At 63.3% G+C, this 97,093-nt stretch carries 78 protein-coding genes; 43 read left to right on the top strand and 35 right to left on the bottom strand.

Annotated features, from left to right (window positions below; all coding sequences use genetic code 11):
* Positions 1–207, bottom strand: a 207-nt coding sequence (locus ACFE72_RS10035) for a hypothetical protein (protein WP_375412938.1), incomplete at its 3' end; no start/stop codon positions are given.
* A gap of 350 nt (positions 208–557) precedes the next feature.
* Between ACFE72_RS10035 and ACFE72_RS10030 the strand changes: the two genes are divergently transcribed.
* Both ACFE72_RS10030 and ACFE72_RS10025 read left to right on the top strand, forming a co-directional pair.
* Positions 558–1,505, top strand: a complete 948-nt coding sequence (locus tag ACFE72_RS10030; RefSeq protein WP_375412937.1) for a diiron oxygenase — start codon at positions 558–560, stop codon at positions 1,503–1,505.
* Between the two features lie 36 nt (positions 1,506–1,541).
* On the top strand, positions 1,542–1,982 hold the full coding sequence (locus ACFE72_RS10025) for a thioesterase family protein (protein ID WP_375412936.1): 441 nt from the start codon (positions 1,542–1,544) through the stop codon (positions 1,980–1,982).
* Positions 1,983–2,079: 97 nt separating this feature from the next.
* Here the strand turns inward: ACFE72_RS10025 and ACFE72_RS10020 are convergent, their stop codons facing one another.
* Positions 2,080–2,988, bottom strand: coding sequence for a DMT family transporter (locus ACFE72_RS10020; RefSeq protein WP_375412935.1), 909 nt, complete (start codon positions 2,986–2,988; stop codon positions 2,080–2,082).
* A 312-nt stretch (positions 2,989–3,300) separates the two neighbouring features.
* Here ACFE72_RS10020 and ACFE72_RS10015 point away from each other — a divergent pair, with 312 nt between their 5' ends.
* From ACFE72_RS10015 to ACFE72_RS09970, 10 genes are all read left to right on the top strand, one after another.
* A complete protein-coding gene (locus tag ACFE72_RS10015; RefSeq protein WP_375412934.1) occupies positions 3,301–6,033 on the top strand; it encodes a condensation domain-containing protein in 2,733 nt (910 codons plus the stop codon).
* Positions 6,030–7,283 carry an MFS transporter gene (locus ACFE72_RS10010; protein ID WP_375412933.1) on the top strand — a complete coding sequence of 418 codons (1,254 nt, stop codon included), beginning with the start codon at positions 6,030–6,032 and terminating at the stop codon, positions 7,281–7,283. Before ACFE72_RS10015 ends, ACFE72_RS10010 begins: the two co-directional genes overlap by 4 nt.
* Positions 7,280–8,629 carry a cation:proton antiporter gene (locus ACFE72_RS10005; RefSeq protein ID WP_375412932.1) on the top strand — a complete coding sequence of 450 codons (1,350 nt, stop codon included), beginning with the start codon at positions 7,280–7,282 and terminating at the stop codon, positions 8,627–8,629. The genes ACFE72_RS10010 and ACFE72_RS10005 overlap by 4 nt, the downstream gene beginning before the upstream one ends.
* A 1-nt stretch (position 8,630) precedes the next feature.
* Positions 8,631–10,526, top strand: a complete 1,896-nt coding sequence (locus tag ACFE72_RS10000) for an amino acid adenylation domain-containing protein (RefSeq protein ID WP_375412931.1) — start codon at positions 8,631–8,633, stop codon at positions 10,524–10,526.
* A gap of 41 nt (positions 10,527–10,567) precedes the next feature.
* Positions 10,568–11,524 carry a chlorinating enzyme gene (locus tag ACFE72_RS09995; protein WP_375412930.1) on the top strand — a complete coding sequence of 319 codons (957 nt, stop codon included), beginning with the start codon at positions 10,568–10,570 and terminating at the stop codon, positions 11,522–11,524.
* A 186-nt stretch (positions 11,525–11,710) separates the two neighbouring features.
* Entirely contained in the window at positions 11,711–12,442 is a 732-nt protein-coding gene (locus tag ACFE72_RS09990; RefSeq protein WP_375412929.1) for an SDR family oxidoreductase, read from the top strand.
* A 34-nt stretch (positions 12,443–12,476) separates the two neighbouring features.
* Complete coding sequence (locus ACFE72_RS09985) at positions 12,477–13,775, top strand: alpha/beta fold hydrolase (RefSeq protein ID WP_375412928.1); 1,299 nt, start codon at positions 12,477–12,479, stop codon at positions 13,773–13,775.
* Positions 13,776–13,917: 142 nt separating this feature from the next.
* Positions 13,918–14,370: a phytanoyl-CoA dioxygenase family protein gene (locus tag ACFE72_RS09980; RefSeq protein ID WP_375412927.1), complete on the top strand. Its 453-nt coding sequence runs from the start codon at positions 13,918–13,920 to the stop codon at positions 14,368–14,370.
* Between the two features lie 104 nt (positions 14,371–14,474).
* Positions 14,475–14,618 (top strand): hypothetical protein, encoded by a 144-nt coding sequence (locus ACFE72_RS09975; protein ID WP_375412926.1) that lies wholly within the window; start codon positions 14,475–14,477, stop codon positions 14,616–14,618.
* Between the two features lie 237 nt (positions 14,619–14,855).
* Entirely contained in the window at positions 14,856–15,158 is a 303-nt protein-coding gene (locus ACFE72_RS09970; protein WP_375412925.1) for a DUF6916 family protein, read from the top strand.
* Positions 15,159–15,241: 83 nt separating this feature from the next.
* Here the strand turns inward: ACFE72_RS09970 and ACFE72_RS09965 are convergent, their stop codons facing one another.
* Positions 15,242–15,754: a GNAT family N-acetyltransferase gene (locus tag ACFE72_RS09965; RefSeq protein WP_375412924.1), complete on the bottom strand. Its 513-nt coding sequence runs from the start codon at positions 15,752–15,754 to the stop codon at positions 15,242–15,244.
* Positions 15,755–15,827: 73 nt separating this feature from the next.
* On the opposite strand from ACFE72_RS09965, the gene ACFE72_RS09960 reads away from it, so the two are divergent.
* Complete coding sequence (locus ACFE72_RS09960) at positions 15,828–16,370, top strand: prolyl hydroxylase family protein (RefSeq protein ID WP_375412923.1); 543 nt, start codon at positions 15,828–15,830, stop codon at positions 16,368–16,370.
* A 150-nt stretch (positions 16,371–16,520) separates the two neighbouring features.
* Here ACFE72_RS09960 and ACFE72_RS09955 read toward each other — a convergent pair whose 3' ends face one another.
* The 8 genes from ACFE72_RS09955 to ACFE72_RS09920 form a co-directional block, all read right to left on the bottom strand.
* The gene (locus ACFE72_RS09955; RefSeq protein ID WP_375412922.1) at positions 16,521–17,036 is read right to left on the bottom strand and encodes a phage tail protein; all 516 of its coding nucleotides are present in this window, start codon (positions 17,034–17,036) and stop codon (positions 16,521–16,523) included.
* Between the two features lie 9 nt (positions 17,037–17,045).
* On the bottom strand, positions 17,046–17,525 hold the full coding sequence (locus tag ACFE72_RS09950) for a phage tail protein (protein WP_375412921.1): 480 nt from the start codon (positions 17,523–17,525) through the stop codon (positions 17,046–17,048).
* Positions 17,526–17,567: 42 nt separating this feature from the next.
* Positions 17,568–18,077, bottom strand: a complete 510-nt coding sequence (locus ACFE72_RS09945; RefSeq protein ID WP_375412920.1) for a phage tail protein — start codon at positions 18,075–18,077, stop codon at positions 17,568–17,570.
* Positions 18,078–18,130: 53 nt separating this feature from the next.
* A complete protein-coding gene (locus tag ACFE72_RS09940) occupies positions 18,131–26,998 on the bottom strand; it encodes a VCBS domain-containing protein (RefSeq protein WP_375412919.1) in 8,868 nt (2,955 codons plus the stop codon).
* 530 nt (positions 26,999–27,528) lie between these two features.
* Entirely contained in the window at positions 27,529–27,786 is a 258-nt protein-coding gene (locus ACFE72_RS09935; protein ID WP_375412918.1) for a hypothetical protein, read from the bottom strand.
* A gap of 183 nt (positions 27,787–27,969) precedes the next feature.
* Positions 27,970–30,072, bottom strand: a complete 2,103-nt coding sequence (locus ACFE72_RS09930) for a phospholipase D-like domain-containing protein (RefSeq protein WP_375412917.1) — start codon at positions 30,070–30,072, stop codon at positions 27,970–27,972.
* An 88-nt stretch (positions 30,073–30,160) separates the two neighbouring features.
* The gene (locus ACFE72_RS09925; protein WP_375412916.1) at positions 30,161–31,687 is read right to left on the bottom strand and encodes a permease; all 1,527 of its coding nucleotides are present in this window, start codon (positions 31,685–31,687) and stop codon (positions 30,161–30,163) included.
* Complete coding sequence (locus ACFE72_RS09920; RefSeq protein ID WP_375412915.1) at positions 31,684–32,442, bottom strand: ABC transporter ATP-binding protein; 759 nt, start codon at positions 32,440–32,442, stop codon at positions 31,684–31,686. Before ACFE72_RS09920 ends, ACFE72_RS09925 begins: the two co-directional genes overlap by 4 nt.
* 774 nt (positions 32,443–33,216) lie before the next feature.
* Here ACFE72_RS09920 and ACFE72_RS09915 point away from each other — a divergent pair.
* On the top strand, positions 33,217–35,445 hold the full coding sequence (locus tag ACFE72_RS09915; protein WP_375412914.1) for a CHASE2 domain-containing protein: 2,229 nt from the start codon (positions 33,217–33,219) through the stop codon (positions 35,443–35,445).
* A 214-nt stretch (positions 35,446–35,659) separates the two neighbouring features.
* Here ACFE72_RS09915 and ACFE72_RS09910 read toward each other — a convergent pair whose 3' ends face one another.
* On the bottom strand, positions 35,660–37,546 hold the full coding sequence (locus tag ACFE72_RS09910) for an autotransporter domain-containing protein (protein ID WP_375412913.1): 1,887 nt from the start codon (positions 37,544–37,546) through the stop codon (positions 35,660–35,662).
* A gap of 253 nt (positions 37,547–37,799) precedes the next feature.
* Entirely contained in the window at positions 37,800–39,398 is a 1,599-nt protein-coding gene (locus ACFE72_RS09905) for an ABC transporter substrate-binding protein (protein WP_375412912.1), read from the bottom strand.
* Between the two features lie 246 nt (positions 39,399–39,644).
* On the opposite strand from ACFE72_RS09905, the gene ACFE72_RS09900 reads away from it, so the two are divergent.
* The 7 genes from ACFE72_RS09900 to ACFE72_RS09870 all read left to right on the top strand — a co-directional run bounded on the left by ACFE72_RS09900 (position 39,645) and on the right by ACFE72_RS09870 (position 47,081).
* Positions 39,645–41,267 carry an ABC transporter substrate-binding protein gene (locus tag ACFE72_RS09900; RefSeq protein WP_375412941.1) on the top strand — a complete coding sequence of 541 codons (1,623 nt, stop codon included), beginning with the start codon at positions 39,645–39,647 and terminating at the stop codon, positions 41,265–41,267.
* A 317-nt stretch (positions 41,268–41,584) separates the two neighbouring features.
* Positions 41,585–42,538, top strand: coding sequence for an ABC transporter permease (locus tag ACFE72_RS09895; RefSeq protein ID WP_375412911.1), 954 nt, complete (start codon positions 41,585–41,587; stop codon positions 42,536–42,538).
* Positions 42,539–42,550: 12 nt separating this feature from the next.
* The gene (locus ACFE72_RS09890) at positions 42,551–43,429 is read left to right on the top strand and encodes an ABC transporter permease (RefSeq protein ID WP_375412940.1); all 879 of its coding nucleotides are present in this window, start codon (positions 42,551–42,553) and stop codon (positions 43,427–43,429) included.
* Between the two features lie 4 nt (positions 43,430–43,433).
* On the top strand, positions 43,434–44,501 hold the full coding sequence (locus ACFE72_RS09885) for an ABC transporter ATP-binding protein (RefSeq protein ID WP_375412910.1): 1,068 nt from the start codon (positions 43,434–43,436) through the stop codon (positions 44,499–44,501).
* Entirely contained in the window at positions 44,498–44,695 is a 198-nt protein-coding gene (locus ACFE72_RS09880) for a hypothetical protein (RefSeq protein ID WP_375412909.1), read from the top strand. The genes ACFE72_RS09885 and ACFE72_RS09880 overlap by 4 nt, the downstream gene beginning before the upstream one ends.
* The gene (locus ACFE72_RS09875; protein ID WP_375412908.1) at positions 44,692–46,104 is read left to right on the top strand and encodes an amidase; all 1,413 of its coding nucleotides are present in this window, start codon (positions 44,692–44,694) and stop codon (positions 46,102–46,104) included. Before ACFE72_RS09880 ends, ACFE72_RS09875 begins: the two co-directional genes overlap by 4 nt.
* Positions 46,101–47,081, top strand: a complete 981-nt coding sequence (locus ACFE72_RS09870) for an ABC transporter ATP-binding protein (protein WP_375412907.1) — start codon at positions 46,101–46,103, stop codon at positions 47,079–47,081. The genes ACFE72_RS09875 and ACFE72_RS09870 overlap by 4 nt, the downstream gene beginning before the upstream one ends.
* 106 nt (positions 47,082–47,187) lie before the next feature.
* Here the strand turns inward: ACFE72_RS09870 and ACFE72_RS09865 are convergent, their stop codons facing one another.
* Positions 47,188–47,478 (bottom strand): hypothetical protein, encoded by a 291-nt coding sequence (locus tag ACFE72_RS09865; protein ID WP_375412906.1) that lies wholly within the window; start codon positions 47,476–47,478, stop codon positions 47,188–47,190.
* 49 nt (positions 47,479–47,527) lie between these two features.
* Positions 47,528–47,944, bottom strand: a complete 417-nt coding sequence (locus ACFE72_RS09860; protein ID WP_375412905.1) for a DUF1236 domain-containing protein — start codon at positions 47,942–47,944, stop codon at positions 47,528–47,530.
* 303 nt (positions 47,945–48,247) lie between these two features.
* Here ACFE72_RS09860 and ACFE72_RS09855 point away from each other — a divergent pair, with 303 nt between their 5' ends.
* Both ACFE72_RS09855 and ACFE72_RS09850 read left to right on the top strand, forming a co-directional pair.
* Positions 48,248–49,993, top strand: coding sequence for a type I secretion system permease/ATPase (locus ACFE72_RS09855; protein ID WP_375412904.1), 1,746 nt, complete (start codon positions 48,248–48,250; stop codon positions 49,991–49,993).
* Positions 49,990–51,303, top strand: a complete 1,314-nt coding sequence (locus ACFE72_RS09850) for an HlyD family type I secretion periplasmic adaptor subunit (protein WP_375412903.1) — start codon at positions 49,990–49,992, stop codon at positions 51,301–51,303. Before ACFE72_RS09855 ends, ACFE72_RS09850 begins: the two co-directional genes overlap by 4 nt.
* 27 nt (positions 51,304–51,330) lie before the next feature.
* On the opposite strand, the gene ACFE72_RS09845 is transcribed toward ACFE72_RS09850, so the two are convergent.
* The gene (locus ACFE72_RS09845; protein ID WP_375412902.1) at positions 51,331–51,816 is read right to left on the bottom strand and encodes a CinA family protein; all 486 of its coding nucleotides are present in this window, start codon (positions 51,814–51,816) and stop codon (positions 51,331–51,333) included.
* Between the two features lie 187 nt (positions 51,817–52,003).
* On the opposite strand from ACFE72_RS09845, the gene ACFE72_RS09840 reads away from it, so the two are divergent.
* The 3 genes from ACFE72_RS09840 to ACFE72_RS09830 are packed head-to-tail and all read left to right on the top strand — an operon-like array spanning position 52,004 to position 54,608.
* The gene (locus ACFE72_RS09840; RefSeq protein ID WP_375412901.1) at positions 52,004–53,089 is read left to right on the top strand and encodes an amidohydrolase family protein; all 1,086 of its coding nucleotides are present in this window, start codon (positions 52,004–52,006) and stop codon (positions 53,087–53,089) included.
* Positions 53,086–54,195: an amidohydrolase family protein gene (locus ACFE72_RS09835; RefSeq protein WP_375412900.1), complete on the top strand. Its 1,110-nt coding sequence runs from the start codon at positions 53,086–53,088 to the stop codon at positions 54,193–54,195. The genes ACFE72_RS09840 and ACFE72_RS09835 overlap by 4 nt, the downstream gene beginning before the upstream one ends.
* The gene (locus ACFE72_RS09830) at positions 54,195–54,608 is read left to right on the top strand and encodes a Rieske (2Fe-2S) protein (RefSeq protein ID WP_375412899.1); all 414 of its coding nucleotides are present in this window, start codon (positions 54,195–54,197) and stop codon (positions 54,606–54,608) included. The genes ACFE72_RS09835 and ACFE72_RS09830 overlap by 1 nt, the downstream gene beginning before the upstream one ends.
* A gap of 168 nt (positions 54,609–54,776) precedes the next feature.
* Here ACFE72_RS09830 and tcuB read toward each other — a convergent pair whose 3' ends face one another.
* From tcuB to ACFE72_RS09805, 5 genes are all read right to left on the bottom strand, one after another.
* Positions 54,777–55,874, bottom strand: coding sequence for a tricarballylate utilization 4Fe-4S protein TcuB (gene tcuB / locus ACFE72_RS09825; protein ID WP_375412898.1), 1,098 nt, complete (start codon positions 55,872–55,874; stop codon positions 54,777–54,779).
* 13 nt (positions 55,875–55,887) lie between these two features.
* A complete protein-coding gene (locus ACFE72_RS09820) occupies positions 55,888–56,919 on the bottom strand; it encodes an esterase (RefSeq protein WP_375412897.1) in 1,032 nt (343 codons plus the stop codon).
* 10 nt (positions 56,920–56,929) lie between these two features.
* Positions 56,930–58,327 (bottom strand): FAD-dependent tricarballylate dehydrogenase TcuA, encoded by a 1,398-nt coding sequence (gene tcuA, locus ACFE72_RS09815; RefSeq protein WP_375412896.1) that lies wholly within the window; start codon positions 58,325–58,327, stop codon positions 56,930–56,932.
* A 43-nt stretch (positions 58,328–58,370) separates the two neighbouring features.
* Entirely contained in the window at positions 58,371–59,681 is a 1,311-nt protein-coding gene (locus tag ACFE72_RS09810) for an MFS transporter (protein ID WP_375412895.1), read from the bottom strand.
* A 118-nt stretch (positions 59,682–59,799) separates the two neighbouring features.
* Positions 59,800–60,696 (bottom strand): transcriptional regulator GcvA, encoded by an 897-nt coding sequence (locus ACFE72_RS09805; protein ID WP_375412894.1) that lies wholly within the window; start codon positions 60,694–60,696, stop codon positions 59,800–59,802.
* Between the two features lie 110 nt (positions 60,697–60,806).
* On the opposite strand from ACFE72_RS09805, the gene ACFE72_RS09800 reads away from it, so the two are divergent.
* Both ACFE72_RS09800 and ACFE72_RS09795 read left to right on the top strand, forming a co-directional pair.
* A complete protein-coding gene (locus ACFE72_RS09800; RefSeq protein WP_375412893.1) occupies positions 60,807–61,010 on the top strand; it encodes a DUF1127 domain-containing protein in 204 nt (67 codons plus the stop codon).
* Positions 61,011–61,079: 69 nt separating this feature from the next.
* Entirely contained in the window at positions 61,080–61,694 is a 615-nt protein-coding gene (locus tag ACFE72_RS09795; protein WP_375412892.1) for a GNAT family N-acetyltransferase, read from the top strand.
* 289 nt (positions 61,695–61,983) lie between these two features.
* Here ACFE72_RS09795 and ACFE72_RS09790 read toward each other — a convergent pair whose 3' ends face one another.
* The 3 genes from ACFE72_RS09790 to ACFE72_RS09780 all read right to left on the bottom strand — a co-directional run bounded on the left by ACFE72_RS09790 (position 61,984) and on the right by ACFE72_RS09780 (position 64,653).
* Positions 61,984–62,814 carry an enoyl-CoA hydratase gene (locus tag ACFE72_RS09790; RefSeq protein WP_375412891.1) on the bottom strand — a complete coding sequence of 277 codons (831 nt, stop codon included), beginning with the start codon at positions 62,812–62,814 and terminating at the stop codon, positions 61,984–61,986.
* Positions 62,815–62,924: 110 nt separating this feature from the next.
* Positions 62,925–63,626 (bottom strand): SDR family NAD(P)-dependent oxidoreductase, encoded by a 702-nt coding sequence (locus tag ACFE72_RS09785; RefSeq protein WP_375412890.1) that lies wholly within the window; start codon positions 63,624–63,626, stop codon positions 62,925–62,927.
* Between the two features lie 28 nt (positions 63,627–63,654).
* On the bottom strand, positions 63,655–64,653 hold the full coding sequence (locus ACFE72_RS09780) for a glutathione S-transferase family protein (RefSeq protein WP_375412889.1): 999 nt from the start codon (positions 64,651–64,653) through the stop codon (positions 63,655–63,657).
* Positions 64,654–64,776: 123 nt separating this feature from the next.
* Between ACFE72_RS09780 and ACFE72_RS09775 the strand changes: the two genes are divergently transcribed.
* Entirely contained in the window at positions 64,777–66,561 is a 1,785-nt protein-coding gene (locus ACFE72_RS09775) for an acyl-CoA dehydrogenase family protein (protein ID WP_375412888.1), read from the top strand.
* 95 nt (positions 66,562–66,656) lie between these two features.
* On the opposite strand, the gene ACFE72_RS09770 is transcribed toward ACFE72_RS09775, so the two are convergent.
* A complete protein-coding gene (locus tag ACFE72_RS09770; protein ID WP_375412887.1) occupies positions 66,657–67,010 on the bottom strand; it encodes a nuclear transport factor 2 family protein in 354 nt (117 codons plus the stop codon).
* A 17-nt stretch (positions 67,011–67,027) separates the two neighbouring features.
* Positions 67,028–68,500 (bottom strand): amidase, encoded by a 1,473-nt coding sequence (locus tag ACFE72_RS09765; RefSeq protein ID WP_375412886.1) that lies wholly within the window; start codon positions 68,498–68,500, stop codon positions 67,028–67,030.
* 158 nt (positions 68,501–68,658) lie between these two features.
* On the opposite strand from ACFE72_RS09765, the gene ACFE72_RS09760 reads away from it, so the two are divergent.
* Complete coding sequence (locus tag ACFE72_RS09760; protein ID WP_375412885.1) at positions 68,659–69,660, top strand: ABC transporter substrate-binding protein; 1,002 nt, start codon at positions 68,659–68,661, stop codon at positions 69,658–69,660.
* A gap of 53 nt (positions 69,661–69,713) precedes the next feature.
* Here ACFE72_RS09760 and ACFE72_RS09755 read toward each other — a convergent pair whose 3' ends face one another.
* The 3 genes from ACFE72_RS09755 to ACFE72_RS09745 form a co-directional block, all read right to left on the bottom strand.
* The gene (locus ACFE72_RS09755) at positions 69,714–70,865 is read right to left on the bottom strand and encodes an alpha/beta fold hydrolase (RefSeq protein ID WP_375412884.1); all 1,152 of its coding nucleotides are present in this window, start codon (positions 70,863–70,865) and stop codon (positions 69,714–69,716) included.
* 90 nt (positions 70,866–70,955) lie between these two features.
* Positions 70,956–72,494: an acyl-CoA synthetase gene (locus tag ACFE72_RS09750; RefSeq protein ID WP_375412883.1), complete on the bottom strand. Its 1,539-nt coding sequence runs from the start codon at positions 72,492–72,494 to the stop codon at positions 70,956–70,958.
* A 62-nt stretch (positions 72,495–72,556) separates the two neighbouring features.
* Positions 72,557–73,732 carry an acetyl-CoA C-acetyltransferase gene (locus ACFE72_RS09745; protein WP_375412882.1) on the bottom strand — a complete coding sequence of 392 codons (1,176 nt, stop codon included), beginning with the start codon at positions 73,730–73,732 and terminating at the stop codon, positions 72,557–72,559.
* 183 nt (positions 73,733–73,915) lie between these two features.
* On the opposite strand from ACFE72_RS09745, the gene ACFE72_RS09740 reads away from it, so the two are divergent.
* The 5 genes from ACFE72_RS09740 (at position 73,916) to ACFE72_RS09720 (ending at position 79,551) form a co-directional block, all read left to right on the top strand.
* Positions 73,916–74,674 carry an SDR family NAD(P)-dependent oxidoreductase gene (locus ACFE72_RS09740; protein ID WP_375412881.1) on the top strand — a complete coding sequence of 253 codons (759 nt, stop codon included), beginning with the start codon at positions 73,916–73,918 and terminating at the stop codon, positions 74,672–74,674.
* 162 nt (positions 74,675–74,836) lie between these two features.
* Complete coding sequence (locus ACFE72_RS09735) at positions 74,837–75,964, top strand: acyl-CoA dehydrogenase family protein (protein WP_375412880.1); 1,128 nt, start codon at positions 74,837–74,839, stop codon at positions 75,962–75,964.
* 54 nt (positions 75,965–76,018) lie between these two features.
* Positions 76,019–77,266 carry an acyl-CoA dehydrogenase gene (locus ACFE72_RS09730; protein WP_375412879.1) on the top strand — a complete coding sequence of 416 codons (1,248 nt, stop codon included), beginning with the start codon at positions 76,019–76,021 and terminating at the stop codon, positions 77,264–77,266.
* Positions 77,267–77,535: 269 nt separating this feature from the next.
* On the top strand, positions 77,536–78,780 hold the full coding sequence (locus tag ACFE72_RS09725) for an acyl-CoA dehydrogenase (RefSeq protein WP_375412878.1): 1,245 nt from the start codon (positions 77,536–77,538) through the stop codon (positions 78,778–78,780).
* A gap of 84 nt (positions 78,781–78,864) precedes the next feature.
* Entirely contained in the window at positions 78,865–79,551 is a 687-nt protein-coding gene (locus ACFE72_RS09720; protein WP_375412877.1) for a nitroreductase, read from the top strand.
* A gap of 213 nt (positions 79,552–79,764) precedes the next feature.
* Here ACFE72_RS09720 and ACFE72_RS09715 read toward each other — a convergent pair whose 3' ends face one another.
* From ACFE72_RS09715 to ACFE72_RS09690, 6 genes are read right to left on the bottom strand one after another with little or no spacing between them, the layout of a single operon-like run.
* Positions 79,765–80,994: an ABC transporter substrate-binding protein gene (locus ACFE72_RS09715; RefSeq protein WP_375412876.1), complete on the bottom strand. Its 1,230-nt coding sequence runs from the start codon at positions 80,992–80,994 to the stop codon at positions 79,765–79,767.
* A gap of 18 nt (positions 80,995–81,012) precedes the next feature.
* Positions 81,013–82,029 carry a branched-chain amino acid ABC transporter permease gene (locus tag ACFE72_RS09710; RefSeq protein ID WP_375412875.1) on the bottom strand — a complete coding sequence of 339 codons (1,017 nt, stop codon included), beginning with the start codon at positions 82,027–82,029 and terminating at the stop codon, positions 81,013–81,015.
* A 2-nt stretch (positions 82,030–82,031) separates the two neighbouring features.
* On the bottom strand, positions 82,032–82,910 hold the full coding sequence (locus ACFE72_RS09705; protein ID WP_375412874.1) for a branched-chain amino acid ABC transporter permease: 879 nt from the start codon (positions 82,908–82,910) through the stop codon (positions 82,032–82,034).
* 9 nt (positions 82,911–82,919) lie between these two features.
* Complete coding sequence (locus ACFE72_RS09700; protein ID WP_375412873.1) at positions 82,920–83,633, bottom strand: ABC transporter ATP-binding protein; 714 nt, start codon at positions 83,631–83,633, stop codon at positions 82,920–82,922.
* Positions 83,630–84,439 (bottom strand): ABC transporter ATP-binding protein, encoded by an 810-nt coding sequence (locus tag ACFE72_RS09695; RefSeq protein WP_375412872.1) that lies wholly within the window; start codon positions 84,437–84,439, stop codon positions 83,630–83,632. The genes ACFE72_RS09700 and ACFE72_RS09695 overlap by 4 nt, the downstream gene beginning before the upstream one ends.
* A 33-nt stretch (positions 84,440–84,472) precedes the next feature.
* The gene (locus ACFE72_RS09690; protein ID WP_375412939.1) at positions 84,473–85,339 is read right to left on the bottom strand and encodes an IclR family transcriptional regulator; all 867 of its coding nucleotides are present in this window, start codon (positions 85,337–85,339) and stop codon (positions 84,473–84,475) included.
* A gap of 124 nt (positions 85,340–85,463) precedes the next feature.
* Between ACFE72_RS09690 and ACFE72_RS09685 the strand changes: the two genes are divergently transcribed.
* From ACFE72_RS09685 to ACFE72_RS09650, 8 genes are all read left to right on the top strand, one after another.
* A complete protein-coding gene (locus ACFE72_RS09685) occupies positions 85,464–87,563 on the top strand; it encodes a 3-hydroxyacyl-CoA dehydrogenase NAD-binding domain-containing protein (protein WP_375412871.1) in 2,100 nt (699 codons plus the stop codon).
* A gap of 402 nt (positions 87,564–87,965) precedes the next feature.
* On the top strand, positions 87,966–89,657 hold the full coding sequence (gene pimA / locus ACFE72_RS09680; protein ID WP_375412870.1) for a dicarboxylate--CoA ligase PimA: 1,692 nt from the start codon (positions 87,966–87,968) through the stop codon (positions 89,655–89,657).
* The gene (locus tag ACFE72_RS09675; RefSeq protein ID WP_375412869.1) at positions 89,654–90,841 is read left to right on the top strand and encodes an acetyl-CoA C-acyltransferase; all 1,188 of its coding nucleotides are present in this window, start codon (positions 89,654–89,656) and stop codon (positions 90,839–90,841) included. The genes pimA and ACFE72_RS09675 overlap by 4 nt, the downstream gene beginning before the upstream one ends.
* Positions 90,842–90,991: 150 nt before the next feature.
* On the top strand, positions 90,992–92,182 hold the full coding sequence (pimC, locus tag ACFE72_RS09670; RefSeq protein ID WP_375412868.1) for a pimeloyl-CoA dehydrogenase large subunit: 1,191 nt from the start codon (positions 90,992–90,994) through the stop codon (positions 92,180–92,182).
* 233 nt (positions 92,183–92,415) lie between these two features.
* Positions 92,416–93,558 carry a pimeloyl-CoA dehydrogenase small subunit gene (gene pimD, locus ACFE72_RS09665; protein ID WP_375412867.1) on the top strand — a complete coding sequence of 381 codons (1,143 nt, stop codon included), beginning with the start codon at positions 92,416–92,418 and terminating at the stop codon, positions 93,556–93,558.
* A gap of 120 nt (positions 93,559–93,678) precedes the next feature.
* The gene (locus ACFE72_RS09660; protein ID WP_375412866.1) at positions 93,679–94,452 is read left to right on the top strand and encodes an SDR family NAD(P)-dependent oxidoreductase; all 774 of its coding nucleotides are present in this window, start codon (positions 93,679–93,681) and stop codon (positions 94,450–94,452) included.
* A gap of 198 nt (positions 94,453–94,650) precedes the next feature.
* On the top strand, positions 94,651–96,159 hold the full coding sequence (glpK, locus tag ACFE72_RS09655; protein ID WP_375412865.1) for a glycerol kinase GlpK: 1,509 nt from the start codon (positions 94,651–94,653) through the stop codon (positions 96,157–96,159).
* A 3-nt stretch (positions 96,160–96,162) separates the two neighbouring features.
* Positions 96,163–96,756: a GNAT family N-acetyltransferase gene (locus tag ACFE72_RS09650; RefSeq protein ID WP_375412864.1), complete on the top strand. Its 594-nt coding sequence runs from the start codon at positions 96,163–96,165 to the stop codon at positions 96,754–96,756.
* The last annotated feature ends 337 nt before the right edge of the window (positions 96,757–97,093 follow it).

The following is a 97,093-nucleotide window of genomic DNA, read 5'->3' as shown; positions in this document are numbered from 1 at the left end:
CAGCAACGAGCCATACGAGGCTCCAAGGATCAGAATGTTGCGCGCCATGCTCTTTTCTACAGATGTTGTCAGATTTTCTTCTGACGCCCTGACCCGGGCCCGGTGAAATTCCGTCGGCGCTCCGCGTGCTTCAAACACCGAAGCGACCCACGCCTTACGTCCGATGGAAACCACCTTCAGACCAGGCACCTCCGTGTCTACCGTCAATTGATAGCCGTTACAATTATATAGCGGCCTCGCTATCGTTCTGTGCGGGCCCGCAGCTTTTCTCCAAACCCGGGATGCCCGCTTGGACAATTATGACGGGCTCCGTAGCCGCAGTGGGTGTCGAGCAACGCAAAACCTGCCCGGTCAGCCGCGCTCCATGCGAGCCGTACAGCATTGCGTCGGGACGGCAATGCCTGGCGCGGGGCCTCGCCACCGCCAATATCGGTGGTTGCGGCTTGGCTACTACCAAATATCGTAGTTGTATTGATAGCAACCGATGTGGCACGATCATCCGCTTGGTCCAACAGGGACCGCCACCCGAGTTTCGGCCGGATTTTGTCAGATTACCAATGCACCCCGACCAGACTGAGGAGATCGTCGCCCTGGACCGCAAGGTGATGGCGAAGATGGCAGCCACCTGGAGCGATCGCGTCGCGGTGCGCAAGGAGAGGCTGGACCTCAGTCAGTATTACGATCCCAGCATTCCGGACTTTCCACTGGAGATCATTCCGTTCGGCGCTGACCCGGAATTTCGCGCGATCCTCGACGAACAAGGCGACCAATCGCGCCTGCGATTTCTGGCCGCCACCTGGATCGCGTATAATGAACGCGTGATCTTCATCGAGGACGACGTCGTGCAGCCGTTCTGTGCGCTGCTGCGCAAGAACCTGCTGCCGGGCGTCAATGACGACCTGGTCCAGCAGGTCATCGTGCAGTCCCAGGTCGATGAGCAATTCCACACGCTGATGTGTCTCGAAGTGTGCAGCAGCGCGCGCGCGCGGCACCGGCTCAACGATTACGTGCTGCCGCCGCCGCTGCTCGGCAAACGGATACGCGAACAGCTGGCTACGACGGATGACGTGTTCGAACACGCGCTGATCCTGATGTCCTATGCCACGATCTCGGAAACTACGATTCACGATTACCTGCGCAAGCTGTCGACTATTACGTCGATCCAGCCGCTGAACCGCATCCATACCGAAATGCACCGCCGCGATGAAGCGGCGCATGGCACGATCTTTCTCGAGATCGCGCGTTCGGTGTATCGAAATCTCGACGCGGCCCGCGAACGCGCCTTACTGTCGTTTTTCACCAAGGCACTCCATGACTCGGTTGAAATCGATATGTCGTTCTGGTCATCGACGCTGCCCTATCTCGATACGCGCGACTGGCGTCCGTTCATCGAGCGCGTCGGCCGCGATTTAAGCCGCAGGCGCGTCGGACGCGACTACGGCGCGCTGCTTCAACTGCTTGATGATCTCGGTGTGCGCGATAAAGTCGATTTCTCATTCTCCTAACGGTTGCGCGGGCGCAACAAGAGAGCACGAACCGCCATGACCGACACGCCGGCCCAGCAGCCGCGAGTCAGCAGACTACATTACTCCGTCAGCTATCCCGATACGGACTCCGCCGGCGTCGTCAACCATTGCCGCTATATGGAAATGTCGGAGCGCGCCCGGCATCATCTGCTGAAATCGGTCGGCCTGTCTTATGCAATCCTGTGCGCCGATCACGCCACGCTGCTGCTCATTCACAAAATCAGCGCGGTGTTTCGAAAGTCCGCGCTGCTCGAAGACGAACTGCTGCTGGTAACGGCGCTCACCGAAGCCAGCCGGTCCCGAACCTCCTGGCTGACGCGGATCATGCGCAACGGCACCGAGCTTGCGCAGGTCAGCGCCGAGGTCGTCGCTCTGGCGCCGGAATCCCGCACGGTGCAACTGATGCCGAAGATCCTGCTGGAGCGGCTGGCGCCGTTCATCGGCGCGCTCGACTGAGCGGCATCAGCCGCCGGCGGGCTTCCAGCATCAGGCCGGTCGGCGACAGCCGGTTGCCGAACATGCCGACATAGAACCGAACGCTGAATGTCAGGTCCTAGCGCCGCATGGCGATGACCATGCCGGTGGTGACAATGATGACTCCGGCCAAGGCGGCGACACTTGGCGTTTCCGACAGCAGCGGGATTGCCGCGAGTGTCGTGACGCAGGGCACGGCTGCCGTGAAAAGCGCGGTTTCTGCCGCGCCGAGTGCAGATACCGCCTTGGTGTAGATGAAAATCGACAGCGCTCCAATCAACAGGCCCTGAAACACTGCCTGCAGCGCGAGCTCCCGCCAACTCACCAGCAGGAGCGCCTTACCCGGCACGAAAGCGTAGACCGGCAGGAAGCAGGCCATCGACAGCACCGCGACGATTGCCGCGGAGCGCGCCGGCGGAAGGCCGTAGCGCCGCGCCAGGATGGCATAGCTCGACCAGCACAGCGAAGCGAGCAGCAGCGAGAGATCGCCCAGCAATTGCCGCGGCGTGGCGACGAGCCAGCTGTCCGCGGCCATCAGCACAACCCCGACCAGGATCAGCAGAATGCCAGGGGTCTTGGCGCGTGCGGATCGGTCGCCAATGACGAAGGTGGTAAGCAAGAAGGTCCAGAGCGGCAGCGTACCGTGCAGGAGCACCGCGCCGTGCGCTGCCGGTGCCAGCAGAAAGCCGGTATAGGCGAATAGCGCGAAGCCGAGCCCGCCCAGAAACGCCAGAACAGCGGCCTGCCGCCATGCGAGGCCGGACAGCCCGTGCCGAATGACGAACGGCAGCAGCGCCATGCCGCCGATGCTGAAGCGCAGCGCGGCGATGTCCGGTAACGTCAGCGCGGAGGAGAAGCCGAGCCGCGAGATCAGCGTGAAGCTGCTGAACAGCACGATGACGCCGATACCACAGAATACGCCGATGGTTCGCTCGGCGAAGAAGCCTACCGGTCCGCTGCGCGTCCGGTCCGTTTCGCCAGCGCTCATGAATGGGACGCTTTTTCGGTAAAGCAGTTTCTGGGCGACAGCTCGACAATCGAACAGGCGACGCCCGCCTTTCCGGCGCGTTGAAATTAACAAACTACTCTTGCAGCCGGAATCACAATTGGTTGATACCGGCTGTTTCGAACCTTCGACGGTCGACGCGCTGGCGTCCGCGCACGATCCTATAAATTAGATTTCAAATCCGCGGCACGCCACTATCAATTTTGGACACCGCCGATTCCAAGCGTGCCCAACTTTCGACACAACCTAAGATGGTTGTAAGGGCAACGGCAATTGCCGCACTAAAAACAACCGATGCCGGGGGGAACGTCTGATGACCATCACACGCGCGCGTTTCTTTTCCGCGACTTCCCTGTCATTCCGCATGCCCGGCGACTGTCGGAGTCTGCCATCGCGCGCGTGGCCTTCCCGAGCTGCGGATTGAATCTGTCAGAACTGATAGTCGTCGCCATCGCGAGCAGCGTGCATATCCATCCACCACGATTTGTCGGCCACCGTTGCAGTTACGAGGAGCTAGTGTCCATGCACGCGAAAAAGGCACCTCTCCCAGAACCGGCGCAAACGACAGATCCCGTTGATTCCACGGCCGCTCGCCGCTTCTTGCTGACTGCGCCGCAGATGGCGCTCTGGCTCGATCAGGCGCTGCATCCCGGAAAGCCGATCTACAACACCGGGCAGATCGTGACGATCGAAGCTGCGGTGGATGTCGGTCTATTTAAAAAATCGTTGACTGCAGTGGTGGCCGAGCAGGATGCCTTGCGTCTCCGATTCGTACAGCGCGGCGCCGAAATTTTTCAGGAGGCGGTTGACGTTCTTGTTCCGCAGCTCCATGTGCGGGACTTCTCTGCCGAGGCCGATCCAGCAGCAGAAGCCAAGGCCTGGCTCGAACGGCTGTTCTGGGAGCCGATCGCCCCAACCGACTTTCCGCTTTTTCGCTTCGCGCTCGCGAAAGTCGGCGCCGACCGCTTTCTCTGGCTGCAGGCCTATCATCACCTGATCATCGACGCGACGGGACGTCAGTTGGTAGCGGCCCGGACGGCTGCTGTCTACGACAAGCTCGCTGCGGGCGGGCCGGTGCCGCCGGCGCCCGGGGGAAGCTACCGCGAAACGAAAACCAGAGAGAACGCCTATCTCGCCTCGGCGCACTATGCCGCCGACGAAGACTATTGGCGCAAGCGTTTTTCCGATCTTCCGGCGCCGATCGTTCATCGCGGCGCCGGTCTCAGCGAGAAGTCGCGTTCAGGTCGTTGGGTGCGCCTCGACGCCGGTCTGACATGGGAAGAAAGTGCGGCACTGCGCAGCTTCGCGAATGTCCGGAAATCTTCCCTGTTCAAGTTGATCCTGATCGTCGCCTGGTGCTGTTTCAGCCGCCTCTATCGGCAGGACGACCTGATTTTCGGGGTGCCGCTGGCCAATCGGGCGGCACCGTCGGCCAAGACAATCGCCGGGCTATTTTCGACGGTGATGCCGTTTCGGCTGCGGCTCGATGCGATGGCTTCCCTGGACGCGGCGCTGGCCCAGCTTAATGACGAATTATCCAGGGATCTGAAGCACCAAACCTTTCCTACCGATCACATCAATCGAGTCCTCGAACTGCGAAAGCTCAATCGAGGAGGACTGTATGACGTTGTCGTGAACTACGTACGCAACGACTATGCCTTCGATCTCGGCGGGGCGCGGATCGCGTGTACGAACCTCTCGGCGGGTTTCGCGGTGCCATGGAGCATCATGGCCCTGGAATACGGGTCAGCCGACGCCATCCAGATCGTTATCGATTACGATCAGGGCCGCATTGATCCTGCTGAAGCCGCGCAGTTTCTTCGGGCCTTTCGAAGCTCGCTGTCGCATATCATCGACATCGACGATGTTGCCATCGAACAGTTGCTCTCCGGCGCGGATGCGGTTCCGTTTCAGTTCGCCGAGCCGGCCGGCCACCCTGCGCGCACCGGCCGGTCTGTCTCGGCTACCTCCGTAGCGGCCACCGCCGCTCCGCGCCCGCCGCGCGACGATGTCGATGCAGCACTGCTTGGTATCTGGCAGAAATATTTCACAGACCGAAACCTCGGTATCGAGGCTGACTATTTTGATCTCGGCGGCGATTCGTTACGGGCGGCATTGTTGATCGGCGAGTGCAATCTGCAGATCGGCGTCGATCTGCCGCTTTCGGTGCTGTTCGAGCGCCGAACGCTCGAGCGGGTCGCCGACGCTTTTCGCGAATGCACCGGGAAGCAGGTTTCGTCGTGCTTCGTCAGGCTGCAGGAGGGAAATGGAGGCGTGCCGCTGCTCCTGGTCCATCCTGTTGGAGGCAGTCTGTTCTGCTATCATGACCTGATTACGAGCTTGGGAAAGGATGTTCCGGTCTATGGTCTGCATGCATCCGGACTAGGCGAAGGCGAGCATCTGCCGGATTCCATTGAGGCGATGGCAGACCAATATGTGCGTGCCGCAGCGCCGATCGTTCAAACGGGTCTGCATCTCGCCGGATGGTCGTTCGGCGGCCTCGTCGCTTTTGCCATCGCCTCCCGGCTCGCCGGGTCCGGTACCCCGGCCGGCAGCCTTACGATGATAGATACGTCGTCGCGCCCGGATTTCCGGAGCGAAGACGACGACGGCGCGGTACGTCGCCTGGTTGCAAGTTCCCTGGGCGTTAATCTCGAATCGCCGCCGGGAGCGGATTTGCCGACCGCTGTTGCGCGGATCGTTGCCGCGACGGCGTCGCAAGCGGGCAGCGCCGGCCTGACCGAGGATCAGGTAACGTGCATGTTTGATCGGGTTCGTCATGCGCGACGGCTCCGGCGCAACTATCGTCCGTCCCGATTAAGCGGTGGTCTAACTCTGTTTCGCGCCGTGTTGGAGCCGGACACGCGCGAACAGGATTTTGACTGGAGCGAACTGATCGACGGACCGATCGACGTCGTCTCACTGCCGGCGACGCATGAATCGATCGTCCGCAAGCCGCACGTGGATCAGGTGGCGGCTGTCCTTGCAAAGGTAATTTCCGGGAAGCGGGTAGGGGCTTTGTCTTGACCCTCACTGCGGAAACGTCCACCCGTCGTTGGGGGCCTGCCGCGGCAGTTGCCATCACGCTCGTCGTCACAGTCATCATCTCCCTGATCAATGCCTGCGTGCCGGTTCTGGCGCCCAAAATCGCCGCAGACCGCGGCTGGAACGTCGCCCTCATAACCTTTTATGCACCGACGGTCTGCGTTGCCTCGTTGTGCATCAACTTTCTCGCTCCCTTTCTGCTGCGTCGACTTGGCGGCATGGGGCTGGGCCTTGTCTGCGTCGCGTTCAGTGCCGCTGGCCTGCTTTTCCTTCTGTCCGACGGTTTCTGGCTTTTGACCGGGGCGCCGCTCGCCATCGGCCTGGCGACCGGTGCGCTCAACCCTGCCAGCGCCCAGATTCTCGGGCCACGGACGACACCTCAGAATTCGGGTCTGATCATGTCGATCAAGCAGACCGGTGTCCCTCTGGGCGGCGTGCTGGCAGGTGCCTTGGTGCCGCTTCTGGTGCTGTATTGGGGGTGGCAGGCGGCGGTTGTCGATCTTGCTCTCGCGAGCGCGGCCGCAGGCGTGTTGCTGTTGCCAGCGGTCGGCTGGCTCAATGCAGACGCCCGTTCGCTGCCCATTACCAAGTACCGCCCGCTCGAACCGATCCGTCGTCTCCTTGCGTTGCCGGGAATGTTGAGGCTGCTCGTCGCGGCGCTGGCATTCGTGTCGATGCAGCTTAGCCTGCGATCGTTCTTTACCGTCTATCTCGTCGATCAGTTGGGCTTCGATTTGACGACTGCCGGCCTTGCCTTTGGCGCCTCGCAGGCGGCGGGAATCGTTGGCCAGATCGGCTGGGCCGTGATGTCGGATCGCCTGCTGCCGGCGAGAGCCGTCATGGCGATCGTCGGCGTGCTTATGTCGGCTGGCGCAGCGCTCACTGCGGTCTTTACCTCGAACTGGCCCGTGGCCGGCATCGTTGTCGTAGCCGTGGTGTACGGCGTCAGCGCCGCCGGCTTTATTCCAGTCGTACTCGGCGAAGTCATGCGACGCTCGCCGCCAGGGCAGGCCGGCGCCCTGATGAGCGGCGCCAACCTTTTCATTCTCAGCGGCGTTCTTGTCGGGCCGCTCATCTTCGGCGCGGTGCTGGCGGTGGCCAGCTACGCGGCCGCATTCGTGGCCCTGGCGGCGGGCACGCTGGCCGCGTCGATCCTCGTGGCGCTGCCTCCCGGTCCGTCCCGACCTGACGTTTCGCAAGGCGACCATTCAGCATCACGGAGTGGCCAGTGACCGAAGCGTTTCTGTTCGTCGTCCAAGCGCTGGTGATCGTCGTGCTCCCCTATGCGGTGTGGCATTTCACCCGGCTGGGTCGGGTGGTGCCGCTGGTCGTCGTGCAAATTATGACCGGCGTGGCGCTCGGTCCGTCGCTGCTCGGCAAGTTCGCGCCGGATGCCTATCAGTTGCTTTTCAGCCCGGACCGCCTGCGTGGTTTTTCCGGGATATCCTCGATCGCGGTGCTCACCTTTGGTTTCATCACCGGTCTTCATCTTGATTCGTCGCACTATCGTCATCGCGGTTTCGGCTTCGGCTTGACGGCCATTGGCAGTATGGCCGTTCCATTAGGCCTGGGCGCCATGACCGGCGTTTGGATCCTCGAGCGGTTTCCGAACGAGCTTCCCGCGGCCGGCAGCCGCTATCAGTTCATCGTCGCCATTGCGATCTGCATCGGCATCACCGCGCTGCCTGTTCTCGCAGCCATCCTGCGCGAGATGAAGCTGTTGCGGGATTCATTGGGGCAAACGGCGCTGGGCCTTGCCGCCGTGAACGATGGGGCGCTTTGGATACTGCTTGCGGCGCTGCTGACAAGCACCGGAGCGGCCGGGGTTCTGCCGGTGACACAGATCGTGCCGATATTCCTCGCATATCTGTTCGTCATGTTCTTTGTCGTCCGACCCATGACGCGACGGTTCATCAAACTCGATCCAACCGACGGTGGGCTGAGCGATGGCAATCTGGTCGGCGTGATCGCGGTGGCATTTGTCTCGGGCGCCGCGACCGAGACGATCGGCCTTCATTATATCCTAGGTGCATTTATCGCCGGGGCGGCGATGCCCAACGGCCTCCGGCGAGCCATCCTGGACAAGCTTGAAATTCCCGTTGTCGTTCTCTTGATGCCCTTTTTCTTCATGCTGGCGGGCTTGCGCGCGATGATCGACGTCGGATCGCCGGCGTTCCAGCAGATAGCGGCGGGGGCGTTCGCCGCGGCAATCATCGGCAAAGTTATCGGGACGGCGCTGCCCGCCCGGCTCATGCATTCATGGCCCGAAAGCCTCGCGCTTGGGACGCTGATGACGACCAAGGGGCTGATGGAACTCATTGTACTCACCATTCTGCTCGATGCCGGAATCATCAGCGGAAACGTGTTCTCCGCTCTCCTATCGATGGCGCTGGTCGTCACCGCAGTGGTCACTCCGCTGACGCACGCGATCCTGCGACATCGCGATAAGAAGCTCAATGCTCCGGAACTGGCCAGACCGTCTCGTGTCACCAGCCGCGAGCCGTCGCAGCGCACCGACAACCGGAAGCAGGGCGAACTGGTGCAACTGCGAACCGTAAATCGAAAGGGAGGGAAGTGACATGACAACATTAGAGGACCGAGGAACCGCTGCGCTTCGCCAGCCGCCGGCTCCTGTAGCGGGACGCCTGCCCGGAAACCTGCTGCACAGGATCTTCGAGGAGCGCGCGCGACAGGCGCCGCATCGGATTGCCGTCGCGCTGATGGATGAAACCGTGTCGTATGGCGAGCTCGATCGACGCGCCAACCAACTTGCTCACAAACTGCAGCAGCTCGATGTGGGGCCAGAGACGCTTGTCGGCCTGTGCGTGGACCGAAGTATCGAGATGATCGTGGGGTTGCTGGCGATCCTGAAGGCTGGCGGCGCCTATGTGCCGATCGATCCGAGCTATCCTGCCAAGCGCATCCGCTTCCTGCTCGATGACAGTGCGGTGTCCGTCGTGGTCACGGTTGCCCGCGTTGCATCGTGCCTGGCCGATGGCACAGCGACGATTCTCTGCATAGACGACGAAGCGTCGGAGCTTTCTCGGCAGCCCGATCATGCGCCAGCCCTGAAGCAGGAAAACGAACGGAGTCTTGCCTATGTCATCTATACCTCGGGTTCGACCGGCCTGCCAAAAGGCGTTCTGGTCGAACATCACAGCGTGGTCCGGCTATTCGAGCAGACACATCGCTGGTTTGGATTCGACGAGCGCGATGTCTGGACCATGTTCCATTCGATCGGCTTTGATTTCTCAGTCTGGGAAATCTGGGGCGCGTTGCTGTACGGAGGGCGTTTGGTCATCGTTCCCTACGATGTGAGCCGGTCGGCGAAGCAGTTTCATGCCCTGATCCAAAAGATGGGCGTCACCGTCCTCAACCAGACGCCCTCGGCGTTCCGGCAACTGGTCGCCGAAGATGGTGCGGCCGAACAGGTTTACGACCTCGCTCTGCGGCTGGTCATCTTCGGCGGCGAAGCCCTCGATCTGAAGACGTTAGAGCCCTGGATCGGCCGGCGCGGTGACCAGCGCCCCGCGCTCGTCAATATGTACGGGATCACGGAAACCACCGTTCACGTCACCTACAGGCGGCTCAGGGCTGACGACCTTAAGCAGCCGAATCTCAGCCCGATCGGCATTCCGATCCCCGATCTGAAAATTCACCTGTTGGATGCGTCGCGCCAGCCGGTCGCCGACGGTACGCCCGGCGACATCTACGTCTCGGGGCCCGGTGTGGCGCGGGGCTATCTCAACCGTTCCGACCTGACGGCCGAGCGCTTTCTCGCCGTCGGCGGCGGTCAAGGTAAGCTCTACAATTCCGGAGACCGTGCCGTTCGTCTGTCGAACGGCGAGTTGAACTATCTCGGCCGTGCCGACGATCAGATCAAGGTGCGCGGTTTTCGCATCGAGCCGAAGGAAATCGAATTCTGTCTCGGCGGCCATCCCGCGGTTGCGTCGAGCGTCGTGGTCCCGCGTGACTACGGCGAGGGCGACGTCCGCCTGATTGCGTATGTCGTGCCGAAACAGAAAGCGCAGACGCTTGGTCCTGCAATGGAGCGGCTGAGCCGCGAGATGACTGAACTCGCTGCGACCGAACTGCCGCTCCACATGCGGCCATCCGCGTATGTCTTCCTTTCCTCGCTGCCAATGACGGCTCATGGCAAGATCGACCGCGCCGCGCTGCCGTCACCTGCAGCGAGGCACGCCGTATCCGGCGAGGCCGAAACGCCGCCGCCAAATTCCATTGCTCAGGCGCTGACGGCATTATGGGAAGATATCCTCGAGGTCAAAGGCATCAAGGTCACGGACGACTTCTTCGACGTCGGCGGCACGTCCTTGGCATTGGCCCGGATGTTTGGCCGCATGAGCCAGCTCTTCGGAGTTTCGCTTGACTTCAGCGTTTTGATCGAAGGTGCGACCATCGAGCGGCTGGCAGCCTGCGTCGGCAAGGAATTGCGCTCGGGCAGCGTCACCGCCTGACCATCGTAAGACTTTCGAGCCACCTACCAGCGGAGGATAACATGATGCATTCGATGTCGGGCCGGAAAAAGCGGTTTTCCCTGTCTCCTAGTGAACTGGAGCAATTCCACGCAAACGGCTGCGCCGGCCCCTTCACCTTGTACGAGCCGGAAGAGATGAAGGAAATCTGGCGACGCGAGCGCGTCCGGATGCTGGATCGTAGCCATGCCGTCTATCAAGACCTGGAGGCGGTTTCCGGCGTCACCAATATCTCGAATTACGACCGGCACCTCGACAATCCATTCCTGGCCGAACACATCTGCCAGCCGGGAATCGTCGACCGCGTCAGCAGCGTGCTGGGGCCGAACGTGCTGTGCTGGCGTACCGAGTTCTTTCCCAAGTATCCCGGTGACGAGGGCACCGATTGGCATCAGGCGGACACCTTCGCCAACGCCTCCGGCACGCCGCAGATCGTGTGGCCGGAAGCCGAGGAATTCGGCGGCACGATCACCGTCTGGACGGCCTTTACCGAGGCCGGACTCGATACCGCCGCCCTGCAGTTTATTCCCGGCACTCACCGCTCCATGCATTACGATGAAACCAAACGAATGCACTATGATCCGGACAAGATCAATGCGGCGGACAAAGGCGGGGTCCGGCGCGGATTCTTCGGCTACGACTATCGCGAGCTGCAGATCGATCCGCATTGGAAGCCGGATGAATCGAAGGCCATATCGATGGTCATGCGACCGGGACAGTTTGTCATGTTCTGGTCGACGCTGATGCACGCCTCTCATCCGCACGAAGGAAAATCGAAGGATATGCGTCTGGGCTTTGCCTCGCGCTATGTCCCGACGTCGGTGCGTGTCTATCCCGATTCCGATTACGTTGAAGAATACGGCGGGCGGATTTCGCTGAAAGACTACGGTGCGGTGGTGGTTTGCGGACAGGACGACTATAAATATAACCGTATCTCAACCCAGACCACGACGGGCAAACCCTTCAACACCGCAGCTTGACCGACCGTTGGCGATGCGCGCGTCTCGATAAGACGCCGGTGAAAGCACGGCGCGATGGCGCACCTGGCGTCGACGGGGACAGGGTGATCCTGCTGGGCGCGTGCTTTACCTCGCGGGGCCTGTCGTTGTCTGAGCCTCCGCGCGGCGCGGGCGACAAATCTTCGCTTTTTGGCGGGTGGTGAGACCATGGCGGATCGAGTTGCGATCGTTACCAATGTGACCAAATACGCCGGCGGCCCCGCGTCGGAAGCGCTCGCGGCCGACGGCTTCAAGGTGCTTTGCCATGATCCATCGTTCCGCTCGGCGGAAGAACGCGCGGCCTATGACGGCGCGCATTCTGGCTGCGCGGCCGCGGTGGCCCAGGAGCCGAAAGATCTGATCGCCGAAACGCTGGCTCGTTTCGGGCGGCTCGACGTACTGGTGAGCAACGACGTATTTGCCGCGACAGCCGTTCCCGTCGAAATGGCGAGCATCGACATTTACCGTGCGACCATCGAGGCGCTGATGGTTGCGCCGTTCCGGTTGGCGGCGGCAGCGGCCGACGTCATGATCAGGAATCGGACCGGCCGCATCATCCTGGTCACCTCGGCAGCGCCGTTACGGCCCTACCCGGGATATTCGATGTATGCTTCGGCGCGATCCGGCGCCAACGCGCTTGCGCAGGCTCTGGCGAAGGAGCTTGGCCCCTCCGGTATCCAGGTCAACGCCGTCGCCCCCAATTTTCTTGAGAGCGAAACCTATTTTCCGGTGTCCGTGTGGCGCGACAATCCGAAATACGCCCAGCGCCTGAAAGAAATGGTGCCCCTTCAGCGTCTGGGCCGTCCGCCCGAAGTCGGCGCGCTGATCGCATTCCTGGCGTCCGGCAAGTCGGATTTCGTGACCGGCCAGGTAATCGCATTTACCGGGGGATGGCCGTAGTTCGTGCCGGACGGATGGTGGGAAAGGTGTATAGATGAGCGCTATATTCGATGGTCTGCTCGACGGCACTTTGAATGAGGTGCGGCGGCGGGAAGCCAGCTATTTCGAGCGATTTCCGATTGCCTTTCCGCCGCGCGACGCCGCGGTCGAGAGCTATCTTTGCCGATCGGTGTCGGCACCCTATCCGGCGGCATGGATCGCCAACGCTCTCATCAGAGGCGATGAATACCTCACCAGCAAATGCTTGCCGGTGACGCGGAAGGCTGGCGAACCTGATCCGGTTGCGCGGTTCATGTTCGACAGCATGATCGACGCGTTCGCTGCAGAACAAGGCGGCTTGTCGCTGCGGCCGGTCCCCGACCCCGGCGCGCGAATTCCTGAGCATCTCGCCCAACAATACGACCGCCGCAGAACGGCCGGAGGCGTCGGCTATCTCATCAGACGGCACGGCAGTCGGCCGCTGCTTTTGCTGAATGCCATCGGCATCCCGTTGGCGCTTTGGACGAAATTTCTCACCGATCCGCTGCACGACTTCCGCGTCATCCTGGTGGAGAGCCGAAGCGCCGATTTGCTCTGCGGAGGGGTTCAAGGAAGCACCGATCTGTCAACCGACACGGCAGATATCGCTGCGGTGCTGGAAGGCGAGTCGATCGACGAGGTCGATGTGCTGGGATGGAGTAACGGCGGCAGGCTCGCGGTCAGCCTTGCCTCCAAATATCCCGACCAGGTGCGCTCGTTGTTGCTGCTCGCCCCGACCCTCAGCGGCATCAAAGGCATGCCGCCGGTCGGCAAGGCGTTCGAAAACAGTCTGCAGGACGTTTTCTTGGCTTTGCGCGACAATTCAAAGCTCGCGAGTGTGTTCGTCAAACTGCTTGGCGAACGCGCCCGTTCGCCGGACTGGAACGGGATGGCCGACAATCCGGAAAAGCGGGCTGAAACAATGTTCGCCATGCCGGCCGAAGAATACGCCTCGATGCTGCTGGTGCCGATGGCGCGAGAGGATGACCTGCTCAATTATGGCCGGCGGATCACCGCCGACATCAGCTATCCGATGGACCAGGCGCTGGCCAGTCTCGGGATGCCGGTCCTGCTGATTACCGGGCAGTATGACAATGTCATCAGCAATGCCTTTGCCAGCGCGGCGCTTGCGACCTACGTTCCCAGCTTCACCCATATCAACGTCAAGGGTGCGGGGCACTACATCCACGATCTGCAATATCCGTATTTTCTCTGGCTGCTTGAATCGTTTACGGCGGCGCTCAAACCACCCGCACCGACGGCACGAATCGACGTGCAGACGGCTGCCTGCCGGAAACCCGATGCGGTCATTTGAATCTGTTGGTCCATACCGTGCCGACGGCGCGCACTGCTTCGCACAGCGGGCGCGGCTGGTTATTTAAATTGGTAGTCGATGATTTTGATCGCGAATGTTAATTCGTCCGTAAAGCAAATTCCAAAATAAATACGATCCCGGATTGGGCGCGATCGGGGCGGTTTGCCGCCGTCTTTCGATCGCGACGGGAAGGGCTTGCCGCCATGTTCATCGCTACCGCCGCGGAAGCCGGGGCGCCAGCAAGAACAGCGGGTTCTATGGATACGACTATCGCGAGCTTCAGATCGATGCCGGCTGGCAGCCCGACGAAACCAAGGCGGTTTCGAAGGAATTGCGTGCAGGGCAATTCATTATTTTCTGGTCGACGCTCATGCATGCGTCCTTCCCGAACTCCACGGCGAAGCAGACCCGGATGGCATTTGCCTCCCGCTACGTGCCCGCCAGCGTCAGGGTCTACCCCGACACGGATCACGTCGACGAATACGGCTGTAATATCGCGCTGGATTGTTACGGGACGGTGCTGGTGTCCGGACAGGACCGGTATGGATACAACCGGGTTCTCGACACGAACCTCCGCGGACATTCCTTACGGTAACGCGCGGCCGCAAGCGTCAGCGCAATCGAGTGAGGCGAACTTGGCAGATGCACCGAACCTTTGAGACGACCACGATTTCCTTTAACGGCGGCAAATGCGCAGCGATGACCATCGCCGATTGCTTTCGCCTTATTCATGACGGTGAAGCGGTGGCCATTGTTCTTGATCTTCTCGCGCCGGAAGAGCGCGAAGCGTGGTGGTACGACTCCGGATTTCCCGAGACCGCCGTCCCGCCGCGCTGGCGGTGAAGCAAAGCTTGGAATCCGCTGTGATGGTTCGGCCGTCATCGGCAGGCCTTTCCTGACAAAGCCGCTTTCCGCCACCCGCTACAGGGTCGAGAAATCCGAACTTGCCGGAGTCCTGGCGAACATGGAGACCTCCTGCCCGAGGGCTTCAGAGGGATAGCGCGGCGCTGTCGCGGCGGTATTTCGCCGGACCGTCTGCCATGATACGGGAAGGACTGGGTTGAACGGGAGAAAATTGAAATGGCTGGTACGGCAGATCTTGCGGCGCTCAGCATCGATGATTTCGCGCCGCATCTCGATGCGGCCTTCGAGATGCAGGCCGCGGGCGGCGCGGTGCCGCTGAAGCTGGTGAAGGTCGATCCCGCCGGCAACAGCGGTCGCGCGGGTGGCGCCTTCTCGCTGATCTTCGTTGCGCCCACGGGGCCGTGGCTGCCGCAAGCGATCTATCCGGTCCAGCATCCGGCGCTCGGCACCATGGAGATATTTCTGGTGCCGGTCGGGCCGGCCTTCGGCGGTAACAGCTATCAGGCCATCTTCGCATAGGTTCGCGCCCCGGACGCAGCGCAGCGCCAAAGGCGCGTCTTCGACGCGCTAAGGCTGTTGCGAAGCGGTACGCTGCACGGCGATCAGGATTTCCAGCGCATCAGGTCGTAGACGCCCTTGTCCTCTTCCGTCACGAAGCCGAGCCTGCGGTACAGCCGCATCGCCGGATTGTATTTCTCGACGTGGATCGACACGTCCTTGCCGGCGGCCGCGGCCTCGTCCATCAGATCGCGCAGCAGCGCCTCGCCGGCTCCCTTGCCGCGATGCTCGGGGAGGAAGGCGATGTCGATGATGCGGTGCTGGCTCGGCCAGCGCTCGATATAGAGCCGGCCAATGTCCTTGCCGCCGCGCATCATCACCAGCCAGTCGGCGTCCGGATAATATTTCTGGTAATGCGCGTGCTGCAGGTGAAATTGCGAATCAAGGAACGCCGCCTTCTGGGCGCCGGTCATCGAGGTGACGACCGCCATCTCCTCGGCGCGGGTCGCGGCATAGACCCGCGCCAGGAAGGGCAGGTCGGAATCGGCGATGCGCCGGAACGTCAGCCCCGCTTGCGCGGCGCGCGACCAACAGAAGGGCGGACTGTCGTCATTCATGGTACAGGTGAACCGGAAATCTGCTCGTTTCTACGATGCCGGAATGATCGACGCCTTTGAAGTGAAATCTTTCTTGAGCCCCGCCGAATGCGCGGCGCTGCGCGCCGAACTGCGGCAGGCCGCCGGTGCGCAGGCGACCGTGCTGAGCAGGAATCCCGGCGGAAAAGTCGAGCCGCTGGTGCGGCGCTCGACCCGCATGAGCGTGCCGGCTTGCATGGCGGAGCAAATCACGGCGCTGCTGATGCAGCAAACGGACGCGCTCGAACGACGCTTCGGGCACCCGCTCTCCGCATGCGAGCCGCCGCAGTTCCTGCGTTACCTGCCCGGCGATTTCTTCGTCGCGCATCAGGACGGCAACACGCCGCTGATCCACGACGATTCGCGCTTCCGCAAGGTGTCGGCGGTGATCTTCCTCAGCGCATTCTCGCAGGCGCCCGCACCGGAAAGCTATGGCGGCGGCGCGCTGGTGCTGCACGGGCCCTATTCCGGCCCGGACCTGCGCGTGCCGCTTACGCCCGCACCCGGGACGCTAATCTGCTTTCGCGCCGAAACGACGCACGAGGTGCTCCCTGTCGCGCATGGCGAACGGTTCACCATCGTGTCCTGGTACCTGTAAGCGCCGGAGAGGCCCAACGCGGCCGTGATGCGGCCCCTGCACGGTGCAGGGGACGGTTCACGTTAATTTGCGAGCCGACGTATCGGCGCAGGATTCCGGCCAGAAACCCAGCCGGTCACACCATGGACAGTAGCGGTGAGCCATCGTCGCTCAAGGCCGTGGCGGGAATACGCCCTGCAGCGCGATGTTGAAGTAGAAGGTGAGGTAAGGCTGCATGTTGTTGTGCGGCTGGTCGCCGCCAGCGGGCGCTATCACACTGGGATTCATTTGGACCAAAGGTCCGGGCGCGGCATACTGACCAACTCCAACGCCGCCGGCGAGCAACTGACCCGCAGGGGTTTGCACACCGGAATCGTTGTTGGAATATTGAAATGAATGGGTATGCGCCGGAATCTCACTCTCCAGCAGGGACACGGTTTCCGAGCCGCCGGTTTCGCCGAGATCGTGCAACGATAGCCCCGGTCCTTGGCCGGGATGCATCGGGGCCCTACCCTGCAGGTCGGGCAGCGCGAAGTTGGACTTGCCGTTGCCGCCATAGGTAGTGCCGAGCAGCGAGAACAGCGCGGTATTCTGCGACAGCGGCAGAAGCTGGCCGTCGCAGAAGGCCCAGCCCTTGGGAGCGAAGTTGAACGGAAAAATGCGGATTTCGGCAACGAACGGATCCATGGCGTCCTCTTAGGTCGGCGTCGGGTAGATCCCGAACAATGAAATGATGAAGTCGACGCAGAGATAGGGCTGGAAATTGGTGTGCGGCTGGCTGCCGCCGACCGGGCCCACTCCGCTGGAATTGAATGGCTGAACCGGAGGGTCAGTCAGGTACGCGGTTATGTTCGCGCCTGGAAGAGTCGCAAGCAGGGCGTTTTGCGGAGGATTCACCAAGGCAGTATTCGACGTCGCAAGGTAGGGGTGCGAGTGTGACGGGATTTGCGACATCGTCAACGTGATCTCCTCCGCGCCGCCGGTCTCGGCCATAACGAAACTATTACCCATATGGATCGGAAGCCGGCCGCGCAGATCGGGCAGTGCAAAGGTGCTCTGGCCGTCACCGCCATAGGTGGTGCCGATCAAATTGAACAGCGTCTCGTTCTCGGAGATGGGCAGCAACTGCCCTTCGCAGAACATCCAGCCGGCCGGCGGGAAGTTACCGCCGAACATGCGAATTTCGCCAACATAAGGTTGTGCCATGGCTGCGTTTCCTCAGTTCGGCGAGGGGAAGATGCCCTGCAGGGCAATGCTGAAGTTGATAACTAAGAACGGCTGCATATTAAGATGCGCCTGACTGCCTCCCACGTTAGAAAGGGCATTGGAGGCCATCGCGACCAGATTACTCGCAGCAGTGCTGTAAAGAGGCGACGATGTCGACTGCGCGAGCAAGACACTATTGGTCGGATTATTCTGAGTGGCAACTGCCGAGGTCGCGTTGGCGACATGGACGTGTGTCGGTATCTCCGAAATCGACAGTGTGTGCGCCTGCTCGCCGCCGCGTTCGCCGAGGGTATGCCCGCTACCTACATGAATCGGCGCGCGACCACGAAGGTCAGGCAGACCGAAGTTGACTCGACCGTCACCACCGTAGGTTGTGCCGAGCAGAGCGAACAGCGGCTGATTCTGGTTGATCGGCAGAAGCTGGCCGTTGCACATCGCCCAGCCCTTTGGCGCGAAGTTGAACGACATCAGTCTGATTTCCGAGAGAAACGGCTCGGCCATGTGCCCCCCTTAATATCACCGGCTTAAATACTCGCCGGTGATATTAAACGGAACTACACCAATAAGTCGACATGAATCTGCGCGAGGTGCACGGAATGATTGTTGTCGATCAGAATATTCACCGCGTCTCCGGGATGTGCGCCATCAAGCTGTGCGATATTGACCCAATTCGGAGCGGAAGGAAGCCCCGCGGGATCAATGTTGTCCACTTGCAGCGTCGCGAACTTGCCGCTCGCATCCTCCACCGCGCGCACGACCAGCGAGTCACTCACGTTTGAGTTGTGGAACGCCGAGGTCAACGCGGAGAAGTCGAACGAATCACCCTGCGCCGCGCTGTAATCGGCGACGTGAGTAATTTGCGCGGGCGTCGGCGCGTTGAGCTGGATGCTCGGCCCGAACACGAACGTGTCCGCGCCGGCGCCGCCGAACAGGATGTTGCCGCCGTGTCCGGCATCGATGCTGTCGTTGCCGGTGCTGCCGACCACAACTGGCGTGCCGGCTGCCGCCTGCGCGGATGCCGGCAGCGCCGCTTCGGCTTGCAGGGCGCCGGAGCCGTTGGCTTGCGCCACATCGGCGGCGTCGGGCATCCGGCGCTCGCCATCGACCAGGCTGATGTACATCAGGTCGTTGACATCGCTTGCCGCGGTGCTGTCGTCCAACCCAAGTACGTGGCCCATTTCGTGCGACACGGCGGTGAGCAGGTCGAGATGGCCGGCGGCGGCGTTGGAGGGATCGGTATACAGGTCGGTGCCGGCGGCGTTTGCCGCATGGGCGAACTCCGAATTATCATTCGGCGTCGGATCGACAAACCAGCCGTGACCGGCAGCATCGACGTCGATCGTAATTTGCCCCGTCGACTGCTCGCCGACGATCGTGCCGGACAAATCCCCAACCACGTAGTTGGTGGCATGTAGCGCTGCAAGTTGACTTGCCGATGCGCCGGCCAGCGCCCACTGCCCGATCGCCGCCGCGACGATGGAATCAAGTTGAGCCTGGTTGAGGTGAGTATTGCCGGGCGACGAACCGGCGATACCGCCGGCTGCAGCCAGCAGCGGTGAAACGTGGGTGGTGTCGCGGATGAAGCCGGGCCCTTGCAGCACGTCGACACCGACAGCTCCGGGGTTCAACGCTTGGACGAATGCCTGTACCTGAGCGTTGCTCGGATTGTTCGCAAGGACGTGCCCGGGCAGCGCGTCGTCGGTCGTCGTGTCGAAGATGCCGAAATCATTGACGGTGCTGACGCTACCCTGCTTGCGCAAGCCAATGGCGCCCGCGCCGTTGAGGCCCGCACCCACGGTATTGCCGGAGATGGAGAGGTGGATCGCATCATCGGCACTCACCGCGTTGCCTGCTTCGATCTCGACGGTCCGCCGGGCCAGAGTCGTGCTCGACGTCGGTGTGGCCACTGTGTTGTTGAGGACTTCGAGGTCCATCGTGCCGGATGTTTGACGTCCGACCGCAAGAATACCGTTTCCATCGGTGTCGCTGATGGTGTTGCCGTTGATGCTCCAGATCAGATGCGGCGTCCAAGCGCTGCCGGCACCCGCGACACCGTTTCCACCACCGATGCCTTGCGAGGCGTTGATGTTGTGCGGAGCCAGCACGTTGTTGTCCGTGTGGATGCGCATGTCGGAAAAGCCGTTGTTGCCGACCTGGATCGCCTGCCCCAGCATGTTTTTGATGGGGTTGGCCACGGTACCGTTGTTGTGGATGTTGAAGTTACCCTCGGCGCGCGAGGCCGAATTGCCGCCGGTAAGAATTGCAGCGATGCCGAACGAGGCCATCTCGTTGGCTTGGCTGAACCCTTGAACCAGGTTGTTGGCGACCTCGATCACCTTGGTATTGTCGTTGAACAGGCCGAGATGTCCGGCCACGCCGGAGGCACTGGCGTTGCCTCCGCTGAGGAGAATGCCAGAGCCGCTCGGGAAGCCGGTGATATTGTTGCCATTGATCGTGGCCGCATCGATGCTCATGGCTCCCGAGGCGTCCCCGGTCGCGTTGACCACGATGCCGGAGCCTTTCGATGTCGTCTGGCTGGTCGTGCTGGTGATGGTGTTGTTGGAAATGTTGGCATTGGTAATTGTGCCGGCGCTTCCTTCCAGGTCGACGCCGCTGAAATACGCGTTGGTCAGCGTATTGCCGGTGATGGTCACGGTGCCGGAGACATTGTTGCCGAGCGAAGTGCCCGACGCCGAATGGTTGAAGCCGATGTTCGACTCCAATATCGCGTCTGCGCCGCCGAGCCCGTTGCCAGAATTGTTGATCGTGCTGTTGGTAAAGGTGAAATTCGTGACGCCGGTTCCATCGATGCCGCTGCCACCGGTGTCGTGGATGTTCATCTGATCGAACGACACGTCTTTAGTACTGGTCAGCAAGATGCCGGCGCCGGTCGTGTTCTGGATTACGCCGCCGGAGCTGTTGTTGGTGCTTCCGGCATCGCCCGTGACGGTCAGGTGGCCGGTCGTACCGGTGTTGTTCAGCACAATGCCGTTAACGCCGCCGTTGGCGTTGATATCGTGGAACGTGACGTTGCTCGCGCCGATCGTCGTGTTGGCGATATTGAGCGCGGTGCCGGTGGTTGTGGTGAGGTGGTTGTTGGCGCCATTGGTCACGTTCACCGTGCCGCCGCCGGTCGCATTGAACGCGGTATTGGCGCCGGTCGAGAGCGTCATGCCGCCGCTGAAGTTCATCGTTGTGCCGGTGTTGCTCGTCAGGCTGATGCCGTTGTCCACCGCACCGGTGCCACTGATCGCGCCGGAGAATCCGACCGTGCCGCCGGTATGGCCGGAGACATCCACCACGTGGCCGGCGCTAGTCTTGGTGATCGAGGCCCCGATCGAAACGTCGCCGGTGCCGCTGCCGACCCTGACGCCGACGCCGACCGGATCATCGGTGCTGCCGATCGATCCGCCGTTGACCGTGACGCTGTTGGTGTTGCCGCTGACGTCGATGCCGTCTCCCGCCATGCCGTTGAGCGCGACGGAATTGAACGAAACGGCACCGTTCGCGCCGCTCAGATTGATACCGTCATTGGAGGTATTGCTGACCGTCGTCGTGCCGTTGAAATTGAAGATCGAAGACGACCCGCCGCTGATATGGATGCCGTCGCTGCCCGCGCCGCTGGTGCCGGCGATCGTCGTCCCGCCGCTGGTGAACGTGTTGCCATCCACGTCGTTGAGCAGGATCGCATTTGTGCCGACCGTGCCCGTCGATTGCAGCGTGGCGAAGGTCACCCCGCCGGTGCCGAGTGAAACACCGCTCATGTTGACGATCTGGCCCGTCGACGTCGTGATCGAGTTGCCGGCGCCGGTAACGCTGACCGTGCCGCCGCCGCTGGCCGTGAAAGCGGCCGCAGTGCCGGTCGACAGGTTGACGCCGCCGTCGAAGCTGATCGTGGCGCCGGTGTTATTCGTGGTGAGCGCGATGGCGCCGCCGGTGATGGCGCCGTTGAAATCCTTGATGCCGCCGCTCTGGCCGGAGATCGCCACCGTGGTGCCGGTGGTGTCGTTGATCGCGCCGTTGTAGGTAAAGTTGAGATCGTCGCCGCTGTGATCGCCGGTGATGGCGACGTCGGCGGCGGTCGACGCGCCGTTATTCAGCGTGCCGCCGGAGGCGGTGAACGTGCCGGTGGTGTTGGCGAGCGCGATGGCGCTGGTGGAGGTGCCGCTGGCCGAGATGCTGCTGAAGTTCATGGCGAGCGTGCCGCCATTGGCGATGCTCACGGCGCCGCCACTGGCGTTGTTGATCGAACTGTGGGCGACGGTGGCGGTGCCGACGGTCGCGCCGGAATCCTGCAGCGAGAAGCCGGACACGTTGCCGAAGGCGATGCCGTCGATGGTGTTGCCGCTCGCCAGCGTCACGGTGCCGTCGATGGTCGAGCTGCCTGCGGCCGCCGCCTCAAGCGGGGTGCCGTTCACTGTCAGGCCCTGGCTCTGGCCGATCAGCTTCTCGTTGTTCTCCAGCGTCAGCGCGCCGGTATAGTGGTTGGTCGCGTTGTAGAGGAAGATGGTGTCGCCGGCACCGTCGACATTATTGCCGGCCCCGGTATTCTGGAAATGCGCGAGCGTGTTGAACGGATTGGCCGACGTGCCGTCGCCGTCGGTCGCAGCATCCGCGTTGACGTACCAGACCTTCGGAGTCGCGACGTTAATCGTGACGCTGCCCGTGTCGGTGCCCGGCGTTCCGCTGTTGCCGTCGGTGACCGTATAGGCGAACGTATCGGTGCCGATATAGCCGGCGTTCGGCGTATAGGAAAATTCGCCGCTGGTGCTGATGGTGACGTGGCCGTGCGCGGTGGCCTGGTTGGTGACCGCCACGGTGGTGAGCGCGTTCGGGCCGTCGACGTCGCTCGCGCCGGTGAGCAGGCTGCCGCTGATCGTCTTCTGCGGGCCGGCCGGATCGGGCGCGGCGGGTCCGGTCCCGTCGTCGAGCACCAGCGAAGTGTTGCCGATGGCGTCTTTGGAGGCGTCGAGGTTGAAGTTGAAGTCCTGGGCGCCGGTCGGCGCGTCGTTGATGCCGGTGACCGTGACATGCAGGTGGGCGGTGGACGTATCGGCGGGCTGGTCGCCGTGCAGCGTATAGTCCACGTCGAAGGTGGCGGTCTCGCCCTGCTTCAGATGCTGGAAGTTGGCGCCGAGGTTCACCACGAGCTGGTTCGAAACGTTGGTCGTGACGGTGATATCGCTGGCGCTGATGCCCTCGCCGGAAGGGGTGACCAGGTTCGTGATCGTTCCGGTGGTGGTGACGTTGTTGGGCGCGCCGTGGTCCGGATCGAGCGTGTCCGCCCCGGGTCCGGTCAGGACCGTGAACGCAAGGCCGGACTGGTCCTCGGTCATGGAGCCGGAGTCGTCCACGGCAGTTGGCGTATCGTTGGCGCCATTGACGGTGACGGTGAGCGTCGCGTTGGAAGTCTCGCCGGCATTGCCGGTCAGCGTATAAGGCACGTTGACAGTCGCGGTTTCGCCGGCGTGCAACTGCTGGAACGCGGCGCCGAGCGCGACCTGAATCTGATGGTTGGAATCGACCGCCGTGGCTGTGACGTCGCCGCTGACGAAGGTGGTGCCGCCGGGCGTGCCGGTGATCGTCACCGAACCGGGGGCGACCGTGTTGGTCGCGCCGGTATCCGGATCCAGGAAATCGTTGGCGCGAACATCGAAGGTCGTGGCCGCATCGTCCTCGCCCATGGTCGGCGTCGGATCGTTGACGGCGCCCGGCAGGTCGTTGGCGCCATTGATCGACACGGTGATGACCGCAGTGCTGGTTTTCCCGCCGGGATCCTGGATCGTGTAGTGGAAGGTGTCGGTAAGCGCGGCGCTTGCCGGCACCAGCGCCTGCACGGCGGCGTCACTCTGGTTGACGAGATAGTGGAACGTGCCGTCCGTAGCCAGCGTCAGCGTGCCATGATCGCCGGTGAGCTGCGTCGTGCCGTCGACGGTACCGTTGTTCGGGCCGGCCAGGCCGCCGGTGCCGAAGCTGACCACGGTAAGCGCACCCGGGGTTTCCGCGTCGGTATCGGCGGTCGCGCCGCCGGTCCCGGTGATGACGTTGCCGGACGGATTGCTGCCGCCGGCGGCATTGTTGACGCCGCCCTTTTCGGTGGCGGAGAGCGAATCGTTGGTCGCCGTGGGCGCGGTATTCGGAACGACGGTGATGGTGAAGGTCTGCTCGTTGGCTGCCGTGCCATCGCTTGCCCGCGCTGTGACCATGAAGGTCGGATCGCCGGCATTGTAGATGATCTTGCTGGAATCGATCACCGTGATCTTGCCGGTCGAATCGATGCCGAAACCGCCGTTGGAGGTATCGTTGGACAGCGACCAGATCACGGCCGGGCCGTTGACGTCGGTGGAGGATGCGGTCACGCCGGTATAGGTGCCGACCACCGCGTTCTCGGCGACGCTGTCGGCGGTCGCAGTGTCGCTGTCAACCGGGACAGACGGCGCCACGTCGCCGATGTCGATGGTGAAGGTGTGCGACGAGGTGCCGCCGGCGCCGTCGCTGGCCGTCGCGGTCACGTCATAGCTGTGGGTCGCGGTCTCATAGTTGATCAAGCCCGAATTGGCGACGGTGATTCTGCCGTCGGCGCCGATGGCAAAACCGCCGCCGGAGGTGTCGCCGGTCAGCGTCCAGGTCACGACCGGATTGCCGCCCGGATCGGTCGCAGCCGCGGTCACGCCGGTATAGGTGCCGACCGCCGCGCCTTCGTTGACGGTGTCGGAGGTCGCGGTGTCGCTGTCCACGGGATTCGACGGATTGGCGTTGGTGATGGTGATATTGAAACTCTGCGACGCGGTTCCACCGTTACCGTCGCTGGCCAGCGCGGTAACGCTGTAGGTATGGCCGGGGCCGGTGGATTCGAAATCGAGCAAGGTCGGGTCGGCGACGACGACCTTGCCGTCGGCGCCGATGCCGAAGCCGCCGTTTGAACTGTCGGCGCTCAGCGTCCACGTCACCGTCGGTCCGTTGACGTCGGCGGAGGACGCGGTCAGCCCGGTATAGGTGCCGGCGGCGGCGCCTTCGACCACGCTGTTGGCGGTCGCGCTGTCGCTGTCGACCGGCGTGGACGGGTTCGTATTGGTGACCGCTATCGTAAAAGTATGGGTCGAGATGCCGCCGGCGCCGTCGCTGGCCTGCGCGGTCACGTCGTAGCTGTGGGTCGCGGTCTCGTAGTTGATCAAACTCGCATCGGCGATGGTGATCCTGCCGTCGGCGCCGATGGTAAAACCGCCGCTGGAGGTGTCGCCGGTCAGCGTCCAGGTCACGATCGGCCCGTTGACGTCGGTGGCGGACGCGGTGACGCCGGTATAGGTGCCGGCGGCGGCGCCTTCGACCACGCTGTCGGCGGTTGCGCCGTCGCTGTCGGCCGGCGTCGACGGCGAAACGTTCGTCACGGTGATGGTGATACTCTCGACGAAATTCGGCGTGGCCGTGCCGTTCGATGAGGTGACCGTGAGGTCGTAGACGTTGTTGGTGCCCTGATCCTGGGGCGTTTCGAAGTTCGGCGAGGCGTTGAAGGAGATGTGGCCGCTGGCGTCGATACTGAACAGCGCGGCATCGGCCCCGCCGAGTACATAGGTCGTGGCTCCGGCCTGCTGCGCGTTGAATACGGTGGCGCCGGCCGCCGTGCCCTCGGCCGCATTCGCCGAACCATTGCCCGTCGTTGCCGTCAGCGACGTGATCGCGCTGTCGATGAACAGCAATGAGCCGCTGCTGTGCTGGTACTCATAAAAGGTGCGGCCCGGTGCCACGGCGTTATTGGTGACGCCGGACGCGATCTGGGTATAGCCGTTGCCCGCATTGACCGTGTCGTCGGCGTCGCCGATGACGTACAGGCTGTTGCCGCTCGCATTGATCTGCGCGATATCGGTTCCGGCCAGCGTCAGGGTGGAATTGAGCGCACTGTTGAGGTCGATGACTTCGAGGTCGGATATCTTCGAGGCGTTGGCCGTCAGGTTAAGGGACTGCGATGCCGCCGTCAGCGTGATGCGGTCGATGCCGGCATTGCCGTCGATCGAGGCGAACGCGCTGTCCGCAATGAAAAATGTGTCGTCCTGGCTGCCGCCCTTGAAAACGTCGGCTCCGCCATTGCCGGTGAACGTCACCTTGTAACCTGTCACCGCCGTGGCATCGAAGGTATCCACCGCGCCGGATCCGACGGCGGCGAACGTCGCAGCACCCGTGATGCCGTTGGCGAGATCGAAGGTGCCGCCGGCCTGCAGGAATACGCCTTCGATGCCGGTGACATTAGCGAGCGCCGCGGTGGTCGTGGTGCCGGCCGTGGTCATCCAGAGCGTGTCGTTGCCGCCGCCGCCGACAACCATGTCGAGCGCGCTCAACTGGCCCGGCGTGAACAGGAACGAATCGTTGCCGTTGCCGCCGGTGAAGGTATCGTCGCCGCCGGTGGTGCCGTAAAATGCGATCGCGGTGCCGTTGGTGACGGCGCTGGCGTCCACCGTATCGTTGCCGCTGCCGCCTGCTACGGCGAAATATCCGATACTGGTGCCGGCCACGAGGCCGTTGGTCAGCGCCACATTATTGGTGCCGTTGGCCAGCACCAGGGCTTCGACGTTGGTCACATGCGTAAAGGCTGAAGCGGCCAGCGTCCCGGCAGTGGATATGAACAGATTGTCGATGCCTGCGCCGCCCTGCACCGTGTCGGCGCTGGTGAGATCGGAAGCTGAAAATACATAGCCGTTGGCGCCGTTGCCGCCGCGGAACGTGTCGCTGCCGGTGCTTGCGAAGAATGCGATGGTAGCGCCGTTGGTCACGCCGCTGGCGTCGACGGTATCGTCGCCGGCGCCGTCCGAGACGCCGAAGCTGCCGCTGTTGGAGCCGGCGACAAGCGCGTTCGTCAACGTCACGTCGTTGCCACCGCTGTTCAGGCCGATGCCTTCAATGCCAGTGACGTGAGTGAAAGCGGACGCGGCCACGACGCCGACGGTGCTGAGGTAGAGGTTGTCGATTCCGGCGCCGCCGTCGATCGTATCGGCCGAGGTCAGATCGGCCGTGGCGAAAACCAAGGAATCGTTGCCGCCGCCTCCGGTGAACGAATCCGCGCCGGCGGCGGCGTAAAACACGATGGACTTCGAACTCACCGCGCTCGCATTGACGGTGTCGTCGCCGCCGCCGTCGAGGATGGTGAAAAAGCCGGTGCTGGTGCCTGCGACCAGACCGTTGCTAAGGGAGACGTCATTGCCGCCACTCGAGAGGTTGATCTGCTCGATATTGGTGACGCCCGAGAATTGCGAGGCGGTGATGGTGCCCGCCGCGGTCACGAGGATAACGTCGAAGAAAGAACCGGTGGCGCCGCCGGTCACCGTATCGGTCGACTGCAGCGTCGCCGCATCAAGCTGAAAGGCGTTGTAGTCGTCGGAAACACCGGTGAACGTGTCCGTTCCTGGCGTCAGATTGAAAAAATGCGTCATGGCGCTACTCCATTGATACACGCGTCCGTTCGCGTCGACCGCGCCAGAGCGTCAGAACCGTCGAAGCCGGCTTTCGTGCGGGAGCCGGAAAAGCCAAATCGGACCGATACAATCCAGTGAATGGAGTCGCAGAAAACCATCACGATCGCCCTGAAGATCACCATTCTCGATCACGTCGCGTCTTTGCGCGATCAATAATCGGAGTAATATTAATTCGGAACCCGGTCGCGGCTCGCGCGGAATTTTCTCCGCAAGTTCTGATATTTGGCATCCCTATCTGAGTCAATATTACTTTAATGTCGCACGACCGGTTGTGATCGGAGTTGCATGGTAACCTTGACAGGTGCTGGCGCGTCGGCGCCGGGTATGGCTTGCGGTGCATAAGCATTGCTCACTTGTCGTGCAAATGTCGCGTGAACATGAACGGGTATAGTTAACAGCCGAGCGGCATGAACGCTCTACGCCGACCGGTACCACGCGCGGCCTCTTGCATGTGTGACGCAGCTCACATCCGATCCGATCAGGTCGCGCTATTTCTCGCCGCCGGCGAGAGGCTGGAATTTAGCCGGCGTTTCCTGCGACAGCCGCCTCGCGACCGCCAAGGCCTCGGCAAAATCCTCCGCGTCGAACCAGTCGAGCTGCAGCATGGGTCCGGACAGGCCTTCTTCCCAGATGCGGGAGGCTTCGACGTCGAACCGCATGTTCAGCTTCTTGTCGACAGCCTGGATGCCGTGGCCGGTGACGGCCCATTGGCGTCCGAGCCAGTAGATGTCGCGATGCAACGTCATTTTGTTTTCATGCCAATCGCCCATCTTCGATGCGGCTTTACGAGCGGTCGTTTACCCAAGTGCCCGAATCGGTTCCGCAGCATGGAACCGCCGATGGAATCATCCCGTGCCCGGCGCTGATCTTTACCTTGTCGCCAGGCCGCGGGCGTACCGAACGCCCGCTGACCGGCGCAAATTCCCAATTCAACGCTTCCTGCGCTTCGGCCTGCGTATGGTTTTAGACTTTTTGGCTTTCGACGACGAAGCGAGCGCCTTTTTTGTAGCCGCTTTCTTTTTCCCCTTTTTCATGGCCACCTTTCGGGACGGTGCCCGCTTTCCGGTCTTCTTTTTCTTCGACGACGCTGTTTTTTTCGATTTTTTCCGCTTCGGGAGGGCTTCTGCCGGTTTCCTGGAAGCAGCTTTCTTGGTTGAAACTGTTTTCGATTTGCCCGCCGTACCTGCGACGCGTCGCTGCTTGGCCTTCGCGTTCTTGTCGGAGCGAACCTTTGCCGCACGCTCGCCCTCGTCGGCAAACGGATCGGGATCAGCCGCGGCCCGGGCGCTCCAGGGGCTGGCAGCCGCTTGCGGGAAGAACAGCAGCCGCCGGTTGTTCTTGTACGTGCCGTCCTGGAAATTCGGTCTGATCCAGTCGTCGGTGGTGTCGAGCAGCAGCCAATCCTGCTTTTCGCCGGCGGACGCCGAGTTGTTGATGATGTCGCGCGCGCGGAAATGCCGGAAAATGCGATCGAGATCCGTCATGTAAATATCCGCTGCGCGGGTATCACCCCGGATCAGCAGCATGTTTTCATCGTTGCTTGTCAGCGAATTGCTCGAGAAATTCGCCGAGCCGGAACAGATCAAAGGATCGTCCGACAAGGGATCGATCACCAGCACCTTGGCGTGGACGAAAAAAACGTGTCCCTTGTTGGTCGGGCGATTTATCTCTTCATCGACGAACCATTTGTCGAGATCTGAATTCGGAATCGGCGCAACCTTCGCGCCGCCGGGGCCGCTTTGATATTTTATGAACGATTTTCCGAGGATCGCGCCGTTGGAAAAGGCCAGCTTTCCGCGGTTACGCTTTTCGGCGTCGTTGACGTCGGGAGAGGGCGGGTCTTCGAGAATGACAAGCCGCATCGCGTCCGCGGTCTTGCCGAGGGCACCCAGAAGGGTCCTGGCCACGTTGAACGGAATCGTCATCATCGCAAGCGATGCGGTGTCGGTGATACGCTGGCCATACCAGTCGAGCATATTGTCGGCGGTGCGCGGCGAAAAGAAAGCCGCCGCCGATGAAGCGGCAACCGCGTTCGGAGGGTTCGGAGTGAGCTTGATCGCGTTCTGCAATGCTTGACTGTGTACCGGATCGGCGGACAATTCGGTCCAATAGTCGAGATAGGTCTTCGCAATGACGTCGTCGGTGACGATGAATCCCACATTGGTCTGTCCGTAGAATCCGGTGTTGGTGAAATTGGTCGATCCGGTCCAGACCTGCCGCGGCCTGCCGTCGACCAGTTTCACGATGAACTTGTTGTGAGGAATAGCCGTCCGCGTGCGGGCATGCAGGATCGAGGCAGGAAGCCCGGCCGCGGCGATGGCGGCACGGTTCTCGTCGTTGTCCTTCTTGGTGTCATGGTAGACGATTTGAACGTCGACGTTGCGGCCAAGCGCGCGCTTGAGCGCAAGCAATATCGGAAGATAGGTGAACTCGTAGGCGCAGACGCGCAGCGCTTCGCCCGCTTTGGCGTCGTTGATGTATTTCAGACAGGCTTCCGCAAGTCCGCGGGAGAGCCATCGCGTTTCGGGATCAAGCAGCGTGCCGTCGTCATCGACGTTGTTGGCCATTTCGTCGGTCAACGCCTTGTTGTGCCACTCGGCCTCGAAGGCGTGACTTGCGATGGCGCCGCGGTTGAACCAGACGCCTTGACCCTTGGCGTCGTATTCCGGCTCCGTCGCGATCGAGAATGTCAGCGTATATCGCTCTTCCATGGCATGAAGGTCGCCATACAGCGCGATGATGGTGAAGTCGTACTGCCTGCCCGGACTTGCTTCGTAATCGGACCAGAGGAACGTCTGAAACGGCTGCTCCCGCGATGAATATTTGGTGTTCGGATCCGGCGCTGCGACCAGATCCTTGAAATACTTGACCCCCTGAAGCCACTGCGGCGGCTGGCCGCCTTCACCACGTTTGATGGCGAAGCCCCGCAAGCCTTTGCGCGCATCCTCGTCCATGTCCAGCGCCATCAGCACCACGTGGGTACCGGCAATTGCCCTTACGCGAAGATGGTCGTTGCTCTGTGAAACGCGCATGGTTGCTCCCGAGCTTTGCTGTAGCGACTATCAGTGAATGCCTGGGGTTGTCGAGAGACAAGCTGTTTTACGCTCATCGAGGATGCCGTCATTCATGCGCGGGACTGATCGTCCATGTCGCCGCCAGCACGCCCGCGGTCAGCAGTCCGGTCACGATCGCGAACAGCGGCAGGGCGAGGGCCAGCGCCGCGGTCGCCGCCCATCCGATCGACGAAAACGCCTCCGCAAAGGTGGCCAGCCGCGACGCGGTCTGGCGGCGGCGGAACTGACTGCGCCGTGCCCGCACCCGGAACCAGAGCTGGATCGCGGTCGCCGAGGCGGCGGCAATGGCGGTCGCTACCGCCGTTACCGCCGCTTGCAGCGGGGATGCGAAGACCAGTGCTATGATCAGCGGCGCGAAAATCGTGCCGATGCCGATCAGCACGACCTCGATCTTGGCGCGGGTGACTAGCAAGGCCGGCAGCGGCGCGGTCGCGACCAGGTCGGCGGCGTCCTCGCCGCAGATCGCCAGCCATGCGAGGCCGCCGGCGAGCTGCCCGGCCGCCATCACGATGACCGGCGTAATCACCAGGATGCCCGTGGAGTTGTCCGAGAAGCTTTGCCACAGCATCAGCGCCGGCGGCACCAGATAAAGCAACTGCATCAGCGTCTGCGACACCAACCAGGGATCGCGCCGCAGCAGCACGAATTCCTTGCGTCGCAAGGCCTGTTGCCGCGAGCCGGCGCGGAACGGCTTTGCGCCGCGGCCGCGATGGGCCGGGGCCGCGATGGCCGAGGCGCGGATTACATAGTCGGCAAATCGCGGCGAGTAGATCGCCATCGCCGCGCCGAATAGGATGAGCCCCGCGGCCAATAGGGCCAGCAGCGCTTCGCCGTCGCCTAGCATCGCCCGCGCCGGCCACCAGGTCGGGCTATCGAGATCAGGCGCGAACGCCGCGGCGGCGTCGGAGGTCAAGACCGCGAACCGTGACAGCGTTCCGGTGGACAGGATCGCCGCGATCTGCAGCGCGATGACAAAACCGGCGCCGGTCACGGCCGCCACGATCTGTGCCGCCAGCCTGGTCCGGCCCGGTCCGATGCTGCGGAACAGCGCGACGGTTACCGCAATCGCAAGCGCCGTCGCGGTGAAGCCGATCGCAACGACAACGCCATAGGCCGCAAACCATCGTACGCCGCCGCAGAGCACGAGAATGTTGACAAATGGCATCGAAAGCACGAGCGCCATTGCGATCACGGTAAGCGCGATGGCGGCGATGCGCACCGAAAACACGTTCGATAACGCCGTCGGCGACGACATGATCAGATCAAGATCGGCGCGCGCGTAAAACGCCCGCGTGACGGATTCGATCGCCTGCGACAGCATCAGCAGCCAGGCCAGAAAAACGCAGGCGGTGATGACGATCAGCGTCGGCTTGTCCAGCGGCTCCTGCAGATCGGCGAAGCGGCCGATCACCGCATAGACCGGCAGATGCATGATTGCGACACACACCATCAGCCCGATCGCGGTGCTGCGCTTCCTGAAACGCCGGCCCGCCGTCATCATGGCCATCCATTCGCGCCATGCCAGCCGGATTTCATGCCGGGCAAACCATGCGAGGGCGGTGGACGACGTCATGCGGCCTCGGTCTCCGCTTCGACAAGCGCAATGAACATGTCTTCAAGGCTGGTGTCGCTGCTGCCGTTCTGCTGCCGCAGTTCGGCCAGCGTCCCTTCGGCCACGAGCCGCCCTGATGCGATGACGCCGATGCGGTCCGCCATCCGCTCGGCCACTTCGAGAATATGGGTGGTCATGATCACGGTGCAGCCGGAGCGCACCCGCTCCTGCAGCAATCCCTTGACGTGACGTGCGGCGACCGCGTCGAGGCCGGTGAGCGGCTCGTCGAGGATGATCAGGCGCGGATCGTGCACCAGCGCGCCGGCCAGCGCCACCTTCTGCCGCATGCCCTTGGAAAATCCTTCACAACGCTGGTGCAGATGCGGCTCAAGCCCGAGCGACACCAGAAGTTCGCGCGCCGACGGCTCGGCAATGGCAGGATCGACGCCCCAGAGGCCGGCGACAAATTCGAGATATTCCAGCGGCGTCAACTTGTCGTAGATCATCGGCTCGTCGGAGACCCATGCCATGATCTGCTTGGCGGCGACCGGGTCGCTTAGCGCATCGATGCCCAGCACCGATACCGACCCCGCGTCGGGGCGCAGCAGGCCGGCGACCATGCGCAATGTCGTGGTCTTGCCGGCACCATTCGGTCCGAGCAGCGCATAGAATTCGCCGGGGCGGATAACGAGATCGAGTGCATCGACCGCGGGACGGTCAAAACGCTTTGTTAACCCTCGCAGTTCGAGGGCCGGGGGCTGCTGTCTATGTTTCATGGGGCCGGACGGTCCACGCTTCGCTTTGGCAGCGAACCCTGAACCGAAGATGTTTCGGCGCGGTGAATCGGCCGGGAGAATTCACAGGGTGCAAGCGGCTACCGAGAAGGCCTTCTTTGCGCGTCGACAAGGCGGCGTAATTGCAAAGCCCACCCGCGCTGTTCGTCATGCCCGGCCGTGTAGGGAGCCACGTCTTACTTTCGCCCGACAGACAGACGTGGATGGCCGGGACGAGCCCTACAGGATTCACACATCTCGCCGTCATGCGCGATGCCGCGGGCAAAATATCGGGCGCGGTACTCAATCCGGGCCGCTGGGAGCAAAAGGGCGTGAGGATCGATTAGCCGGTCCGCCTGCGCGGCATATCCATCGGAGTTTCTGGCCGCGAAGAGCGATCCTGTATGCCGCATTGCTGCCGTTCAGATCCGGCGAACACCCGGGCCCGCTCAGCGCGCAGGGGAAGATCGATGGGGCTCCGGCCGCCACCGCGCGGCGGGATGGTTCGAGAGGGCTGCCTGCCGCCGGATTTAAGAGCCACTCGTAGGAATTGATCGAATGCTCATTTAAAACGGATATGAAAACCAGCGGTCTTTTGTCGTTCAAAGGCACCATATACCCGGCTTCCACCGTGCAACAGCCGTAAATTTAAATAAGCCGCCTTACCATCCTAAGGTGAATTCACCAGCCCTGTCCCGCATCGGCATTGGGGCGGCGATGCCCGGCCCGGCGACGATCAACTATCAACAATCCGTAGGAGCGTGATACCTAGGCGGCATGGCGCGACTGCAGACAGTGCGACGGTGGTTCAGGCGACGGTTCGGCTATGCGAGGCTGTTGTGCGTCGGACTGCTGGTCGGCTTGGCCGCGCTTCGCGTCGCCGATCCTGCGCCGATCGAAGAGTTTCGTGTCAGGACCTTCGATACCTTCCAGGTCATCGATCCCCGCGTGAAGACCGCAAAGCCGGTACGTATCGTCAACATCGACGAAAAAAGCCTTGCAAAATTCGGCCAGTGGCCCTGGCCGCGGACGCGCGTCGCAGACCTGATCGCCAGGCTGAGCCGGCTCGGCGCGGTTGCGATCGCTTTCGACATCATGTTTGCCGAACCTGATCGGCTCAATCCCGGAGCCGTCGCCGATACCCTGCGCAATCTTGACGAAGAGACGCGGACCACACTGCGCGCGCTGCCCAGCAATGACGAGCAACTGGCGGAGGCGATACGGCAATCCCGCGTGGTGCTCGGCGAAGCCGGGCTGCCTTATGTCGTAGCTGAGCTCGATAAAGAATTGCCGCTGACCGGGCTTGTCATGATCGGCGAGGATCCGCAGCGGTTCATGCTCAGGTTTCCAGGCCTGCTGCGCAGCACCCCGGTGCTGGAAACAGCAGCCGGAGGGCGCGGCCTGCTCACGATCTGGACCGAGCGCGACGGCATCGTCCGGCGCGTGCCGATGATCATGCAGGCGCAAGGCGTGACCATGCCGTCGCTGAGTTTTGAGATGCTCCGGCTGGCGACCGGCTCCGATACGATCCTCGTCAAATCCAGCGAGGCCGGCATCGCCAGCGTTGCGGTCAAGGGCCTGGTAGTGCCGACCGACCGTAACGGCCAGCTCTGGGTGCATTTTGCACCCTACGATCCGTCGATTTACGTCTCGGCGGCTGACGTGCTCGACGGAAATGTCGACCCGGACAGCATCGAAGGCAGGCTGGTATTGATCGGGACCTCGGCCGCCGGCCTGCTCGACGTCAAGACGACGCCGATATCGCCGGTCATGCCGGGGGTCGAAATCCACGCCCAGGTGCTGGAAGCCGCGCTGACCGGTCAGTTGCTGTCGCAGCCGCCCTGGGCGCCGCTGGCTGAATTCCTCTCGGCCATGATACTCGGGGTCGCGATCATCTGGTTTGCCCCGATGTTCGGGCCAAAATCGCTGGTCGCTGTCGGCGCATTTTTTGCGACCCTGCTGCTGGGAACCTCCTGGTACTACTATTTCAGGTACAGGCTCCTGATCGATGCCACCTATCCGCTGCTGTCGACGACCGCGATCTATCTGACCCTGATCTTTTTCAGTTTCGTGCGCGAGCAGACGCAACGCCGGCAGATACGCTCGGCATTCGGCCGGTATCTGTCGCCGGCGCTGGTCGAACAGCTCGCCCAGGCACCGGAGAGGCTGGTGCTCGGCGGCGAGGAGCGTGAGATGACCATCATGTTCAGCGACATGAGAGGCTTCACCTCGATCTCCGAAACCTACCGTCACGACCCGCAAGGCCTCACCGGGCTGATGAACCGCTTCCTGACGCCGCTGACCAACGCCATCCTCAATCGAAAAGGCACCATCGACAAATACATGGGCGATGCGATCATGGCGTTCTGGAACGCGCCGCTCGACGACAAGGCACATCAGATCAACGCCTGCGAGGCGGCGCTCGATATGCTCGAGCAGGTCGATGCCTTGAACAAGGAGCGTGAGCTGGAGGCCCGGGAAGAAGGCCGCCCGTTCATTCCCCTCAATGTCGGCGTCGGATTGAATACCGGCACCTGTGTGGTCGGCAACATGGGCTCCGATCTGCGTTTCGATTATTCCGTATTCGGCGACAGCGTGAATCTGGCGTCGCGGCTGGAAGGACAGTCCAAGGAGTACGGTTTTCCGATCATCGCTGGCTCCAACACCGCGCTTGCCGCCAAGGACAGGTTTGCAATCCTCGAGCTCGACTTCATCATGGTCAAGGGCAAGACGGAGCCGGAAGTGATCTATGCCATTGCCGGCCGCGAAGACACCGCGCGGTCCGGTCAATTCCAGCGACTCCGCAACCTGACCATCGAGATGCTGGCATGCTACCGCAGCCGCGACTGGGACGGTGCGCTGACGGCGATCGCACGCGGCCGCAGGACCGACGACGCCCATGCGCTTGAACGGCTTTATAATCTCTATGAGACACGGATTCGCGGCTATCAGGACAACCCGCCGCCGCAAGACTGGAACGGCGCCTACGCGCTGCTGACGAAGTAAGAATGATCGTGCCCGAACGCGGCGCAGCGCGCCATTTCACGGCGTGCCGCGCTGTAAAGCCGGGACCGTTACCAGCGCAATACCCTGTCATGCGCGGGCTCGACCCGCGCATCCATCACCTTTTGGAAGACCCTTCAAAGGATGGATTCGGTACGGTCCCGGCTCCGCGGCGCGGCATGAAGAAGGCCGCACCGCGTCCGCCACACCGGCGAGGTCAGAACGAGATCTTCAGGCCGCCGTTGCCGTAGAAGTCGTTGCCGCCGGTGCGTGCAAAGGTTTGCGACACATTCGCCGTCAGCGCGACGTTGTTCCAGACCGGCGCCACCACGCCGGCGGCGACACGGCCATAGACGTTGCGCGAATTGGTGTTCGGGATTGCCCAGTTGTTGATGATCAGCGGAGCCGACGTGGCGCCGAACTGGACAATGCGGCCGTTTCCAATGAAGTCGTCATCCGCCGTCAGGTTCACATAAGGGCTGATGATCTTTCCGGCGACCCAGAACGGAAACCGGAATTGCGCGCCGACGCTTCCGATCAAGGTATCGGCCACCTGCTGTCCGACGTTAAGTGTCAGCACGGGATCGCCGGATTCGGTGTAGCCGTCGACCTTGGCACGGGCATAGAGCAGGCTGCCGATCGGGCCGACCTGAACCTTGTCGGGGGTGCCGAACAGGTAGCCCACCTTGCCGGCGGCGACAAAGCTTGTTCCGTCGGGGTTAGAGGTGATGGTGTCGACGATACCGGGACGGACGTTGCGGTAGTTCTGCCAGCCGAACGTGGCCAGCCCCTGCGCGAAGAAGTTGGCGTTGGTCCACGCGCCGTAAGCACCGAGCTGGTAGGAATTCGCTTCGGTGGTGCCCTGATTGTTGAACAGTCGCGCCTTCGGATTGGAGTAGTCGAATGCGCCGCCGACAAAGGCATTGGCGTTGATGCGATACTCGGTGCCGATCGTGCCGCCGACGCTGTCGAGATTGAAGCCCCTCGACGCCACATTGGCCTGGCGATCGCTGACCGCGCCATTGGCCAGCATGTAGAACGACCACGGATTGTAGGCAACCGGGCGCGGCGGCGGCGCCTTGGTATAGGGCACCTTCAGATCGGCCGCATAGGAATTCATGGTCGCCGCGAACCCGCTGGTTTCGCGGAAGGTGTCAAGCCTGCCGAACAGGGTAGATGCAAAGCCCGTGGCGGAGGATAGACCGACATCGGCCTGCGGCGCGATGGTGAGCGGCGCATTGAGCCGGTTGACAATGTATTCGCCGACGATCGTAAAGCCCAGCGAGGTCAGGTGCACGCCGTCGAAATAGAACAGAAACTGGTTCTGCAGCGCGGTATTGCCGATGCACGCCAGCGGACAGGCGCCGACATTGGCGACGCCGTAAGCCGACGGATTGGCCTTGATCTGGGATCCGATCAGCGAAATGTCGACCAGTTCGACGCGCACCCCGGAGCGCGCGATGGCGGCGAGCGCGGTCTGCATCTGGGCGTTATAATTTTGGCTGAATGCGGTGCCGATCGGGGCTGCCGGATTGCCGGTGGCTTCCGGCAACTGGCCGACATCGCCGGTTGTGAAAACGAGATTGCGCGCACCTGCGGCGACCAGCGCATTGATGCCGGCCAGCGCCTGATTGGCGCTCACGGTAGCGGCCGCGTTCACGCCCGCCAGCGTGCCGCCGGTCTGGTAATAGGCGCGGGCGTCGTTGCCGCCGATGCTGATCTCGACCAGGTCGGACGGCGCGATCGTCTTGCCCGCCGCGACAAATCCCTGCCACTCCTGCCTGAAACCGGGAATGCCGGGACCGACGACATTGGTCGCTCCGGTCTGTGCGCCGCCAATGGCGAAATTGTTCTGGGGAATTCCAAGCAGCGACGAGGTGGTGTCGACGAAATTAGTGCCGCCGCTGAACCGGCCGGTGGGATATTGCACCGGATTCGGAACTCCCAGGATCTTGAACAGGTTTCCTGTGTCGGCGTAACTGTCGCCGAACGCCTGGATGACACCGAAGGTCGTCTGAGCCTTGGCTTCGGTGATCGGCAAAAGCGCCGCGCCGGCTGCCAAGATCGATGCGCAAACAAGTCCGGTATTTCGTGTTGAAGTCATCGCCCCATCCCCCGATGCGTTGAATATCGTTGGAAAGGCTTTCACGGCTCTGTCTGCGACACAAGCGCACACAGCGCGTGGTTGCGCGCGCTTGGTGGTTTTTTGGGCGATGTGCCCTTAAAGCATCAGTTTGCGGCGCACCAAACGCGCAAGCTGCTTGAAACCTGTCCATCGAGGGAGGCGTGTCCGGCCCCGCTGCCGGATTTGTAGCCAATAGACCGGCTGGCTGCGACGACGGTGCTATCGCTGGTTGTTATTGCAGTCCGATCGTCGTCAAATCCTGAAACCAATGCTGCGCCTGCTCGAATTTCTTCACCTTGGGCGAAAGCGCATGCGGATTGGTGTCATGCACCACCCATACCAGCGCGGCATCGTCGACGATCAGCGCATGCGCCTGCGCCAGCAGTTCATCCTGCCGGGCCGGATCGAAATTCTGCTTGGCCTCGTCGATCAGCGCATCGACCTTCGGATTTTTGTAGCCGCCCCAGTTCACGCCGACCGGGGCGATCTGGCCCGAATGGAAAAAGCGGACGATGGCGTAAAGCGGATCGGACGTCACATAGGCGATGTTGTTTGAGGTGATGCCGGCATTCATCTCGTCGGCGGCGCCCTTCCGCCAGTGCGTGTAGAGCGTTTCCAGCTCCACTACCTTGAAGTCGATGTCGATGCCGATTTCCTTGAAACTCTGCTGCAGGAATTCGTTCATCGGCAGCGACAGCATCTGCCCGGTGCCGCCTTGGGCGATGATGAATGTCGTCTTCAGCGGCTTCTCGGGCGAGTAGCCGGCTTCCTGAACCAGTTTCTTGGCCGCGGCGAGATCGTATTTGATATCGAAGGCGGGGGCGCCGAACCAGGGGCTGGAAGGGTCTACCTGACCTTTTGCCGGCTTCGCCAAGCCATTCATCAGGCCGACGACGGCGTCGCGGTCGATCGCGAGATTGAGCGCCTTGCGCAGGCGCAGGTCGGTCCACGGCGAACCCGGCAGCACGCTCAAATGATAATTCCAGACGTGCGGCGTGATGTTGTCGACGATCCGCATGCCCGCGGATTTCAGTTGCGGCACGGCATCCGGCGCCGGCGTTTCGATCAGATCGACTTGCCCCGCGAGCAACGCGTTGGTCCGCGTCAAGGCTTCCGGCATCGGGATCAGGATCAGCTTGTCGGTTTTCGGAATTCGTTTCTTATTCCAGTAGTCGTCGTTCTTCGTCAGCTCCGCGAGTTCGCGCGGCACCAGTTTTGTCAGCCTGAATGGACCGGTGCCCGCGGGCTGGCTGGCGAATTTGTCCCAGTCCCGGCCGAGCTTTTCGTACTGCGCCGGGCTTGAGACGAGAAACCACAGCATCTGATACGGAAAGAACGAGTCGACGGCCTTGGTGGTGATTTCGACGGTGGAATCGTCGATTCTGGCGTAGCCCGCAACCGAGGGCAGGCGAGTCTTCACCTGCGCGCTCTGGCGCTTGTCGAATTGCGGCGCCTTGTCATTCAATACTTTGTCGAGATTCCAGATCACCGCATCGGCGTTGAAGTCGCTGCCGTCATGGAATTTAACACCCTGCCGCAACGTAAACCGCCACTTCTTCTTGTCGGTGTCGTCGACCTTCCATTCGGTCGCCAGCCCCGGCACCAGTTTGCCCGGCCGGTCGGACACGTCCATCTCCCAGGCCACCAGCGGATCGTAGATCGTATAGGCGGTGAATTGGTAAGCGCCCGCGCCGCGATCCGGCTGCCCGGTGGTCAGCGGAATGTCCGCCATCGAAATACCGTACCGCACAACCGACTCGGCTTGTACGGGACCCATGGCCGCAATGGTGACCGTTAGGGCCGCAAGAAGGATCGAGTTTCGGATGTGCATGAACTAAGCTCCGTTGAATGAACTTTTCGGAGTTAGCAAAGCAAGCTTGATGCCAGCTTAGGCATTGTAGCTGCACGTCGCGCCGGCCCGCGACCAATTGCGCCCGCAGCTATAATCGCGCGAACGCTTATCGTCATTGGCACAGCCGTTGCATAAGATTGCATAAGAAATAATCACCAAGGTCGAGAAGGAATGATCACGATGCGTACCGAGAAACCCGCAAAAAGCCGGACAGCGACAGCTTTGATGCTGCTGAGCGTCGCATCGGCTTTTGCATTGCCCCAAGTCGCAGGCGCCGAAACCGTTTTGCGCATCGGCATGACCGCGGCCGACATTCCGCGAACGCTGGGCCAGCCGGATCAGGGGTTCGAAGGCAACCGGTTCACCGGTCTCACCATGTACGACGCGTTGACGATGTGGGATCTTTCTTCCGCGACCAATGCGAGCGTCATGATTCCCGGCCTTGCGACCGAATGGGCGGTGGACGCATCCGACAAAAAGAAATGGACCTTCAAGCTTCGTCCCGCAGTGACGTTTCACGATGGTTCGCCATTCAACGCCGACGCTGTAGTCTGGAATGTCGACAAAGTGCTGAAGCAGGATGCGCCGCAATTCGATCCCAGCCAGGTCGGCGTTACCGCCTCGCGCATGCCGACGCTGGCTTCGGCGCGCAAGATCGACGACATGACGGTCGAATTGATGACCAAGGAGCCGGACAGCTTCCTGCCGATCAACCTGACCAATCTGTTCATGGCAAGCCCGGCTAAATGGCAGAAGCTTTATGAAGCGTCCGAGGGCGCCGACGCCAAAGGGAAGTCGCAGGCGGCCTGGGCGGCATTCGCCAAGGATGCGTCCGGCACCGGTCCATGGAAAATGTCGAAGTTCACGCCGCGCGAACGGCTCGAATTGGTGAAGAACGAAAATTACTGGGACAAGGCGCGCGTTCCCAAGGTCGACAGGATGCTGCTGCTGCCGATGCCGGAGGCGAACGCGCGGACCGCTGCATTGTTGTCCGGCCAGGTCGATTGGATCGAGGCGCCGGCGCCGGATGCGGTGGCGGAAATCAAGCAGCGTGGTTTCGTCATTCAGAGCAATGAGGAGCCGCATGTGTGGCCGTGGCAGTTTTCGCGCATCGAAGGCTCGCCATGGAACGATATTCGCGTTCGCAAGGCAGCCAACCTTTGCGTCGACCGCGAAGGGCTGAAGGAAGGATTGCTCGCAGGGCTGATGGTTCCGGCAACCGGCACCTTCGAACCCGGTCATCCCTGGCGCGGCAAGCCAACCTTCGAGATCAAATATGACAAGCCCGCCGCGCAAAAGCTGATGCAGGACGCGGGCTTCGGGCCCGGCAAGAAGCTCGCCGTCAAGATCCAGACCTCCGCGTCGGGATCGGGTCAGATGCTGCCGCTGCCGATGAACGAATATCTGCAGCAGGCTTTGGCCGAATGCTATTTCGACGTTCAGCTCGACGTCATTGAATGGAATACGCTGTTCACGAACTGGCGGCGCGGCGTCAAGGATCCCTCCGCCAACGGCGCCAACGCCACCAACGTGACCTATGCGGCGATGGACCCGTTCTTCGCCATGGTGCGCTTCCTGCAGTCGTCGATGGCGCCGCCGGTATCGAACAATTGGGGCTTTATCAATAATCCCAAATTCGATGAACTGGTGACCAGGGCGCGGCAGACCTTCGATCCGGCGGAACGGGACAATGCGCTGGCCGAACTGCACGCGGCCTCGGTCGATGACGCGGCTTTTCTCTACGTCGCCCATGACGTGGCGCCGCGAGCGATGAGTCCGAAGATCAAGGGTTTCGTGCAGCCGAAAAGCTGGTTCGTGGACTTCTCGCCGGTCGGCATGACGCCCTGATCCGCTTATGCAATCGCGCTCGATATCTCAATCGTCATGGCCGGGCTTGACCCAACTGGCTTCCCACATCTCGTCATACGCGGGCTCGACCCCGCGTATTCCTCACTTCGGAAGAGTCGTTTCGAAGCGGATGGATTGCCGGGTCAAGCCCGGCATGACGGCCGAGATGTGCATATGGCGGGGTCAAGCCCGGCCATGACGATGAGATGGGTGCATCCAGTAGGGCTTGGCCCGGCCATCACGCCTTGACGACCGGCAAGAAAGACATGGATGCCCGGGACAAGCCCGGGCATGACGAAGATAACTGAAAGCCACACGTGCTCGTCTATATCGCCCGGCGTATCGTCTATGTGATCCCGATCATCATCAGCGTGGCGCTGGTGTGTTTTCTGCTGGTCCACATTACGCCCGGCGATCCGCTGGTCGCGGTGCTGCCGGCGGATGCGTCGCAGGAACTGGCGCAACAGCTCCGTGTCGCCTACGGCTTCGATCGCCCGCTGCCGGTGCAATTCGGGCTCTGGCTCTGGCGGGCGGTCAGCGGCGATCTCGGCAACTCCATCGCCACCGGACGGCCGGTATTATCCGAAGTGATGCGTGCGGTGGGCAATACCGTCACGCTGGCCATCGCAGCGGCGATGATCGGCTTTACGCTCGGATTGTTCTTCGGATTGATCGCGGGATATTTCCGCGACACCTGGATCGACAAGGTCGCCACCTCGATTGCGATCGCCGGCGTCTCCGTGCCGCATTACTGGCTCGGCATGGTGCTGGTGATCATCTTTTCGGTTCAGCTCAACTGGCTGCCCGCGGTCGGCGCCGGACCGGGCGGTTCGGGTCAATGGGCCTGGGACTGGGAACACATCCGCTATCTGATTTTGCCGGCGATCACCACGTCGGTGATTCCGATGGGCATCGTCACCCGCACCGTGCGCGCGCTGACCGGCGACATCCTTTCGCAGGACTTCGTCGAAGCGTTGCGCGCAAAAGGCCTTCGCGAAACCGGCGTGTTCCGCCATGTCATCAAGAACGCCGCACCGACCGCGCTGGCGGTGATGGGCCTGCAACTCGGCTACATGCTCGGCGGCTCGATCCTGATCGAAACCGTGTTCTCGTGGCCGGGTTCGGGGCTGCTGCTCAATTCCGCGATCTTTCAGCGCGATCTGCCGCTGCTGCAGGGCACGATCCTGGTGCTGGCCCTGTTCTTCGTGTTTCTCAATCTCGTGGTCGACATCGCGCAGGCCTCGATCGATCCGCGCATCAAGCGGAGCTGACCCATGAGCGCAATGGCCGATAGTGCTCTTCAGGCGCCGCCCGCAGCAAAAGCGCGCGGCTACTGGGCGACCGTCGGCCGGCGCATTGTGCGCGACAAGGTCAGCATGATCTGCGCCTTTATTCTGATAGCGATCTTTCTCTCCGCGCTGTGCGCGCCGTGGCTGCATCTCGCCGATCCCTATCAGGGTTCGATGATCCGCCGCCTTCGCCATATCGGCACGCCGAACTATCCGCTCGGCACCGATGAACTCGGCCGCGACATGCTGGCGCGGCTGATCTACGGCGGACGGCTCTCGCTGGTGATCGGCATTCTCCCGGTGATTCTCGCTTTTCTGATCGGAACGTCGCTTGGCCTGATCGCGGGCTATGTCGGCGGCAAGATCAACACCGCGATCATGCGGACCATCGATATCTTCTACGCATTCCCTTCGGTGTTGCTCGCGATTGCGATTTCCGGCGCGCTGGGTGCCGGCATTGTCAATTCGATCGTGTCGCTGACCGTCGTATTCGTGCCGCAGATCACCCGCGTTGCCGAAAGCGTCACGACCGGCGTGCGCAACATGGATTTCGTCGAGGCGGCGCGGGCGTCCGGCGCCGGTGGCTTCACCATCATGAGAGTGCACATGCTCGGCAACGTGCTGGGACCGATCTTCGTCTACGCAACCGGACTGATCTCGGTGTCGATGATCCTGGCTGCGGGCCTGTCGTTTCTCGGCCTCGGCACCAAGCCGCCGGAGCCGGAATGGGGCCTGATGCTCAATACGCTGCGCACCGCGATCTATGTCAATCCATGGGTGGCGGCTCTGCCCGGCGCGATGATCTTCGCGGTCTCGATCTGCTTCAACCTGCTCAGCGACGGCATGCGCAGCGCCATGGACATCCGGAACTGATGCGATGAACGAGACCAATGCGGCGATCGACATGCTCGAACCGATGGAGGATCGCGGCGGCGCGGCGCAGCCGCTGCTGCGGGTCGACGGCCTGACCAAGCATTTTCCGGTGCGCGGCGGTCTGTTCGGCAAAAGCAAGACCGTGCGCGCCGTCGACGACGTGTCGTTCTCCATCGCCAAGGGCGAAACCGTGGGCATTGTCGGCGAGTCCGGCTGCGGCAAGTCGACCACCGCGCGGCTGCTGATGCATCTGATGAAACGGGACGACGGAGACATCGTCTATGACGGCATGCAGGTCGGCCGCGCATTGTCGCTGCGTCAATTGCGCCGCGGCATGCAGATGGTGTTTCAGGACAGCTATGCCTCGCTCAACCCGCGTTTGACCATCGAGGAATCGATCGCGTTCGGCCCGAGGGTGCATGGAATGGACGATGCGGCGGCCCGCGTTCTGGCGCGCGAACTGCTGGGCAAGGTGGGACTGCGGCCGCAGACATTCGCCAACCGCTATCCGCATGAGATTTCCGGCGGCCAGCGCCAGCGTGTCAACATCGCCCGCGCGCTGGCGCTGTCGCCGCGCCTGGTGATTCTCGACGAAGCCGTGTCGGCGCTGGACAAGTCGGTCGAGGCGCAGGTGCTCAATCTGCTGGTCGATCTCAAGCGCGAGTTCGGCCTGACCTATCTGTTCATCAGCCACGATCTCAACGTGGTGCGCTATATTTCAGACCGCGTGCTGGTGATGTATCTCGGCGAAGTGGTCGAACTCGGTCCGGTGGACCTGGTCTGGGACGCGCCGGCGCATCCCTATACGCGGGCGCTGCTGGCGGCGATGCCGTCTTCCGATCCCGATAACCGGACGAAGACGCCGCCGATTACGGGTGATCCGCCCAATCCGATCGATCCGCCGCCGGGATGCCGGTTTCACACCCGCTGCCCGTTCGCGGAGCCGCTATGCGCCGGCGCAACCCCGAAGCTGACCGATCTCGATACAATGGGGCATCAGGCGGCGTGCTATATGGCGATTCCCGGTTCGGGCCACAGCCTCGCGCCATCCAGCGGAGCGGACCTCACATGACAAAACCCAGCCCCAAGGAAATCAAGGCCATGACCAGGGTCGCAGGCCTGCCGGTGACCGACGAGGTTGCGGCACGGATCGCAAATTCCATCGGTCCGGCGTTCGAAGGGTTTGCCCCGGTTGCCGGAACGCTGGCGTTCGATCTTGAGCCGGCGACATTCATGATCGTGCAGGCCGGGCGGGCCGGCAAGTGAGCGCAGGGCTGGCCTTGCTGTCATTGACGTCGGTGGTGCAGGCGATCGCCGAAAAGCGGGCGTCGTCGCGCGAGGTGACGCAGTCCTGCCTCGACCGCATCGCGCAATGGCAACCGCGCCTGAATGCGTTCATGGCGGTCGAAGCGGACGACGCGCTCGCCGCCGCGGACGACGCCGACGCCGCGCTCGCCCAAGGCCGCAGCCGCGGCGCGCTGCATGGCGTGCCGCTGGCGCACAAGGATATGTATTACGATGCCGGCAAGATCGTCACCTGCGGCTCTAAAATCCGCCGCGACTGGGTCGCGACCACCACCGCGACATCGTTGCAGCGGCTGAAGGATGCCGGCACCGTTCGCCTCGGCTCCTTGCAGATGGCGGAGTTCGCCTACGGGCCGACCGGCCACAACGCCCATTACGGCCCGGTGCACAACCCATGGTCTGTCGACCATGTCACCGGCGGCTCGTCGTCCGGATCGGGCGCGGCGGTCGCCGCGCGCCTGACCTTTGCGGCGCTGGGATCAGACACCGGCGGTTCGATCCGGATGCCGGCGCATTTCTGCGGCGTTACCGGGCTCAAGACCACGGTTGGCCGGATCAGCCGCGCCGGCGCGATGCCGCTGTCGCAGTCGCTCGACACCGTCGGGCCGCTGGCGCGAACGGCGGAGGATTGCGCCTTGCTGCTCGGCCTGATGGCCGGCGCGGACCCCGGCGATCCCACCGCCATCGGCGGCGCGGTGCCGGATTATGCGGCGGCCACGCGCGAATCCCCTCAGGGCCTTTCGGTCGGCGTGCCGGCGGCGTTCTATGTCGACGATCTCGATCCGGATACCGCGCGGATACTCGATGAAACCGCGACGACCTTGAAGCGCGAGGGCGCCCAGGTCGTGCAGGTCGAATTACCGGACCAGCGCCAGCTTACCGCCGCGTGCCAGCTTGTGCTCGCCGTCGAAGCGGCAGCCTTTCACAAGCGATGGATGATCGAGCGTTCGCAGGATTACGGGCCCCAAGTGCTGATGCGGTTGCAGAATGGACTGGCGATTCCCGCTGTGTCCTATCTCGAAGCGGTGCGTTGGCGTGCCCCGGCGTTGGCGGCCCATCTTGCGGCCACCGCCGGCGTCGATCTTGTGCTCGCCCCGGTGGCGCCGGTTGCCGCGCCAACCATCACCGAGAGCGATGTCGGCAACAGTCCCGATGCGGAAGCCGTCATTCAGCGGCTCACACGCTTCACCCGGCCGGTCAATTATCTCGGCTTGCCGTCGCTGGCGATACCGGCGGGGTTCAGCGCTGCGGGTCTGCCGGTTGGGATGCAGCTCATCGGCAAACCGTTCGACGAATTGACACTGCTCCGGGCCGGCGCCGCATTTCAGCGCGCGACCGATTTCCATGCGCGATGTCCGGAACCGACATGACCAGCCTGGTCCAGATCCACGATCTCAACATCCGCTTCACCGGCGAGCGCACCGTCCATGCGGTCAACGATCTCAGTCTCACGCTCGGCGAGGGCGAAGTGCTCGGCTTGCTCGGGGAGTCTGGCTCGGGCAAAAGCGTCACGCTGCGCGCGCTGATGCGGCTGCTGCCGAAAAAGCGGACGCAGATTTCGGGAAGCATCCAGGTGCTGGGGCGCGACGTGCTGGCGCTTGACGACGAGGAGTTGTCGGCGTTTCGCGGCCAAAGCGTGTCGATGATCTTCCAGGAGCCGGCGCTGGCGCTGGATCCGGTTTACACCATCGGCCGGCAGATCGCCGAATCGGTGATGCGCCATGAAGGCAGAAGCCAGGCCGACGCGATGGCGCGCGCGCTGGAGATGCTGGAGGTGGTGCGGATCCCGTCGGCCAAGCGCCGGCTCGACGCCTATCCGCATGAGATGTCCGGCGGCATGCGACAGCGCGCCATGATCGCGCTGGCACTGGCCTGCAAGCCGAAAATACTGCTCGCCGACGAGCCGACCACCGCGCTCGATGCCACCGTACAGATCCAGATCCTGCTGCTCTTGCGGGAATTGCAGCGCGAGTTCGGCATGTCGGTGATTTTCGTCACCCACGATATCGGCGTCGCCATTGAAATCTGTGACCGGATTGCGGTGATGTATGCCGGCCAGATCGTGGAAACCGGCACGCTCGGCCAGATCGTGCGTTCACCGATCCATCCTTATGCGCGGGGATTGCTGGCATCCACGGTGCAGGGCGCCAAACGCGGCCAGCGGCTGGAAACCATCCCGGGAACACCGCCCTCGCTCGACCACGCGCCGGTCAGCTGCTCGTTCGCGCCGCGGTGTGGTTTCGCGCAACCGCGCTGCGTCGAACAGCTTCCGCCCAATGTGCGGGTGGGATCGGACCGTATCGCCAGGTGCATTCTGGCGGAAGGGGGAGCCGCCGTTTCGACCTGACCGGTACATCAGGCGGCGGCAACGCAGCGACGAAGCAATCCAGTCTGCGCCTGCGGCTCTAAATTGAGTCGCTGCGCTCGCGATGAGGAATCGGGGAACGGATGCGTCAGCCGCCGACGCCGGGGTCGGCCCAGCGCTCGATCTGGGCGGCGCCGACGATCTGCTTGGGCTGATGCGGGTTAAGGGTGCCGGCGGTCGCCGACCATCCCTTGGCCAAAATCTGCATCGCGAACAATTTGGCGTCGATTTCCGATTTGAAAGTCCTGGTGGATCGTACCAGGCCGGTGGCGCTGGCATCCGTCTTTACGGCTTTATCCGGACCGAAGGCCACATACCAGGTGTCAGGCTGCGTCATCCGGCCATAACGCGCAGGATCGCCGAAAGTTTCGCCGCCCATAAGAAGGCCGTCCGCGATGGACGGCCTTCGTTGATCGATGCAATCGCGATCACTCGACGATTTCGACAATCCGGTGGCTGCGCGGTTCGACCACCACGGTGCGGCCATTGACCACCGTGTAGCGGTAATCCCGGGCGCCGTATTCGGGCGGCACCTCGTAATAGGTCACGCCCTCTTCGGGTAGCACGGCGCCGACCCGGACATCCTCGCGGTACTGATAGGAGGGACGCCGCTGCTCGACGACGTAGCTGTGGAAGCGCGGGCGCTGCTCGACGCCCAATACACCGGCGACACCGCCGACGACGCCGCCGATGGTGCCTCCGACGATGGCGCCCACCGGGCCGGCAGCGCGCTCGCCCTCGCGGGCGCCGCGTTCGACGCCTCCGGGCACGCCCTGCGCCTGGGCCAAGGCGGGAATGGCGACGGCCGCAACAATCGTTGCAACTCCGATAAATCGGCGGATCATGATGGCTCCTGAGATGATGGATGAGGTGTGAACCCAAGCCGCGACGGCGAAAAAGGTTCCGCTTTGCAGTCCGAGCTGAGCGGCGCCCTGCCCGAATGCCGCGGGTATGCGCTCAGTGGTCTGGTTCCGTCTCCGAAAACCGGCGGTGACGCACACCGTTCCTGGCAACAGACCCGGCAATGACTGGCGCTCCGCCAGCGCACCGTCGCCTATCGCGTTTAAGTTAACGCAACTTACATGGACGATGGCATAAAACCTCGGTAAAAGACCAGCTTTCCACGTCCACTGAAGAGATCGCGCTTAATGGCAGCCATTCCCGGCGTCCGGCGTTCCGAACTCGGTGAAGCGCTGCGCGCCTGCCGCAACGCTTTCATCGGCGTCGGTATCATGAGTTGCATGATCAATCTCCTGTACCTGACCGGCTCCATCTTCATGCTGGAGATCTACGACCGGGTGCTTCCAAGCCGAAGCGTGCCCACCCTGGTCGGCCTGGTCATCCTCGCCGGAGGATTGTACGTCGCCCAAGGCGTTCTCGACCTGATCCGGGGACGCATACTGGTCCGTATCGGTACGTCGCTCGATGAGGCGCTCAGCGGCCGGGTGTTTGAAACCGTGGTGCGGCTGCCGCTGATCGCGGGCGGCCGCAGCGAAGGGCTGCAGCCCTTGCGCGACCTCGACAACATCAGGTCGTTTCTCTCCAGCATGGGCCCTGGCGCGTTCTTCGACCTGCCATGGCTGCCGTTCTATCTCGCGATCTGCTTTGCCTTTCATGTTCTGATCGGTCTGACCGCGCTCGTCGGCGCCATCATCCTGGTCATCCTGACCATCCTGACCGAGTTCCTGACCCGCGGGCCCGCGCGCGAGGCGATGGGGCTGGCGGCGCGGCGCAACGACCTCGCCGCCGCCAGCCGGCGAAACGCGGAAGTGCTGGTGGCGATGGGGATGTCGGGCCGCCTGACCCGGCGCTGGAGCGCTGCCAATCAGAATTACCTTTCAGGCAGTCAGCGCACCAGCGATGTCGCGGGCGGGCTCGGCGCCACCGCCAAGGTCATGCGCATGACCCTGCAGTCGGCGGTGCTCGGCGTCGGCGCGTATCTGGTGATTCACCAGGAAGCGACCGCGGGCGTCATCATCGCGGGCTCGATCCTGAGTGCGCGGGCGCTGGCCCCGGTCGACCTCGCGATCGCGCACTGGAAGGGTTTTGTCGCGGCGCGGCAGAGCTGGCATCGCCTGAACCGACTGCTCGGATCGATGCCGGCGCAGACCGCGCCGACACGGTTGCAGAATCCCTCCAAGCGTCTGTCCGTGGAGAATATCAGCATCGTCCCGCCCGGCGACCAGAAGATCATCGTCCAGGACGTGACCTTCGCGCTCGAAGCGGGCAACGGGCTGGGCGTCATCGGGCCAAGCGGATCCGGCAAGTCTTCACTGGTGCGGGCGCTGGTGGGGGTGTGGCTGCCGGTGCGCGGGAAAGTCCGGCTCGATGCCGCAGCCCTCGATCAGTGGTCGTCCGACCTGCTCGGGCAACATGTCGGATATCTGCCGCAGGACGTCGAATTGTTCGCAGGCACGGTTGCGCAAAATATCTGCCGCTTCGATCCCGACGCCAAATCGGAAGACATCATCGCCGCCGCCAGGGAGGCCGGCGTTCATGAGATGATCGTCAAAATGCGCGAGGGCTACGATACGCAAGTCGGCGAGCAGGGGGTTGCGCTGTCGGCCGGCCAGGCGCAGCGCGTTGCGTTGGCGCGGGCGCTGTATGGAAACCCGTTTCTGATTGTCCTCGACGAGCCGAATTCCAATCTCGACACAGAGGGCGACGAGGCTTTGACGCGGGCGGTCCGCGCCGCGCGCGAACGCGGTGCGATTGTGGTGGTCGTTGCGCACCGTCCGATCGGCATCGAGGCCGTCGATATGCTTCTTGTCCTGAAGGACGGGCGCATGCAGGCCTTCGGTCCCAAGGACCAGGTGCTCGGACAGGTATTGCAGCGGGTCGCTCCGCCGACCCCGATCAAGATCGTGTCTGAGGGAGGCGTTGCAAAATCATGAGCGACGACGGTGAGGTAAAAGGCGCGCGCCGTTCGATCAGGCTGCATCTGATCATCGGGCTCGCGGTGGTCATCGTTCTGGCCGGCGGGTTCGGCGGCTGGGCATCGACCGCGCTGATCTCCGGAGCATTGATTGCGCCGGGAGCGGTCGTCGTGGATTCCAATGTGAAGAAAGTCCAGCATCCGACCGGCGGCGTGGTCGGCGAGGTGCGCGTGCGGGACGGCGACGTGGTCAAGGCCGGCGATGTCGTGGTGCGCCTCGACGACACCGTCACCAAGGCCAGCCTCGCGATCGTGGTCAAGACGCTCAACGGCCTCTATGCGCGCGCGGCGCGGCTGGAAGCGGAGCAGCGCGGCGAAAGCAAGCTTACCTTTCCGCCGCAGCTCACCGAACGCGCCGACGATCCCGACGTCAAAAACGTCATGACCAGCGAAAGCAAGCTGTTCGAGGTGCGCGTCACCGGCCGCGCCGGGCAGAAGGCGCAGTTGCGCGAACGCGTCTCGCAATTGAACGAGGAGATCGGCGGCCTGACCGCGCAGGAGCAGGCCAAGGACAAGGAAATCGCGCTGATCGAGAAAGAGCTCGTCGGGGTCCGTCAGCTCTACGAGCAGCACCTCGTTCAACTGACGCGCCTGACCACCTTGGAACGCGACGCCGCCCGGCTCAACGGCGAGCGGGCGCAATACATCGCATCGCGCGCGCAGGCAAAAGGCAAGATCACCGAAACCGAACTGCAGATCATCCAGGTCGACAGGGACATGGTCAGCGAGGTCTCCAAGGATTTGCGCGAAACCAACGACAAGATCGGCGAGTTCGTCGAGCGCAAGGTGACCGCGGAAGATCAACTGCGGCGGGTCGATATCCGCGCCCCGCAGGACGGCATGGTGCTGCAGAACAACGTGCACACCGTGGGCGGCGTGATCACCGCCGGTGACGCCATGATGATGATCGTGCCGCAGGCCGACGATCTGTCGGTCGAGGCCAAGGTCGATCCGAAGGATATCGACAAACTGCAGATCGGTCAGAAGACGCTGCTGCGGCTGTCGGCATTCAACCAGCGTACCACGCCGGAATTGAACGGCCTCGTCACCCGGGTGTCGGCCGACGTCACCACCGACCAGCGCACCGGACAGAGCTATTACACCATCCGCGTTTCGCTGCCGCCCGCAGAGGTCGCCCGTCTCGGCGACGTCAAGCTGATCCCCGGCATGCCGGTCGAAGCCTTTGTGCAGACCGGGGACCGCACCATGCTGTCCTATCTGCTCAAACCGCTGAACGATCAGTTGATGCGCTCATTCCGCGAGCGGTGAGCCGCTGCCTTGCGGGGACGACAGCCGTCAGCGCGATAGATTCTGCAGCAGGTAATTCAGCGCCGTGCTCGCGAATACATGCATGTTGGCGAGCCGGTCGGCGCTGCCGGTTTCCAGCGTCATGGCCAGTTGCCCCGCCGCTCCGGCCACCGCCATGCAGGTATGGCCGACGGGGTCGCCGTGGCGGTTGCGGGCCGGCCCGGTCGCGCCGGTTTCCGACAGGCCCCAGTCGCAAGAAAAGCGGCTTCGAACCCGCGTCGCGAGCAATTTCGCGTAAGGCTCCGAGGCCGAGCGGATGCCGTTCATGTCCCCGTCCTGGATGTCCATCAGGATCCGTCGCGCGTCGGGGGTGTAGACTACCGCCGCGCCGAGGAAATACGCGGAGGCGCCGGGCACCGCCAGCAGCGCCGCCGAAATCAGGCCGCCGGTCGAGGATTCGGCGACCGCAATGGTCTGGCGCCGCTCGATCAGTCTGGCGGCGATTTCTTGCGCGATTGGAATGAGGTCTTGCATAGGCTCAATCCTTCCCTGAGGCGCCGTCACTCGCGTTCGTCGTCCCCGCGAAGGCGGGGACCATAATCCAGTACTCGGTCATAGCGCGTGATGGCGCAGCAAGTATACTACCACTGCGGTCAAACATCGGTGTCACGGCGTATGGGTCCCCCGCCTTCGCGGGAGCGACGGTGGAGGGAACAACCAAATGACGTCCCCGATTCCGGGCGGCGTGGATTGCGATCTGCATCCGGCCGTGCCCCATCTCACCAGCCTGCTGCCCTACCTGAACGACTACTGGCGCGATCAGGTGATCACGCGCGGCATGACCGACCTGGTGTCGCAATCCTATCCGCTGAATTCTCCGATCGCGTCGCGGCCCGATTGGCGGCCGTCGCAGGGCAAGCCCGGCTCCAGCCTCGCGGACATCAAGGCGCAGGTGCTCGATAGATTCGCGGTCGGCTACGGCATCTGCAATCCGCTGTACGGCGTGCAGATGGTGTTCAGCGAGGACATGGCGGACGCATTCTGCCGCGCGCTGAACGACTGGCTGGTCAAGGAATGGCTCGACAAGGATGCACGGCTGCGCGGTTCGATCGTCATTCCCGTGCAGAGCATCGAGAAGTCGGTGGCGGAGATCGAACGCTGCGCAAAGGACAAGCGCTTCGTCCAGGTGCTGATGCTGGTGATGGGCGACATGCCGCTCGGCAAGCGCGCCTACTGGCCGATCTATGCCGCCGCGGAACGGCTCGGCTTGCCGATCGGGGTGCACGCCGGCAGCAATTATCACAATCCGCCGACGTCGGTCGGCTGGGGCTCCTATCACATCGAGGATTACGTCGCGCAGGCGCAGGCGTTCCAGACCCAGATGACCAGCCTGATCGTGGAGGGCGTGTTTGCGCGGCATCCCGATTTGAAAATGGTGATGCTGGAATCCGGCTTTACCTGGCTGCCGTCGTATCTGTGGCGGCTGCATAAATTCTGGCGTGGGGTGCGGATGGAAACGCCGTGGGTGGACCGCCCGCCGCTGGAGATTGTGCGCAGCAATATCCGGTTCTCGCTGCAGCCGGTCGACGCGCCTCCGGACCCGGCGACACTAAATCGCCTGTTTGACCATATGCAGTCGGACGAATTGCTCCTATTCTCCACCGATTATCCGCACTGGCAATTCGATGGCGATGCCGTGCTGCCGGATGGAATGTCGGCCGAGCTTGTGCGCAGGATCATGATCGACAATCCGCACGCGACCTACCGCCGCCTGAAGGATGCCGTGACGCAGGAGATGACGCAATGAACATGCAGTTCGGCGCCGGCGCCGAGCAGGCCTTATCGGCTGGCGTCAAAACCGCGATCGCCGACTGCGACATCCACCCTGCGCGCAAGAGCCTGAAGGATCTCTACCCCTATATGGCCAGGCGCTGGCATGCGCATCTCGAAACCTACGGCAAGCATCCCTACCAGGGAATGATGGAAGGCCCGCCATACCCCAAGGCGCAGCCCAACGCCTCGCGCCGCGACGCCTATCCCCCGGACGGCGGCCCGCAGGGCTCGTCGCTGGCATTCATGCAGCAGCAGCACCTCGATCCCAACAACGTCGCGCTCGGCGTGTTGTGTCCGTTGCAGACCGGGCAGGGCATCCGCAACCACGATCTCAGCGCGGCACTTGCCACCGCCGTCAACGACTGGCAGATCGCGGAATGGACCGGCAAGGATGCACGCTTGAAAGGCTCCGTCGTGGTCGCCAACGAGGACGGGCCGGCGGCGGCCGCCGAAATTCGCAGGCGCGCGGGGGACAAGAATTTCGTGCAGGTGCTGCTGCTCAGCCGCAATGTCGAGCCGCTCGGGCAACGCCGCTATTGGCCGATCTATGAAGCCGCGGAAGAGGCCGGATTGCCGGTCGGCGTGCACGCCTTCGGCTTCGGCGGCAATCCGATCACCGCATCCGGCTGGCCCAGCTATTATATCGAGGAGATGGTCGGTCATTCGCAGTGCCAGCAGACCGCACTCGCCAGCATCGTGCTCGAGGGCGTGTTCGAGCGGCATCCGGGCCTGAAGATGGTCATGATCGAGGCCGGCTTCGGCTGGGCGCCGTCGCTGTCGTGGCGGCTGGACAAGGTCTGGCAAAAACTGCGCAGCGAGGTGCCGCACGTAAAACGCCCGCCCTCGGAAACCATCCGCGAGCACATCTGGTGGACCACCCAGCCGATGGAGGATCCGGAGCGGCGCGACCATCTGTTCGACGTGATCGACTGGATCGGCTGGGACAAACTGCTGTTCGCCACCGACTATCCGCACTGGGATTACGACGATCCGTCACGGGTGCTGCCGGCCGGCGTCGGCGACGCCAATCGCGAGGCGTTTTATCTCGGCAACGCGCAGAAGCTGTACGGCGTCACCTGATGACCCGACACGTCATTGCCCCGGTGGATGAATTACCGCCGGGCACGCGAAGATTTCTCACCATCGATCAGCGCCCGATCGCGGTGTTCAACATCAAGGGCGAGTTCTTCGGCCTGCTGAACCGCTGTCCGCACCAGGGTGCGGCGCTGTGCGAGGGGCCCCTGATCGGGCTCGCGCAATCCTCCGACCCCGGCGAGATTCAGTATACGCGGCTGGGCGAGATCATTCGCTGTCCGTGGCACGGCTGGGAATTCGATATCCGCACCGGGCAGTCGTATTGCGACCCGAAACGGTTTCGCGTGAAAGCCTATCCCGCTCATGTCGAATCCGGCGCCAGCGTGGTGAAGGGCCCTTACATCGCTGAGACAGTGGCGGTGTCGGTGGAGAATGACTACGTGGTGGTGGATTTGTGAGTTCGTCGTCTCCGTGAAGCGTTGCCGCATCTTGCGCGTCATCCCCGCGCAGGCAGGAATCCATCACCCCGGCGTTCAAGATTCGGTGAGGTGTTGCAACAAAGTCGCTTAGGCCTTCCGTATCATTGGCGGCACGGCGCGTAGGTCGGGGCCTGCACGGGGACGACATCAGATCTGCTGCCGCTCCTGCGCGTACCGCACCAACGCGACATACCGATAAATCCCGTGCACGAACTTGCCGTACGGCATGGTGAGAAACAGCGCGAACACGACGCCGAGATGCAGCGCCAGCAGCGGGCCCATCGCCGCAGTGTCGCGCAGCATCAGCAACGCCATGCCGGTCAGACTGGTCATGAACAGCATCGCGATGAAGGCGACGTCCATGCCGAGGCGCTGCTGGTCGACCAGCGCGGGATCGCGCGCGAACTTTTCCGCCAGCAGTCCCGCAGGCCCGATCAGCAGGCCGAGGCCCCCCAGCGTACCCAGCACCACCGGCAGGTCCCACCATGGATACGGCGCCTCGCGCGCAAGCAGGTAATGATACAGCGTCGCAATGCAGGTCGAGGCGAAGCAAAGGACAAAGCCGTAGAAGGCGAAATGATGATAAATCTTGCGGCGGTCGTTCGGCCGTTCGTCCTCGTTGACGCAGCCGACGCCGCCGCCGTCGAGATAGCGCAACTCGCCGGCATCCCGCATCGCCCGAAACAGCGCGCGCGGTCCGGCGCGCCCGCCGACGGGTTCGCCGATGTCGCGCCAGAAGGCGCGGACGCCCATCGCAAGCGCGACGATCGCATACAGGAACACCGCGCCGAACAGCACCGCCATCGCGTTATGCGGCATCAGTTCATAGAACGCGCCGGGGCCGGTATGGACGCCGAACAGAACCTGCCGGTCGTTGAAAGCGGCGAAGCCGAAGATGAACAGCGCGACGCTGAAGCTCGCGATGATACTGATGGCGAGCCCGTTGCGGGCGAAGGCGCCGGAGAAAAGCGCGGGCCAGGCATAGGCGGCGTAGGATTCGGCGCGGGCGATCGCCATCGCTTTCGGGACGTTGACGTTGAATTCATGCGGCGGCGAGAACTGGCAGTCGGGATAGCAGGCGCCGCAACCGTGGCAGAGATTGGCGAGGTAGTTCAGGTCGCCATCGGAAAACGAACGGCGCAGCTCCATCGCCGGAAAGACCGCGCACAGGCCCTCGCAATAGCGGCACGAATTGCACACCGTCATCAGGCGGTCGGCTTCCTCGAGAATTCTTGTTCCGTGCATGCTGCTGCTTCCCTCAGGGCTTTTTGGTCAGCCCCTTGCCTTCCAGCCAGGTCTGGATCAGCGCGGCCACCTCGGCATTGTTCTTGTCCATCATCATCATGTGCGAATTGCCGTTGATGCCGGCCTTGGGCAGGTCGACCACCTCGGCCGTGCCGCCGGCGGCGCGGATGCCGTCGGCAAAAGCGGCGCCGGTGGCGCGAATTTTCGGCCAGCGCGAATCCTGCTCGATAAAGTCGCCATAGACCAATAGCGACGGAATGCCTTTCAGTGCATCCACCCTGCCCGGATCGCCCACCCCCGCCGGTTCTACCGCGACCAGCGCCTTGACCTTGTCGGGTCGGGCTTGGGCCGCCTTGAAGCCGAACGCCCCCGCCTGGCTGTGAAACAGGATCACGCAGGGGCAGACGCGGTCGATCTCGGCGATATAGGCGGCCAGCGTCGCGTCGTCGTTGGTGGTCCAGCGCGGAACGCCCTGTTTGGTGAAGTTGTCGTAGCCCTCGTTTGGAAACTGGCTGCCCGGCATCAGCTTCCGTTTCGCCGGATCCGGATCCCAGCCCGGGCCGGTGCCGATGCGAAACCGTTCGAACGGATTGCTGGTGGTGAGAAACACCGGCTCGCTTTTGAAGATGTCGGGATATTGCGCCCACCCGGCACGGCCGCGCTCGACCGCGTCGGAATTGTAGACGCTCCAGCCGCGGCGCAGGAAATAGTTCAGCCAGCCTTCGCGCCCATCCGGCGTGGTCTCATAGGTGACGCCGGTAAGGCCGCCGCCATGCCACATCAAAAGCGGATAAGCGCCTTTCTCGTCGGCGGGCAGAAAATACTGCACATACATCTGCTCGACCTGGTAGGTGCCGTTGGGATCGATCTTGGCCGGCACGCCGCCTTGCGTGAAAACGACTTCCTTGACCGGCCTGCCAGAGATCTCGACCAGCCGGCCGCCGACATGGAACGAGCCCATGTCGCGCAACGCGATTGGTTCAGCCGCGAACGCCGGTGTTGCCAGTAACGAAAGGGAAACGATCGCACCGCGGATGCGTGACATGGTCATTCCTTCAGTTCTTTGCATGTTGCGCCGCTTCGCGTCCCGCCACCCGGCCGAACACGCTGCCGATGGTCATTCCGATCCCCGCCGCATAGCCTTTGCCCAGCACATTGCCGGCCATGATCTCGCCGGCGGCGAACATGTTCGATGACGGCTTGCCGTCCTTCATCAGCATCCGCGCCTGCCGGTTCACGCGGGTACCGAGATAGGTGAAGGTGATGCCGGGCCGCACCGGATAGGCAAAATACGGCGGCGTCTCGATTCTGCGCGCCCAGTGCGTCTTCGGCGGCATCAGGCCCTCGGTGCGGCAATCGTCCAATACGGTGTGATCGAAGGTGCCGGGCCGCACCGCGGCGTTGAAATCGGCGACGGTTTTTTCCAGCGCGTCTGGATCGAGATCGAATTTGCCGGCAAGCTCCGCCATGCTGCCGGCCTTGATCGGCGGGAACAGCGTCGGCATGAAGCTGTTGAGGACCGTTGAATCGAAGACGATGTAGGCGATCTGGTCGGGTTGCGCTGCGACCAGCCGGCCCCAGATCGCATAGCGTTTCGGCCAGATGTCTTCGCCCTCGTCGTAGAAGCGCTGCGCATGCTTGTTGACGACGATGCCGAACACCACCGAATCATGCCGCGTGATGATGCCGCCGTCGAATTTCGGCGCGCGGGCGTCGATGGCCACCGCGTGGCATTGCGTCGGATCGCCGACCTCCTGCACGCCCCGGGCCAGCAGAATTTTCAGGACCGAGCCGCGATTATAGGGCGTGCCGCGGATCAGGAAATTGTCGGCGGCGTCGCCCCAGTACTGCTTCAGCCATTCGATGTTGGCCTCGAAGCCTCCGGCGGCGGCGACCAGCGTCGAGGCGCGCACGCTGACGCGGCCGTCGCCCTGCTTCAGCGAAGCGGAGAGAAACATGCCGTCCTCGATTTCAAGATCGAGCACTTCGGCGTCGTAAAGGATGTCGATGCCGAGTTTTTCCGCGGTCAGATACAGGGCATTGAGCATCGCCCGGCCGCCGCCGAGAAAGAATGAATTGGTCCGCCCCAGGCTCAGCGTCCCGCCCAGCGAAGGCTGCCAGCGCACGCCCTGCTCGACGATCCACCCCAGGATGTCTTTCGACTCCCGGATCATGAAGCGTGCAAGTTCCTCGTCGGTCTGCCCGCCGGTGACGCGCAGCAGATCTTCCCAGAACTCCTGCTCGGTGTAGGGGCCGGTGAGGATGTCGGTCGCCGCGTCATGGGCGCAGCGCATGTTGCGGGTATGGCGGGTGTTGCCGCCGCGATAGAATTTCGGCGCGCCTTCCAGCACCAGCACCGACGCGCCCGACCTGCGCGCGCCGATCGCGGCGCACAGTGCGGCGTTGCCGCCGCCGATCACCAGCACGTCGAATTTTCGGGTGAGATCCGCCATGCGCCTTGTTAGCTGGTTTGCAGGAGAAGCAAAACCGCTGCGATCAGGCCGCGACCGCCTCGCGGGTTTCGATGATCCGGCCGCCCCGATAGATGACCAAGGTCGCAATGAGGCCGCTGGCCGCGGCCAACATCAGCCAGAATGCCGGCGAGGAACTGCTGCCGGTCTCCGAGATCAGCCACGTCGCCGCCAACGGGGTAAAGGTCCCGAACAAGGCGGCCGCGAGACTGAACGCCAGCGAGAAGCAGGTGGTACGCACATGGGCCGGGACAATCTCGGTCAGCGCCGCGACCATCGCGCCGTTGTAGACGCCGAAATAGAGCGAGAACACCAGTTCGACGATCAGCATCTTGGCGAAGGTCGGTTCGGCGACGAGCCACGACAGCATCGGATAGGCGGTGACCAGCGAAAGACCTGCGATCGTCAGCAGCACCGGCTTGCGCCCGATGCGGTCCGAGACCGCGCCGCCGACCGGAAGCCAGATGAAGTTGGTGACGGCGACGAAGAGAGTCACCAGCAGCGCCTCGCGCGTCGTCAGCTTGAGAACGTTCTTGCCGAAGGTCGGGGTGTAAACCGTGACGAAATAAAACGTCACGGTGGTCATCGCGACCATCATCATGCCCCAGAAGATGATCCGCCAGTTTACCGCCGCCGAGGCGAAAACCTCGGACGCGGTCGGATGCTTCTTCATCGCCAGAAATGCCGGAGTTTCCTCGAGCGTGCGGCGAAGCACGAAGATGAACGGAACGATGGCGCAGCCGATGAAGAACGGGATCCGCCACCCCCACGCCGCGATCGTCTCCGGCCCCATGCTTTCGCTGAGCGCGAAGCCGATGATCGCGGCCGCGAAGATCGCAACCTGCTGGCTGGCGGACTGGAACGAGGTGTAGAAACCTTTGTTGCCCGGCGTCGCGATTTCGAACAGGTATACCGACACGCCACCAAGCTCGACGCCCGCCGAGAACCCCTGCAGCAGCCGTCCGATCAGGACGAAGATCGGGGCGGCGATGCCGATGCTGGCATAGGTCGGGCACACCGCGATGAACACCGTGCCCATCGCCATGATCGCCAAGGTCACGATCAAGCCCTGGCGGCGGCCGATCCGGTCGATATAGGCGCCGAGCACGATGGCGCCGACCGGGCGCATCAGCGCGCCGAGCCAGAACGTGGTGAAGGTCAGCAGCAGCGCCGTCGTTTCATTGCCCGGGGGGAAGAACGCCTTGGAAATCGCGGTGGCATAAAAGCCGAACAGGAAGAAATCGAACTGTTCGAGGAAATTGCCGCTGGTCGAGCGCAGGATGGCGCCAAGGCGGGATTTGATCTGCGGAGTTTCCGATGCCACCACTGACGTCATGATCCAATCCTCCCGGCCCAAGCAGTTGCTCTGCTATGGCGCGACAATCTGCCACGCCTGCGGGGCGCCACCAAACGGAAAACGGGGCGGACAGGCGGAAAAAAGCGCCGCGGGAGTTTCAGGATCTGTTCTGGACAGAGGCGACCAGCCATTGCCGGAAGGCCGAAAGCTTCGGCGAGTCGGCGGCGCCTGCCGGAGAAACCAGATAGAACCCGGCGTCGGCCGGCAGCGTAATATCGAACGGCACCACGAGGCGGCCCTTGGCGATGTCGTCCTGCACGTAGGATGTCCGTCCGATCGCCACACCGATCCCGTCGATCGCGGCTTGCACCACCATCAGGATGAGGTCGAAAGTAACGCCGTGCTGCTTTGCGATGGTGGTCGGCAGGCCCGCGGCGGTGAGCCAGAGTCGCCAGTCGTCGTCATTGTTGGTGGAATGGAGCAGGACGTGGTGGGCAAGATCTTCCGGGCATCGCAATGGTTTGCTGCCGCTCAATAGCGCGGGGCTGCAGACCGGGAACAACTGGTCGGCCATCAGCCAATCCGCGCGCAGGCCCGGCCATTGGCCGCGGCCGTAGCGGATTGCCGCATCGACGTCGCCGCTGCCGAAGTCGACAAGGCTGGTCGACGTGGTGATGCGGACGTCGATGCCGGGATGCGCTTCCTGGAATGCGGAAAGTCTTGGCAACAGCCATTTCGCCGCCAGCGATGCCAGGGTGCTTATCGTCAGGACGTGGTCATTTTCCCGCCGCAGCAGCCGGTCGGTGGCGAGCCGAAGGTCGTTGAACGCCGCGCGTATGCCCGGCAGGTACTCCTTGGCCTGCTTTGTCAGCGTCAATGCGCGGTTCTGCCGGACAAACAACCGAATCCCGAGTTCCTGCTCCAACCGCTTGATCTGATGGCTGATCGCGGTCTGGGTAACGTTCAGTTCGGTCGCAGCATGAGTGAAACTGAGGTGCCGGGCTGCGGCCTCGAAGGCGCGCAATCCATTGAGCGAGGGCAATCTGGCGGTCATGTGAGCATCAATACATGAGTTTATCTCATGTGCCGAAGGACAAAGTGTCGTTTGTGGAACCAGCTGTCAAGGCTGATATTGCCGCCGGCATTTAACCTTAGGAGGCGACCATGTCGACCTGTACGCATGAATTGATGACTAATCATCATGGTTCCGGACTTTGGGCCCAGATCACCGAAACGCTTCATATCTGGCGCGACCGCCGGCATCAGCGCCGCGAATTGACCCACTGGACCGAGCGCGACCTGCATGACGTCGGGCTGTCCTGGAGCGACGTGGTGTACGAGGCCGAAAAGCCGTTCTGGCGGGCGTAGGCAGCCAAGGCCGACGTCGCTCCCGAAGAAGGACGCCGGCCATTTCTTTCAGTCTTACGGGAGCGCGCCATGATTGCTCTTGGACTCGACGACCTGAAGCAAACTTCCGACGTGCTGCTGTCGCGTGGCGGCAAAGCCTTTACGGTCCGCTTCGTCGAACCGCGCGACGGTGCGGCGCTGCAGGCCTATGTCCGGTCGCTGTCGGTGCGCTCCCGCTATAACCGGTTCCTCGGCGCGATCAGTGAACTGCCGCCAGCCGAACTCGATCATTTCACCCATGTTGGCGAGGGCGACCGCTTCAGCGTAATCGCGATGATGCGACCCGACGGCGTCGATACCATCATCGGCGAGGCCCGCTATGCGTTCAATCCGGTTTCGGGAAGCTTCGAGTTGGGTCTGTCGGTCGACGACCGCTATCAGGGCCAGGGCATCGGCGCGGCGCTGTTGTCCAATCTGGAATGCCGGGCCGCAGCCTTCGGCGCCGGCCATATCTTCGGCGATACGCTGCGCTCCAACGACGCCATGATCGGCGTCGCCCGAAAGGCGGGATACTCCTTCGTGCCGACGCCCGGCGATTGGAAACTGGTGCGCTTCGAAAAACATATCGATGTGGCGCCGAAGGATATTCCGTGCGGCGGTTGGCGCCGCGCGGCGCAGCAGGCTGCGCAGCACGCTACGGTTTGATTGCCAGACCAAGCAAGTGGTCATGCCTGTCCCGGATCCACGTCTTCTTTTCGCGCGGCGGCGAAGACGTCGATGGCCGGGACGAGCCTTACCGGATTCACATATCTCGGCCGTCATTGCCGGGCTTGACCCGGCTGGCTTCACACATCTCGTCCTACGCGGGCTTGACCCGCGTATCCATCGCTCTTCGAAAAAGACTTTTGCGAAGCAGGATGGATTGCCGGGTCAAGCAATGACGATGAGATGTGTGCACCCTTTAGGGACGAGCCCGGCCATGATGGGACACGGACTAGTTTCCTTTAAATACCGGCCTGCGCTTCTCGATGAAGGCCTGCACCGCCTCCTTGTGATCTGCGGTCATGGTGGTGCGGACCAGGCGCTCGGCTTCGTGGTCGCGCGCGGTGGAAAAATCGAATAGCAGGGCTTCGTCGAGGTTGTCCTTCATGTAGCGCAACGCGATGGTCGGACCTTCAGCCATCGATTTTGCCAGCGCAAACGCTTCGTCCTGAAGGTTGGAATCGGGCACCACGCGATTGACCAGGCCGATCGCCTCGCAACGCCGGGCGTCGACTTTCTCCGCGGTGAACATCAACTCGCGCGCCCGCGAAGTGCCGACCAGCCGCGTCAGCAGCCAGGCGATGCCGTAATCGCCGCTCAAGCCGACACGCAGGTAGCCGGTGGAGATAAACGCCGATTCCGCGCCGACGCGGATATCGCAGGCCATGGCGATGGCAAGGCCGGCGCCGACGGCGGCGCCGGGAAGTGCCGCAATGGTCGGCTTGCGCACCGATACCAGCGCGCCGGTCAGGAGGCGCTGGCGCTCCTGCAGGTCAGCGACCTTTTCGTCATGGGACATTGCGAGCCGCTTCGGGTCGCGGTGCGCGCCCATGCCCTTGACGTCGCCGCCCGAACAGAACGCGGTGCCGGCGCCGGTGATCAACAGCGCGCCGACCTCAGGATTTTCACCGCACGTTTTGATCATGGTGCGCAGCGCCGGCGTCAGTCGGTCCGACAGCGCGTTGCGGGCCTTGGGCCGGTTGAGCGTGATCACCGCGACGCGGTCGCGGATCGCGCAAAGCAGTTCGTCGGTACCGGTGTCGATTCTGGTCTCGGCGGTCATGTAAAAAACTCTCCAGCTTTTTGTGTCGTCGTTGCGCGGAGCGCTTGCGACGAAGCAATCCGGCCTGTGCTCCGCTCTCCGGACCGCTTCGCGTCGTTCGCAATGACGATTCAGAATTTCTCCACCCACGGCCGCAGTTCCAGCTCCCAGCTCCAGGCGCTGCGCGGCTGCTGCAGCACGTTCCAGTAGCTCAGCGCAATCGCGTCGGGATCGAGCATCGAATCCGGCCGGTCCGCCGCTTCCGCGCGCGCCGCGCTGCGGATGCTGCCGTCGATCACGAAATGAGCGACGTGAATGCCCAAAGGCGACAATTCCCGCGCCATGCTCTGGGCCAGCCCACGCAGCGCGAACTTGCCCATCGCGAACGGCGCGGATTGCGGATAGCCCTTGACGCTGGCGGAGGCGCCGGTGAACAGGATCGCGCCGTGCCTGCCGGGCAGCATGCGGCGCACCGCCTGCTGCGCCACCAGGAAGCCGCCGAACGCGCTGACGGCGATGGCCTGCGCTACGTCGGCGGGGACCAGGTCGACGAACGCGCCGCGCGCCCGGGCGCTGGCATTGTAGACCACCAAATCCGGCGCCGCGATCTCGCGTTCGACCGACCCGAACAGCCGTTCGACCTCGTCCGCGTCGGCGGCATTGCAGGCGAAAGCGCGCGCGCCGGTTTCGGAGCACAGCGCGCTAAGCTTTTCGATCCGGCGCGCGGCCAGTGCGACGCGAAGCCCTTCCCTGGCGAACAAACGCGCCAGCGACGCGCTTACGCCTTCGCCGGCGCCGACGATCAGCGCGGTCTGGTAGTTCGCAACGTCCATGAGGATTTTTTCTCCATTAAATCGACGGTCAGCCGCGCAGCCCGGCAAGGCATCCGGCGGTCTCCAGCACCGGGTCGAGCGCCGTCTTGTCCGGCGCGGCGGCGTATCTGGCGCGCAGCATGGCGAGCGACCGCGCATGATATTTCTGCGGCTTTTGGGTCCAGACGTGATCGCCGAGCGTAACGCTGAATTCCTCCCGTCCGTCGCCGACCGCATGTTCATTGGCCGATGTCCAGGGCATGAACAGGCGGCCGACCTGCTGCGTCAGGATCGGCATCAGCGTCGGCTGCAGCATCGCCCATGACTCGAACCGGCCTTCGGCCCTCGGCCACAGCATGCGATGCACCCAGTCCAGCACATACGGCGCGCCGCCGCCGATCAGCGCGCCCGCGGTCGGATCGGTCCACATCTCGTAGATCTGCCCCCACAGCCCGAAATCGCCGAACGCGGGACGGCCGCCGAACAGATAGGGCCGTCCGGCCAGATGCTGATCGAGCAGGCCCAGCAACTCGAGGAAACCAGCCTCGATCTGCGGCGCGTTGGCGGCGTTGGAGCCGACGAACCAGACCCGGTCCACCATGCGCTGGCGCACTTTCGCCGTGAAAGCCGCATGGTTCTCTTCATCGGCGGCCGGGCCGCGCATGCGCGCCAGACGCCCGGCCGAACTGATCTGATCGACCTCGCGCGCCCAGCGGTAGTGAAACATCCATTTGTTGCCCCACTCGTCGCCGAATTCCTCGACCAGCGCCGAGATGAAGCCGGCGACGGGATCTTCAGGATGAATCGACGGTTCTGGATGGAGTTTCTCGACGGCGTCGATGATCGGCGTCGAATCCTGGATGCCGGCGCCTTGCGGCGTCACCACCAGCGGAATAATCGGAATCTTGGCATGCTTCTCGAATTCCGCCTGGCTCGCCGCGTTGCGCAGGACCCATTGATGCGGAATGCCCTTGTAGCGGAAATAAGAGCGCACCTTGACCGAATAGGGCGACATCTCGGCCCCGATGATGCGATAGACATCCGTCATTGGTGATCCTCCGCTTGATTTTTGACGGCCTTTATCGCCCGCTCTATCTGTAGCATGATCTACAGCATTCAATGCGGCCTGTCGAAGACGCCGCGTCCCGGGGTGAACGAGCGAGAGCCGCCGATGCACGCACTGAACCAGCATGCCGATATCGCGGCGGCAGCCGATCGACCCGGGCCGATCGCGCCGGATACGTCCGGCATGAATTTCTACCGCGCCGATCCGGCGCTGGCCGATCTGCTGCGCATCCATCTGTCCGACCGGCTGTTTCGCCACATCGAGCCGCATCTCGACCGGCTCGGCGGCCTCGCCGGCGGTGATCTCGACGAATGCGCGCGGCTGGCCGATCGTCATGGGCCGGTGCTGCATCAGCGCGACCGTTTTGGGCGCGATGCGCAATGGATCGAATATCATCCGGCCTACCGCGAACTGGAGCGCGCCGCGTTCGGCGAGTTCGGCATTCACGCGCTGTCGCTGCGCAAAGGCGTCATGGGCTGGCCGCACACCTATCCGGTGGTGGCGAAACACGCCTTCACGTTTCTGTTCAATCAGGCCGAATTCGGCTTGGGCTGTCCGATCAATGTCACCGACGGCTGCGCGAAACTGCTGTCGAAGTTCGGCGACGCTGCGCTGAAACAAAAGTACCTCGACGGCCTGACCCAGACCGATATGGCCAAGCTGACCCAGGGCGGCCAGTTCATGACCGAGAAGGAAGGCGGCTCCGACGTCGGCAAGCTGACGACGACCGCCGTGCGGGAAGGCGATCACTGGCGGCTGTCGGGCGAGAAGTGGTTCTGCTCCAATGCCGATGCGGAGATCGTCATGCTGCTGGCCCGGCCCCAAGGCGCCGAAGGCGGCACCCGCGGCGTCGGCCTGTTCCTGATGCCGCGCCGGCTTGATGACGGCTCGCCCAACCATTACCGGATCGTGCGGCTGAAGGACAAGCTCGGCACCCGCTCGATGGCCTCGGGCGAAATCAAGCTGGAAGGCGCGATTGCGTATGCCGTGGGGCGGCTCGACCGCGGTTTTGTGCAGATGACGGAGATGGTGAATTCCTCGCGGCTGTCCAACGGCGTGAAATCCACGGCGCTGATGCGGCGCGCGCATCATGACGCGATGACGGTGGCGCGCGGCCGGGTGGTCTTCGGGCAGCGCATCATCGATCTGCCGTTGGCGCGGCGGCAATTGATGAAGATCATGCTGGCGACCGAGCAGGCGCTGTCGATGAGTTTTATCACCGCCGATGCGCTGGATCGCGCCGAGGCCGGCAGCCAGGAAGCCGCGGCGCTGCTGCGTATATTGACGCCGACCCTGAAATTCCGCGCCACCCGCGACGCGCGCAAGGTGTGCGGCGACGCGCTGGAGATGCGCGGCGGCATCGGCTACATCGAGGAATTCGCGCCCGCGCGGCTGCTGCGCGACGCGCATCTGGGATCGATCTGGGAGGGGACCTCCAATATCGTCGCCCTCGATGCGCTAAAGCGCGCGGTCGGGCGCCACGGCGCCGACGCGGCGCTGGCCGCGGATTTGCACGCCCGCCTCGACGACAGCGCCGAGGTGCCGGCGGCATGGCGCGACCGGTTGCGGGATCTCACCGGCCGCGCCGTCGGCTTCGCCCGCGACGTGGCCGGACGAACCGACAACGAAGCCGAGGCGCGCCGCGCCACCAGCCTGCTGTATCATGTCGCAAGCGCGGTTGCGCTGGCGTGGGAAGGCGGACGCATTCATCGGATGCGCGGCGATGCCCGCCGGCTGCTGCTGTCTCGCCTCGTGATCGATCACCGCGTGGCGGTGGGCGATCCGTTCCGGCTCACGGAAAATGCGACGCAGCGGGCGATATCGGGCCATTTGCTCGGCGACCGTGACGTCGGCATGGCCGAGGTTGGCGAACTGCTTTCGGCCGTGTAGCGCGCGACCGTCATTCCCCCGGTCATGCACGGGCTTGACCCGCGTATGACGCGATGTATGCATCCAGTAGGATCAAGCCCGGCAATGAAGGGTTGTCACCTCGACACATGCGCCGATACCGCGAGCCAGCGGCCGTTCTGCCTCGCCCAGCAATCGGTGTAACGGCCCGCCGCCGGCTTGCCGTCCGGTGTGATGTAGCTGGTGGCGGCATGAATGATCGCGAAGTTACCCATCACGCGAATCCTGACATCGTGCGCTTCAAGGTCCCTGATCGCGACCGGTACCGCCGTCTGCTTCAGGAAACCCGCGCGATCGACCAGCGATTTGTCGGGATTGGAGCAGTAGAAATCGTCGGCCAGAATTTCGTCGAAACGTTTTACGTCCGAGGTCTGAACGGAATTGACATAGTCGCGGTTCAGACTGGTCAACTCGGCGAGGTCATCTGTCATTTTCCAATCCTCCATGCCTAATCGTTGAACATCGGCGGCGGAACAAACCCGCCGAATTCGCGCTCGATCAGCTCGGCCAGCTTCAAGGGCGTGCGGTCCTCCAGCCAGGGACCGACGATCTGCACGCCAAGCGGCAAGCCCTGTGGCGACAGGCCGAGCGGAATCGCGGTTGCCGGCAGACCGGGCAGGGTGGCGATGCCGGGCCATGCCAGTTGATCGGGATAGGAGTGGTGCTTGCCGTCGATGTCGATGCGGCGCATTTCCTGCTCCGGCGAGTGATCGTGCGGATAGGCCGGCGTCGGCATGATCGGGCAGATCACCGCATCGAACGTCCTGAACAGTTCATGCCACTGCGCGCGCAGCCGTGCGCGGGCGCCGTCGTCCAGCACCCAGGCGCGGTGACTGAGGGTGATGCCGCGCAGGCGTTCGGCGGCGAGGCTGACATCCTCTGGCTTCAGATGCGTCGCGGCGTCCTGCACCCGCGCGATCACCTCCGGCGGGAAGAATGCGCCGAGGAACGACATCAGCATTCGCATATAAAGCCGCGAGGATGCAGCGAAGTCGGGCAGCAGCGGGCTTTGCCGCGCGACGTTCACGCCGGCCTTGCCAAGGTTGCCGGCCAGTTCCTCGATCGCGCCGCGAACCTCGCTGCTGGTCGGCAGCACCGGATCGCTGTCGACCAGCAGCACGCGAAAATTCTTCAGTTCGCCATGGCGCGGCGGCGGCAGCGCGAGCTTGTAGGCCTTGCCGGCGTCGATCGGATCGGGTCCGGCGATGACGTCGAGCAGCAGCGACAGGTCGGCGGCGCTGCGCGCCATTGGCCCGATCACGGCGAGGTCGCGGTCCAACGGCAGCGGCGGGAACGGCGGCGGCGTATGGCCGCGCGACGGTACCAGCGCGAAGGTCGGCTTGTGGGCATAGACGCCGCAATGAAACGCCGGCACGCGCAACGAGCCGCCGATGTCGGAGCCGAGCGACAGCGGGCCGTAGCCCGCCGCAAGCGCCGCCGCCGATCCGCCGGACGATCCGCCGGGGGTACGGCCGAGATCGAACGGGTTGTTGGTGGCGCCGTAAATCTCGTTGTAGCTCTGCCAGTCGCCGAGGCCGAGCGGCACGTTGGTCTTGCCGAGGATCACGCCGCCCGCCGCCTTTACCCGCGAAATCGACAGCGCATCCTCGGGCGGCCTGAAATCCTTCTGCGCCGGAAATCCCCAGGTCGTCGGCAGGCCTGCGATGTTATAGGATTCCTTTACGGTGATCGGCAGGCCCAGCAGCGGACCGGTTTCGCCCTTCGCCAGCGCGGCGTCGGCGGCGCGGGCGGCGTCCAGGCCGCGCGCGAAATCCCTGACGCAGATGGCATTGATTTTTGCGTCGTGCCGCTCGATGCGGTCGATGGCGTCCTGCGCCAGTTCCAGCGCGGAAACCTTTTTCGCGGCTAGCGCCGACGCACATTCGACGGCGCTCGTGAAGCTCCATTGCGATCTGGCCAAGGCGCGCTCCCGTGTTGTTTGGCAGGCCGGATGATGCTCAGTTCCGCAGTGCGTCGCAAGAGCATGAAGCGGCGCGCCGGACCACTATTGGCGGCCAACCGGTTCGGCGTATATCCTTTCGAATCCATAAGACAAAAACGCCGCCGGGGGAAACCACCATGAAATGCGGATATTTTGCAAGCGCGGGTATTGCATGTGCGATCGGTATCGGCATCGCCTCCGCCACGGCGGCCGAAATCCGGCTGGCCGAACAATTCTCGATGGGCTACCTGCAATTCAACGTCATGAAGCGGGACAAGCTCATCGAAAAATATGCCGCGCAGCGCGGGCTGAAGGATTTCAAGGTTTCGTGGCAGCGCTTCAACGGGCCGGCGGCGATGAACGAAGCGCTGCTGTCCGGTTCCACCGACGTCGTGACCGGCGGCGTACCCGGCCTGATCACGCTGTGGGACAAGACCCAGGGTACCTCGTTCGAGGTCAGGGGCATCTGCGCGCTGAGTTCGCAGCCGTTCCTGCTCAACACCTCCAATCCGGCGATCAAGTCGATCAGGGACTTTTCCGAGCGCGACCGCATCGCCGTTCCTGCCATCAAGGTATCGGTCCAGGCCGTCGTGCTGCAGATGGCGGTGGCGGCGGCGTTCGGCGAAGAGAACTACGCAAAACTGGATTCGCTGACGGTGTCGATGTCGCCGCCCGACGCCACCATCGCGCTGCTCACCGGCTCGGGCAACATCACCACGGTATTCAGCGTGCCGCCGTTCCAGCTTCAGCAGCTGGAACAACAGAACATTCACACCGTGTTGTCGTCGTTCGAGGTGCTGGGGCCGCATACATTCACCGTGGCCTGGACCTCGGCGCGGTTTCGCAAGGACAACGCCGAACTCTACGCGGCATTTCTTGACGCCATGAAGGAAGCAACGGCAATCGTGTCGTCCGATCCGAGACGGACCGCGCAGACCTGGATCAACGACACCAGCTCAAAACTTCCGGTCGAGACGGTGATGAAAGTGCTGACCGGGCCCGGCGTGGAATGGACCATGACGCCGTCGGCAACAATGAAATTCGCGAAATTCATGCGCAAGGTCGGCAGCATCAGGCACGACCCGGCGTCGTGGCAGGACATGTTCTTTCCGGAAATCGGCGATCTGAAAGGAAGCTAGAGTCGTTGTGAGGAAAGTTCGTCATGCCCGGGCTTGTCCCGGCCATGACGGATCTAACGCGCGGCCTGCCGCAAAAATTCCAGCAGTAGCCGGCTCACCTGCTTCGGCTGCTCCTGCTGCACCCAATGCCCCGCGCCGTCGACCAGATGGCAGCCGAGCATGCGCGTGCAGACGGTAGTCTGCATCGACTCGAACACACCGGGACGCTGATAGGTGCCCCAATCCTGCTTGCCGGAAATGAAGCACGACGGCGCGTCGATGGTCCGGCCGGAAAATGTCTGAAGTTCCGGGACGAACGCGCCGGAGGTGCCGCAGCGGTACCATTGCAGCCCGCCCTGGAATCCGGTGCGGGTGTATTCGGCGCTGTAAAAGCCAAGTTCGTTGTCGGGCAGCCATTGGTTGGCGGCGATTTGCGAAGGCGACGGCATCTCCTCCGCCACCGTTTCCGCCATGCCTTTGGCGAGGTCCATCGTGTAATAGGTCGGCAGTTTCGCCAGTTCGCTCGCGGTCCATTCCTTGAGCGGACCGGGATGGTTGTCCTTCCAGTCCGCGCTCTTGTGATGGTAATAGGCGCGCAGAAAGTCGTGCACGCCCTGGCGCGCGTGATGCATGTTGGCGTTCGCGTCGCGCGTCGAATAATACCATTGATAATGCTTGCGCGGCCGCGGCAACGCCGCCAGCTCACGATGCACGGGATCGTCGCGCTTCGGCTTTGGCGGGCCATCCGCCGTGTCGAATGGAAGCGGCGGCGGACCCGCAAACGGCGCGCTCATCAGCACGACCGACCGGAACACGTCGGGACGTACCAGCGCGCACCATGCGGCGATCGATGAGCCGGCATCATGGCCGACCACCGCATCGACCGCGCGATAGCCGAACGCCGACACCAGCCCGAGCGCGTCGCGCACCATATTGAGCAGCCGGAACGAATTCAGGTCGCCGTCATAGTCGGCGTCCCAGCCGGTGGTGCGGCCATAGCCGCGCTGGTCCGGCGCGATCACGTGATATCCCGCCGCGGCCAGTGTCGGCATCACCTTGCGCCAGGAGTAAGCCAGTTCGGGAAAGCCGTGCAGCAGCAGGATGCAGGGCCGGCCTTTGGTTTCAAAGCCGGCTTCCAGCACATGCATGGTGAGGCCGTTGATGTCCTCGACGAAGCGCGAGCGGATGCCCGGCGGCAGCGGAATGGCGGGAAAGGGAACGTTCATGCGCGATATTTACCCCGTCATTGCCGGGCTTGACCCTACCGGATTCACATATCTCGTCATACGCGGGCCAAGCCGGGACGATAGCGCAGTTTACCCCGCCTGCTTCGGCCAATACCGGTCGCGCAGGTGCCGCTTCACCAGCTTGCCGGTCGGCGTACGCGGCAGTTCGGCCTCGAAATCGATGCTCTTCGGGCATTTGATCGGCGACAGATGCTTGCGGCAAAACAGCATCAGCTCGGCCTCCAGCTCCTTGCCGGCGCGCGCCATGTCGTGCGGCTGCACCACGGCTTTGACCTCTTCGCCCATTTCCTCGTTGGGTACGCCGAACACCGCGACGTCGGCGATATCGGGATGCGTGATCAGCACGTCCTCGGTTTCCTGCGGATAGATGTTCACGCCGCCGGAAATGATCATGTAGGACTTGCGGTCGGTCAGGTAGAGAAAGCCCTCCTCGTCGAGATAGCCCACATCGCCCAGCGTCGACCAGCCTTTTGCATTGAATGCGCGCGCGGTCTTTTCCGGATCGTTGTGATAGGAAAACACCGGCGCGTCGGCGAAATACACCGTGCCGATCTTTCCTGCGGGAAGCTCCTCATCGTTCTCGCCGAGGATTTTCACCTTGCCGACCACGGCGCGGCCGACGGTGCCGCGGTGATCGAGCCATTGCTGCGAGGTCGACACCGTGACGCCGTTGCCTTCGGAACCCGCATAATATTCGATCAGTTTCGGCCCCCACCACGCGATCATTTTTGCTTTGACATCGACCGGGCAGGGCGCTGCGGCGTGGATCGCGCCCTTCAGCGAGGAGATGTCATAGCGCAGGCGTACTTCCTCCGGCAGCTTCAGCATGCGCACGAACATGGTCGGCACCAGTTGCGACTGCGTGACCCTGTGCTTCTCCACCAGCTTCAGGAACTGCTCGGCATCAAAGGATTCCATGATGATCGAGGTGCCGCCGAGCGTGATCGCCATCATGTTGAACCGCAGGGGAGCGGCGTGATACAGCGGCGCCGGCGACAGATAGATGCTATCGGATGACATGCCGCACATGTCGGCGCACAGCAGCTTCAGGAACGGATTGGGCAGGTCGATCGGGTTGTTCTCGTTGGCGCGCTTGATGCCCTTGGGCCGGCCGGTGGTGCCCGACGAATACAGCATGTCATAGCCGGCGACCTCGTCCGGTATCGGCGTGGCCGGCTGCGCGAGGGCTTCCCTGTCCCAGGAGCGGAAGCCGGGCAGCGGCTCGTCGAGCATGAAGAACAAGGGCGCGCCCGGCGCTTCGCTGACCAGACCCTTGATCGCATCGGCGCATTTCGGCGAGGTGATGACGACCTTGGCGCCGCAGTCCTTGACGATGTAGGCGATCTCGTCCTGTGTGAGGTAGCGGCTGATCGCGGTGTAATACAGCCCCGCGCGTTGCGCCGCCCAGCAGATCTCCATGAACGCCAGCCGGTTCTCGATCAGGAATGCAATGTGATCGCCGGCGTTCAACCCCAGCGAACGAAACAGCTGCGCGCCCTGGTTCGAAAGCTCGTCGAGCTCGCGATAGGTGATCGCCTTGCCGCTGCCCGCCATCTGATAGGCGATCTTGTCCGGCTGCGTGCGCGCGTGCGCCGAGGGGTGGGTCATGAAATCCCGAAATCTTGCGTCGTCCCCGCCTTCGCGGGGACAACACCGGCGTTTATGTGATCCTACAGCCGCTCCACGATGGTCACATTGGCCATGCCGCCGCCCTCGCACATGGTCTGCAGGCCGTAGCGCTTGTTGGTCTGCTTCAGCGCATGCACCAGCGTGGTCATCAGCTTGGTGCCGGAGCCGCCCAGGGGATGGCCGAGCGCGATGGCGCCGCCGTTGACGTTGAGCCGCGCCGGGTCGGCGCCGGTGGTCTTCAGCCATGCGGTCGGCACCGAGGCGAAGGCCTCGTTGACCTCGAACAGGTCGATGTCATCGACCGACATGCCGGCCTTTTGCAGCGCGCGCTGCGTCGCCGGCAGCGGCGCTTCCAGCATGATCACGGGGTCGCCGCCCATCATGGTCATATGATGGATTCGCGCCATCGGCTTGACGCCGAGCGACTTCAGGCCCTTTTCGTTGACCACCATGACGCCGGAGGCGCCGTCGCAGATCTGGCTGGCGCTGGCGGCGGTGAGCTTGCCGCCGTTCTCGTTGATCAGTTTGACGCCTTTGATGCCCGCCAGCGTCGCGTCGAAGCGAATGCCCTCATCGATGTGGTGGGTGTCGGTCGATCCATCGGCGCGGGTGATTGTCAGCGGAACGATTTCGTCCTTGAACTTGCCGGCCTGGGTCGCGGCGATCGCGCGCTGATGGCTGTTGTAGGAATATTCGTCGAGTTCGTCCTTGGACAGGCCGTATTTCTCGGCCATCATCTCCGCGCCGGTGAACTGGCTGAACACGATGTTCGGATAGCGCTGTTCGAGTTTCGGACTCTTGTAGTGGCCAAAACCGTTCTTGGCCGGCAGCGACGAAGCAAGTCCCATCGGCACCCGCGTCATGCCCTCGACGCCGGCGGCGATCACCACGTCCATGGCCCCCGACATCACCGCTTGCGCGGCGAAATGCAGCGCCTGCTGCGATGAGCCGCACTGCCGGTCGATCGAGGTGCCCGGCACGCTTTCCGGCAATTTCGATGCCATCACCGCGTTGCGCGCGACGTTGTTGGACTGTTCGCCGGCCTGCATCACGCAGCCCATGATGACATCTTCGATCTGCGCAGGGTCCGCGCCCGAGCGCTCGACCAATGCATCCAGCACGGAAGCGGCGAGGTCGACCGGATGCCAGCTGGCAAGACGCCCTCCCTTGCGGCCGCCCGCGGTGCGCGCGGCGGCGACGATATAGGCCTCGGCCATGTTGATTCCCTCCTGGCGAAAAGATTTGCGACGGATTAAAGGAAGCCGCCGCGACCGAGTCAATCGACAATTATTGCTTGAGCGCAGTGGCCTCCTCGGCTTAGCTGTTTTCGGTGCAATGACGTCCTCGTACCGGCAAAAAAAGTGAACGCCGCGACAAGATCAGGGTAGGAGACCACAGCTATGCAGTTGAAAGACGTCTCGGTTCTCATCACCGGCGGCGGCTCCGGGCTCGGCGCCGCGACCGCGCGCGCCATGGCTGCCAAGGGCGCGAAAATCGCGGTGCTCGACCAGAGCAAGGAGAACGCCGAAAAGGTCGCGGCCGAGGTCAAGGGCGTGGCGCTGGTCGGCGACGTCACCAGCGAAGACGACGTCAAGGCGGCGATCGCCAAGGGTGAAGCCGCCAACGGTACCGCGCGCATCCTGGTGAATTGCGCCGGCATCGGCGGCTCGGCGCGCATCGTCGGCAAGCAGGGCGTCTATCCGCTCGACAAGTTCACCCGCGTCGTCATGGTCAACCTGGTCGGTACCTTCAACGTGCTGCGGCTGTTCACGGAAGCGTTGCTGAAGGAGCCGCCGGTCGGCGAGGAGCGCGGCGTCATCATCAATACCGCCAGCGTCGCGGCCTATGAGGGCCAGATCGGACAGGTCGCCTATTCGGCCTCCAAGGGCGGCGTGGTCGGCATGACGATTCCGGTGGCGCGCGACCTCGCGCAGCATCTCATCCGCGTCAACACCATCGCGCCCGGCCTGTTTCTTACCCCGCTGCTGATGGGATTGAACGAAGAGGCGCGCAAGAGCCTCGGCGCGCAGGTGCCGCATCCGGCGCGGCTCGGAGACGCTTCCGAATACGGCTCGCTCGCGGTTCACATCGTGGAAAATCCGATGATCAACGGCGAAACCATCCGCCTCGACGGTGCGATACGGATGGCGCCAAGGTAGTTCTCGCTCGTCGTCCCCGCGCAGGCGGGCCTATAACCCCCCGGCGTTTCCCGCTGCAAAAAGACTTCGCCACAATGCCGCAACGAGGCGATACGGCGTATGGTCCCCGCCTTCACGGGGACGACGAATTAAAGATTTCACTCACAACCCGGGTAACACGTCATGAATTTCGATTTCTCCGACGACCAGAAGCAACTGCGCGACGAGGCGCGGAAATATCTTGCTGAAAAGTCCTCATCCAAGGCAGTGCGCGCCGTGCTCGACGGCAACGCGGCCTATGACCGGGAATTGTGGAAGGGCCTGGCCGAAATGGGTTTCCTCGGCGTCGCGATTCCGGAAAATTACGGCGGCGCGGGCGCGGGCCATCTCGAACTGTGCGTGATCGCCGAGGAAATCGGCCGCGCGCTGGCGCCGGTGCCGTTCTCGTCCACGGTTTATCTCGCCGCCGAAGCGCTGATGCTGGCGGGCAGCGAGGCGCAGAAGCAGAAGTGGCTGCCGAAAATCGCCGCCGGCGACGCCATCGGCACGCTGGCGCTGTTCGAAGGCAGGGGAAATCCGTCGCCGCAAGCCATCAAGCTGACGGCGTCCGGCGGCTTGCTCAACGGCGTCAAGAAGCCGGTGCCCGATGGCGCCATCGCCGACTTCGCCATCGTCGCCGCGCGCACCGGATCGAGCGGACGCGAGACCGACATCTCGCTGTTCATCGTCGATATGAAAGCCGGCGGCGTCGAAGCAAAAGCCCTGACCAATGTCGATCCGTCGCGCGGGCAGGCCGAGATCAGCTTCAAGGACTGCAAGGCCGAGACGCTCGGTCCGGCCAATGAAGGCTGGAGCATCGTTGCCCGCGTGCTCGACCGCGCCGCGGTGCTGACGGCGTTCGAGCAGGTCGGCGGGGCCGACCGCGCGCTGGAGATGGGCCGCGACTATGCGCTGGACCGCATCGCCTTTGGTCGTCCGATCGGTTCGTTCCAGGCCGTAAAGCACATGCTGGCCGATATGTATGTGTCGGCGACGCTGGCGCGCTCGAACTGCTATTACGGCGCGTGGGCGCTCTCGACCAATGCATCCGAATTGCCGGAAGCCGCCGCCTCGGCGCGGATCAGCGCCACGCAGGCGTTCCAGCACTGCGCCAAGAACAACATCCAGGTTCACGGCGGCATGGGTTTTACCTGGGAGTTCGACTGCCACATGTACTATCGCCGCGCCAACGCGCTGGCGCTCGGATTAGGCAGCCTGTCGTACTGGGAAGACGCGCTGATCGACCGCATGCGCAAGAGAAACGCGGCGTAGAGGTCATGGGTGGCGGCGACAAACGACGGCGGTGAGGGGAGAAGGATTTTACGAATGAATTTCGACGACACCCCGCAGGAAGCCGCGTTTCGCGCCGAGGCAAAAGCCTGGATCGCGGCCAACGCGCCGAAGCAATATGAGAACGAGCTGAAAAAAGCGTCGCTCGGCCGCGCCGAGCTCAAGGGCGCGAATATCCTTCAGGTCGCCAAAGCCTGGCAAAAGAAAAAGGCCGACGCCGGCTGGGCGTGCCTGCACTGGCCGCAGGAATATGGCGGCCGGGGCGCCACGCCGATCGAGCGGGTGATCTGGCAGCAGGAAGAGGGCGCGTTCGGCAAGCTCAGCGCGATGTTCATCATCGGCCATGGCATGTGCGGCCCGACCATGATGGCGTTCGCCGGCGAAGAGCAGAAGCGCAAATACCTGCCGCCGCTGGCGTCCGGCGAAAAAGTCTGGTGCCAGCTGTTCTCCGAGCCCGCCGGCGGGTCGGACGTGGCGGGCCTGCGCACCCGCGCCGAGAAGAACGGCGACGACTGGGTGATCAACGGCCAGAAAATCTGGACCTCCGGTGCGCATTATTCCGATTACGGCATCCTGCTCACGCGCACCGATCCGAATGTGGCCAAGCACAAGGGCCTCACCATGTTCTTCCTCGACATGAAGAGTCCGGGCGTCGAGATCAAGCCGATCAGGCAGGCCAACGGCGCGTCCGACTTCAACGAGGTCTATTTCACCGACGTGAAAATTCCCGACGCGCAGCGGCTCGGCGCGGTCAATGACGGCTGGAACGTGTCGCTGACGACGCTGATGAACGAGCGGATGTCGATCGGCGCCGGGGTTTCGACCGGCTTTCCGGAGCTGTTCGAATTCTGCAGCAACCTGATGCTGGAAGAAGGCCCCGCGATCGACGATCGCAGCGTGCGCTCGAAACTCGCGAACTGGGCGGTGAAAGCGAGCGGCCTCAAATACACCAGTTTCCGCGCGATCTCGGCGCTGTCGAAGGGCGACCGGCCGGGGCCCGAAAATTCCATCGGCAAGCTGGTCGCAGGGTCGATGGTCCAGGATATCGCGGCCTACGCTCTGGACCTGCAAGGCGCCGCCGGCGTGTTGAGCGGGCCCGACGACGCCGAGGCGGCAGGAAAATTCCAGGCGATGCTGCTGCGCGCCCCCGGCACCCGGGTCGAGGGCGGCACCGACGAGATCATGCGCAACATCATCGCCGAGCGGGTGCTCGGCCTGCCCGGCGATATCCGCGTCGACAAGGACGTGGCGTTCAACAGGATACCGACCAAGGGACGCACGTGATGCCCGGCGCCGGCACTATTTCCTGCCGTCGTCCCCGCGAAGGTCCCGGCAATCCATCCCCTTCGAAACGACTCTTCCGAACATGGATGGATACGCGGGTCAAGCCAGCGTATGACGCGATATATTCATCTCAGCGCGACGGCGCGCGGACCCGTATACACCGTGGTACTGTTCTGGAAGTGTGTTGCAACGATGACCCGTAGCCACAAGCGCCGGTGGTTATGGGTCCCCGCTTTCCGCGGGGACGATGAATTGAGAGGATTACGCCCATGAATTTCGACGACACCCCGCAGGAAGCGGCGTTCCGCGCCGAGGCGCGACAATGGGTCGACGCCAATGCGCCGAAGCAGTACGAGGCCGAGCTGTCGAAGGCGTCGCTGGGCCGCATCCGCCTTGCCAAGGAAGAGATCGTCGATGTCGGCAAGGCCTGGCAGAAGAAGAAGGCCGACGCCGGCTGGGCCTGCCTGCACTGGCCGAAGGAATATGGCGGGCGCGGCGCGACACCGATCGAGCGCGTGATCTGGCAGCAGGAAGAGGGTGTCTACGGCAAGCTGACCCAGCCGTTCCAGATCGGCGAGGGCATGTGCGGGCCGACCGTGATGGCCTATGGCAGCGAGGAGCACAAGCGGCACTATCTGCCGAAGCTTGCCTCCGGCGAACAGATCTGGTGCCAGTTGTTTTCCGAGCCCGCCGGCGGCTCCGACGTCGCCGGACTGCGTACCCGCGCGGAGAAAAGCGGCGACGACTGGATCGTCAATGGCCAGAAAATCTGGACCTCGGGCGCACATTATTCCGACTATGGCCTCTTGATCACGCGCACCGATCCCGACGTGCCCAAGCACAAGGGCCTGACCATGTTCTTCCTCGACATGAAAAGCCCGGGCGTCGAGATCAAGCCGATCAGGCAGGCCAACGGCATGCAGGAATTCAACGAGGTATTCTTCACCGACGTCAAGATCCCCGATCACCAGCGCCTCGGCGCGGTCGGCGACGGCTGGAGCGTATCGCTGACGACGCTGATGAACGAGCGGATGTCGATCGGCGCGCGGCTCGCCACCGGCTTTCCGGAAATGTTCGATTTCTGCTCGAACCTGATGACCGAGGACGGCCCGGCGATCGACGATCGCGCCACCCGCTCGAAGCTTGCGGGCTGGGCGGTGAAGGCAAGCGGCCTGAAATACACCAGCTACCGCGCGATTTCCGCGCTGTCCAAGGGTGAGCGTCCGGGACCCGAAAATTCCATCGGCAAGCTGGTGGCCGGATCGATGCTGCAGGATATTGCGATGCACGCGATGGACCTGCAGGGCGCCGCCGGCGTATTCACCGGCGCGGCGGAGGAAGAGGCGCGCGGACAATTCCAGCAGATGCTGCTGAGTTCGCCGTCGATGCGCATCGCCGGCGGTACCGACGAAATCCTGCGCAACATCATCGCCGAGCGCGTGCTCGGCTTGCCCGGCGATATCCGCGTCGACAAGGACGTGCCGTTCAACAGGATCCCGACCAAGGGGCGGTAAACTCCCGCTTGGCTCCGGATGCAGCGCAGCAGCGGGAAGGACGCTGCAGCGCGTCCGGGACGCGATACAGAGCCGGAGGAATCAATGACACAACAGCAAGCCCCCATCGACGTCCTCGAAACGCTCCTGCGCGAACGCTACTCGGTTCGTGCGTTCAAGCCGGAGCCGGTGCCGCATGCCACGATCGAGCGGGTGCTGAACGCGGCGCAGCGCACGGCGTCATGGTGCAACAGCCAGCCATGGCAGGTCGTGATCGCGAGCGGCGAGGCGAAAGAAGGCTTCCGTAAGGCGATCTATGCCGAGGCCGCATCCGGCGCGCCGGCGGACGGCGACTTCGAATTCCCGCGCGAATATGCCGGGGTCTATCTCGAGCGCCGCCGGGAAAGCGGTTTTCAGCTTTACAATACGCTCGGGATCGCGCGCGGCGACAAGGCGGCATATGCAAAGCAGGCGCTGGAGAACTACAATTTCTTCGGCGCTCCGCATGTCGCCGTCATCCATACCGACGAGGCGCTGGGTATTTACGGCGCGATCGATTGCGGCGCCTATGTCGGCAATTTCATGCTGGCGGCGCAGGCGCTCGGTCTCGGCAGCATTCCACAAGCCGCGCTGGCGCGTCACTCCGGAATGATCCGCCGGCATTTCAACCTCGGCGACGACCGCCGCGTGGTGTGCGGCATCTCGTTCGGCTTCGCCGACCGCGACCACAGGATCAACAGCTACCGCACCTCGCGCGCCGGCGTTGCCGAGACCGTGAGGTTCGTGGCGTGAACGCCGAGGCGACGAAACGTCCTTGAATTGCGTGTCAGCTGCGATTGCGCCGGTGGAGCGAATCGGCGGCGCCGGCGTTATGCGCCGCGCGGTCTCGAACCTGCGTGCGTGAACCGCCGCTCCGCGCAGGAAATATCCCCCGCGGCTTTGTCGCGGGGGGATCGGAATACGGTCACCTCTCCCGCTTGCGGGGAGAGGTGAGGAGCTTGCGTCTCAGTTGGTGATGTCGCCGCTGATGATGTCGCCGAACAGGTCCCACTTCTCGCCCTTGAAGCGCATCATCTGCAACTGGCTGATGGGAGCGAAATCGGTGGCGCCGGTGTTGATCTTGACGCCGGGCAGCAGGGTGTCTGGCGTAAAATCCTTCAGGCTCGCCGCCTGCTTCATGACGTTGGCGCGGGTGAGATCGTCGCCGCACATCTCCAGCGTCTTCGCCAGCGTCTGCGCAACGCCGTAACCGTAGACGATCGAGCCGTCGTTCTTGTCGGCGCCAGGCATGTACTTGTCCACGAAGGCGATCCATTTCTTGAAATCGGCATCGGTCGACCACTGCGGATCGGCGCCGTCCTTGGCGTAGGCCGCCGACAGCACGCCCTGGCTCGCTTCCAGTCCGGCCGGCTTCATCACGCCGCCGACCGACGCCGAGACGTTGGAGACGATCTGCAGCGGCTTCCAGTCGATCTCGCCGATTTTCTTGATCGCCTGCGCCGCAAATTTCGGCGTGGTGATGTTGATGAACACGTCGGCGCCGCTGGATTTCAGCTTGACGATATGACCGTCGATCGACGGCTCCGAGGTCTCGTAGCTTTCTTCCGCCACGATCAACGAAGTCTTGGCGCCGAGACCGTCCTTCAGGCCCTTGAGGTAGTCCTTGCCAAAATCGTCGTTCTGGTAGAACACCGCGATCTTGGCGTCGGGCTTCTCCTTCAACAGGTACTTGGCGTAGATGCGCGCCTCGCTCTGGTAGGAGGGCTGCCAGCCCATGGTCCATGGAAAATCCTTCGGATCGTTCCACTTGGTGGCGCCGGTGGCGACGAACAGTTGCGGCACCTTCTTGGCGTTCAAATATTTCTGGATCGCGGTGTTGGACGGCGTGCCGAGCGGATTGAAGACCAGCAGCACCTCGTCGCTTTCGACCAGTTTGCGCACCTGCTCGACCGCCTTCGGCGGCGAGTAGCCGTCGTCATAGGTGACGAAATTGATCTTGCGGCCCTTGATGCCGCCATTGTCGTTGATCATCTTGAAATACGCTTCTTCGGTCTTGCCGATCACGCCGTAGGCCGAAGCGGGGCCGCTGTAGGGCATGATGTTGCCGATCTTGATTTCGGTGTCGCTGGCGCCGGTATCGTATTTCTTCTGGGCGAGCGCGCTGCCGCTGAAGGCGGCGAAAGCGAACGCCGCCGCCGTGAACGCGGCCGCTCGGTATTGGTGTCTGGAAAGCATAACTTCTCCTTCTCGTTCTTAGTTTTTCCTGATCTTGCCGATCAGGCTCTGGGCGACGAATGCGACCTGCCTTGCGCCGTGCGGCACGAGGAAGATGACGATGAACAGCAACACCCCGAACACCGCGCCCGAGAGGCCTTTGGAGATCCCCTCCGCGATGTTGGGAACGAACACGATGAAGGCCGAACCGACGATCGATCCCGGCAGCCATCCGACGCCGCCGACCACCATGCCCAAAAACAGCGCGATCGCGAGCTGGATGGTGTAGCTGTCGGGGGCGACGAACTGCACCGCGATGGCGCCCAGACCGCCCGCGACGCCGGTGATGCCGGCGCTGACGCCGAACGCCAGGGTCTTGTACAGCGCGACGTCGACGCCCATGGCGGAAGCCGCGATCTCATTGTCGCGGATCGCCATCATGGCGCGGCCGGAGCGCGATTTCAGGAGGTTGACCGAGGCGATGTAGATGCCGACCGAAATCGCCAGCGTGAAATAATACAGCCACATGTCCTGCGACATCGGCAGCCCGAACGGCGCATCGGGTTTGGTCACGACAAGGCCCTGCACGCCGCCGGTCCAGTGCTCGAAAAAGCCGAGCTTCAACAGTTGCGGCATGGCGGTCGCAAGCGCGAAGGTCGCCAGCGCGAGGTAGACGCCGCTCAGCCGCAGCGCCGGCAGCCCGAACAAAAAGCCGAAGGCAAAACAGATCAGTCCGGCAAGGGGCAGCGTCAGCGCGTAGTTCATACCGGCGTGCTCGATCAGGATCGCCGACGTATAGGCGCCCACGGCGTAGAACGCGCTCTGCCCGAGCGAGAACTGTCCGCTGCCGCCGGTCAGGATGTTGAGCGCAAGAACCGCGATGCCGTAGATCAGTACCGTGGTCAGCTGGAAGATGATGAAGTTTTTCACGACCAGCGGAACCAGGAGGAACAGCAGCAGTACGGTCAGCGAGGTGCCGAGGCCGAGCGTCATGGCCTTCTTGGGAACGGCATCGATCGCGGGGGCTTCGGTGACGGTTTCCTGAACGGCGCTCATGATCAAACTCGCTTTACGATGGGCCGGCCGAACAGGCCCGCCGGTTTGACGACCAACACGGTGATGATCAGCGCCAGCGCGATCGGCAGTTTCAGCTCATTGCCGACACCCGGAATATAGGTTCCGGCAAGATTTTCGAACACGCCGACCAGGAAACCGCCGACCACGGCGCCGAGCGGACTGGTCAGGCCGCCCAGCACCGCGGCGGCAAATCCGTAGATCAGCACCCCGCCCATCATGTTAGGCTCCAGGAACACCACCGGCGCGATCAGGATGCCGGCAATGGAGCCGATCGCGGCGGCCATGCCCCAGCCCAGCGCGATCATCCAGGAGGTGTTGATGCCGACCAGCCGCGCCGATTCCGGCAACGATGCGGCGGCGCGCATGGCCAGGCCGATGCGGGTGAACTGAAAGAAGAAGTACAGCAGGATCAGCAGGATCACGGTGACGCCGATCATGCCGGCCTGATGGGTCGAGATCAGCTGGCTGCCAAGAAACGGCGACGATCCGAACGGCGTCGGATACTGCTTGATGGTGAAATCCCAGATCAGCCCGGCGACGCTGTTGATGATCGCAAACAGCGCGATGAAACCGGCGACGTTGGTCAGGATCGGCGCCTTCGCCAGCGGCTTGAACAGCAGGCGTTCGATCACGATGCCGCCGGCGAAGGAGAACGCCAGCGTGAGCAGGAAGGCCCACCAGTAGGGCACGCCCCATTGCATCAATTGCCAGGAGAAGAAGGTCGAGAACATCGCCATCTCGCCCTGGGCGAAATTGAGGTGATCGATCGCCTGGTAGATCATGACGACGGCGAGCGCCATGCAGGCATAGATCGCGCCGGTGGCGATGCCGGCCAGCACCTGGTTGGTGAATAGCTCCATGGCCGCTCCTCAATATCCGAGATAGGATTTACGGACGTCTTCGTTGTTCGCGATGTCATTGGCTTTCCCCGACATCACGATACGGCCGGTTTCGATCACATAGGCGGTGTCGGCGAGCTCCAGCGCCAGTTGCGCGTTCTGCTCCACCACAAGGATGGTGACCTTGTCGTCGCGGTTGATCTTGCCGAGGATCTTGAACAGGTCGCGCACGATCAGCGGCGCCAGGCCGAACGAGGGTTCGTCCAGGAGCATCAGCCGCGGTCGCAGCATCAGCGCGCGCGCGACCGCAAGCATCTGCTGTTCGCCGCCCGAGAGCGTCCCGGCCTGCTGGGTGTGCCGCTGCTTCAGGACCGGGAAGTGGTCGTACATGCGCTCGATGTCGGAGACGACGCCGCCCTTGTCCTTCCGGGTGATGGCGCCGAGCTGGAGGTTTTCTTCCACCGTCATGGTGGTGAAGGTGCCGCGGCCTTGCGGCACGTGGGCGATGCCGAGCCGAACGATATTCTCGGTCGAGCGGTTGCCGAGCGGCGCGCCGTCGAATTCGATCGATCCGGTGGAGCGCACCATGTTGCAGATCGCGCGCAGGGTGGTGGTCTTGCCGGCGCCGTTGGCGCCGAGCAGGGTGGTCAGGCTGCCCTCGTTGAGAGCGAAGCTCAGGCCGTGCAGCGCCTGCACCTGGCCGTAATAGGCTCTGAGGTCCTTGACGTTGAGCATCGACGTCATTGGTCCTTGCTCCCCAGATAGGCCTTGATGACATCGGGGTCGGCCTGGACCTGGGCCGGCGTGCCTTCGGCGAGCTTCCTGCCGAAATTCAGCGCCACCACATGGTCGGCGATCGACATCACCAGCCCCATGTGATGTTCAACCAGCAGAACCGTGACATTCCGGTCGTCGCGAATCCGCCGGATCAGGTCGCCGAGAACGTGGACTTCCTCATGGTTGAGACCGCCGGCCGGCTCGTCGAGCAGCAGGATTTTCGGCTGCGCGGCGAGCGCGCGCGCAAGTTCGACGCGTTTCTGGGTCCCGAACGGCAGGCCGGCGACGACGGTATGCGCGACGTCTTCAAGGTCCAGATAGCGGAGGATCTCATGGACGCGTTCGTTGATCTCGGCCTCGGCGCGGCGAATCTTTTTCAACTTCAGGCTGTCGCTGATGATGTCGCTCCTGGTGCGGGCGTGGGTTCCGACCCGTACATTGTCGAGCACCGTGAGGTTGGGAAACAATGCGACGTTCTGGAAGGTGCGGCCGATCCCGATTTCGGCGATCTTGTGCGCCGGACGGGTCAGGATGCTCGTTCCTTCGAGCAGGATGTCGCCCTTGCTGGGCTGATACAATCTGGAAAGGCAATTGAACAGCGTGGTCTTGCCGGCGCCGTTCGGTCCGATCAAGCCGAGGATCTTTCCCCTGTGCATGTCGAAGGATACGCCGTTCAAGGCGACGATGCCGCCGAACACGACGCTGACGTCGTGAACCGCAAGCAGGGGAGCCGCCGAACCGGCCTCGCCCTGCGCGAGTTGTGCCTGCATCATATCGTCCGGCCCCGCAGGCCGTACCGGCAGACGCTACCTGATCCCCTCGACCACACGTGCAACTTTCCCTCCTGGTTTCATCTTTTTGGTTTCTTGTTTTTTTGATTGTGGCGCCGCGCCGCCGAGCGCGGCTTCGATGTTCCTTACCATCGCCACGAGACGAGGTCCAATGTCGTTGCGAAGCCGATCTTCCGTGAAACGGAATGCGGGCGCGCCGCAGTTGAATGCATAAGGACCGGTTCCGTCATTCAGCTTCAGGGCCACACCAACAGCGTGCACGTCGTCCTGCCACTCGCCCACGGAAAGCGTAAACCCCATGCGTTCGACCATTTCGCCGGCGCGTTCGATGCCGTCGCGCATTCTCGACCAGCGGCCGCCGTAATACTCGCGGAGCTCGCGCAACAATGAGGCGCGCTCCTCGTCGGGCAGCGCCCAGATATAGGCGCGTCCCATCGCCGTGGTGGCGATAGGTATTCGCGAACCGACATCGAGTTGAACGCCGAGCGCAAGACCGTTCCGGCTTTGACCGACATAGATCATGCTGAGACGATCGCGGGCGCCGATCGCCACAGCTCCTCCGGTTTCCCGCATGACTTCTTCGCGGAAGGATTCGGACAGGTGCCGAACGCCGAGATTTGCAAGGGCGGCATACCCCAGCGCCATGGCTGCCGGCGCGAGTTGATATTTCTCGAACCGCGGAACCTGTGTAAGGTAGCCGAGCTTGGTCAAGGTGTAGGTCAGCCGCGAAATGGTCGGCTTAGGCAAATTCGTACGGGCCGCAATCTCTTGATTGCCGAGAAGTCCGTCGTTGGGACGAAATGCGCGCAACACATCGAGGCCGCGGGACAGCGCGACGACGAAGCTGCGATCGGTCGCCGCTTTCTTGGCTGGACGCTTCATACCCTGCTGCCGTGCCGATCTCGTTGACAACGGACGTGCTTCAAAATAACCCTCCCTGTCAAGATGTGGAATTAAATTCCGCAGTGCGAAATCAATCAAGAGCCAGACGTTCAAGGAGAGTTCCGTGAGTGAAGTCGTCAAGATCGAACGCCGCGACGTGATTGCCATCGTCACAGTCGACAGTCCTCCGGTGAACGCACTCAGCGCGGCAGTTCGTCGCGGCATCTTTGAATGCGTCAAAACCGCCGCCGACGATCCGCAAGTGAAGGCCATCGTTCTCACCTGCGCCGGCCGCACCTTCATCGCCGGCGCCGATATCACCGAATTCGGCAAGCCGCCGCAGCCGCCCGGGCTGGCGCAGGTGATTTCCGAACTGGAAAATTGTTCGAAGCCGACCATCGCCGCAATTCATGGCACCGCATTGGGGGGCGGGCTCGAAGTCGCGCTCGGCTGCCATTTCCGCGTCGCCGTCAAGGACGCAAGGCTCGGGCTGCCGGAAGTGAAACTCGGCCTGCTGCCGGGCGCCGGCGGCACGCAGCGGCTGCCGCGCGCGGTGGGTCCGGAACTCGCGGTCAAGATGATCGTCGGCGGCGACCCGATCGGCGCTTCGGAAGCCTTGAAGCAAGGCCTGATCGACGAAATCGTCGAAGGGCCGGCGTCGGGCGGCGAAGCCTTTGCGCGCAAGGTGCTGGCCGAAAACCGGCCGCTGCGCAAATTGCGCGACGACGACAGCAAGCTTGCGGCGGCAAAAGCCGACCGCTCGATCTTCACGGGTGCGGTCGCGGCGCTCACCAAAAAGGCGCGCGGGCTGGAAGCGCCGTTCGCGGCCGCCGACGCGGTCGGCGCCGCGATCGACCTGCCGTTCGACGAAGGCCTGAAAAAGGAACGCGAAAGCTTCATGAAGCTGGTCGCCGGCGATCAGTCCAAGGCGCAGCGCTATGCGTTCTTCTCCGAGCGCGAGGCGGCGAAGATCGCCGGCGTCCCCGAAGGCACCAAGCCGCGCAAGGTCGAGCGCGTCGCCATCATCGGCGCCGGCACCATGGGCGGCGGCATCGCGATGTCGTTTGCCAATGCCGGACTTCCGGTGACGCTGATCGAAACCGGCGACGAGCAGCTCAAGCGCGGCATGGGCGTGATGCAGAAGAACTACGAGGCCACCGCGGCGCGCGGCGGCATCCCCGCCGACGCGCCGGCCAAGCGCATGGGCCTGATCGACGGCAAGGTCGGGCTCGAACATGTCAAAGATGCCGATCTCATCATCGAGGCGGTGTTCGAAACCATGGCGATCAAGAAGGAAGTTTTCACCGCGCTTGATAAATACGCCAAGCCGGGCGCGGTGCTTGCCAGCAACACCTCGTATCTCAACATCGACGAGATCGCCAAGGTGACGAACCGTCCGCAGGACGTGCTCGGCATGCATTTCTTCTCGCCGGCCAATGTGATGAAGCTGTGCGAGATCGTGCGCGCCGACAAGACCGCGCCGGACGCGCTGACCACCGCGGTCGCGGTCGCCCGCAAAATCGCAAAGGTGCCGGCGGTGGTCGGCGTCTGCGACGGCTTTGTCGGCAACCGCATGCTGGCGCAGCGCGGCAAGCAGGCGGAGAAGCTGCTGTTCGAAGGCGCGCTGCCGCAGCAGGTCGATGCCGTGGTGACGAAATTCGGCATGCCGATGGGCCCGTTCGCGATGGGCGATCTCGCCGGCCTCGATATCGGCTGGCGCTCGCGCAAGGACCGCGGCATCAAGTCGGAGATTGCGGATGCGCTGTGCGAAGCCGGCCGTTTCGGGCAGAAGACCGGCAAGGGCTATTACAAATACGAGGCGGGATCGCGCGCGGCGATGCCGGATCCGGAAGTGGAGAAGCTGATCGACGAGACGCTGCAGCGGCTCGGGCGCAAGCGCCGCACTGTCAGCGACGACGAGATCCTCGAGCGCATGATGTATCCGATGATCAACGAGGGCGCCCGGATCCTGGAGGAGAAAGTCGCCGCGCGGCCAAGCGACATCGACGTGATCTGGCTCTACGGCTACGGCTGGCCGATCTATCGCGGCGGACCGATGTTCTATGCCGATCAGGTCGGCCTCAAGCACATCGCCGACCGGCTGTCGTACTACGCCAGGGAAACCAGCGATCCGTCGCTGGAACCGGCGCCGTTGCTGAAGCGCCTCGCCGCCGAAGGCAAGACGTTTGCGTCGCTGGCGCAGACGGCGAAAGCCGCGGCGTAAGGCGGATGGCGGAAACCTTCAACCCGTCGTCCCCGCGAAGGCGGGGACCCATACTCCCAGAAGTCTCGGTTAGCATAATGAGACCAAAGCCAGCCTTCAAAACTAGCCTCGGTGGTTATGGGTCCCCGCCTTCGCGGGGACGACGTGGAGAAGTGGGTGCATGATTCACCCCGTCGCTGGAACCGGCGCCGTTGCGCAAGCGCCTCGCCGCCGAAGGCAAGACGTTTGCGTCGCTGGCGCAGACGGCGAAAGCCGCGGCGTAAGGCGGATGGCGCATTACTCTCACACGTCATTCCGGGATGCGCCTTTTGGCGTAGGCCCGGAATCCATACCCACGACCGTGGTTATGGATTCCGGGCTCGCTCACAAAGCGCTCGCGCCCCGGAATGACGGGAGGCCTGCATGATTCACCCCGGCGAGAAATTCTATCCGGAAGGCGTGCATTGGGACGATCCGATCGCGCGCGGCACGCTGCCGGACCTGATGGCGAAGGCGGCGACGGATTTCGGCGCGCGGCCGGCGATCGAATTTCGCGACAAGTCGATCAGCTATGCGGACCTGGAAAACAAGGTTGAAGTCGCCGCCTCGGCGTTCCTGCGTGCGGGCTATGGCAAGAACACCTCGGTGGCGCTGTTCCTCGGCAATTCCCCGGACCATCCGGTGAATTTCTTCGGCGCGCTGAAGGCGGGCGCCCGCGTGGTGCATCTGTCCGCGCTCGACGGCGAGATCGCGCTGTCGCACAAGCTCAGCGATTCCGGCGCGCGCATTCTGGTCACCAGCGACCTTGCGGCGCTGCTGCCGACGGCGCTGAAATTTCTCGCCAAGGGGCTGCTGGACCGGCTGATCGTCTGCGAGGACGACGCGTGGGGCGCGGTCGGCAACCCGCACGTTCCGATTCCGGACGATCCGCGCATCGTCAGCTTCGGCACCTTCGTCACCGGCGCAACCAGGCCGGCGCAATGGCCGTCCATCTCGGCCGACGATATCGCGCTGCTGCAATATACCGGCGGCACTACCGGCCTGCCCAAGGGCGCGATGCTCAGCCATGGCAATCTCACCTCGGCGGTGTCGATCTACGAGGTCTGGAACGCGCCGACGCGCGCCGAACGCAACGCCATCGAGCGCGTGATCTGCGTGCTGCCGCTGTTTCATATCTTTGCGCTGACCGTGGTGATGCTGGCGAGCCTCAAGCATGGCAACCTGATGTCGCTGCACCAGCGCTTCGACGTCGAGGCCGTGATGCGCGACATCGAGGTCAAGCGCGCGACGGTATTTCCCGGCGTGCCCACGATGTGGATCGCCATCGCCGCCCTGCCGGATCTCGACAAGCGCGATTTTTCGTCGCTGGTTGTTGCCGGATCGGGCGGTGCGCCGCTGCCGGTCGAGGTCGCAAAAATCTTCGAGGCCAGGACCGGCATGAAGCTCAAGAGCGGCTGGGGCATGACCGAGACCTGCTCGCCCGGCACCAGCCACCCCAAGGAGGGACCGGACAAGCCGGGCTCGATCGGGCTGATGCTGCCCGGCATCGAGCTCGACGTGGTGTCGCTCGAGGATCCGACGAAGGTGCTCGCGCCCGGCGAAGTCGGCGAAATCCGCATCCGCGGTCCGAACGTCACCAAAGGCTACTGGAACCGGCCGCAGGAAACCGCCGACGCCTTTGTCGGCGACCGCTTCCTGACCGGCGATATCGGCACCATGGACGACGACGGCTATTTCTATCTGGTCGACCGCAAGAAGGACATGATCATCTCCGGCGGCTTCAATGTCTATCCGCAGATGATCGAGCAGGCGATCTACACCCATCCCGCGGTGCAGGAAGTGATCGTGATCGGCATTCCCGACGCCTATCGCGGCGAGGCGGCGAAGGCTTTTGTCAAGCTGCGCGCCGGCGCCAATCCGTTCAGCGTCGAGGACCTGCGCGCCTTTCTAGCCGGCAAGCTCGGCAAGCACGAGCTGCCGGCCGCGCTCGACTTTGTCGATGAGCTGCCCCGCACCTCGGTCGGCAAGCTCTCGCGCCACCAATTGCGCAATGGTCAGCCCGCGCCACAACCGCAACCCAGACATCAGCAACTCGCAACAGGAGGTCGTTCATGACCGACGCAGTTATCGTCTCCACCGCCCGCACCCCGATCGGCAAGGCCTATCGCGGCGCCCTCAATGCCACCGAAGGCGCAACGCTGCTTGGCCACGCCATCGGCCAGGCCGTGGCGCGCGCCAAACTCGATCCGAAGGAGATCGAGGACGTGGTGATGGGCGTCGCCATGCAGCAGGGCGCCACCGGCGGCAACATCGCGCGCAAGGCGCTGCTGCGCGCCGGCATCCCGGTGACCACCGCCGGCACCACCATCGACCGGCAATGCGCCTCCGGCCTGCAGGCGATCGCGCTGGCGGCGCGCTCGGTGATCTTCGACGGCGTCGAGATCGCGATCGGCGGCGGCGGCGAATCGATCAGCCTGGTGCAGAACGACCACGCCAACAAATTCCATGCGGTCGATCCTGAACTGGTGGCGATCAAGAAGGACGTCTACATGGCGATGCTGGACACCGCCGAGACGGTGGCCAGGCGCTACAACATATCGCGCGAGCGCCAGGACGAATATTCGCTGGAAAGCCAGCGCCGCACCGCGTCCGCCCAGCAGGGCGGCAGGTTCAACGACGAACTGGCGCCGATCACCACCAGGATGGGCGTCGCCGACAAGGCCACCGGCGAGGTTTCATTCAAAGACGTGACGCTGTCGAAGGATGAAGGCCCCCGTCCGGAAACCACCGCCGAAGGCCTCGCCGGCCTCAAGGCCGTGCGCGGCGAAGGTTTTACGATTACCGCCGGCAATGCCAGCCAGTTGTCCGATGGCGCCAGCGCGACGGTCGTCATGAGCGACAAGCTCGCCGCCCAGAAAGGCCTGAAGCCGCTCGGCATCTTCCGTGGCTTCGTCTCCGCCGGCTGCGAGCCGGATGAAATGGGGATCGGGCCGGTATTCGCGGTGCCGCGGCTGCTCAAGCGTCACGGCCTCACCGTCGACGATATCGACCTGTGGGAATTGAACGAAGCCTTCGCGGTTCAGGTGCTGTATTGCCGCGACAAGCTCGGCATCGATCCGGAAAAGCTCAACGTCAACGGCGGCGCCATCGCGGTCGGGCACCCCTACGGCATGTCCGGCGCACGGCTCGCGGGCCACGCCTTGATCGAAGGCCGCCGGCGCAAGGCCAAATATGCGGTGGTGACCATGTGCGTCGGCGGCGGCATGGGCTCGGCGGGTTTGTTCGAGGTGCTGCAGTAACACGCCGGCGGCGTCCCCGCGAAGGCGGGGACCCATACACGCCGGCGTTTTGTTTTGGCATTGTGGTGGCCACTTTTCGCCACCACGAATGCCGGAGGTTATGGGTCCCCGCCTTCGCGGGGACGACAGGGTAGCTCACAGGAGGATCCGATGGATCTCAGCTTCAGCAAGGAAGAAGTGGCGTTTCGTGACGAGGTGCGGGCGTTCTTCAAGGAGAACGTGCCGCCCGCAGCGCGGCAGAAACTGCAGGAGGGCCGCCATATCTCCAAGGACGAGATGGTGCAATGGTGGCGCATCCTGAACAAGAAGGGCTGGCACGTCTCGCACTGGCCGAAGGAATATGGCGGCACCGGCTGGAGCTCGGTGCAGCATTATATCTTCAACGAGGAGCTGCAGATGGCGCCGGCGCCGGCGCCGCTGGCGTTCGGCGTCAGCATGGTCGGCCCGGTCATCTACACCTTCGGCAGCGAGGCGCAGAAGAAGCATTTCCTGCCGCGCATCGCCAATGTCGACGACTGGTGGTGCCAGGGCTTTTCCGAGCCGGGCTCGGGGTCGGACCTCGCCTCGCTCAAGACCAGGGCCGAGCGCCGCGGCGATAAATACATCGTCAACGGCCAGAAGACCTGGACCACGCTCGCGCAGTATGCGGACTGGATTTTCTGCCTGTGCCGCACCGATCCGTCGGCGAAGAAGCAGTCGGGCATCTCCTTCATCCTGATCGACATGAAGTCAAAGGGCATTACGGTGCGGCCGATCCAGACCATCGACGGCGGCGTCGAGGTCAACGAGGTGTTCTTCGACGACGTCGAGGTGCCGGTCGAGAACCTGGTCGGCGAGGAGAACAAGGGCTGGGACTATGCCAAATTCCTGCTCGGCAATGAGCGCACCGGCATCGCCCGGGTCGGCGTCTCCAAGGAACGGATTCGCCGCATCAAGGAACTGGCGTCCAAGGTCGAGTCCGGCGGCAGGCCGGTGATGGAAGATACGAAATTCCGCGAAAAACTGGCGGAGGTCGAGATCGAGCTGAAGGCGCTTGAATTGACGCAGTTGCGCGTGGTCGCCGACGAAGGCAAGCACGGCAAGGGCAAGCCCAATCCGGCGTCCTCGGTGCTAAAGATCAAGGGCTCCGAAATCCAGCAGGCCACCACCGAGCTTTTGATGGAAGTGATCGGCCCGTTCGCGGCTCCTTACGACGAACATGGCGACGACGGCAGCAACGAGGCCATGGACTGGACCGCGCAGATCGCACCGAGCTACTTCAACAACCGCAAGGTCTCGATCTACGGCGGCTCCAACGAGATCCAGCGCAACATCATCACCAAGGCGGTGCTGGGGTTGTAGGGGCGCGGGGCGCGTGTCTTCGCGCGAACCCGGAATCGCGAGCGAACAGCTTCTGGATTCCAGGTCTGCGCCAAGAGGCGTGTCCCGGAATGACACTCTCCCTCGTCATTCCGGGGCGGAGCAAAGCGAACGAGTCCGGAATCCATAACCACGAGTGGAATTATGGATTCCCGGCCCACGCCAAGAGCGTGTCCCGGAATGACGAATTGGTTTGGTTGGTGAGGAAATAAGAAATGGATTTTGATCTATCCGAGGAGCAGCGGCTTCTCAAGGACAGCGTCGATGGGCTCTTGAACGATTCCTACGACTTCGACAGCCGCAAGAAATACGGCAAGGAAAAGGGCGGCTGGAGCAGAAGCGTCTGGGCAAAACTCGCCGAGCAGGGCCTGCTCGGGCTGCCGTTCGCCGAAGACGATGGCGGCTTCGGCGCCGGCGCGGTGGAGACCATGATCGTGATGGAAGCGCTGGGCAAGGCGCTGCTGCTGGAGCCCTATCTGGCGACCGTGGTGCTCGGCGGCGGATTCCTGCGCCGCGGCGGCTCGGCCGCGCAGAAAGCCGCTCATATCCCCGGCATCATCGACGGCAGCAGGACCATGGCGTTCGCGCAGCTCGAGAAGAACTCGCGCTACGAGCTCGCCGACGTGTCGACGTCGGCCAAGAAAAAGGGCGACGGCTGGGTCATCGACGGCGAAAAATTCGTCGTGCTCAATGGCGACAGCGCCGACACGCTGATCGTCACCGCGCGCACCAAGGGAGGGCAGCGCGACGCCGGCGGCATCGGCGTATTCCTGGTGCCCGGCAACGCCAAGGGCGTCTCGAAAAAAGGCTATCCGACCCAGGACGGCCTGCATGCCGCCGACATCACCTTCACCGGCGTCGAGGTCGGCGCGGATGCCGCGATCGGCGATCCGGAAAACGGCCTGGCCTTGATCGAGCAGGTGGTCGACGACGCGCGCATCGCGTTGTGCGCCGAAGCGGTCGGCGCGATGGACGAATCGCTGAAATCCACCGTCGAGTACCTCAAGACCCGCACCCAGTTCGGCGTGCCGATCGGCTCGTTCCAGGTGCTGCAGCATCGCGCCGCCGACATGTTCGTCGCGGTCGAGCAGGCCCGCAGCATGTCGATGTTCGCCACCATGGCGGCGGATTTCGACGACGCCAAAGCGCGCGCCAATGCGGTCGCGGCCGCCAAGGTGCAGATCGGCAAGTCGGCCAAGTTCGTCGGCCAGCAGGCGGTTCAGTTGCACGGCGGCATCGGCATGACCATGGAGGCCAAGATCGGCCATTACTTCAAGCGCCTGACCATGATCGAGAACACCTTCGGCGATACCGACTATCATCTGCGCCGCGTCAGCGAGCAGGGCGGGCTGGTGTAATCCCTCAACCGTCATTGCCGGGCTTGCCCCGGCAATCCATCACTCTTCACAAGAATCCTTCGAAGAGGATGGATGCGCGGGTCAAGCCCGCGCATGACGCAAGAAAACTGGGAGACGGACTTGAACAACACCCCCTTCGATCTAACCGGCCGGGTCGCCGTCATCACCGGCTCCAGCCGGGGCATCGGCCGTTCCTCGGCCGAGCTGCTGGCGAAACTCGGTGCAAAAGTGGTGATCTCCAGCCGCAAGGCCGACGCCTGCGAGGAGGTTGCCGCCGGCATCCGCAAGGACGGCGGCGACGCCCATGTCATCGCCTGCAACATCGCGCGCAAAAACGAGGTCGATGCGCTGATCGCCGGCGCCACCCGGCATTACGGCAGGATCGACATCCTGGTCTGCAACGCGGCCGTCAATCCCTATTATGGTCCGCTGCTCGACATATCGGACGAAGCCTTCGACAAGATCATGGGCTCCAACGTCAAGAGCAACATCTGGCTGTGCAGCCAAGCGATCCCGCAGATGGCCGAGCGCGGCGCCGGCTCGGTGGTGATCATCTCCTCGATCGGCGGCCTGCGCGGCTCCACCGTGATCGGCGCCTACGGCATCTCCAAGGCGGCGGATTTCGCGCTGTGCCGCAGCCTCGCTGGGGAATGGGGCCCGAAGGGCGTGCGCGTCAACTGCATCGCGCCGGGCCTGGTCAGGACCGATTTCGCCCGCGCGCTGTGGGAAGACGAGGAGCGCCTGAAGCGCCGCTGCGCCACCACGCCCTTGCGCCGTATCGGCGAGCCCGACGAGATCGCCGGCGCGGTGGCCTATCTCGGCTCCGACGCCTCCAGCTTCATGACCGGACAGACCATCGTGATCGACGGCGGCGTGACGACGGCGTCGGTGTAAAAGCGCTGTCGTCCCGGCGAACGCCGGGACCCATAACCACCGTGCTTGTTGCTGTCCTATGACGTTAGTTCCGCGCTCTACTTGAGGCTTCCGCGTGTATGGGTCCCGGCGTTCGCCGGGACGACGTTGGGGCGATATTGACGTCTTCGCCGCAATCCGGTTGCTTCTCTCAAACATTCTCCGGGGAAGAACGCCGCCATGTCCTACGTCCTCGCCATTGATCAGGGCACCACCTCCTCGCGCGCGATCGTGTTCCGGCAGGACATCTCCGTTGCGGCACAAGCGCAGCAGGAATTCCCGCAGCATTTTCCGGCCTCCGGCTGGGTCGAGCACGAGCCCGAGGACATCTGGACCTCCACCGTCGTCACCTGCCGCGAGGCAATGAAGAAGGCAAACCTCGCCGCAAGGGACATCGCGGCGATCGGCATCACCAACCAGCGCGAGACCACCGTGGTGTGGGACCGCGCCACCGGTCAGGCCATCCATCGCGCCATCGTCTGGCAGGACCGCCGCACCGCCGACATTTGCGCGAAACTGAAGGCCGACGGCCATGAGCCCGTGATCTCGGCCAAGACCGGCCTGATCGTCGATCCGTATTTCTCCGGCACGAAAGTCGCGTGGATCCTCGATCACGTCCCCGGCGCGCGCGCGCGCGCGGAGCGCGGCGAATTGATGTTCGGCACCGTCGACGCCTATCTGCTGTGGCGGCTCACCGGCGGCAGGGTGCACGCAACCGACGCCACCAACGCCTCGCGCACCTTGCTGTTCAACATCCACCTCGGGCAATGGGATGACGAACTGCTGAGCATCCTGCGCGTGCCGCGCGCGATGCTGCCGGAGGTGGAAGACTCCTCGCACCAATTCGGCGACAGCATGCCCGAACTGTTCGGCGGCGCCATCGCCATCCGCGGCATCGCCGGCGACCAGCAGGCCGCCACCATCGGCCAGGCCTGCTTCGCGCCGGGCATGATTAAATCCACTTACGGCACCGGCTGCTTTGCTCTGCTCAACACCGGCGCCACGCCGGTCACTTCCTCCAACAAGCTGCTCACCACCATCGCCTACCAGCTCGACGGCAAACGCACCTACGCGCTGGAAGGCTCGATCTTCGTCGCGGGCTCCGCGGTGCAGTGGCTGCGCGACGGGCTGGGCGTCATCAAGCACGCCGCCGACACCGGCCCGCTCGCCGACCAGTCGGATCCGTCGCAAAGCGTCTATCTGGTGCCCGCCTTCGTCGGCTTGGGCGCGCCGTACTGGAATCCCCGCGTCCGCGGCGCGCTGTTCGGCCTCACCCGCAACACCACGCCGGCCGAACTCGCGCACGCCGCGCTGGAGAGCGTCTGTTACCAGACCTTCGATCTGTGGGCCGCGATGCGCGCGGACTGGCCCGAGGCCAAGGTCGCCAACACCGTGCTCCGCGTCGACGGCGGCATGACCGCCTCCGACTGGACCCTGCAGCGCCTCGCCGACCTGCTCGACGCGCCGGTCGACCGCCCGATGATCCAGGAGACCACCGCGCTCGGTGCGGCCTATCTGGCGGGGCTTTCCGCGGGCGTCTATCCGGAGCCCGAGAAATTCGCCGATAACTGGCGGCTGGAGCGCAGGTTCAAGCCGGTGATGAGTGCGGCGACAAGGGAGCGCAAGCTCGCCGGATGGAAGCGGGCGGTGAAGGGGCTGCTGGCCAGCGGCGAGGGGGAGGATGCTTGAGCGATGCTGCTTCCCGACGGCACTTCCGACGTTCCCGCCGGCAAGATCGCGGCCGTGGTCACGCATCTGGAGATGACCGAACGTCGGGCACTTCCTCCCGATCCGGACGGCGCATGGACGTTGCGCACGGTGCCGTCTCCGGATCTCGACTGGTTTCGCAATCTCTATCGCCGCGTCGGCGAGGAGTGGCTGTGGTTTTCGCGGTTGCAGATGCCCGATGCGGAACTGGCCGCGATCATTCGCTCGCCGATGGTCGACGTCCATGCGCTGATGCATGAGGGGCGCGACGAGGGGCTGCTCGAACTGGATTTTCGCGAGGCCGGCCAGTGCGAACTCGCCTTCTTCGGCGTCACCGCCGAGTTGATCGGCAGCGGCGCCGGCCGCTGGCTAATGAATCGCGCGCTGGAATTGGCATGGTCGCGGCAGGTCTCGCGGGTCTGGCTGCACACCTGCACGCTGGATCATCCGTCCGCGCTGGCGTTCTATCGGCGCTCGGGCTTCCGCCCGTTCCGGCGTCAGATCGAGATCGCGGAAGACCCGCGCCTTGCCGGAACGGCGCCGCGCAATGCCGCAAAGCATGTCCCGCTTATCGAATGATGTCCGTGCGCGATGCCGGCGGAGCGCTTCGCGAAGCGCTGCTTCGCAAATCGGAAGCGTCCAAATGTCTGAGCTGGCGCTGCGCCGCCGAGGGAGGTCCGTCATGCCCGGCCTTGTGCCGGGCATCCACGTCTTGGCGGTGGTTGGGCAACGAAAGACGTGGATGGCCGGGACGAGCCCTGCCATATGCACCCATCTCGGCGTCATTGCGGGGCTTGACTCGTCCATATGCACATATCTCGGCCGTCATTACCGGGCTTGACCCGGCAATCCATCCGCTTTGAAACGACTCTTGCGAAGATGGATGGATGCGCGGGTCAAGCCCGCGCATGACGAG

Source organism: uncultured Bradyrhizobium sp. (assembly GCF_964252615.1).
Taxonomy (GTDB): domain Bacteria; phylum Pseudomonadota; class Alphaproteobacteria; order Rhizobiales; family Xanthobacteraceae; genus Bradyrhizobium.
Note: the sequence above shows the minus strand (reverse complement) of the source record. Positions and strands in the feature narration are given on the sequence as shown.

Bases quoted from the DNA above. Each gene is read 5' to 3' on its own strand.
- ACFE72_RS10030 (WP_375412937.1), top strand. From the start codon at position 558: ATGCACCCCGACCAGACTGAGGAGATCGTCGCCCTGGACCGCAAGGTG.
- ACFE72_RS10025 (WP_375412936.1), top strand. From the start codon at position 1,542: ATGACCGACACGCCGGCCCAGCAGCCGCGAGTCAGCAGACTACATTAC.
- ACFE72_RS10020 (WP_375412935.1), bottom strand. From the start codon at position 2,988: ATGAGCGCTGGCGAAACGGACCGGACGCGCAGCGGACCGGTAGGCTTC.
- ACFE72_RS10015 (WP_375412934.1), top strand. From the start codon at position 3,301: ATGCCGGGGGGAACGTCTGATGACCATCACACGCGCGCGTTTCTTTTC.
- ACFE72_RS10000 (WP_375412931.1), top strand. From the start codon at position 8,631: ATGACAACATTAGAGGACCGAGGAACCGCTGCGCTTCGCCAGCCGCCG.
- ACFE72_RS09995 (WP_375412930.1), top strand. From the start codon at position 10,568: ATGATGCATTCGATGTCGGGCCGGAAAAAGCGGTTTTCCCTGTCTCCT.
- ACFE72_RS09990 (WP_375412929.1), top strand. From the start codon at position 11,711: ATGGCGGATCGAGTTGCGATCGTTACCAATGTGACCAAATACGCCGGC.
- ACFE72_RS09985 (WP_375412928.1), top strand. From the start codon at position 12,477: ATGAGCGCTATATTCGATGGTCTGCTCGACGGCACTTTGAATGAGGTG.
- ACFE72_RS09975 (WP_375412926.1), top strand. From the start codon at position 14,475: ATGACCATCGCCGATTGCTTTCGCCTTATTCATGACGGTGAAGCGGTG.
- ACFE72_RS09970 (WP_375412925.1), top strand. From the start codon at position 14,856: ATGGCTGGTACGGCAGATCTTGCGGCGCTCAGCATCGATGATTTCGCG.
- ACFE72_RS09965 (WP_375412924.1), bottom strand. From the start codon at position 15,754: ATGAATGACGACAGTCCGCCCTTCTGTTGGTCGCGCGCCGCGCAAGCG.
- ACFE72_RS09955 (WP_375412922.1), bottom strand. From the start codon at position 17,036: ATGGATCCGTTCGTTGCCGAAATCCGCATTTTTCCGTTCAACTTCGCT.
- ACFE72_RS09950 (WP_375412921.1), bottom strand. From the start codon at position 17,525: ATGTTCGGCGGTAACTTCCCGCCGGCCGGCTGGATGTTCTGCGAAGGG.
- ACFE72_RS09945 (WP_375412920.1), bottom strand. From the start codon at position 18,077: ATGGCCGAGCCGTTTCTCTCGGAAATCAGACTGATGTCGTTCAACTTC.
- ACFE72_RS09940 (WP_375412919.1), bottom strand. From the start codon at position 26,998: ATGACGCATTTTTTCAATCTGACGCCAGGAACGGACACGTTCACCGGT.
- ACFE72_RS09935 (WP_375412918.1), bottom strand. From the start codon at position 27,786: ATGACGTTGCATCGCGACATCTACTGGCTCGGACGCCAATGGGCCGTC.
- ACFE72_RS09930 (WP_375412917.1), bottom strand. From the start codon at position 30,072: ATGCGCGTTTCACAGAGCAACGACCATCTTCGCGTAAGGGCAATTGCC.
- ACFE72_RS09925 (WP_375412916.1), bottom strand. From the start codon at position 31,687: ATGACGTCGTCCACCGCCCTCGCATGGTTTGCCCGGCATGAAATCCGG.
- ACFE72_RS09920 (WP_375412915.1), bottom strand. From the start codon at position 32,442: ATGAAACATAGACAGCAGCCCCCGGCCCTCGAACTGCGAGGGTTAACA.
- ACFE72_RS09915 (WP_375412914.1), top strand. From the start codon at position 33,217: ATGGCGCGACTGCAGACAGTGCGACGGTGGTTCAGGCGACGGTTCGGC.
- ACFE72_RS09910 (WP_375412913.1), bottom strand. From the start codon at position 37,546: ATGACTTCAACACGAAATACCGGACTTGTTTGCGCATCGATCTTGGCA.
- ACFE72_RS09905 (WP_375412912.1), bottom strand. From the start codon at position 39,398: ATGCACATCCGAAACTCGATCCTTCTTGCGGCCCTAACGGTCACCATT.
- ACFE72_RS09900 (WP_375412941.1), top strand. From the start codon at position 39,645: ATGCTGCTGAGCGTCGCATCGGCTTTTGCATTGCCCCAAGTCGCAGGC.
- ACFE72_RS09890 (WP_375412940.1), top strand. From the start codon at position 42,551: ATGGCCGATAGTGCTCTTCAGGCGCCGCCCGCAGCAAAAGCGCGCGGC.
- ACFE72_RS09885 (WP_375412910.1), top strand. From the start codon at position 43,434: ATGAACGAGACCAATGCGGCGATCGACATGCTCGAACCGATGGAGGAT.
- ACFE72_RS09880 (WP_375412909.1), top strand. From the start codon at position 44,498: ATGACAAAACCCAGCCCCAAGGAAATCAAGGCCATGACCAGGGTCGCA.
- ACFE72_RS09870 (WP_375412907.1), top strand. From the start codon at position 46,101: ATGACCAGCCTGGTCCAGATCCACGATCTCAACATCCGCTTCACCGGC.
- ACFE72_RS09865 (WP_375412906.1), bottom strand. From the start codon at position 47,478: ATGGGCGGCGAAACTTTCGGCGATCCTGCGCGTTATGGCCGGATGACG.
- ACFE72_RS09860 (WP_375412905.1), bottom strand. From the start codon at position 47,944: ATGATCCGCCGATTTATCGGAGTTGCAACGATTGTTGCGGCCGTCGCC.
- ACFE72_RS09855 (WP_375412904.1), top strand. From the start codon at position 48,248: ATGGCAGCCATTCCCGGCGTCCGGCGTTCCGAACTCGGTGAAGCGCTG.
- ACFE72_RS09850 (WP_375412903.1), top strand. From the start codon at position 49,990: ATGAGCGACGACGGTGAGGTAAAAGGCGCGCGCCGTTCGATCAGGCTG.
- ACFE72_RS09845 (WP_375412902.1), bottom strand. From the start codon at position 51,816: ATGCAAGACCTCATTCCAATCGCGCAAGAAATCGCCGCCAGACTGATC.
- ACFE72_RS09840 (WP_375412901.1), top strand. From the start codon at position 52,004: ATGACGTCCCCGATTCCGGGCGGCGTGGATTGCGATCTGCATCCGGCC.
- ACFE72_RS09835 (WP_375412900.1), top strand. From the start codon at position 53,086: ATGAACATGCAGTTCGGCGCCGGCGCCGAGCAGGCCTTATCGGCTGGC.
- ACFE72_RS09830 (WP_375412899.1), top strand. From the start codon at position 54,195: ATGACCCGACACGTCATTGCCCCGGTGGATGAATTACCGCCGGGCACG.
- tcuB (WP_375412898.1), bottom strand. From the start codon at position 55,874: ATGCACGGAACAAGAATTCTCGAGGAAGCCGACCGCCTGATGACGGTG.
- ACFE72_RS09820 (WP_375412897.1), bottom strand. From the start codon at position 56,919: ATGTCACGCATCCGCGGTGCGATCGTTTCCCTTTCGTTACTGGCAACA.
- tcuA (WP_375412896.1), bottom strand. From the start codon at position 58,327: ATGGCGGATCTCACCCGAAAATTCGACGTGCTGGTGATCGGCGGCGGC.
- ACFE72_RS09810 (WP_375412895.1), bottom strand. From the start codon at position 59,681: ATGACGTCAGTGGTGGCATCGGAAACTCCGCAGATCAAATCCCGCCTT.
- ACFE72_RS09805 (WP_375412894.1), bottom strand. From the start codon at position 60,696: ATGACCGCCAGATTGCCCTCGCTCAATGGATTGCGCGCCTTCGAGGCC.
- ACFE72_RS09800 (WP_375412893.1), top strand. From the start codon at position 60,807: ATGTCGACCTGTACGCATGAATTGATGACTAATCATCATGGTTCCGGA.
- ACFE72_RS09795 (WP_375412892.1), top strand. From the start codon at position 61,080: ATGATTGCTCTTGGACTCGACGACCTGAAGCAAACTTCCGACGTGCTG.
- ACFE72_RS09790 (WP_375412891.1), bottom strand. From the start codon at position 62,814: ATGACCGCCGAGACCAGAATCGACACCGGTACCGACGAACTGCTTTGC.
- ACFE72_RS09785 (WP_375412890.1), bottom strand. From the start codon at position 63,626: ATGGACGTTGCGAACTACCAGACCGCGCTGATCGTCGGCGCCGGCGAA.
- ACFE72_RS09780 (WP_375412889.1), bottom strand. From the start codon at position 64,653: ATGACGGATGTCTATCGCATCATCGGGGCCGAGATGTCGCCCTATTCG.
- ACFE72_RS09775 (WP_375412888.1), top strand. From the start codon at position 64,777: ATGCACGCACTGAACCAGCATGCCGATATCGCGGCGGCAGCCGATCGA.
- ACFE72_RS09770 (WP_375412887.1), bottom strand. From the start codon at position 67,010: ATGACAGATGACCTCGCCGAGTTGACCAGTCTGAACCGCGACTATGTC.
- ACFE72_RS09760 (WP_375412885.1), top strand. From the start codon at position 68,659: ATGAAATGCGGATATTTTGCAAGCGCGGGTATTGCATGTGCGATCGGT.
- ACFE72_RS09755 (WP_375412884.1), bottom strand. From the start codon at position 70,865: ATGAACGTTCCCTTTCCCGCCATTCCGCTGCCGCCGGGCATCCGCTCG.
- ACFE72_RS09750 (WP_375412883.1), bottom strand. From the start codon at position 72,494: ATGACCCACCCCTCGGCGCACGCGCGCACGCAGCCGGACAAGATCGCC.
- ACFE72_RS09745 (WP_375412882.1), bottom strand. From the start codon at position 73,732: ATGGCCGAGGCCTATATCGTCGCCGCCGCGCGCACCGCGGGCGGCCGC.
- ACFE72_RS09740 (WP_375412881.1), top strand. From the start codon at position 73,916: ATGCAGTTGAAAGACGTCTCGGTTCTCATCACCGGCGGCGGCTCCGGG.
- ACFE72_RS09735 (WP_375412880.1), top strand. From the start codon at position 74,837: ATGAATTTCGATTTCTCCGACGACCAGAAGCAACTGCGCGACGAGGCG.
- ACFE72_RS09730 (WP_375412879.1), top strand. From the start codon at position 76,019: ATGAATTTCGACGACACCCCGCAGGAAGCCGCGTTTCGCGCCGAGGCA.
- ACFE72_RS09725 (WP_375412878.1), top strand. From the start codon at position 77,536: ATGAATTTCGACGACACCCCGCAGGAAGCGGCGTTCCGCGCCGAGGCG.
- ACFE72_RS09720 (WP_375412877.1), top strand. From the start codon at position 78,865: ATGACACAACAGCAAGCCCCCATCGACGTCCTCGAAACGCTCCTGCGC.
- ACFE72_RS09715 (WP_375412876.1), bottom strand. From the start codon at position 80,994: ATGCTTTCCAGACACCAATACCGAGCGGCCGCGTTCACGGCGGCGGCG.
- ACFE72_RS09710 (WP_375412875.1), bottom strand. From the start codon at position 82,029: ATGAGCGCCGTTCAGGAAACCGTCACCGAAGCCCCCGCGATCGATGCC.
- ACFE72_RS09705 (WP_375412874.1), bottom strand. From the start codon at position 82,910: ATGGAGCTATTCACCAACCAGGTGCTGGCCGGCATCGCCACCGGCGCG.
- ACFE72_RS09700 (WP_375412873.1), bottom strand. From the start codon at position 83,633: ATGACGTCGATGCTCAACGTCAAGGACCTCAGAGCCTATTACGGCCAG.
- ACFE72_RS09695 (WP_375412872.1), bottom strand. From the start codon at position 84,439: ATGATGCAGGCACAACTCGCGCAGGGCGAGGCCGGTTCGGCGGCTCCC.
- ACFE72_RS09690 (WP_375412939.1), bottom strand. From the start codon at position 85,339: ATGAAGCGTCCAGCCAAGAAAGCGGCGACCGATCGCAGCTTCGTCGTC.
- pimA (WP_375412870.1), top strand. From the start codon at position 87,966: ATGATTCACCCCGGCGAGAAATTCTATCCGGAAGGCGTGCATTGGGAC.
- ACFE72_RS09675 (WP_375412869.1), top strand. From the start codon at position 89,654: ATGACCGACGCAGTTATCGTCTCCACCGCCCGCACCCCGATCGGCAAG.
- pimC (WP_375412868.1), top strand. From the start codon at position 90,992: ATGGATCTCAGCTTCAGCAAGGAAGAAGTGGCGTTTCGTGACGAGGTG.
- pimD (WP_375412867.1), top strand. From the start codon at position 92,416: ATGGATTTTGATCTATCCGAGGAGCAGCGGCTTCTCAAGGACAGCGTC.
- glpK (WP_375412865.1), top strand. From the start codon at position 94,651: ATGTCCTACGTCCTCGCCATTGATCAGGGCACCACCTCCTCGCGCGCG.
- ACFE72_RS09650 (WP_375412864.1), top strand. From the start codon at position 96,163: ATGCTGCTTCCCGACGGCACTTCCGACGTTCCCGCCGGCAAGATCGCG.